Raw genomic sequence first — 115,343 nt, forward strand, 5'->3', positions numbered from 1 at the left:
TTTCTTTATGACAAATTATGTCAAAATGTCATACACTTGTCAAGATAATTTAAAGAAATGTTCAGTTAACGAATTACCGGCAGAGGGATTTTTTGTGTTTTTTTTCTTCGTACAGCGCTTCGTCTGCAAGTTCCAGAAGAATTTTTATATCATATTCGCGCATCATCGGGTGGAATACAGAATAACCCATGCTCAATGAAAGAACGTATGGCTCTCCCGAAGTGCAGTTGTATTCTTCACATTTGCTGTCAAGAGTTGTCTTTATTTCCTGAAAGCGCTCTTCACCCAGTCCCGAAGCAATAATGGCAAATTCGTCACCGCCAAGACGGCCCAAAATATCTGACGAACGGAATGCTTCCTTAAGAATGCGCGCTTCTGCCTTTATTGCACGGTCTCCGGCCGAATGTCCGTAAGTGTCATTTATCTTTTTAAGACCGTCCATGTCTCCAAAAAGCACCAGACCGCTCGTTCCCGAAAGAAATGCATTTTCCAGAGCCTTTGTTCCCAGAGACATAAAGCCACGCCTGTTCAAAAGACCAGTCATGTCGTCAGTAACAGAAACAGCACAGGCCGCATCGTATTCCTTCTGGAGTTTTGACTGCCGCTGCCTTGCAGCACTTACAGAAACCGCACTTGCAATGCTGGAAGAAAGCAGTTTGCAAACCATGCTGTAAACCGTAATATCGTAAGAACCGGGTCTGTAAATTATGTAGCCGTACAAAACCCTTGCCCTGTAAAGCGAACAGACATACATTCCGTCGAGAGAAGCAAAAATTCCTTCTGGAACCATAGTTTTGCGCGGGTCAAATGTAATGGAATCACCGGTAAGCGAAAAACAGTTGTCTTTGTCAAAGGCGCAGAATACATTTGCACCCGGCGGGAGAGGAAAATACTCAAAGCGGTCAGTTTCTACCGGCCTCGAAAAAAGACACACGGCTGCAGACTTTATTCCAAACCCCGAAAGATCAGATTTAATGCGCGAACGGAGTACATCAATAGAAATATCTACCTGAATGTCAGAAAAAAGCTGGATAACCTGAACAAACTGGTTTCTGTTGTCATACCACTGCGAAATGTCAAAAACCTTAAGCTCAGAATTGGCCACAACAGTTTTTCCGCGTACATCAATTCCTTCACAGTCATGTGCTCCCGGAGGAACACAGCCGCAGGACTGTCTGAAAACCGCTTCTGACGGAACCCTTACAGAAAGAACCGTATCTTTTCCTTCAATAATATTAAGAAGAATTTCCGCGGCGGAATAGGCCTGCTGTTCAACATTCTGGTTTACCGTAGAAAGTGTCGGCGTCACGTAAGAAGAGCGGATTTCATCATCAAAGCCGGTAACCACAATGTCTTCGGGAACAGAAATTCCGTTTTCCTTAAAAATGTCCAGGCACGCAAAGGCCATCTCGTCATTAAGAGCCACAATTGCGTCAAAATCGAACTGCCCTTTTTTACTAAGATAGGAGCGCAGTGCGGAACGGGCCGTGTCGTAAGTAAAACCACCGTAAATTTCACGGGAAGGATCAAATTCTACCCTGAACTGTTTTAAAGTGTTAAGAAAAGCAGATTTTCTGTCGCTTACTTCCTGAGAGTTGCCTTCTACTCCCATAAGTGCAATTTTTCTGCGACCGTGTGTGGTGATTATATGCGAAACAAGATCATACATGCTTCCGGCACAGGAAGAAACTACAGAAGGAATATCGTCAAATTTATATCCTATACTCACAACAGGAACAGGCGCAAAAGACTTCAAATAAGAATGCATGTATTCGGGGGTAACATTGTTAAGATGGGAACCCGTCATGAAAATAATTCCGTCTACATTCTGCGGGGTAACATGCGACGCAACGGCAAGATACTGGTAATTGTATGAAAAGTTTACAGCGTTAATGGTGCCTGCCGGAAAAACAACAAGTTCGGCATTATGTTTGCTGAGATAATCTGAAGCTCCTCTCACCAGCCGCTGCGAATATTCAGTTTCTACATAGTCTATAAGCAGCGCAACTCTCTTTTTTAAGCGCATAATTTGATTGTAAACCCTCATTTCCCATAATGCAAATAACAATTTATTATAGCATACAGTATTTTGCAATGCAAGCGTTAATATCAAAAAATTGCAAATAAAAAGAGTATAATCCCCGCGCGTGCAGAAGCAATTTTCTTTTTAATCAAGGGAAATTTTCCTCTAATTTCCGCTATTTTCCCTTAATTCATCATTATTCCTTAAAATTGAACGATTGAGCAAGTTTCAACTTGCGATTAAGTTCAATTGGTGCGCGAAAGCGTCATGTTAATAAGAAAGTTTTGCAAAAAGCAAAGAATACAATGTAAAATCTGTCGGACTGGCTGATCTGTTTTATTGAAAATTCAGGGCTTTTTTAATAGAATGTATTTCAAGGACGCTGGAGATACCACCGTTCTTGAAATACGTTCAATTTTAAGGATGTACATCATGGAACCTTCTAAAGTTTTTTTTACTGACTTCAGAACTACAAAAGACGGCGGACTTACAGAAAAACTCAAGAAACTATGCCGCAAAGCCGGAATTGCAAACATTGATTTTGAAAACAAACTTACTGCAATAAAAATGCACTTTGGAGAAGACGGAAACCTTTCTTTTTTAAGGCCGGAATATGCACGCGCCGTAGCAGATCTTGTAAAAGAACTTGGCGGAAAACCTTTTTTAACCGACTGCAATACACTCTACCCTGGCTGCCGCAAAAACGCGGTTGACCATCTGGACATTGCCGCACGCCACGGATTTCTTCAGATAACAACAGGCTGTCCCGTAATCATAGGTGACGGTCTTAAGGGAACAGATGAAGTCGATGTTCCTGTACGCAACGGTGAATACTGCAAAACAGCCCACATAGGCCGCGCAATAATGGACGCCGATGTTTTCATAAGCCTTTCACACTTTAAGGGACACGAAGCAACCGGGTTCGGAGGTACATGCAAAAACATAGGAATGGGATGCGGAAGCCGTGCCGGAAAAATGGACCAGCACAATTCGGGCAAACCTGTAGTAAACCAGGATGCATGCCGCGGTTGCAAAATGTGTGCAAAAGAATGCGGTTCAGACGCAATTTCGTTTGACTCAAAAAAAGCATTCATCAACCAGGATTTGTGCAAAGGCTGCGGAAGATGTATAGGTGCATGCAACTTTGACGCGATATACAATCCCAATTCCAGTGCAAATGAAGACCTTGACCGCAAGATGGCCGAATACACAATGGCTGTTTGTGACGGCCGCCCCTGTTTTCATATAAACATGATTCTTGACGTAAGCCCGTGGTGCGACTGCCACGCCTTTAACGATGCGCCCCTTATTCCAAACATCGGAATGGCGGCAAGTTTTGACCCGGTTGCACTTGACCAGGCCTGCAGCGACATGTGCCAGAAAGCCGCACGCTTCCAGAACACGCGCATAACAGACCACAGCGCAAAGGGAATAAAAATGACCGGAGACCTCTGGAAAGATTCAACAAGAGATTCTGTCTGGGACGAAACCCTCATCCACGCCCAGAAAATTGGACTCGGAACAAGGGAATACGTTCTGGAAACAGTAAATTAATACAGAAAAAAACTAAAAAAATGGCTGCCCTTCATGAAGTTTCAGGAACTTCGAGGACAGTCATTTTTTTTACACAGCCCTATCTGCGGCCGAAAGCTTCAAGATTTGCAAGACCGCGCTTAAACTGCGGAATGCGCGCACATGCAGTTGTGTTCCAGCCGCTGCGGTCGCCTCTCTTAAGGAAGTGGTACGCAACACCCGCAATCATAGCGCCGTTGTCACCGCAAAGTTTGAGTGGCGGGAAAATACAGTTAAGATCTGTATGTTCTGCAAGCATTGCCCTTAAGCGTGAATTCGCCGCGACACCACCGCCGGCAACAACTGTTTTAAGACCGGTATCTTCAACGGCGCGCATAAGTCTTCCTACAAGAGTGCGGCATGCTGTTTCCTGGAACGAGGCGGCCAGGTTTTCTACACTTGGTTCAAAGCCTTTGTTCAAAAACATCTGCGACTGATGGATTACCGCCGTCTTGAGTCCGCTGAACGAAACATCGTAACGGTGGTCGCCTTTGTCGAGTTTTGGAACAGGGAATGAATATGCGTGGCTGTCGCCTTTCTTTGCAAGACCGTCAATTATTACTCCTCCGGGATACCCCAGATCATAATACTTTGCGACTTTGTCAAACGCTTCGCCTACACTGTCGTCAATTGTAGTTCCGAGTATTTCAAGATCATCAAAACCGTTAACCTTTGCAATAATACTGTGACCTCCGCTTACAAGAAGTCCCAGATAAGGATAGGAAATGTCGTTTTCGAGATGGGCAGCATACATGTGACCAAGCATATGGTTAACAGCAAGAAACGGCTTGTTGCATGACCAGGCGAGGGTTTTTCCGAATGTAAGGCCTACAAGAAGAGAACCCATAAGTCCCGGCCTGTTTGTCGCTGCAATGGCATCTACTTCAGAAAGTGTCATTTTGGCTTCGCTAAGAGCCTGTCTTACTACAGGAAGAATCCATTCAGCATGTTTTCTGCTGGCAATTTCGGGAACAACGCCCTTATAAATCTGATGAAACGGAATCTGTGTGGCAACAACATTGCTTATAATTCGCTTTCCGTCTTCTACAATTGCACACGCCGTTTCGTCACACGAACTTTCAATTCCCAATACTTTCATTATATTACCTCACAACCTGGACGGAACCGTCACCGTGTAGCCGTTCTTCTTTAAATATGGATATAGCTCTGACAAAAGCTGCGGAAGAATTCCCGCTGACTTGTCTACATGACCTATCATTATAACCTTGCCCTTTTTATTTGCAATACCAATTCCGCGGTAAATCTGCTCAAGCATTTTGTCGCGGTTTACAATGTCATCTATAAAAACATCGCGCTCTTTTATATTCATGTCGCGTTCGAGTGCTGCCTGCCGTGCCATACTTGCAGCCGTAGTGCGTGAGTCAAGAAAATAAATTCCGCGCTCGGCTGCCACATCCAGAACAGCGCCAATCTTTATTACATTGCCCGTGATAAGCGAACCTTCGTGGTTGTTCATTCCCTTAACGCCGGGCCCCAGTTCATCAAGGTTTGTCTTTACAATCTGCGCAATTTCAAAAGTACTCATGCCGGGCTTAATGGCACACGGTCCCGGGTCAAGATTAAGGTTTTCTGCCTGCATGGGCTGGTGAAGAAGCAGTTCTTTTTTTGCCGCGCGCACTACATAAGCGCAGTCTTTTGTATGTGAAAGCCCCGGAAGAACCGCAACAGAAATATCAAAAGGAAGCGATGTATATTTTTTAAGATTCGAAACACTCTGGCCGGCATCGTCAATTACAAAAGCAATTTTTGCGCCCGGTGCCGCCTTTGGAATATTAAATTTTCTGTCGGGAAGCTCTTCTACAGGCTTTTGCGGAACAACAGCAGAAGCCAGATGAGGCTGTTCTTTTACAGAAGGCTTTGCAGCAGTTTTTTCACTGACAGAAGTTTTTGCTACGGCATTCTGCGCTGCTGAAGACGCCGTATTTTCTGCAGCCGGCTTTTTTTGTGCAGAATCAGTTTTTTTGGCAGAATCCGTTGATTTTTTGGCAGAAACAGTTTTATCCGAAGATTCCGCCTTTTTTGAAGAAGAGGTACTTTTTTTTGCAGAAGGCTCTGTCTTTTTCTTTGCAGGCGGAAGTTTTTTTGCCGGCTCTACAGCAACAGAGGCCGGCTCTTTCTGAGAAATATTTTTTGCAGCCGAAGAAGATGATGCTGCACGGCTGAATACAAAGCTTAATGAAAGGAAGAGAACACAAAGAGCCACAATAACAGCCGCAAGAACAGTAACGCGTTTACTGTCAAGCGAAACCTTGGGCTTTCTTTTCCTGGCCGGCCGTCTTTTTTGTGCCGGACGCCTACTTTTTTTAACAGACATGCAGCTATTATAGAAAAAAAAAGCCTTTCGTTCAATCAGACGGCGCTTTTGACCGTCCGCAAACCGGTGTAAAGTTCATGGTAAAATATCAGAATAAAAAGTTCCATTTCTCAAAAAATTGAATAAAAAGTAAAGAGTAAAAAAATAGCCGCCTAAATGTTAGCGACACTGTAGGCGGCTTTTCGCAACTGTGGAGATAACCCAATGTTCGGGCATTTCCTTTTATTTAATATACCACGCTTAACCAAAACTGTCAATTTTCGTATTCGAAATCACACGGCGTTTTCGAAGTATTCGCGTATGTGTCTTACAGCTCTTATTTCGGTCTGGCGCACGGCTTCGGGGCTTACTCCTATTATTGAACCTATTTCGCGCAAAGTTTTTGCCTTTGTGCTGCCGTCAAAATTGAATCTGTACCACAAAACACGGCCTTCGTTACGTCCAAGATTGCCCATAAGATTGCGGAGTTCTGCACATGTTTCTTCACGCAGATACTCTTCTTCGGGAGAACGCACGTCAGAAGGCAGCGAGTCGCCAAAATAAGTGCCGTTGTTTTCGGGGCAGGACTCGAGCGAAGAACAGCTGTAGGCAAAACTCATGCATTCGTTAACGCGCTTAGCCGGAATACCAAGATAAAGTGCAATGTCTGCGGCAGAAGGGGCTGTTCCGTTCAGCTGTGAAAGATAAGAAGAAGCCTTTTGTATTGAGCGGATCAAAGCTTCTTTTCTGTGCGGAATGCTTATAAATGCAGTTTTTGTGTTGATGTACCTGAGCATATACTGTGCAATCCAGGGATAAGCGTATGTAGAAAAACGTGTTCCGAAGGCAGGGCTGAACTTGCGTGCGGCTACCATAAGCCCCATGCTTCCTTCCTGAATAAGGTCCATTTCTGAAACTGAATTTGCGGCATTGTGTGCAATACGGCGTGCAACACTTACAACAAGCCTTAAGTTACAGTTGACAAGCTTTTTGTATGCAGACTCGTCACTGGCGTTTATTTTTTCTGACAAATCACATTCTTCTGCGGCCGAAAGAAGCGGGAACCTCTGAATGTCTGCAAGATACGATTTGATTACTGAATTTTCCATTTTTTTTACCCTCACGTTACATTTTTTTTCTTCATAAATTGAATAGCAAGTTCCGTGCCAAGTTTATAAAAAAAAAGAAAAAAAATGGAAAATTTGTCAGTTATCTGCACAAATATTTGTATTGTAAAGATTTAGAAAGTCAGCAAATAAATGCGCATATATAATTGTAACACACTTTTTGAAAAAAACACGCAATACAATGAATAAATTTTTATACACCTGTATGTTTTTGTAGACAGGTGTATACTTTTTTATTCACCTACCCGGAATTTGCGCAGCTGCCAGAACGCAACCGCCGCCGCTGCCGAAACATTAAGCGAGTCTACGCTGTGCGCCATGGGAATTTTTACCGTATAGTCACAGCCGGCAATCGTCTGTGGCAAAAGCCCGTCGCCTTCCGTCCCCAGAATTACCGCAAGTTTTTCTTCTGACAAAAGCGCTGTGTTGTCCATGCCAATGGAATTGTCTGTAAGTGCAAGGGCGGCTGTCTTAAAGCCAAGCGATTTAAGCTGGCAAAGACCGTCGCGCGGCCATTGTTGCGGGAAACATGCTATTCTTGTCCACGGCACCTGGAATACAGTCCCCATACTTACACGGACTGCACGCCTGTTGAGCGGGTCACAGCATGACGGCGTTACAAAAACCGCATCAAAACCAAGTGCTGCCGCCGACCGGAATATTGAACCTACGTTTGTGGCTTCTGCTATGTTTTCAAGGACTGCAACGCGTGACGCATTTTTACACAATTCCCGAACAGCCTTGAGTACCGGCCGCTTCATTGCGCAGAATACACCGCGCGTTACTGCAAAGCCCGCAATTTCTTTCAGAACTTCGTCATTTGCAGTGTACACGGGTATGCTGCCACAGCGTTCAATAACCTGGCGGGCATCTCCTTCTATATGCTTTTTTGCGGTAAGAAGCGAAACCGGAACGCACCCTGCGTCAAGTGCGCGCTCAATGACTTTGGGACTTTCTGCAATAAAAATCCCGCCGTCACTGCCCGTCTTTCTGAGAGCGCCGTCCCTCATGCCGCAGAAGACACTTGTACCCGGCGCATGTATATCGTCTACTTCTATTATGTTTGCCATAAGCCTTATATTAGCGCATCTGTGCGGTTTCTATAAAGCCTCTGATTCCTATAACTGTAGCATATCCTACAACAGGATTGTTTGTGCCGTTACCCGAAGTCTTGCCGTCATTATCTCCTATCTGTCCATAGTCATTAACAGTACCGACAACAGAACTTCTTCTTACTCCAGAAGAATCCTTCCACAAGCCTATGTTTGTGTGGTCTTCCTGAATATCGCTCGAAGTAGGAATAACGCTTACTTCCCAGTTGCCTGTAAACGTGTCGTCTGAGTTTACACCCGGTGCGCTGTAACTCTTTCCTGCAATAAGATATGCAAGCTTTGTCTTTTGTGTTGCCGGGTTGTAGTAGCTTATGTACGGAACATAATAGTCACCTTCTTTCTGTACATCTATCTGTGTGCGGCTTCCTACAATCTGGTAAGAGTCTACTGTTACAACGTCTCCCATTGTAGTACGGTCTTTGTTAATGTAGCGGTAGACAAGACTCTGATCTGCCTTGTTGTAGGCGCTTATATGTATACCGCCGTCTGCGTCTGCCTTAATGGAAACGTCTTCGCACGCACCGCTGAATACTTCTGCAGCCGTTGACCAGTAACCGTCCGTATTTGTATGGGACTGGTCTGCGTCATTGTCTGTATACGGGTTTTTCTTGTATGCAAACGCTACGCCGCTGCCCGTGCACCATGCAGCAACTACAACATCTTCTGCAGTAGACGAGCCTTCGATTGCGTCTATAGCAACACAGGTGCTTGCCATGCTGTTGCTTGGCGTACATACGTTTCCGGTGTCTAACTTAGTATTATCTGCATCTTTACCGGCAATTAGGCTGTACGTATTTTTTCCTGCATCAAATGCAGTTTTACCTCCGCTATTATTTGCACGTACCTGGTCTGTAAATTGGTCGAATCCGTTATTATTATTATTTGCATCTTTACTCTGCCCAACAGCATTTTTATTAAATGTTCCGTAGCGGAATCGTATCTGCCTCTGGAACGTGTCATAGTATGCAAGATACACAGACGTTGAATTACCATGCATTGTAGTTGCAAGAGTCGGCGAGCGGAATCTGTATGTATCCATTATACAAGTATTTTGATCACTTCCCTGTACTTTTGATTCTTTTATACCAATGGATTCCATTCGGAGTTTATTGGTTCCATAATAATTGTCATCCATATCAGTTGCACTGCAAATACCCCACTGGCTGCTCATAAAGGTAAAGCGTCCTGCAAAATCACCGCTTCCATCGGGGTAAGTATCAAGACCGGTGGCTGTTCCGTAACTGTTGCCGTTCTTGTCGTAGACAAAGCTTACGTTGTTAAAGTCGGCGTAGTTGCTCTGCCAGATCTGGTATGAGTTGCCGTCCTTTTTGCCTCCCATACTGAACTTTGACGCACCGTTTGTAAACGCAAAGCCTATATTGTCAGAGCCCGGTGCTATACGCATTACTGCTTCTTTGAGTGTACCACCCTGTGATGTAGCCGCATCGTAGCGTATGTCCCAGATGTTCATCTTAAAGTCGTCGGTAAGGTTGTTGTTTGTTGTACCGTTGGGCATGCGGTTGTACATCTGTGCAGCATCGCTTCCCGAGTATGATCCCTTTGAGTCGTTGCTGTTTATGTTGTTTATGGAAGGAATATCGATCACAGTAACTTTATAGTCGCCACTCTTGAAGCCTTCTACGCTAAAGCTAAAGCTGTCACCGGCGGTACTGAGTTTCGCTGAGCCTCCATTAGAAGAAGCAACTTTTCCGCCGGCAAGGTTAAAGCCGTAAAGTACTACTGTCTCTGCACTGCCTGACTTTCCTGTAATACCGGAATCCTTTGCCCACGAGTGTCCTGCAACATAGGCTCCTGTAGAAGTGCGGCCGTATGTTGACCATGCTGCTTCTTCTTTTCCACCTACGGTACTGAGCATTGTCTTTACGTTTGTTACATAAGGTACAACGTCAACAGTATAAAGCGCAGTACCAAGAGCAGGAGCCGTGCTTTCTGTTGCCTCAGGAGAACTGTTTGTTCCGCCGTCAGTGGCTGTTACGGTAAGGTCAAGTTCTTTCTGTGCAGACGGTGTTTCGTATTCAAGTTCCCATGTAACTTCGTGGCCGTTCTGGTCTACTTCACGCACGTTTGTTACCGTAAGACCGTTTTTAGTAGAAGTCCACACTCCGTTTGTGTAAGTAGCAGAGCCTATTACTTCTGTGCCTGCCTTTACAGAAAGTCCTGTAAGGAGAGTTTCGTCACTTGCCGTTCCGCGAAGAACAATCGTACCGCTTACCTTTGGTCCTGTTCCGTAAGGAGAAACCTTGAGTGCAGCTGTAAGATCAGACTCAAGTTCTATGTGACCAAGGGCTTTTCCGGTTGTTGAGTCGTATGCAAGAGAGTTGTTGCCGCGGCCTTTTCCGTTCCAGAAGAACGGTTTGAATGAAGCATTCGGTGGTGTGTCATCCTTTACGTCTACAATAACAGGAATGTTAAGAAGTGCCCACTGGCTGTCTGTTCCCTGCACGGTTTCTTCTGTTTCGTCCCAGAATGTAAACGCAAAATACTTTGTCTTGCTTTCGTGGGCTTCAAGTTCATCATTCGTAAGAATGATTCCGCCCTGTGAAGAAACGTGCTTTTCAATATTTGCCTTTGTTCCTGCGCGGTCTGCCACCTTAAGGGAAGTTTTGTCGGTTGTAAGTGCAGTAAGTGAAGTTCCCTTCTGGGCTTCCTTTGCCTCACGCTCGCCTACACTCATATTGTACCTGAGTGTGCCGTTACCGCCTGTAAATTCTGGCAGGATGCACATTCCGTTCTTTACCTTGAAGGTTTCTGAACTTAACGTAACAGAAGACTGTGCCTTGTTGTATGCGTCTACCGCAGAGTAATAGTTGAACTCGCCAAAATTGCGGTTGTTGTATGTTGCCTGTGTTACATTGCCTTCATATTTAATCTCGCTGTCTGAATAGAAGTCGTATGTTCCGTTGTGGTCAAGGTCTGTTCCAAGCAGAACCTTTGCAATGCGCGGGCGTTTGTTCTGGATAGAAGTTGCAATGCTTCCCCTGTTTATGTTGCCTGCCTTGTCTATTGTAACTACGTGAATCTCTACAGGACCGTCGGGTATTCTGTCGCTGAAGATGCACGCAGTCCAGGTGTACTTTGAACCTTCTGCCTTGAGCGTTTCTATCATTCCGTCGCCGTCATCGTTTGAGACATTTTCGTAGTCGTTGCCGGTAGGTCCTTCTGTAATCTCGTGGTCTACAATCTGCGCGTAAACAAATTCTGCTTCTGTAAATGATTCTGCTTTTGCTGGTGCAAATGTTACTTCATCTTTATCTTTGTCTACAGAAGAAATTCTTACGTAAGAGCCGCCGATCTTTATAAGGCCTCCTACGCGTATATTTTTATTGCCGCTTATTGAACTGTGGCTGAACGATGTTTCTGTACTGCGCTCTGCGTCTTTCATGTACATTACAGGAAGTCCGTCGCTGTTAATGTAAACGTCGCCGCTTGAAGTTCCCTCTGTCTTTTCTGTGTCGATGTCTGTTCTGTTGTCGCCGTCTGTGTTGAACATTGGATTGTAAACACGGATTCTGCCGTTAACAGTATCGTCCGGTATGCGCTTAAAGTAGAAGGCAATGTAGTTAAGACCGCTGCCTCTTTCTTCTACAACATCGCCGAATGTATAAACTACGTTGCTGTTTACGACAGCGTTGCTTTCGTCTACGTTCTTTCCGACTGATGTAAGTCTGAGTGACGTTGTTTTGTCTGCTGCAAGAGAACCGTCTGTGCTGTACATCTGAGGAGCCTGACTGTCTACAGAGAACAATACCGGGTACGTAGTTGTATAGCCGCTTTCACCGCTTACATTTATTGTAGCAGAAGTTTTACCGTCACCAATAATTGTCACAGGCGCACTGAACGTATATTTTCCGTCTGCTGTTACTGAAGGATCCTTGGCTTCATAAGAAATTTTATTTACAGATTCGGCATCAGAAGTTATGGTTACGCTGCTCAATGATGTTGAACTTATTGTTCCGGTAAGGTACCAGTCTTTGCCGGTCTCGGGCTTTGTTATGTACATACCCGAAGAATATGTGCGCGAAACAGAAGTCTCGCCCGAAGAGCCGCTCTTGTACTGAACAAGCGCAACGTTTTCTACCTGTGGAGCCTTTACGTCAATTTTTACTTTTACAGTTTTACCCCAGCCGCGTGTCTGAGGGGTTTCATCGTTGTCCCAGGCACGTACACGCAGAGACATTCCCTTATCTGCAAGAGCTGTATTTTCTGCAATCTCCATTGTAGGAACAAGAAGCTTCCAACTGATGGTTCCTGTGGCAGTAATGTACCAGTCAGCAGAATATGTTTCACAAAGTCCCGGCATAGAAGGTGTTGTTCCGTCAGAGGCTGTCCAGCTTTTTATAATATTGTAGTCAGTCTCATCAAAATTGCCGTCGTTGTTAACGTCAAGCTGAACCTGTACTTCGGAGACACCGCTGTCATCTGTTGCGGTACCGATTATAGTAAGCGAACCACCGACTGTTGCTCCTGTTTCGGGGTAGATTACATCAGCAATCGGTTTACCGCCCTCAGCATCTACAAGAATATAGTTTCCGCTTTCTTTACCATCTATTTCATTAACGTTACCCAGATTATCTGTAACGCGGAATGAGACATAAACTTTGTAAAGAGCAGAGCCTGGTGTTTCCTCTTCAGAAATATTGGAATCTGTAATATAAGTCAGTATATTTTCGAGGTTATCTTTGGTTGTTGACTCAAACGGAATTTCCCAGTTTATCTGATTTTTTACAACTCTCCACTCAGTCCAGTCAGTTCTGTCAGACTTTGTATAAGAGATTGGTCCCATCTTGTATTTAATGGATTCTATTCCGGCATTATTGTCAGAAGCAATTCCCTTCATTGTAACAGTGCGTGTTACCTTTGAAGCAGTATCTGTTCCCGGGTAGGTTACCTTGAGTTCGGGAGAGGTGTTGTCTACATTTATCTTGAGTGTAGTAGAAGAGGTTGTTCCGGCATTGTCTGTTGCGGTAACAACTGCATCTATATAACCGCTGTGTAATCCCGAAAGATCAATATCTGCAAGTTCGTAATACTCGCCATCTTTATCGGTGACTTTGGTTGCGGCTACAGGTTTCCCTTCGTTTATGCCGTCTATGCTTACAGTAACAGATTTAATTCCGTTGTCATCAGTTGCATGTGCGCGTATCTTGAGCCACTTCTTTGTTTTACCACCAACAATTGTATTTAAAAGTGATGATACATCCTGCAATCCGGTATAAGTTGCGGTAGTGGCAGTAGTGCCTTTTGTGTCAAACTTAAGTTCACTTATTACAGGCGGTATTGTGTCTACAGTAACGTAAAGTACGCTGTCAGCGGCAGCAGCTGTTCCGAATTTGTTTGTTCCGTCGGTAATGTACGGTGCTGTAAGACCTGAAGTTTTACTTGAAGTAAATGTAGTTCCGGCGGTATCTGTTACGCGGAAGTATATTTCGTTTGCACCTTCTTTGACATCTGTTATTTCCCATGAGTCGCCGTTCGGCTCTACTTTTTCCCACGTTGAATTATCAAAACTGTATTCCAGAGATTTAATTCCGTCGTCGTCAGAAATGCGGCCTTCAATTACCTTTGTGTTTTTCTGCCAGATTGTTGTTCCGTTTTTGCCCATATCTTTGAGTGACTTTGGCGAAGTGATTTTTATCTGCGGGCGGTCTGTGTTCTGGTCTACAACAAGATCAAGTACAGGAGAGTATCCTGTGTTCTGTGCAGCGTCGGTAACTGCGGCCACTACGTAAACGTGTGTTCCATCTGTAAGTGTACCGAAATCGCTTTTTGTGTCTATATCACTGCTCTTCCATGCAGTTGGAGTAGAAGAGTCTGTTACGTTGCTTGTGTTTGTGTCACCAAAAATTCTTTTCCAGCCTGCGCCTTCTTCGATAGAAGTTACGGAATCCGTTGTTGGTTTTGTAAGCGTGAACCAGAAGACAGGGTTTGCTTCTTCTGGCAGCGCGTAGCTTCCGTCGCTGGAGTTTCCTTCAAGGGCAATTGTTCCGTTGACTTCGACAGCAGGTGTTGACGTGTCTTTGTCGAGGGAGCTTGTTATGTTTACAACCGGTGCGTCTTTATCGAGTATAATGTTAAAGAGCTTTGTAGTTGTAGTATTGCCGGCGTTGTCTGTTGCAGTTGCGTTTACATCCATCGTAGCAAGACTGGCTGCCTTTATTGTAAACGAATACTGGCCGCTCTGTCCTTCAACTGAGGTTCCAGTCACATTGCCGTACTTAACAGACGCAAGACCTGAAGCAGCATCGGCTGCCTCTACAATGAATGTAACGTCTTTTGTTCCGTTAACAAGTTTTCCTCTTCCATCGTAAGCTGTTTCGTCGTCTATAGAAACAAGTTCAAGGCTGGGAGCTACATTGTCACATCTTACGTTAAGTGTTGTTGATGTACTTTTGTTTCCTGCAGCATCTACGGCTGTAAATACAAGAGTATTTGTTCCGACTGCAAAGCCCGAGATTGCGGCCGTGTACTGGTAATATTTTTTTCCGTCAACAGTTACGCTCTTTGGAATACCAGATCCGGTAACTGCTGTTCCGCCTTGAGGAGTAAATGTATATTCCACGCGCTCAACACCGCAGCCGCCGTCATAGTATTTTATGTCAAAAGGCAACGATTCGTCCTTGTACCATGAATCGGCAGGATCTTTTTTGTTTACAGTTGGCTTGAGGTCGTTAGAAGAGTAAAACGCAGAAGCAAGAACAGGAGGTGTATTGTCTATTGTATATTTGTGTTCAGCAGCCGCACTCTGTCCGAAAATGTCTGTTGCCGTATATGTTATCTTAAGAACATCTCCATCTTTTACAGTGGCCGGTACAGTAAGAGAAACATGATAAACATTGTCTTTGTCATTCAGAGGAGTAATTGACACAGCCGAAGAAGTGGTTTCCCCGCTATTGATTGTATAGCCTGCAGTAAGAGTTGTTGCAACATTTGAAGTAACAGTTGACTCTACAGAAAGCTCTGCACCCTTTGCAGTATAATTAGAACTCTGTGCATCTACCTTAAGAGCCGGTGCTCCCGAAGAAACACCAATGTAGAAAGGAGAGCCAGCGTATGTTCCGTTTGCGTTTCCTTCTGTGTCGGTAACAGTTATCTTTATTTCATACTTTGCTTCTTTTGAAGGAAGAGCAAATGTAAACGGAGCCGTTGTTGAAGTTCCGTTTTCTATAACATTCTTTGAAATATAAGCGTCTGTACTTCCCGCTTCCCTGTATTCTACAGTTACAGTTTTTACGCCGTCATCATCAGAAGCGTTTCCAGAAAGTTTATTGTTGCTTACAGTTCCGAACAGGTTCTTTATTCCGCCTGCTTTTACTCCTACACCGTCTGCGCTGTTTATACCCGCGTCGTAGTTTGAAGGAGTAATGGAAGGAATATCTGTACTCTGGTCTACGTTTATGGTTGTACTGTCTGTCCCGGTGTTTCCTACAGCGTCAACGGCAGTTACTTCAAGAGTATATGTGCTGTTGTCGGCAAGTGCTGTAGTGTCAATTACAAAAGACCACTCACCGTAGGTTCCGCCTGAAAGATCTGCAGTCTGTAAAGTACCCGTGCTTGTATCGCCTGTTTTCTTTATGTTGAGTGTAACGGCGCCGGTTGTCCCCAGTTTTGTTTCGTCAGTTACAGTGCCGGTTACTTTAATTTTGCCGTTAACCTTATTTACTTCACTGCCGTTTTCGGTAACCACTACAATCGGTGAAACGCCCTTTACGGTAATTGCAGGCGCATCTTTGTCTACACTTACATTTGCAGAAGCTTCACTTGTGTTTCCAGCATTGTCTTCTGCGGTAAATGTAAATGCGTATGTTCCGGTTGTAAGAACGTCTTTTTTGAATTCAAATGTGTATTCATCACCGGTCGAAGTCTTTTTATAATGAGTGTTCTCTGCAAGAACTTCATTGCCCTTCTTTACGATTATATCTTTTATTCTGCTGGTAGCATCGCTTATCGTAACGGGAATTGTAAACTTAAAGTCTGCAACATTCATTTCTTTTCCGGTAAGATCTGCGTCATAAGCTCCGACGGTTACAGTTGGTGCAGTTTTGTCTATTTTGAATGTATAAGGACCGAATACACCTTCGTTTCCTGCATTGTCCGTTGCGGTTACAGAAACATTGTACGCAGCGTCTGCGTCAAAATTGAGTGTTGTGCTGTAATTGTAGTACTGTTTTTCATACTTATCTGCACTGTACGCGCCGCCGAGTGTAAGCGGTGTTGCTTTTACTGTTCCGTCTGCAGCAGTAAATGTTGCAATTACAGAAGAAATATTACTCGGATCATCAATTACTTTTTTACTAACTTCATCCCAACCATCTGCAAGTGGCAAGGATATACCGGCGGCTCTGGACTTGTACCAGCTGTCAGGCTTGAAAGTAAAGCCGGGTGCCATTGTAGGAGCTTTTCCGTCTACTTTCCATTTGAATTCTGCAGAAGATCGCTGGCCGTATGCGTCAAAGGCAACAAAGTATATTGTACCAGCTGCTTCTCCGGCATTAACCGCTGTTGTAAATGAAGTATCTGCTTCTACTAGTTGAATTTCATGTGCGTTTTTATCTAAAGCGTCCTGTATTGAAAGTATATTTTCTGAAGATACAAAAAGCCTTACTCCGCTGGTGTCGCTTACTTTTCCTTTTACAGAAAATTCTTTGTTCTGAACCTGGTAAGCCCCGGACTTTGACTCTATGCTTAAAGAAGGGGCACCGTTGTCTACAGCAACATAATATGTAATGCCGCTTGTGTTTTCATGATTAACTTTGTTTTCTTTCGTTGCCGTTTCATAAAGGGTGTCGCGAGCAGTAACCTCTACAGCATATTTTCCTTCGATATTTGGAAGGTTGAATGTTAAGTTGGCACTGGTTGTTCCGACTGTAAAATCTTTGAATTCCTCAGTACGAACTGCATTTGTTTTGTCTGCAGTTCCACCCGATGTCAAAGCATATGCGCGTACAATAACAGGTGCGCTTATTCCGTCGTCATCGGTAACGGTAATATTAAGCGTGCTGTTTGTTGTGCTGTTAAAGAGGTTTTTTCCAGCAGCAATTTTGTCAGCCTTGACATCTATACTTGCATTTGTAATTGCTACAACAGGGCGGTCCGTGCTCTGGTCTATTTTAATTGTTTTTACAGAAGGCTCGCTTTTGTTGCCGGCTTTGTCTTCTGCCGCGAGCGTAATTATGAGATTTGCGCCGTCTTTAAATTCTGTTGTGTCTATAGGTTCACTGTTAAACTGGCCTGCGTTGTAAGAGAATTCTTTTTTAACACCAGAATCTGAACTGTCTGTTACGGTAAGTGTAAATGTTTTTCTGTAATTTTCGTCTACACCGCCGCTTATGTAAATTGTACCGTTAACGCAATCTGAACCCGCAGCATTTTTTACAGTCTTTGTAACTTCAGGTCCCGAAAGTACAGGAGGCTGTGAGTCTACATGGAACGAGCGTTCTGCCACCGCCTTAAGTTCGTTGCTTCCCGTTGCGGTTACTTTTACAGAATATGTGTAAACCTTTCCGTTTTTTTTGTCGGCGTCGTATGCCGGAACATCGTCGGCAGGAATTGAAAGAGACCAGCTTCCGTCTTTGTTGACTGTGCAACCGCTTCTTGTTCCGCTGTATGTTTTTACAACTTTGTTTGAATCGTTTTCATCAGTAATGGTTACTTCCCAGTCCAAAGAAAGATTATTTTCGTCAATGCCGCCTTCGTAACTTACGGTTCCTGCAACCAAAAGATCTTTAGACGAATTGAACATAGCTGAATTTGCCGGCGTATTTATGGCAAGAGCCGGTGCCGCACCTGTCTGTGCTCCACGGAATGCAAAAACTGTTCCGTCATTGTCAAAATCGTTACCGTCGGCATCTGTTCCCGAAGCTGCAACAATGTATGTCTTGAACGGACTTATTGCCTTCGGGAGTTTTATATTGAATGTGTATGTTGCAAGTGAGGAGCCTGCGTAAGAAGAATTTTCTTCCTTAACTGCAACTGATGCGGCATTGTTTTTGGCATAATCTGCGGGATCTTTATATATAGAAGAAACTATGTCTTCTGTTACAGAATCGAACGGCCCAAAGACATAAACGCACATTGTTCCGGGAAGAACATTTGTTCCGTCAAGACCTGCGTTAACCTGAACAGAAATACTCTGGCTTGAAGCGCCCGTTTTGTCTATATCAGAAACAGAATCTACATCAAAACCCTGCACAACATATTTCGGATTGGCGTTAGGGTTCAGCCCGAAGGCAAGAGAAGACTGTGCGTCACTTGCAAGGAATTCGGTTCTGATCTGGGCAGCCGCTGTTCCGTTTACATCGCCGGTTAACGTTTCGTTTACAATAGATTTTATCTTTGCAGCTTCAAGACCGTAGCCCGAAGAACTCTGGAATTTCTGGTAGACTGAATCATACAGATATACTTTTTTTGAAATGTTTCCTGTTTTTCCAGAAGCGTTGTTTTTAAAATCATTGTATTCGTATGCTGAATCTTCAAGTTCAATTTCGCAGAAGAAAGTTTTTGTTCCTATAGATGAGGCGTCTTTTATGTCACCACCGTAAAGTTCAGTGTAAACAGGATCTGTTTTTTTAAAGAGGGCAACCGAGGTTCCGCCTGAAGTTTCTATATTCTCTTCTATAAAGGATTTGCGAAGTTTGCCTTTACGCCCTCCCTCATTTTCGTAGACGTTTACACGCATGTATTTTATGGAATGATCGTCGGCAATTGTTCCAGTTATCTTAAAACTTGAACCGCTGACGGTGGGGTTTTTTATGTCAGTTGTTCCGGGTGAGTTAAGAATAAAAATGGGCTCTGTGTTGTCTATGTCAATTGTTATGGCACCTGTACCGGAGCTTTTGCCTGAGGCATCGCGCGCTACGGCTTCAAGGGTGTATTTTCCGTCGGGCATTTCCCAGCCGTTGTAGGAGTCTTTGCCTTCTGCTTTTTTGTTAAAAGAGAATGTCCATGATTTTGCGTCATCTGCAACGGTTGCGGCATAGGGGCCGTAAGATTTTCCCAGTTCCGAATTGAGCGCTCTTACCGTAACAGACGTAACTTTCTGGTCGTCAGCACAGGTTCCGCCAAAAACAAACTGCCCTCTTACCGTAGAGAGCGTTGCAGGATAAGTTACGTTGAGTGTAGGTGCCTGTGTGTCTACTGCTGCTCCAAGTCCAACGTCGCAGGACAAAAGAGCGTATGCAAAAACTACAGAAACAACCGCAAGAATAAACTTTTTTACTTTCATGACAACCCCCGAAAATACAGTTTATTTTTATTCCAAAAGATAAAAAATCTCTAAAATATCTATTCCAAATTATAATATGACACACCTTTGCAAATTTGTCAAATTTTCTAGTGTGGTATTACTATTTCGCTATATTTTCGGCCCAAAAGTATGATTTCTTTAACCAGCAGCCGGAGTGCGGGGGATTGTGAGGCACTGTTTATCATCATTTACGGGCTATTATAGGACACTTACAACATCAAAAAATGTCGCAATTATATTTTTCTTGACAATACGAATCAATTTTGATACATTATAATTATGCCAACTGAAAAAATTGTAACAGCAAGATTCTTCAAAACCGACAGCGAAAATGAACCAGTCCGCGACTGGCTCAAAGAACAAAAGTCAGAAAACACCGCAGGAAGATTTGGAACTGTCAAAAAAACGCCGGAATCTGGTATTGAATGGAGGTATTAACGATGAACAGTAACATTGGAAGCTCATTTGACGATTTTTTGGAAGAAGAAGGAATCTCCGCAGAAGTAGAAGCTGGAGCCGTTAAAAAGATTATCTCCTACCAGCTGCAGGATGCTCTCGACAAAGAAAAACTTACCAAAACAGAACTTGCCCAAAAACTAGACACTTCACGAGCTGCTGTAAACCGTCTTCTTGATCCGGATAATTATTCTGTAACTCTTAATACACTGGTTAAAGCAGCAAGTGTTTTGGGTAGGCATGTAAGCGTAGCGATTAGGTAAATAGTTTTCTCCAGAATAACTAATTAAAGATTGTTTTTTTTGTTGGACTTTTATTATCAATGTTCATCTCTACTGAATAAATATAAAAATAATCTACAACACCTTTTTTGAATTTCTGCAATGCGTTTGCCTGAGGCACTGTACCCCAAAATATTGACGGCTCATTGATAAAAATGTACAATAATATAATCATGAAACCCATACTTATCAAAGATTTATTAACATCCGAGCCTGACGCAAGAGCCGTTACAGTCTGCGGATGGGTCAGGACAAAGCGTGACTCAAAGAACCTTGTCTTCATACAGGTAAATGACGGCAGTTGTTTTGCTTCCATTCAGCTTACATTTGACAGAACAAACCCTGCACAGGGCGCAGATGCCAATTCTATAGAAGAATCACTTAAAAACATAAATACAGGAACATCGGTCCGTGCAGAAGGAGCACTTGTTCAGTCTCCGGCAAGCGGTCAGGCAGTAGAAGTTATTATTACAAAACTTACTGTACTTGGACTTTGCCCGCCCGAAACCTACCCTCTTCAGAAAAAGAACATGAGTATGGAATACCTGCGCGACAATGCCCACCTGCGTGCAAGAACAAACACTTTTGGTGCAGTATTCCGCATGAGAAGCCAGATGGCCATGGCACTGCACACTTTCTTCCAGGAACGCGGCTTTGTTTATATAAGCGCACCAGAAATCACATGTTCCGATGCAGAAGGTGCAGGCGAAATGTTTCAGGTAACAACCCTTTCGCTCGAAAAAATTGCAGAACTGGGAATAAAAGCCGGCGCAAAGGGAATGGATCCCGCAAAAGCTGCAGATCTTGTTGACTACAGCAAAGACTTCTTCGGAAAGAAGGCAAACCTTACCGTAAGCGGCCAGCTCGAAGCCGAAACACTTGCCACAGCACTCAGCCGCGTATACACTTTCGGACCCACATTCCGCGCAGAAAATTCAAATACACCGCGCCACCTGTCAGAATTCTGGATGTGCGAACCCGAAATGGCATTTTTTGATCTTTTTGACAACATGGATCTCGAAGAAGAATTTATAAAATATCTTCTTAACTGGGCACTCACAAAATGTGCAGACGACATGCAGTTCTTTGAAAAACGCATCCAGCCGGGAGTTATTGCACAGCTTCAGCACGTTGTAGACACTCCGTTCAAGAGAATTTCTTACACAGACGCAGTAAAAGAACTCGAAAAATACAATGACAAGTTTGAATTCCCGATCAGCTGGGGAAAAGAACTCCAGACAGAACACGAGCGCTACCTTACCGAACAGATTTTCAAGAGTCCGGTTATGGTTTACAACTACCCAAAAGACGTAAAGGCCTTCTATATGAAGCAGAACGACGACGGAAAAACCGTACGCGCAGTAGATGTTCTTGTTCCTGGACTGGGCGAAATTACAGGCGGAAGTGAACGCGAAGAAGACTACGACAAACTTCTTAAAGTCTGTGAAGAACGCGGAATGGATATGAAAAATTACCAGTGGTATCTTGACCTCAGAAGATTCGGAACAGTTCCGCATTCGGGATTCGGCCTTGGATTTGCACGCCTTTTGCGCTACATAACCGGAATGGCAAATATACGCGATGTAATTCCGTACCCAAGAGCACCAAAACTGGCAGATTTCTAATATTTGAAACAAAGAAAAACCATGGCAGAAGCAGAGGCAAGCAAAGTTGACCTTTTCGGAAGAAAAATATTTTTTCTCAATCCAGCGTATTCAGTGCGCAATGAAGTTATTACTGAACTTCAGAATGAGGAATACGAGGTATACATAATTGAAAGTTACCGTGATGCAAAAAATCTTCTGAGACTGAATGAAAACGCAATTCTGTTTATCAACGTAGATGCCCAGCTTGCCATGAATTCCTGGTACAACTTTATCAGAACCTTTGAAAAAGAAGATGTACTTTCTTCTATATACATAGGAATAATTTCTGAACGCATAAGGCCTGCAGACCGTGAACTCTTTCTTACAACAGCCCAGATTCCTGCTGGAATTACAATGCTTGACACCGACATGAAATTCATTACTGAATCAATTCTGGGCGTTCTTAAGGAAGCAAATGCAAAGGGACGGCGGCAGTATGTGCGCGCAAATCTTTCCCGCGACAAGGAAGCGTCCCTTTTCTGGAACCACGGAACAAAAATGTACCAGCTTAAGCTTCTGGACATAAGTTCTGTGGGAATGTCGGTAAAAGTTCCGCCGGCACTGTCCCAGATTGTAGGAAAGAATTTCATTCTGCGCGATGTTACGCTCAGGCTGGGTTCAAAGCAGATTGTTATAGAAGCAGTCGTCTTTGCCGTAAAGGAAATTCCCGACGGCATAATGTGGGTTCTTCTACTGCTGCCAAATACAAGCACAAAAACACGCAGCATAATAAGGCAGTATGTTTCTGAAACAACACAGAAGATTATGATGACTGTAATCAACAATGCACGCCCCGATGACACTGCATACGACATACTCAATTACTACAACATGGCGGCAAAACGCAAGAACGCGAGCTAAAACCTAAGCAATGTCTAAAAAAAAGCCGTCATTTATTACAGTAATACAGTCGCTTTACCTTACAATAAACTTTTTCTTTACAAACGATTTGCTTTCATACGCTTCGGCCTGTGCCTTCGGTTTTTTGTTTTCTGTAATTCCCGTTGCCATGATGATTATCGTAATTCTCATACGCTTTCTGCACGCCTCGCCCGAAACTGTAACGGCACTTCTGGAAACTGTACGCGGACTGGGTGACTTTCTGAGTAAAAACAATTTTGTCCGCTCCCTTTCAGAAATAAAACCTGTAACGAACTTCGAAATTGTAATAGGTGTTGCAATCGTAATGATGGCCAGACGCTTTTTTATGTCTGTAATGGGTGGCCTCAATAAAATCTTTGGTGCCGAACGCAAGTCGCGCCCCCTTATGACACAGCTCATCAGTCTTGCTGGTGAAGCCGTAATTGTAGTAGGAATTGCGACAATCGTTTTTCTTTCAATAACGTTCAAAACAATAGAAAAAATCCCGGTTCTTACAGAGCTGGCAAACCTTCTTCCGGGACCAGCGCGGCTTGTTTCGGCCCTGTTTACGTCGCTTTTCCCGTATATTTTTCTTTTTATAGCAACATCTCTCGCTTACAAGTCCGGCAGCAGAACACGCCCCAGTTTTTTTACATGCATGCTTTTTGCCGCGGGAAGTACGCTTTCGTTCATTGTATTCCTTAAGATTATGAATCTTTTTATCAACGTAAACAAATACAATGTAATTTATGGCGTTCTGAGCAACACGATTGTTCTTTTAATGGAAGTTTTTTTCTTCTTTATTATATTCCTGTTTTTTGCACAGTGGCTTTTTGTGTTCCAGTTTTTTGACACGCTGCTTCTTTGCGAACTTTATCTTCTTCCGGCACGCGATGAAACAAGCCTTGCAGACCTTTCAAAACGCCTTTTGTTTATAAGACCCGACTATCTTCTTAAAAACAAGTTGAACACAATCAGGCTCAAAAAGGGAGACAACGTTTACTCTACCGGACAGGTTGGTAAAGACGCATTTTATGTTTCAAAAGGAACGGTTCGCATTACAAGGCTGAACCACGTCTCTTTTGCCGACAGGGGCTGCTTTTTTGGTGAAGAAGCCTGTATGCTGCGTGAACTGCGAAATGAAGATGCCACTGCCTGGACAGATGCAGAAATTGTGCGCATTCCCGAAGAAACATTTTTTATGATTCTGGACAAAAACCCGCGTGCCGCGTCAAAGGCACTTTCCCGAATAAGCAATTACTTTGCCAAATTTTATGGACTAACTAAAGAATATCCACTATAATGTGCAAATGACTAAGTACATTTTTATTACCGGTGGAGTTGTTAGCGGTCTTGGAAAAGGAATTGCGGCCGCATCTCTTGGGCTTATTCTCAAAAGCCGCGGACTAAAAGTTGTAAACCAGAAATTCGATCCGTACCTTAACATTGATCCGGGTACGATGAATCCTATTCAGCACGGTGAAGTTTTTGTTACGGACGACGGTGCCGAAACAGACCTTGACCTGGGACATTACGAGCGTTTTACTGATGCAACGCTTTCCCAAAGCAGTAACACAACTGCAGGCCGCGTATACCAGTCTGTTCTTAACAAAGAGCGTGAAGGCGGTTACAACGGCGGTACAGTTCAGGTTATTCCAAACGTTACAGAAGAAATTCTCAGAAGAATGCTTCTTTCTACAAAAGAAACCAATGCAGATGTAATTATTACAGAAATTGGCGGAACAGTCGGCGACATTGAATCGCTCCCGTTTATAGAAGCAATCCGCCAGATGAAGTACGAAGTCGGTGAAGAAAACTGCTGTTACATTCACCTGACTCTTGTTCCTTACATGAAAAAGGCCCACGAAATAAAAACAAAGCCTACCCAGCATTCCGTAAAGGAACTGCAGGAACTTGGTATCCAGGCCGACATACTCATGCTCAGAACAGAAGTTCCGCTTACAGATACCACTCGCGAAAAGCTTGCACAGTTCTGCAATGTAGATACTGACTGTGTAATCCAGAATCTTAACGCAAAGTCAATTTATGAAGTTCCGCTCAACATGGAAAAAGAAGGACTTGGAAAAGCTGTCTGCAAGGCTCTTGGAATAGAAAATACAGAAACACATCTCGAAGACTGGACACGCATGGTCAATGTTTTTGAAAACCCAAAAAAGACCGTGCACATTGCCCTTGTAGGAAAATACGTTGAACTTCACGATGCGTATCTTTCTGTTGTAGAAAGCCTTACACACGGCGGAATAGCAAACGAAGCAGAAGTAATAATTGACTGGGTTGACTCAGAGCAGATTACCGACGACAGCGCGGCAGAAGAAAAACTTTCCTTTGCAGACGGCATAATTGTTCCGGGCGGCTTTGGTTCACGCGGAATTGAAGGAATGATTCTGGCTGCAAAATATGCAAGAACACACAAAGTCCCGTACTTTGGTATTTGTCTTGGAATGCAGATTCTTGTAATTGAATATGCACGCGATGTTCTTGGCTGGAAGGATGCACATTCCACAGAAATATGCAAAGAAACCTCGCATCCTGTTATTGACCTTATGCCCGACCAGAACGGAAAGATTCTTGGCGGAACACTGCGTCTTGGAAAATACGAATGCACTGTTGCACCGGGAACCCTTACAGAAAAGGCATACGGAACAACAACTATCTGGGAGCGCCACAGACACCGCTATGAATTCAACAATAAATTCCGTGAAGATCTTAAAAAAGCAGGTCTCATTATTGCGGGCGTTAACCCGGAGCGCGATCTCGTAGAGATTTGTGAAGTTCCCGATCACCCGTGGATGCTGGGAGCACAGTTCCACCCCGAATTCAAAAGCCGCCCAAACAAGGCAGGTCCTTTGTTCAGGGATTTTATAACAGCATCGTGCAATAACCAGTTTTCAAAAAACAAATAAAATAAAAGAAATAGCAGATTCAGGAGACACAATGGAACGCAGTAAAATTTTAGTTTTGGACTTCGGAAGCCAGTATGCGCATCTTATTGCAAAACGGCTCAGAATGATGGGCTTTTATTCAGAAATTGCTCTTCCGTCCGTTTCTGAAAAATCACTGCAGAACGTTAAGGGAATAATTATGAGCGGCGGACCTTCTTCGGTTTACGCAGACAATGTTCCCGAGTTTAACGAAAAGCTTTTGGATCTGGACATTCCTGTACTGGGACTTTGCTACGGACACCAGCTTATGGCAAAATGCTATGGCGGTAACGTAGGAAAAGCCAATATCGGTGAATTTGGTATTGCTCATCTTGAACAGACTGCCGCAGGAAAAGAGTCTCCCCTCTTTAAGGGAGTATCTTCTTCTACACAGGTTTGGATGAGCCATCAGGATGCAGTTCTTGTACCCGGTGCTGGTTTTGAAGTAATCGGTGCAACAAAAGACTGCCCTTATGCTGCCTTACAGAATTCTGCAAAAAAAAGATATTCGCTCCAATGCCACTGCGAAGTAAAAGACACTCCTGAAGGAAACAAAATTTTTGCCAACTTTGCAGCCATCTGCGGAATGGAAAAAAACTGGGACGAAGACACTGTTCTTAACCACATTCTTGAAGAAATCAAAACACAGGCAAAGGACAAAAACATTCTTTTGTTCCTGAGCGGCGGTGTTGACTCTACAGTAGCATTTGCTCTTCTTAACAAAGCCCTTGGACAGGACCGCGTTCTTGGTCTGCACATAGACAACGGCTTTATGAGAAAAAATGAAAGCGCAAAGGTAGAAAAAGCATACCACGCACACGGCTTTACAAACTTTATTGTAGAAGACGCAAGCGAAAGTTTTCTTGCAGCGGTCCGCGGTATGACAGACCCTCAGAAAAAGCGCATGGCCATTGGCGAAAACTTTATCAAAGTAAGGGACGAAGTTGTTGCAAGACAGCATCTTGACGAGTCAAAATGGATGCTTGCACAGGGAACACTTTACCCTGATATTATAGAAAGCGGCGGAACAAAAAATTCAAAGACAATTAAAACGCACCATAACCGCGTAGACGGAATCCAAAAGCTTATCGAAAAGGGGCTTATTATTGAACCCCTCAGGGATTTGTACAAGGATGAAGTGCGCTCTATAGGAAAAAAGATTGGTCTTTCTGATGATCTTGTAATGAGGCATCCGTTCCCGGGACCGGGACTGAGCATTAACGTATTGTGTTCTGACGGAATTCTTTCTGACCAGGACAAGGCCGATATGGCAGCCGCAGAAAAAGAACTTAACAGCGTAAAGCTTGGCATGTTCTGCGAAAACTGCTCACAGAGTCTTGAGCGTTCTGTTCTGCCGGTGCGTTCTGTAGGAGTACAGGGCGACTTCAGGACTTACCGTTTCCCGTCTGTACTTGCATTCAAAAAAGAAGACGGCGGTTTCTACCACCTTCCAAAAAAATGGGAAAAACTCGAAGAAGCTTCAAGCGCAATAACCAACAGTTCTGATTACATAAACAGATGTATTATTAAACTCTGGCAGAATCCTTCTGTTAAAGACAGCGACCTTGTACTTCAGAAAGGTTACTGCGACAAGGCAAGGCTTGACCAGACACGCGAGGCAGATGACATTATGCTTTCAAAACTTCACGAAAGCGGCTGGTATGACAAAATATTCCAGCACCTTACAATAAATATTCCCTACGCGTCTTCTGCAGAACGTTGCAGTATTGTACTCAGACCTGTATGCAGCGAAGATGTTATGACCGCAAGGTTTGCACAGCTTCCGCAGGATATTCTTAAAGATGTAGTTGCAGACATAGCAAAGCTGGACTTTGTTGACGCAATTTTCTTTGATCTTACAAACAAGCCGCCTGCAACTTTTGGGTGGGAGTAGTTTAAACATTTTGCCTGTGGCAAAATGTTTAAACTTGCAGTCCGCGTACGCGGACTGGTAAAAATCATCTATGCAAACTGCAAAAACAATTTACGCGCGCGGACTGGCAAATAAATTCTAATCAGAAAGGCGGCCTACCAGTTCACTCAGAAGAGGAATGAGCTGCTTTTTTCTGGACACAACATCCTTTAGATAATAAATATGCTCTTCCCTCTTGGGAAAGTTCACAAGCGCTTCGAATTTGGGGTCACCTGCAATAAGCAGAATTGAACTGAGTTTTGTAATATCGGTAACAAGAAGTGCGTTGAACAGGGCACCGTTACTGCGGCGTTCAATTTCGAGTTCTTCAAGGAATTCGCGGCGGCGTTCAATAATTTCACGCGTGCTGTCGACTTCAATCTGGCTTACGGTATACTTGTACTTTCCTTCGCTGTAATCCTTCATATCCTGGTGGATTACTTCCTGTGCGCTGCGGCCGTCGATGTGACTTCCGCTCTTTATTATATCGTTTCCCAAAGTTTTAATATCCAGTTCCGTAATGCTGCTCAAATATTCCGCCGTGGCAACATCGTAATCTGTCGTTGTTCCGGACTGCAGAATAAGAGTGTCACTGAGAATTCCGCAAAGAAGAAGTGAAGCCATGTCTTTTGGAATGGAAACCCTGTTTTCGCGGTAAAGGTTTGCAATTATTGTACTTGTTGAGCCAACCGGCCTGTTTATAAAATTAATCGGTGTTCTTGTAGAAAAAGTATTGATTCTGTGGTGGTCAATAATTTCCTGGATTATGTAATGTTCAATTCCTTCTACAGCCTGCTGCGGTTCGTTGTGGTCAACCAGAATAACCTGAATGTTTGCTTCGTGCAAAAGATCGCTTTCGCTTATAATTCCTATAACGCGGTAATTCTCGTCAATAACAGGCAGACAGCGCGACGGGCTTTCGGCAAGCAGCGGGCGTATTTTCTGTACAGTATCATCTGCCCTTACCGGACGAATTTTTTTGTCTGCCATTGCACTTACCGGAGAAGAATATTCAATAAGCATGGCTGTGGTAACTGTGCTGTCATGTCCCGACAAAACCGAAACTTTCTTTTCCTTGGCAAGTTCGCGCAGCTCTTTTGCAATAACATAATCTTTTGTAACAATAAGCGCGCGTACTCCGGCTTCTATACTTGCCTTCTGAATATCTTCGCGGTCGCCTGTAATGACAATTATGTTTTCACTCTTGCGTTCAGAAAGAATTTTTTTGAAAGTTTCTGTATCGTCATCGCCTACAACGAGGGAACACTTAAAGTAATCGTCAGGATCAAATTCAACTATAGGAGTTGCATTCAGTGTTTTTTCTACGAGATTAAGGCTCGTAAGAAAAATATCGTCACGCTTGGGGTTAAGAATCTTAAACGAATTGAGGGCAAACGCATTGTAATTCAAAAGTCCCTGGTATGTTCCGTCTACGTTTACAATGGGAAGAACAGAAGCGTTCGTGCTGATCATTTTGTCTACGGCTTTCCACAAAGAAACATCCTGGTCAACGGTAATGTACTTTTCGCTCATGTAATATTCAGTCTTGGGAACCAAATCCGGAATATACTGCGGTGCTTCTACATTGAATCTTTTTAAAATATATTCCGTCTGCGGTGCAAGCTTTCCTGCACGGGCTGCAACATATTCTTTCTTTCCCAAAAGCTGCTTGAGTCGTGCATAAGCTGTGGCCGCTACAACTGAGTCTGTGTCGGGATTGCGGTGGCCTATAATATAAACTTTATTTGTCATACATTTTCCTTTTTTATTTTCCATTTTTACTATAATAGCGTTTAGGAGACTTTTTTTCAACGCGGGCAACGGTTGCGCAGTAAATGCATATTTTTGCTTGAAAACACAAATACTATCTGTTATCATAAAATTACACGATCAAACAGGAGGCATGGTAAAAACGGCAGCCGCAGCCGGAATTTTATCAAAACGAAAAGAAATGAACACACTTACTTCAACTACATACGACCCAAAAAATCTTCCGGCTGACTTTGTAAAAATTTACGGCGGAAGCGAAAAAGACGTTCAGGTATATTCATCGCCTGCAAGAATAAACATTATAGGCGAGCACATCGACTACAACGGCGGAAAAGTTTTTCCTGCTGCAATCAACAAATACCTTTATGTTGCAATAAGAAAACGCGGTGACTCAAAAATAATCTACAACGACATTCACTTTCCCGGAACATTCGAGTTTGACATTAACGACGAATTTGTGTTCGACAAAAAAAATGATTATGCAAACTACCTTAACGGAATTCTTTCACAGTTAAAGGCAGCAGGCCATCACTTTGACTGCGGATTTGAAATTCTCATGGCAAGCAACATTCCTGCAGGCGGCGGCATTTCTTCTTCTTCGGCACTTGAATGTGGATTTGCCTATGCAGTAAGCGAAACATTCGGTTTTGGAATTGACCGCATTACAATAGCAAAACTGGGACAGATGAGCGAGCATAAATTCATGAACGTCAACTGCGGAATCATGGACCAGTTCATTATCGCAATGGGCAAAAAAAATACTGCAATTGTTCTTGACTGCAATACTCTTGAATACGAATATGCCCCGCTTGAACTGGGAGACTACAGATTCGTTGTCATGAACACAAACAAGCAGAGAAGACTTGCCGACAGCAAATACAACGAACGCAGAAGCCAGTGCGAACAGGCACTTGCACTTCTTAAAGAGTCGGGACTCAAAATAAATGCACTCTGCGAACTTACGCCAGAAGAATGGGAAGCATCAAAGGCTGCAGTAAAAGATGAGATTCTTCAGAAAAGAGCAAAGCACTGCATCTATGAAAACGCGCGTGTTCTTGCGGCTGTAAAGGCACTCAACGGCGGTGACCTCAAAAAACTGGGCGAACTTCTTAACGAGTCCCACGAATCTTTGAAAACAGATTACGAAGTTACCGGAATTGAACTTGATACACTTGCAGAAACAGCGCAGAAGCAGGAAGGATGCCTTGGCGCAAGAATGACCGGAGCAGGATTCGGCGGCTGCGGAATAGCACTCGTTCACAAAGACAACATTGACAGTTTTGTAAAAAATGTACAGGACACATACACAAAAACAATAGGCTACAATGCCGGCTTCTTCGCCTGTGAAAGCGGCGACGGAGTAGCAAAGATGTAAAAAAAAGGCCGGAACCTGCGTGGTTCCGGTTTTTTTTTATCGATTCAGACATTTTAATGTATTTTTAACTTATAAACAACATTAAATAACTGTCAACATTAAATAACTTGACTATGATAAAAAAAAATATTAAAATAAATTATCTTTATAAATAGGAGTGAAAATATGGAAAATCCAGAATTTACGGAAAGCAGCTGTTTAGGTTGTGGCTTTTTCTTTCAGTCAGCTTTAGCATTGGTACCGCTAATCCCGACTTGTAATGTGCCAATGTCATTGGCCTAGTACCTAATTTATTGACTGTTGCCCGATGATTTTGGCAGCAGTCAATAATCAGAAAGAGAGAGAATATGTTTTATATAAAATGCCTGTTAAAAAAAGAATTGACAGAATTCCTATTTAACAAAAAATATTTATTATCGGTTTTTCTTATTTTTGCTTTTTTTTGCGCAATATCAACACTTTCAACCCAAATTGAAAAAACAGGGATACATTCATTTTACATGGTGGGCATCATGTTTTCTTCCTGCATGGGGTCATATTATTTTTCACAGTCCCTAAAATCTGATTTTTTATGCGGTGTACTTGAATTGGATTTTATATCAAAAAAAAGATTTAGTGTTTTTTTCACAAAGTCAACATTTTCAAATATGCTGTCATTTGTTTTTTTAACGGGATATTCAGTTTTTCTTAATTTTACAGAAATACATTTATTTGAAAACATATTTGATTTTCTATCAGTTTTATTTATTATTCTCAGTTCGAATTTTTTTTCATTCTTTTTATGTACTAAAATTTCAGATGAAAAAATTAATGAATATACAAGTCTGTTCGGACTGGTCGTTCCGATTTTATATTTATCTTTTTGTGAGAAATTAAATTTATCATTGCAGACGGTAACTTCCGTTTTATTTACTCTTGGGTTTACGGTTATAACTGGATTTTTTTCTGCTGCTTCATTTTTGAAGATGAAAATATGGAGTTTCAACAAACTAAAATGAACTATTTTTTTAAGATTATACAAAAAGAAATCAAAGAACAGTTTTTTTCAAAAAAAAGCCTGTTTTTTCTTTTTGCATGTTTTTTGATTATCACATATGTTTCTGTAAAATATACTGTTCCGGTAAAAAGCAAACTGGATTTATATTCTGTTTTTGCCTTAACTGCTAGCCAGAGCATATCAGGAGTAATGCTGAAGTTTTCTTTGTTTTCTGACAAACGGAATCAAATTGTTGAGTCTGTGAAAATTGCAAATAAAACAAGTGTATTTTTTCTTGCCAAAACTGTTACTTATCTGGCAATATCGTTAATTGTTTGTGTATTTTACTATCTTATCTTAATGACTTGCCGTGTAGAATTTCACTTGTATTTTTTCAAAATAATCTGTCTGGTTTTTCTTAACCTGACTGGAATTAACATGACATCAATTATTCTAATTCTTATTGGTGATGAAAAAACGGCAGGATATTTTGGTGGTTTGGGTTTTGTTTTCCCCGTATTGATTTTAATTGTCTTTTCAATTCTTTTTGAAAACCCATTTAATCCTTTTGTGAATATAATTTGTTTTATGACAGCATTAATCACTTTGATTGCAGCTAACGCTCTATACAAAAAAAGCAATTATTATATGGAAATTTAGAATGTTATACTTTAATAAAAATATTAAAACTATAGTCAGACAACCTCAAAATTCTTATTTGAAAATCTTTGACCCAAAAATTAATTATGAATATTCACAAGGAATTAATGAAACCGGTCTTTCAATTTTAGAGTTATTAGCCAAAGAAAATAATCCGAATTCAATTATTGAAAAACTTTCAAACAAATATCATGAAGATAAATACAGTGTTGAACAAAAAGTAAATAAATTTATAATACTGTTAAAAAAAACATGTTTTTTGAATGAAAACGTCAGATATTTTCCACAAGTTATTGGCACAACAAAATATTTCACACCGGATTATATTACTCTTGAATTAACAAAGAAATGTTTGCTTAATTGTTCTCATTGTTACTTAGACAAAACAGAGAAAATTGAAATTTCTGAAAAAAAAATTCATAAAATTCTTGATGACCTGATTAGTATTAAAGTAAGTACTATTCAACTAACAGGGGGTGAACCAATGCTTTACCCTCAAATTGAATATGTTATAGATACCTTGGTAAATAACGGAATAAAAGTATTAATAACAACAAGTGGTTTTTATCCGCCCGAAAAAGAAGATTATATATTAGGACTGATTTCAAAGATTCAAAAAAATCATGGATTTGTACAAGTAAGTTTGGATGGATTAAAAGACACTCACAATTCTATCAGAAAAAATAGAAGTTGTTTTGAACGAACTATAAACGTAATTCAAAAATTAGTCAAAATGAATATTGAAGTACATACGGCTATGTGTGTACAAAAAATTAACTTTAGTGAAGTGGAAGCTGTTACTGCCTTAGTACAGACACTGGGAGTGAAACTTCATAGAATATCAAACATAATAGAAGAAGGAAATGCAACAAAAGAAATTTTAGTTAATACCGAAGAGTTAATTAAAGTTATAAATCACTTTTCTCAGCAATATTCTACAAAAAAATTTGTAGTATCAAATTCTGAATACAGCAGTAAAATTATATCTAACAGAAAGTCCCCAAATTGTGGGTGTGGAACACTTATGTTAACAATTTCTTCAAATTTAGATGTTTATCCATGCACATTAAACAGAACCTCAATGTTTAATTTAAATAAGATTAAATTAATTGAGGGGTTAACAAAATATGGTAAAAAATTCTATAACATAAAGGCTCCTTCTAGAGATGATTGTAATAATTGCAGATATTTACACGAATGTCTAGGTTGCCTTACTCAGGGTATTTTACATAGTAAAATGAAGGAATGTGTATGGCAAAAATAAAGGAACAAATAAAGAATAATATCTCTTTGATAATTTCAAATAACAGAAATTCTATTAATATAAAAACAACTAGTTTTGTTCGTTGTAAAAATAGAATATATTCTCAACAAGTAGAAAATCCTAAATTGAAGTTAAACAAAAATAGTTATAAAGATTCTTTCATCATAAGTAATTATATTGGCAAAGTTGAACAAAAGAAAAGGGGGAACTTACAGTTTATCTATTCTAAATCTTCTGAAAGAGTTATTTTTGATAATAACTTGGAAGATACACGCCAACAAGAATATCTTGAAGCTTCAATGCAGATAGACAATAGAATTAAAACTAAACAATTTTTTGGAAAGAACATAATTGATTTTTTTGAAGCAATTTATAAAAATGAATACATTGACCTTTTTAAAAAAGAAACTATCAAACAGAACGAATTAAAAAGTTTTACTGAAAAAGTTAATTATTTATTACTAAAAGGATCCTCTACAGCTTATATATTTCACGAATTGATTGGACATATGCTTGAAGAAGATATTTATTCTGGAGATAGTATTTTAAGGCATATTTCATTTCCTGAAAATATTATTGTTGAAAATATATCAGAACCATTTTCTCAATTCTTGGGACTAGGAAGTTTGGATGATCGTGGAGACATAATAAAAAATGAGGTTCTTATCAAGGAGAATGAAATAATTTCCGAAATTGGAAAAGGAAATTACAGACAAGAAGATTTTTTTAAGGAACCTTTGCCAAGAATGAAAACAATAAAGGTATCATCAAATATTAATGAAAATATTCCTTTTGATACTAATGATTATTTGGAAATACAAGACTTTATATACGGAAGTGTAAATCCTCAAACTGGTGATATAAAATTATTTGCTACCGAAGGATATTTATCTGGACTATTTCCTATTAAAAATGTAAGAATTTTTGGAAAAATAAATAATATCATAGAGAATTTAATTATAATAAATCAAAATTTTCAATTTAAAATAGCAACCTGTATTAAAAAGGGACAAAAAATTCCTGTTGGCCTTTTTAGTCCGGATAGCATACTATATACAAAAAATTTACGAGTACTTTATGAAAGAAAATAAATTAATATGTAAAGCAAGTTATAACTTTATAGAAGAAAAATTTTCAAAAAATATACTAACTTCTCAATTAGATTACCAAATACAGGAATCTATTAATTTGGTAAATCATACCATAATAACCGAAACAAATTTTATTGCTTTAAACTCAAATACTTTAAGAAAATCTGTGTATTCAAAAAGAAATTTATTTATTCATAATACACAGAGTATATTTATTCATTGTGATATTCTGATAAATCGTATAAAAAGTATAATTAACGAAGCAATATGTATTCAAAATTTTATATTAAATAACTTCTGCTATTCATTTTTCCGTTTAGAAACAACATTAAATAATTTTCTTACTAAAAGTGACCTTATAAATAAGGAGATAATAGAAATTTCAAAATTTGAAAGCTCGGAATTTATTCTTCCCAAAGGATTTTGTATATTTTCATATGAAATAATTCAAAAAGTAATAGAAGCCTTGGCTTTATCTTTAAATGAAAATTATATAAAAGAAAATGCTGTTTTTACAACCATTCCAAATTTTTGTATTGACGAAAGTATCTGTTTGTATGATAACCCGAAATTAAAAAACGGAAGAGTTTATTATAAAAGTACAGCAATAGGTTTTCCTTCTAAAACTCGCAAACTGATTTGCAATGGTAAAATTAAATCTTTATTAACAGAAAAACATAATCTATATAAAAATATTCGTACTAGTTCCAATGAAATTTCATTTTCAAATTTAGAAGTAAAAGTTAAGAAAAAAAGATTTAATGAAAAAGTTTCTTATAATTTCAAATATGCCGCAAATGATTTTTTTATTGATATTTTTACAAACAGAATATCTGGCACTATTTTTGGTTATGAGTTAAATAATTTAGAAAGAGTTTATACAAAACTTGATATATCAATCACCGAGTTTTTATCAGGGGTTTATTCAACTGGTAAATATAAAATTTTTAATGGACATAAGTTGATTGAAATTATAAAATGGATGGAATAATGGAAAAAATACTTGAAATTTCGAATCTTGATTTTTCTTATAAGAGAAAAAATGTGTACGAAAACCTGAATCTTTCTGTTAATAAAGGTGATGTTTTGGGTATACTCGGACATAACGGTGCTGGAAAAACAACTTTATTCAGATTGATTGGGGGAATTTTAAAACCGGCAGGCGGAAGTATAAAATTGTTCCTAAATAAAGGCGAAAATATTGGATTTATGCCCGAAGGACTTGGTTTGTATCCGCGGCTTTCAGGCAAAGACAATCTTGAACTTATTTTTTTACGAAATAATAAAAATATTGATAAAAACCTAATAATGCAGACTCTGGAAGAAATCAAGTTAAAAGATTCAGCATTAACGCCAATAGGAGAATGGTCTACAGGAATGAAAAGAAGACTGTCACTTATTGGAGCCTTAAAATCAAATACAGCATTATGTATGCTTGATGAACCTTTTTTGGGTATAGATCCTGTCAGTCAAAAAATAATGCTTGATTACATAAAAAAAATTCATTCACCAGAACAGACAATACTTGTTTCATGCCATGACCTGAATGTAATTAAACAGATTTGCAATAAAATCATTATAATCAAAGAAGGAAAAATCATAAAACAGACAGATTCACCAGATGAAATCTCTGATATAGAAAATATCTATTTTACTCTGAATAAAGAGTAAAAATAACAACGGGGCTGTCTCAAAAGTACGAGACAGCCTTCATTATTTTAATGACAAACAAATTCATCTGTGCTAAAATTTAAATATGAGCAGAGGCATAAGTGATAAAATCACATTCAAACCATACAGCCAGGAAGAAAGATGGCTGTTACCACCGAGTCTGGACGAGTTGATTCCGCAGAATCATTTAGTAAGAACTGTCAGCAAAACAGTAGATGAACTTAACATCGAAAAAATATTCGCAAAATATACAAAAGGTGGCGGAGCAAGCCGTTACAATCCGGTCATGCTTTTAAAAGTAATGATTTACTGCTACATGACAGGAGTTTATTCTTCACGCCAGATTGCAAAACAGTGCCGCGAAAATATCAATGTAATGTGGCTTGCCGGAAACCAGACTCCGGACTTCAGAACAATCAACAAATTCCGGGGAGAAAAACTGAAGGATGCAATCGAAGAGATTTTCATCTCAACCGTAAAACTTCTCAATATAAAAGGATTCGTCAGTCTTGAAAAATATTTGTTGACGGAACAAAGGTTGAAAGCGCTTCAAACAAATATACTTTCGTGTGGAAAAAAGCAGTTGAGAAAAACGAAAAGAAACTGGATGAAAAACTCCGTGTATTCCTGAAAGAAGTTGAAGAAATAACAGACGTGGAAAACAGAGAATACGGCAACAAAGATCTCGCCGAACTTGGTGAAGACATTACCGTTACAAGTGAAGAAATCAAAGCTGTTGCAGACAAAATTAATAAGAAACTTGATGAAATTGCAGATTCAATCAACGAGGAATCAAAAGACGTTAAAAAAAAACTGAAAAAAGCAAAACGGCTGATTGAAAAAGACTATCTTCCAAGAAAAGAAAAATACGAAAAAGCAAATGCGACATTCAAGGGCAGAAACAGCTATTCAAAAACAGATGAAGACGCCACTTTTATGCGCATGAAAGAAGATGCAATGCTCAACGGACAGCTCAAGCCGGGTTATAACATTCAGGTCGGAACTGAAAATAATTTTGTAATTGGTTATGATGTATTTCCGAATCCAACAGATACAAGAACTCTGAAACCTCATCTTGAAAATGTAATGAACCGCCTGGACTGCAAATTTGAAACAATAATTGCCGATGCCGGTTATGGGAGTGAAGAAAATTATGATTATCTTGAAGAAAAAGAAATTATTGGAGCAATAAAATATTCAACTTACGAAAAAGAAACAAAGCGCAGTTTCAAAAAGAAAACATTCAATTTTGAAAACTGGAATTATGATTCAAATCAAAAACTGTATACCTGTCCGGCCGGAAATCCTGTTCCCTACAAAAAAACGGTAACAAAGAAAAATCATTCCGGTTATCTTCAAACTTATGATGTTTACCAGTGTGACAATTGTGAAGGCTGTCCTTACCGGGAATTATGTACAAAGTCAGAATATGGACGAATGATTCAAAGAAATGAACACTGGCTGGAACAAAAATCGAAAGTAAAAAATCTTCTCGCAACAGATGAATATAAGAAACTCATGAAAAAACGTTCGACAGAGTGTGAAACTGTCTTCGGTCAGATAAAAGACAACCAGAAATTCCGCAGATTTCATCTTCGCGGTTCAAAAAAAGTCGGAACAGAATGGGGTTTGTTGATGCTTGGTTATGATTTTAAGCAGCTTGCAAGACTGAGCTAAGAAACCAACGAGCAGGGAAAAGTCGACTTATGGAAAAAAGGATTTTGAAATGAAAAAAAAAGGCTGTCCTTATGAAGTGTTGGATAACTTCTAAGACAGCCCCATTGTTTTTTTATCTCACCGCGTCTATATTTGCTTTTCCGGCGGGAACAAAGGGCAGAACATTTTCCTGCATGTCAATTCCCAGCTTAACAAAGTGGGGACCTGCGGCAAAGGCTTTTTCATACCATTTGTCATCTGCAAGTGCATCAACTGCATCTATTCCAAAACCGGCGGCGACTTTCATAAAGTCCGGAACCTTTTTAAAAATACTTGCGCTGTAATTTTTGTCAAACAGATATTCCTGCTGCTGTCTTACCATACCCAGCGAACCGTTCTGAAGAACAATTACAGTAACATTAAGATTCAGTTCGGCAAGGGTAGCAAGTTCCTGAATATTCATAAGAATACTTCCGTCACCAGAAATGCACACTACCCTCTTCTGCGGGTTTGCAACAGCCGCTCCCAAGGCAACAGGAAGACCAAATCCCATTGTTCCAAGAGAACCGCTTGTAAGAAACTGACGCGGAAGTTCAACAGGGTAATACTGTGCGCTCCACATCTGGTGCTGGCCTACGTCTGTCGTAACAATAATATCCTCTGCGGCAACACCGGCCTTTGCAGCAAATTCCGGAATGGAACGGATAAACGCTCTTGGGTTAACAGACTCAAGGTTTGCAGGCCGGCCCAGTTCAACAGTTTTTGTCTGCACAAAAATTTCTGCAAGTGAAGAAACCCAATCTTTTCTTGCGGCTGCAGCCTCTTCATTACCGCTGCCCTTAACAGAACAGACCGCGGCAACTTTTTCTGCCAAAAGCGGAACAGCACTTTCTACATCTTTTACAAGCGCTTTGTACGCCGGAAGAATTTTATTTATTTCGGCTGCGTCAATGTCTATATGAAGAATTTTTGCATCAGGACAGAATTTTGAAATAACACCGGTTGCCCTGTCATCAAAACGCACGCCCATTGCAAGCACAACATCGGCGTCATGCATTGCCCTGTTTGCAGCATAGTTTCCGTGCATTCCCAGCATACCAAAATTGTTTTTTGCAGAAGACGGAACAGCACCTATTCCCATAAGGCTCGAAACCACTGCGCAGTCATAAACAGAAAGCAAAGCGGCAATCGCACGAGAAGCATCAGAAGAATTACAACCGCCGCCGGCATAAAGAACCGGCTTTTTTGCAACCGCAAGTGTCTGTGCCATAGTTTCTATTACAGCAGGAACTTCACTTTCGGGAGTGCAGAATTTCTTTGCAAGGGCAGAATGCTTTCCTTCATAAACAGACGCAATTTTTGGCCAGTCTTCAAATTCTACAACTGCAGTCTGAACATCACGCGGCACATCTATAAGAACAGGTCCCGGCCTTCCGCTTACAGCAATAGCAAAAGCCTGCGGAACAACCGTAAGAAGATCCAGTGCGTTTTTTACCATAACACTGTGCTTTGTAATAGGAAACGACAGACCGAATGTATCGGCTTCCTGAAAAGCATCTGTTCCGATAAGGGCGCTGTTGACCTGGCCGGTAAATGCAACAATAGGAACGGAATCACAGCGGGCATCGGCAATCGCAGTCAGAAGATTCATTGCGCCCGGTCCGCTTGTTGCCATACAGACAGCAGGAATTCCGGTAGAGCGCGTCATACCCTGTGCAATAAAACCTGCAGCCTGCTCCTGTCGTACAAGAATATGGTTTATTCCGCTTTTATTCAATTCATCATACAAAGGCAAAATAGATCCGCCGGGAATTCCCGCAACGGTCTTAATTCCTTCCAATTCAAGAAGTTTAACAATTATCTGAGAACCAGTGGCTTTTATCATAGCCTTTGATTTTATACGTTACTGCCGATTTTTTCAACGGCTGATTGTCTTAATTATCTTAATATAGTCTTATTGTTGAAATTTTACCGTATAAAATGATATAATAGAAGGCACGTGCCAAGTCAAAACTTAAGCGGAGTTACTGCATGTCTCTTAACTGCAATGAAATAAACACTATTCTGAGCGAACTTGACCTTCCGGGTTCTTTTATTCAGGAAATTGTCCAGCCGGGGTTCGACACACTCGCATTCAGAATTGTAAACAAAGGAAGCGTTTCTACAATAATAATTTGTACGGCACCCCAAGCCTGCAGAATAAACGAAACACGCACGCGCATACCCAAAAACGAAAAACCGCTGCGCTTTAATGAATTTTTAAAATCACACATTCAGGGAATGAGAATAAATTCCTGCCGCCAGATTGCACTTGACCGCATAATAAAAATGGACGTTTCTACATGGAAGGAACGCTTTTTTATTTACATAAGACTCTGGTCGGGAGCAGCAAATGTTATCGTAACAGATGAAGCCGGAATCATCCAGGACTGCATGTTCCGCAGACCAAAAAAAGGTGAAGTAACAGGCGGAACTTTTGAAATTCAGGAAAGAGAAGCAACTGCCGAAGAAAAAAAAGAAGCGCTTCAAAAATTCCCGGTGCGTACCTTTGACGAAATTACAGCAGAATATTCCGGGAAAAATACAGCAACACATTCCGCAGCAGGTTCCGCAAAAAAAGAACAGCCGCTCACCTTTAACCGTAAAGTAGATATTTTCTATTCTGAACACGCACACATTCTTTCAAGAGAAACGCTGCTTGCACAGGCACAGAAATGGTACAACGTAAAGCACAGCAAAATGGAAGCAGCCCTCCAGAGACTTCTTGAAAAGCAGAATAACTTTTCTGACGCGGCAAAACTCAAGCACACCGGCGATCTTATTTTATCTTTCGGACAGGATGCCAAAGGCGGAATGCTCGACTGCACTGACTACGACACAGGACTTGAAGTTCACATAAAAATAGATCCTTCCAAAAGCGTTCAGGAAAATGCAGCCGTGTACTACGAACAGTACAAAAAAGCAGTTTCGGGACAGGATGCACTCGCGCATGATATTGATATGGCAAAAAAAACAATTGCCGCACTGGACGCGCAGTACAACGCAATGCTCAACGAAAAAAATGTCATAAAGATTGAGCAGATGCTCAGAAAAGACACAAAGCCCAAACAGAAAACAGAAAAACCGCATGCCGGTCTTCATTACGAAATTGACGGATGGACAATAATTGTAGGAAGAACCGCAGCAGAAAACGACGAACTTCTGCGCCACACCGTAAAAGGACAGGACATGTGGCTTCACGCAAGAGACTATGCAGGCGGTTACGTATTCATCAGGGCAAGGCGCGACAAAACAGTTCCGCTGGACATTCTTCTGTATGCCGGAAACCTTGCAGTATACCACTCGAAGGCAAGGCGCAACGGACAGGCAGATCTTTATTACACGCAGGTAAAATATTTAAGAAGGGCAAAAAACGGTCCAAAAGGGCTTGTTCTTCCAACGCAGGAAAAAAATCTTCTGGTTAAAATTGACGAACAGCGTCTAAGAAAACTGGACGAATTAGAAAAATCTGCACAATCAATATAGAAGCAAAAAAGGGGTTACAATGAAAATAACAAATATTCTTAAAGAAAAAAAAGTTCTTCTGTCATTTGAAATTTTTCCTCCAAAGCAGCAGGCAAATTTTGACAACGTTGTTTCTGCGGCAAAAGAACTGAGCGCACTCAACCCTGACTTCATGAGCATAACATGGGGAGCAGGCGGAACAACAAAAGGCAACACTGTAGAAATCGCTTCAAAACTCATAGACTTCGGAACACCGGCACTGGCGCACTTAACCTGCGTAGGAAATACAAAAAACGAAGTAGAAAAAGTAATTGCCAAAATGAAAGCAAACAAAATAGAAAACGTACTTGCACTCCGCGGTGACATTCCGCAGAATTCAGATTCAGGCTCTGTACTTACAGAAGGTCTTACCCACGCAAGCGATCTTGTGCGCATACTCAAAGACCATGGCATGTGTGTAGGAGGAGCATGTTACCCCGAAGGACATCCCGAAAGCGCCAACAGACAGGACGACATGGACAATCTTATGTACAAAGTTGATTCCGGCGTAGACTTTCTTACAACACAAATGTTTTTTGACAACAACATGCTCTACAGTTATCTATACAGGCTTCAGAGCAGAGGAATACATGTTCCGGTATTTGCAGGAATAATGCCAATTACAAACAGCTCACAGGTAAGCAGAATGATAAAACTTTCTTCGGCATACGTTCCTGCAAAGCTTCTTTCAATCTGCGACAAATTTGAATACAAACCCGAAGCAATGAGACAGGCTGGAATAGCATACGCCACAGACCAGATTATTGATCTCATAACAAACGGCGTACGTGGCATTCACATTTACACAATGAACAAACCGTCAATAGCAGAAGACATTTTAAAAAACATAGACTCAATCATAAAGGCAAGCAATGAATTATAAAAACAGTGCAACAACAAACGCTGACCAAAAAAAAGATTTCAGGCAGTTTTTAAAATCAAAAATCAGCGAAGGAAAATGCATTTTCTTTGACGGCGGAATGGGAACCATGATTCAGAAAACGGTTGCCGTAAAATATGCCGTTCCCGAAGATTTGAATTTCTACAGCCCGGACTCAATAGAAAACATACATCTCATGTACCTTAACGCCGGATGTGACATCGTAACAACAAACTCATTCGGCGCCAACCCCATAAAACTCGAACATGCCGCACATTCAGCAGAAGAATACATCACAAAGGCCGTACAGATAGCGCACGCTGCAGTCCAAAAACATGAAGCAGAATCTTCAAGCACAGGCGCAGAACAAAAGCCGCACTACATCGCGTGGGACTCTGGGCAGATAGGAAAACTCATGGAACCGATGGGAAGTCTTACCTTTGACGAAGCCTACGAATCCTATAAAAAAGCCGCAGTCACCGCAGAAAAAGCCGGAGCCGATCTTGCACTTATAGAAACGATGAGCGACCTTTACGAAGTCAAAGCGGCAGTTCTTGCAATAAAAGAAAACACTTTCCTTCCCATAATTGCCAGCATGACTTTCCAGCCCAATCTGCGAACACTCACCGGAGCCGATGCCGAAACCTGCGTAACCTATCTTGAATCGCTCGGAGTAGACGTACTTGGGTTTAATTGCGGCGGCACTCTTGAAGAAGACGAACAGCTCGCACAACAGTACTGCACTTTTTCACACATACCTGTTCTCGTTCAGCCCAACGCGGGACTTCCTGTTGTCATAGACGGAAAAGACGTATTCAAAACAGAACCACATGAATTTGCCCTGTCGCAGAAAAAAAATTTTATGACGGGAGCGGCAGTTCTGGGAGGCTGCTGCGGAACAACGCCTGCACACATAGAAGAAATGGTAAAAGTCGTTTCAGAACTTACCCGCACCCAGAATGAAAACAAATCGGACTGCGCAAGAATATGTTCAGGAAACAAAACCGTAAGAATAGGCGGAACAGCAGGACCTGTCATTGTAGGAGAAAGAATAAATCCCACAGGAAAGAAAAAATGCCGTGAAGCACTTATCGCACAGAACATGGACTTTATTCTTTCAGAAGCCCAAAGCCAGATAGAAGGCGGGGCTCATGTACTGGACGTTAACACGGGACTTCCAGAAATTGACGAAGCTGCCATGATGCTCAAAGCCGTGCGCACAATCCAGTCAACATTCAACACACCGCTTCAGATAGACTCAAGCGAACCGCATGTAATAGAAAAAGCGCTCAGATACTACAACGGAAAACCACTTGTAAACAGCGTAAACGGAAAGCGCGAATCAATGGACAAAATATTTCCGTTAATAAAAAAATACGGGGGAGCAGTAGTTGCACTTTGTATTGACGAAGACGGAATAGCGCCGTCTGCAGAAGGACGGGTTGCAGTTGCAAAACGCATAATTGCCGAAGCCCAAAAATACGGAATACAGCCGCGCGATATTTTTATAGACACGCTTACGCTCACGGTAAGTTCAGAACAAAAAACTGCACTTGAAACAGTCAGGGCAATAAAAATTCTGCATGATGAATTTTCAGAGCAGGGACTGGGGTTCATTCTTGGCGTTTCAAACATTTCGTTCGGGCTTCCAAGACGCGACATAATAAACAGTCGTTTCTTTATGCTGGCCCTGAACGCAGGATTAAGCGCATGTATAATAAACCCGGCCAGCGCACAGATGATGGACACTTACAGGGCATACAGAACACTGGCTGGATTCGATTTGAACTGCATTGACTTCATTAACACATACACAGGTACACTGGACCCGACCACAAAAAAGGCACGTGACGCGGTGGTCGAGCAGGCTTTAAAAAACGGAACCGTAAGGCCGGCAGAAGAAAACGCGCAGTCCGCTAACACGGTGGCGGCAGTCCCCTTAACTTCCTCACCACAGCCCTCTTCTGCAACAGAAAATTCACTCAGCACAGAAAAGTGCTCTTCCGCAACCGATGAAACAGAGCTCATCAAAATAATAGAAAACGGCTTCAAAGACCGCGCCGCCGTCGTAACAGAACGGCTGCTTCAAAACAAAAAACCTGTAGAAATAATAAACGGTTGCATTGTTCCCGCACTGGACAGTGTAGGAAAAGATTTTGAAAACGGAAAAAAATTTCTTCCGCAGCTGTTGCTCAGTGCAGAAACAGTAGGAAACTCTTTTTCAAAAATAAAGGAAAATCTTGCCGCAACAGGAGCAAAACAGGAAAGCAAAGGTACAATTGTTCTTGCAACAGTTTACGGTGACATTCACGATATAGGAAAAAACATCGTAAAGGCCATGCTCGAAAACTACGGTTACACTGTCATTGACCTTGGAAAAAATGTACCTGCCCAGACCATAGTAGACACTGTAATAAAACACAATATACAGCTTGTAGGGCTAAGCGCACTTATGACCACAACCGTCGCCAACATGGAAAAAACAATCAGTCTTTTGAAAACAACACTTTCAGAACATGGAAGAGAATGCGCTATAGTTGCAGGAGGCGCTGTTCTTACAGAAGACTATGCAAAAAAAATAGGAGCAGACTATTACTCAAAAGATGCCATGGAAACAGTAGCAGTTGCAAAAAAGGTATTTGGAAAATGAAAAATACTAACAGCAAAACCACAAAAAAAGAATTCCCGTACCGCCAGGGAACAGCAAAGGCACCGTCAGAAAAAAGAATCAGAAAATTCGCAGGAAGGCCGTTAAAATCATTCAACGTACTTTATGCATATGCAACACTTCCAATCGGCCACATTCTGGGACTGCCCGCAATTGCATCATACATATTTGTTGTCGCAAACAAATTCTTTATGCTCCAGTACCTGCAGAAAATCCACATTTTTCATTTCCCAGTAAAACACGTAGACAACGAACTGGATCAGAAAGTTCCGTTTAGGCCTGACCATATTGACTGCTATCTTGATTTTATAAATTACTGGATACGCCCTATTGTAATGATGCAAAAAAGATTCGGCATAAAACAGGGAGCAAAACTTTCTATAGAATTCCTGCGTTACATTAAACGCTGCTACAAAGAAGCATACAAAATGTACACATACTCAATGACTACAACATACCGCCCCAAATGCCCCGAATCAAGAGCCGTAACAAATGTTCAGAGAGCAGACCCGCATTACCTGTGTGTTCCAAGCCTGCATATTGTCGTAGTATGCCTGTGCTACAGTTTTTACAGAATGCTTTTCAAGAGAGAATCATTTACACAGCAGGAAAGCGAACAATGGAACAGCGAATTGTATGCTCAGGCTGTTGCCATAGGTGAAACTGTTCTCTACGTAAAACAGCACAGCGTAAACTGCATTCCGGCGGCGCTGTATATGCTTACAAAAATTACTCCAGAACTTTTTACGCCGCAGATGGCAGTAAACTTTATAAACGATCTCTTCAAAAACTCAACCGATATTACGGATGCAGACAAAAAAGAAATCAATTCTTACATTCAGTTTATGTTTGAAAGGCTTTTACTCGAAGGTGCCCTGGAAGATGACTGGAGGGTTCCTGTAATCAGGTGGCTCGACAGTTACAAGCCGTACGAGCCTCAATAAAAAAAGGGCCGCCCCTTAAAGACAGCCCGTTGCATTAATATTCCTGTGACGAAGACGACTTCTTGAAGAAAGATGCCTGTCCGCTTCGCTGGGTTGCAGTATGTACACCCGGTCTTGAATGCGAACCGCCCTTTGCCCCTCTTGAACGGAATCCGTCACGGTTTCTGTCGCGGTCCCTGAATCCACGGTCGCGTCTGTCACCGCGGTCAAAGTCACGTCGGCCGCCGCGTCTTCTTCCAAAAGAGTCACCCCTTCCAGCAAAGTCAACCTTTGTATCCTGGTGCATGTGTGGAATTCCTGAATCTGACGCAGAAAGTTCAAGAGCCTTTTTTCCGGCTTCAACAGGAAGACTCAAAAGACAGAATCTGTCGGCCATATCAATGTTATCTACCTGGCGTCCCTGAATGTTAAGAAGGTTGCTGAAGTAGTCTGCAATCTTTCTTGGATTGTAGCCGTCCTGCCATCCCATCTGAACATAAAGCCTTATCTGGTCATCACCGACAGTAACACTTCTGCGGGAACCACGGTCACGTTCTCTGCGGTCTCCCCTGTCAGAACGGTCAAAATTGCGTCCGCCTGAAACCGTATTGATTTTTCCATAACGATTCTTGCTGAGCATTCCGCCGTATGTTGCAGAAAGAAGTGAAGCTACAACTTCCTGGGCATTCTGACCGGAACAGAGCTCTTCGGCCATTGTTTCAAAAATAGGATCACCCTTTCTGAGGTGAGGTACAGAAGCTTCTTCTGCATTTTCTGTATCTGTGTTTTCCAAAGAAGCGGCACGTTCTGCATTGAGTCCAAGGCTGTTTTTGATGTCGTCAAACAGACGTCCTCTTTTTGCAGTAAGAACGTCTTCAACAGAAGGAATTGTTCCCTCGTTCATTTCGCCTTTTGCACTTCTTCTGATTGCACTTCTAAGATAACCGAGGCGTCTTTTTTCTTCAGGGCGCACAAAAGTTATTGCCATTCCCGTAGCACCGGCGCGACCTGTACGTCCGATGCGGTGAACGTATGTCGGACCGTCAAACGGCAACTCGTAGTTGACGACATGTGTAAGTCCTTCAATGTCAATTCCGCGGGCTGCAACATCTGTAGCTACAAGAATGCGTGTCTTCTTTGAGCGGAATCTTGCAAGGATCTTTTCGCGCTGTCCCTGGGGAATATCACCGTGAAGGGCTGCAACCTGGTAACCTTTTTCGTCCAGAGCCTTGCAGACATAATCGGCATCTGTCTTTTTCTGAACAAAAACAAGTCCAAAGAAATCCGGCGAAATATCAATAAGGCGCACAAGAGCTTCGACTTTTTCGTTTTCGCGCACCATCCAGTATTTCTGTTCAATAAGAAGCGGCTCTTCTTCATGTCCCTCTTCTTCTACAATCTCGTAGTCACCCATAAACTTCTGGGCAATCTTAAGAATAGGAGCGGGAATTGTCGCACTAAACAAAAGAACGCGGCAGTCAGGATTTGCACATGAAAAAATATTTTCGATGTCATCAACAAATCCCATGTCAAGCATTTCGTCGCCTTCGTCAAGAATAAAATAGTCAATCTTGTCAAGGTTAAGAACGCCGCGGTCAATCAAATCCTGAACACGTCCCGGAGTTCCGACAACAATTTCTACACCGCGCTTAAGTGAACGTATCTGCTCTCCAATAGAAGCACCACCGTAAACTACAGCTGTACGCGGATATTTCCCTGTAGAAAAAGAAGCCATTTCTGTACAGGTCTGCATGGCAAGTTCACGTGTAGGCTCAAGAATAACTGCCCTTACGTGGTCGCCTTCACTTCTAAGCTGCTGTACAAGCGGGAGTCCAAAAGCCGCCGTTTTGCCTGTACCGGTACGAGCACGTGCAATAACATTGGCATCTCCGTTCAAAAGGCGCGGAATTGCCAGTACCTGAATAGGAGAAGGTGTAACAAAACCCTTGCGTTCAATTGCAGCAAGAGTTATCTCATCAAGTCCAAGGTCCGCAAAAGAAATTGCATCAGAATCATTTTCTCTGGATTCATCAGCACCGATTTCTTCTGAGGGCATAGCTAGGACGTCATCAAACTGATCATTGATTTCTTCCATAACGGTTCCTCTTTAAAACCCACATGAAGGCCCAGAACCGCTTTTGAAAAACATAAACTATACAACACTAAGTTAGATTTTCCCCTGTACCTAGAAGCGGTTACAGACAGACATGCAAATATAAGTAAAATTTCGCATATTGTACAGTTTTTTACCCTTAATTGCAAGAACCAAAGCCCGATTCCGCAGAAATTAAAACAAAATAAACCGAATCCATTTTTTTCTGCTTATTTTTAATTTTTTTTGTCAAACTGGAATTCCACGGCATATATATAAGTGATGAGAAAATTTATTTTAATAACAGCAGCCGTTTTGTTCCTGCCAAAATCTGTCTTTCCGCAGAAAAAGCCGGCCGGAACAAACTGGGCCTTCGAAACATACACATCGGTAAGTTCCTGCATTGAACAGCCGAGTCTAAGATACGACGCAGGAACAAGCATAAGCGCGGGCTGCCTTAAAATAACAGCCGGAACGGGAACCGACAAAATCAATCTAAATAAGGCAGGTGACTTTTCGCCTCAGGACATTGCCTCTTTCCATAAGGTCAGATACGGCGCACGCATTAACAAAAATGTAAACTTTCTTCCATTAAATATAGATTTACTGGCAGGTACGCTGTCTTTTTCGGGAACAGTTTCGCGCCTTAAAAACCCTGTTCCCTCAGTTCCGTCAGCATTATGCAGGCCAATAACACTCACGCCCGGTATAAACCCCTCGCTCCCTTCCTTTACCAGTGCACAAAAACCGTTTTCGGCAGCAATAAGTCTTGCACCGTCAGACAAACATTCACTTATGCCGCGGCTTCAGGCAGCATATATTCCTGACTGCGAATTCATTCTGGCCGCTGACAAATCTTTCAGTGCAGGTCCGTTTCCAAAAATTTCACTTTCGGTAACCGCAGCTTCCCTCAAGTACGGGACAGGCGCTTCTTCGTCCTGGTTTCTTTCAAAAAAAGCATTTCCCCAAAAAAACTACGCGGCCCTCGGTGCAGAAGCAAATTTTATGGCACCCGCTTTCAGAAGTTCCACAGCCTTTGGAATATACGAAAATCCGTTCGGAGGCGTGCTTCCATGGGTCAGAACACACAATTTTCTTGTTCTGGGGGATTTTATGCTGGGAACATCCTATTTTGTTTCGGACCCGCAGACAATTACTTCATCCGGAACAGTACCTTCAACAAAAGAAAGCATCAGTATAACACCGCAGTACACATTCCGCCTTGAAAAATCGGCAGTTGCAGCAGGACTTACAGCACACGCCGCAAGAAAAAGACAGAGTGGCAAAAGCGGAACAGAATATGCATTTTTCTGCACAAAAGCAGCACTTTCATATAAAACACGGGGACTTTCGTCAACCCTTTCGCAAAGCACAGAAATAAGCCTCGAAAACGAAGAACCGGCTTTAAAAAATTCAGTTCAGTGCAGCGTAAAAAAGACCTTCGGATCTTTATATTCGGGAACAAGCGTTTCGTTTGCAAAAAAAACATCTTCTTCAAAACTTTCTGCGTCACAGAGTCTTTCACCAAAAAATTCAATACTGCAGCGCAGTACCGCAGACTTTTCAATAACACTTGCAGAAGAACCTGAATTCGAATGTGGAATTTCGGCTTCTTTCGGCAGTAAAAGCAAAAATTTCAGATGGACTGCAAAAATCGCTCTGGATTACACTGTACAGCTTGAATGAAAATTGCACAGAATAATGACATTTATTGCAAAGTTAAACTATTTAACGCAAATATTTGCAATAACAATGAAATTCTATTGAAATTACCGATTTTTTCTATTATAGTATCTAGAATGATTGCATTGTGCACAGCCATCTTTTTCGGTTGCATCATGCACAGACTCAAGATTCTTTTTTGAGAGGTATACAATATGAGCTTTGATATTACAAAAGTACGTAATATCGGAATCAGCGCCCACATTGACTCTGGTAAAACAACACTGTCAGAACGTATCTTGTTCTACTGCAACAAGATTCATCAGATCCATGAAGTACATGGCAAAGACGGCGTTGGCGCTGTTATGGATAACATGGAACTGGAGCGTGAGCGCGGAATCACAATTCAGTCTGCAGCTACACAGGTTCAGTGGAAGGACACAACGATTAACCTTATCGACACTCCGGGCCACGTTGACTTTACAGTCGAAGTAGAACGCTCGCTCCGTGTTCTTGACGGTGCTATCCTTGTTCTCTGTGCAGTTGCCGGTGTTCAGTCACAGTCAATCACTGTAGACCGCCAGTTAAAGCGCTATCATGTTCCCCGCATCGCATTCGTTAACAAGTGCGACCGCCAGGGTGCAAATCCACTCCGTGTCTGCAAACAGCTCCGCGAAAAGCTCGGTCTTAACTCCTACATGGTAGAGCTTCCTATCGGTCTCGAAGACAAGCTCCAGGGTGTTGTAGACCTTATCGCCATGAAAGCATACTACTTCGAAGGAAACGACGGTGTAGACGTACGCGTCGCAGAAATTCCTGCAGAACTTGTTGATGAAGCAAAGGCAAAGCGCGAGGAACTCCTTGACGCAGCATCTATGTTCGATGACTCCCTCATGGAAGACATCATGGAAAACGGATACGACAACGTAGACCAGGACAAAATTATTGCAGCTATCCGCAAGGGAACACTTGCAGAGCAGTTTGTAGCCGTATACTGCGGTTCTGCCCACATGAACAAGGGTATCCAGCCGCTTCTTGACGGTGTTATCCGCTATCTGCCGAACCCGACTGAAGTACATAACTACGGTCTTGACCTTGACAACAACGAAACTCAGGTAGAGCTTTTCAATGTTGCAGACAAGCCCTGTGTTGCACTCGCATTCAAACTTGACGACGGACAGTACGGACAGCTTACTTATGTCCGCATCTACCAGGGAAAGATTGTAAAGGGTGACGAACTCTTCAATACTAGAGCACAGAAAAAGTTCAAGGTTGGTCGCATTGTCCGCATGAACTCTGCTGCAATGGAAGATATTAACGAAGGACAGCCTGGTGACATTATCGCCCTGTTCGGTGTTGATTGTGCATCAGGAGACACTTTCTGCGGCGGCGGACTCAACTATGCAATGACTTCAATGTTCGTTCCTGAACCTGTTATTTCAGAAGCCATTACACCTGTTAACAAGTCAGATGCAGCCAACATGTCAAAGGCTCTCAACAGATTTACAAAGGAAGACCCGACATTCCAGACTTACGTTGATCCTGAATCAAACCAGACAATCATCAAGGGAATGGGTGAGCTTCACCTTGCAGTTTATGTAGAACGCATGAAGCGTGAATACAAGTGCGAAGTTGTAGTTTCACAGCCAGAAGTAGCATACCGCGAATCAATCACACAGCGCGCAGACTTCAACTACACACACAAGAAGCAGACTGGTGGTTCCGGACAGTACGGCCGCGTAGCCGGATTCATGGAGCCTATTTCTGACAAGGACTACGAGTTCGTAGACGCAATCAAGGGAGGAGCAATTCCTAACGAATACATTCCTTCCTGCGACAAGGGATTCAAAAAAGCTCTCGAAAAGGGTTCACTTATCGGTGCACCTGTTGTCGGCGTAAGATGTACAATCAATGATGGACAGTACCACCCTGTTGACTCTTCAGATATCGCTTTCCAGACTGCTGCTATCGGAGCATTCCGTGAAGGATACTCAAAGGCAAAACCTGTTATTCTTGAGCCTATCATGAAGGTTCAGCTTGCAGGACCTGCTGAATTCCAGGGAAATATGTTTGGTCTTATAAACCAGCGCCGCGGTGTTATCATTGACTCTTCTGATGAAGCCGGAAACTCAACTGTCAACGCAGAAGTTCCTCTTTCAGAAATGTTCGGATTCTCAACAATTCTCCGCTCTTCTACACAGGGAAAGGCAGAATTCACAATGGAATTCGAAAAGTACGGAAAGGTTCCTAACGCTGTTGCAGACGAGCTTATCAAGGCTTATGCAGAAAAGCGCAAGGCCGGATTGGCAAAATAAGTGAATGTGTGCTGCACTGACCAATAATCAGTGCGGTACATGATTAGTCAGAATCCTAAGAGGGAATTATTATGGCAAAACAGGAACTTTTTGAGCGCAGTCCTATCCGCGCATTTGATGAAGCTACAAACGGTGGACTCAAGGCTGGAGAACTCGGACTTGTTACTGCAAAGAAGGGTCTCGGAAAGACATCCGTTCTGGTTCAGTTTGGAATGGACACTCTTCTGAATGGAAAACAGCTTGTTCACGTTTCATTTGACCAGCACAGCGAAAATGTCATTTCCTGGTACGACGGAATCTACAACGAGATTTCAAAGAAAAAGACTATCGCAAATGCAGCAGATGTAAAGGATCAGATTGTACGCAACCGCACAATCCTTAACTTTAATCAGGATAACTTTAATCTTGAAAAGGTTGTCAACACACTTAACGCACTTAAAGCCGGCGGAATCGCTGTTGCAGGTGTAGTTATTGACGGTGTAGACTTCTCTAAAGTTAAGGAAGCAGACATTCAGGCTGTTGCAAGCTATGCAAAAGCTACAAAGACAAGAGTCTGGATCAGTGCAACTGCAGAAGGAGACAAACTTGAGGATTCAGCTCCCAAGGCTCTTCTCGAATACTTCACTGCAGTAATTCATCTTGTTTCCAAGAGTTCTGTAACACAGGTAAGCATCCTTAAGATGGGCAAAAAGACGGACCTTGAGTCCACGCTTAAGCTTGATTCAAAGACGCTTCTTATTACAAACATCTAAATCAAGAAAAGCGGCCTTCACTGAGGGCCGTTTTTTTATTAAAACAGGTCAATATATTTTTATACAGGAGTTAATATGTCTGAAACAGTAAAACCCGACACAATGCACGCATTACAGAAGAACCCCAACTGGAAAGGCCGCCGCGGTCCTGTAGTTCTTGTTATCATGGACGGTGTAGGATACGGTAAATATGAAGAAGGAGATGCAGTAAAGGCATCTAGAATGAAATATCTGGACTGGCTCACAGCCAATGCACCACACACACGGCTTAAGGCACACGGAACAGCAGTAGGACTTCCTTCAGATGCAGACATGGGAAACAGCGAAGTAGGTCACAACGCAATGGGCTGCGGACGTGTTTTTGCCCAGGGTGCAAAGCTTGTTTCAAACGCAATCACTTCAGGTTCAATGTTCAAGGCAGATACCTGGAAAAAGCTTGTATCCAATGTAAATACAAAGAACACTACCCTTCACTTTATTGGTCTTGTTTCTGACGGTAACGTTCACTCACACATAGACCACCTCAAGGCAATGATTACAGAAGCAAACAAAGAAGGAGTAAAGTCTGTTCGCGTACATGCACTTCTTGACGGACGCGACGTTGACCCGACTTCTGCACTTACATACATCACACCGCTCGAAGAATTTCTTGCTTCTTTCAAAGACTGCGACTACAGAATTGCTTCAGGCGGAGGAAGAATGTACCTTACCATGGACAGATACAATGCTGACTGGAGCATGGTAGAAAGAGGATGGAAGGCACATGTTCTTGGCGAAGGAAGGGCGTTTGCATCTGCAACAGAAGCCATCGAAACATACCGCAAGGAAGTTCCCGGCATTCTTGATCAGGACATGCACGAATTCATTATTTCAAAAGACGGAAAGCCAGTCGGAACAATCAACGACGGTGACAGTGTAATTTACTTTAACTTCCGCGGAGACAGAGCTCTTGAAATGACAGCAGCTTTCGAAACTCCCGCAGATGCAGAATTCAGCCACTTTGACAGAAAGAGAGTTCCGGCAGTTGAATATGCAGGAATGATGGAATACGACGGAGACCTTCATATTCCGGCACAGTATCTTGTTTCACCGCCGTCAATTGACAGAACAATGGGTGAATACCTTACAAAGTCAGGTGTTTCTCTCATGGCAATTTCCGAGACACAGAAGTACGGTCACGTAACTTACTTCTTTAACGGAAACAAACTCGGCAAGTTCGACGAAAAGCTCGAAGACTACATCGAAATCAAGTCTGACGTAGTACCTTTTGAGCAGCGTCCGTGGATGAAATGTGCAGAAATCACAGACAAGGTAGTTGAAGCCATAAAGAGCGGAAAATACGACCACATAAGACTCAACTTCCCCAACGGAGACATGGTAGGACACACTGGTGTTTTCAATGCCGTTGTCTGTTCAATGGAAGGAATGGATCTTCAGCTTGGAAGAATCCGTGATGCAATCAAGGAAGCCGGCGGAATTATGTGTGTAACTGCAGACCACGGTAACAGTGACGATATGTTCGAGCACGCAAAAGACGGAAGCGTAAAGAAAAACGCAGACGGTGAACCAAAGGCAAAAACAAGCCACAGCCTTAACCCTGTTCCCGGAATCATTTATGATCCTGAATACAAGGGCGAATATGACAATACAAAACTTAACGAAGGTCTTGGAATCTCTTCATGGCCGGCAACAATTATGGAACTCATGGGCTTCGTACCGCCGACAGACTATGACAAGAGCATGATTAACCTTAAGTAATATAATCCATGAACAAAAGGGGCTGTCCAAACTTTTTGAACAGCCCCTTTTTTTTTAATATTCTTTCTTGAAATCTTCGTGGAATTTGTATTTGCTTCTGCCGTTTTTCTTACACCAGTAAAGGGCATCATCTGCACGGCTGAACATTTCGTTGAATGAAAATTCTTTTGCATTGACAAAGGCAACTCCGGCACTGCAGTGAAGATTCATCTCTTCAAGGGATTTATACAGTTTTACCATAACGCTTTCTATCTTTTCCCTCTTCTGCGCACCTTTAATAAACACCTGGAATTCATCACCGCCGTAGCGTCCTACAAGTCCGGTTTCATTAAACGTGTCAAAAAGAATATGTGCCGTTTTTTTTAAGAATTTCATCTCCCTTAAGGTGTCCAAATTTATCGTTTATGCTCTTAAAGTAGTCTATATCAAACAGAATGTAAACGCCTTCTCCTGAACGTCCGGCAAAATCCAGATAACCGTCAATGTGCTTTTCAAAAGATTTTCTGTTCAAAAGATGCGTCAGGGAATCTTTTTCTGCAACTTCCTTAAGAACAATTTCATTTTTTATGCGCTCATCTACATCCTTAAGGCAAAGAAGGGCATATACACTTCCAGAAAAATTATCCTTAAAGGTATGAATAACCAGTTTTACCCAGCGTTCGTTTCCCTCTATTATGCTTTTGTAGATAACGAAGCGTGTCTTTTTGTCGGTTTCACTTTCAATAAACTTGCGCAGACCTTCACCGGAATATTCTTTTTCTACTCCAATATAAGAATCTTCGCCTGCACATTCATTTCTTTTGTCAGAAAGATACTGAAGAAGATTGTCTACCTTTCCTTCAAATTCATTTTCCAATTTTTGCCAGAGACCACCAAGTTCCTGAATCCATCCGCATTCCATGTCAAGCTCGGCATAGGCAATTGAGTCCGAAAGACTTGCCATGTAAAAGTCCTTGATGCGCATATTTTCAAGATTTACAAGCCTTTCGTTATCTTCCTGAACAAGCTGCACAAACAAAGAACTCTTTTCATCTTCAGAAAGTCCAAGATGCCTGGCAGAAAGTTTGAACCAGCCGTAATCACCATGCTTGGTTTTGAGCATAAGTTCCATATCGTCAAAATTATCTTTTTTGTCTACGCCGATAAAAATTTTTCTGAAGTCACTGGCAAAATGGGGATGAACAATCTTTTTATTAATCCAGGACTCAGGAAAGTTTCCTTCGTGGATTTCTTCACCTGCAAGAAGGCTTCTCTGTGAATGAAAGTAAATCATTCCGCGGTTTTCATCGTAGTCAAAAGATTCGGCCATTACAGCCTTTTCTATAAATTCCGGCCGAACAAGATTGTTTATCATACCGTGGTAGCCTTGAAGACAAACCATTCCGTCGCTGTCTTCTATTCTGGCTCCTGTTCCGCGTACAAGAACATCTCCGAGTTCAGGGTGAATCCATGTGTACTGGAACTGAACAATACTTCCGTCATGGGCCATCCTGTCCAGCGACTCCAGAACATATGTGTAGTAACCGGAATTTATGCGCGAATACCAAAACTGATAATATTCTTCGGGAGAAAGATTTTTGTCTGACGCTCCCATAACATGGCGCATTGTTTCGTCGGCATACATTTCGTAAACCCCGGCTTTTTTGTCAATGCGCATTATCCAAAGTCCCACTTCTGTAGCCTTAAGAACTTCAAGCGGTTTGAAATTCAAAAAACGGTCAAAATTCTTTTTCTGGATGCCGCTGATTTTCTTCCGTAATTCCTTGTATTCAGAATTGTCACCGTTAAAAAAGAGTTTTTCGAAGTCTTTCTTTTCGCAGGGTTTTGAAAAGAGATATCCCTGGAATAAAAACGGGTTCAGTTCTTCGAGTACCTGAAGTTCCTTGTCATCTTCGACACCTTCGCAACATACACGAATCTGTGTTGAGTCTGCAAGGTCCATCATGTTTTTCAGAAGCAGGTAATTATATGTATTCGTATAAACTTTTGAAACAAAACTTTTGTCTATTTTAATTTCATCAACTGCAAGATTTTTCAAATAAGCAAGTGAAGAATAGCCTGTTCCAAAATCATCTACAGAAATTTCTATTCCCTCTTCTTTCCAGGCAGAAACAATTTCGTTAAAGTGTTCATAATCCTGAAGCTGCATTGATTCTGTAATTTCTATTGTAAGCGCACTTCCGGGAAGACCTGATGCATAAAGTTTATCAAGCACATCCCGTGTAATATGCGAATTTTTAAGCTGAACATAGGAAACGTTTACACTTATATGGAATTTGGGGCTGTTTTTCCTCCATACTGCGCACTGTTTAAGGGCAGTTTCCAGTACCCAAAGCCCGACAGGATAAATAAGACCGGAATTTTCCAGCATCGGAATAAAGCGGTCAGGCATCTGTCTTCCGACAGAGGGGGAATTGTATCTCAAAAGGGCTTCTGCACCGAACAAATCATAGACAGAAGATTTAATCTGCGGTTGGTAACAAAGGGAAAATCCCCTGAAGCCGTTTTTTACACTCTGGTTCAATTCATCAAGAAGAAGAGTGTCGGCGATTTTTTTCTTATAGTCTTCTTCAGAAAAGAACTGAAGCATTGCCTTTGAAACTTTTTTTGACTTGGAAAGAGCTTCTTCTGCATACTGGTAGGCATTTTCTGCTTCGCCTTTTTTGTTTTTGAATTCCGCAGAACCGCCCGAAATTGTACAGGTCAGTGAAAGAATTTTCTGGGCTTCGTCAAAAAAATTTTGGGTTTCCTCTTTTGTCGCATTTACTAGCCTTACTGCCAAACAGTCGCCGTCCATGCGGTAAACCCCGTACTTTCCCTGTGACAATTCATTAAGCGTTTCTGCAACATGCATAATTATTCTGTTACCGTAGTCCCAGCCGTACTTTATGTTTATCTTTCTTAAATCGTCAATTCCTACAAGAAGAAAATAACCCCTGATTCCGGAATTCTGTGCATTTTTCCCGTCTTCAAGAAGTTTGGTCTTGTTAAAAAGATTAGTCAGGGGATCCACCATCTGCTTGAGGACAACATCTGACACACGTCCAACCAGTACAAGAGGTTTTCCAGCTTCATCAAAACGGAGTTTTCCGCGGTTATTTACCCAGATTGGATTTTTATCTTTATCAAGTATCCTGTAGTTGATGTTATAAGTGTTTTTTTTATTCCACCGGCGCGAAACAGTAGATTCCTTAAGGAATTTAATATCCGGGGGATAGACAATGGAAAACCATTCATCAAGGGAACAATACTCTTTGCCATCTTTCAGCAGATTGTATTTTTCCCTTATGGCATTACCCGAAAACCAGAGACGATTTTTTCTTATCTCATAGACATACAGATAGTCATCGGTATTTTCACCGAAACAACGTATTGCATCAAGATACGCCTTTATCTGATATTCATAGTTAGAATCTTCTACTGTATTCATAGGCAATATTACATCCCCAATTTTATTCAGCTGAGCATCATTCTGTCAGAAACCGCATCTTCGTTTCCGCTGGCTGTCTGAAATTTCTGAAGAAGGTCAGAAACCTGAAGATTCTGTTTTTCTTCTCCACTGGCTTCGTACACAATTTTTCCGTCAAGCATCATAATAAGGCGGTTGCCATAGTGGATTGCATTTTTCATATTGTGGGTGACCATAAAGGTAGTAAGATGGTCGCGCTTTACAAAATGCTCGGTAAGTTCCAGAACTTTGTGTGCTGTTTTCGGGTCAAGGGCAGCTGTATGTTCGTCAAGCAGAAGAAGCCTAGGTTTCTGCAAAGTCGCCATAAGCAGTGTAAGAGCCTGTCGCTGACCTCCCGAAAGAAGTCCTACTTTTGCAGACATTCTGTTTTCAAGCCCTAGTTCCAGAAGTGAAAGCTGTTTTTTGTATTCTTCACGCTCGGCAGGTGTTATCCCCCAGCCAAGACCACGCTTTTTTCCGCGGCGGTATGCAAGTGCAAGATTTTCCTGAATTTCCATGGAAGCGCAGGTTCCCATCATCGGGTCCTGAAAAACGCGTCCCAGGTATTTTGCACGTACATATTCAGGCTGGGCAGTAATATCTTCACCGTCCAGAAGAATTGAACCTTCGTCACAAAAGTGAACGCCGGCAATAAGATTGAGCAGAGTTGACTTTCCCGCTCCGTTACCGCCGATAACAGTGACAAAATCGCCGTCATTCAGCGTAAGACTTATATCTCTGAGAGCCTTGCGCTCTGTTATTGTACCAGGATTAAAGGTTTTTGAAACATGTTCAACTTTAAGCATTTTTAACTCCTGTATTTTTTTTATGGTGCGACATCTTTTGTTTTATTACAGGAACAGAAAGTGCTACGGCTACAACAACAGCAGACAAAAGCTTAAGGTCCTGTGTTTTCATTCCAAGCTGAAGAACAATCGCGATAATAAGTCTGTAAATTATTGAACCGAAAACAACAGAAAGCAGGCTCCACCAGAAGCCGAATCTGCGGCCGAATATTACTTCACCGATAATTATTGAAGCAAGGCCAATAACAATTGTTCCGATTCCCATGCTTACGTCACCAAAGCGCTGCTGCTGCATAACAAGAGCGCCGCTCATGGCAACAAGACCGTTTGCTATCATAAGGGCCAGAATCTGCATTTTGTCTGTACTTATTCCCTGTGCGCGGCTCATATTGGGGTTATCTCCCGTTGCGCGGATTGCACTGCCGACTTCTGTTCCGAAGAACCAGTACATAATGGCAATAAGTGCAGCACTAAAAATAACTCCGGTAATCAGACTTGAAACTGATGTTGCCGTATCTTCAAAAATTTCTGACAGATTGAACAGATTGTTAAAGAAATTCATTATGGTAACATGCGCTCTTGACAAAGGCTGGTTAGGGCCTCCCATAATGTGAAGGTTTATTGAATAAAGTGCCAGCATCATAAGAATTCCAGCAAGAATTCCGGGAATTTTGAGTTTTGTGGTAAGAAGACCGGTAATGCATCCGGCAAGGGCTCCGGCTATTGTAGCTATAAGAACGGCAATAAGAGGGTTTATTCCGTTTACAATAAGAATTGCACAGGTACAGCCACCCAAAGCAAAGCTTCCGTCAACTGTCATGTCGGCAAAATCAAGAATTTTAAACGTAATGTAAACGCCTAAAGCCATAATTCCCCAGAGAACACCCTGGGCAACGGCACCAACCATAGCACCGGAAAATGCAACAAAAAAATCTGACATAATAGAAAGAATTATAGCAGAGAATTCGATGGAATGGAATTGTGAACCGCCGTTTTATGACGAAATTCTTTAAAAAAAAGACCGGAGTCAGGCATAATACCTTGTTTCCGGTCAAAAACAGCTGTCTGTAAAGAACGCCCGGTACAAGCACTTTCATACCGGACGGCGGCAAATGTTCCGTAAAAAAGCAGAAAACTTATTTAAGAAGATCTGAAGGAAGTTCAATTCCAAGAATCTTTACAGTGTCAGGATTGTATGTAAAGTCGCAGGTACTCAGATACTGTACAGGCATTTCTGCAGGCTTTTTTCCGTTCTTGAGAATATCTACAGCCATAGTTGCAGTCTGTTTTCCAAGTTCGTAGTAGTTGATTCCGTATGTGGCAAGTCCGCCTTTGTCCACCATTCCGCTTTCACCGCAGATTACAGGAATTTTTGCTTCGTTTGTAACAAGTGCTACTGTAGCCATGCAGCTTGCAATCATGTTGTCTGTAGGAGTATAAATTGCGTCTACCTTTCCGACAAGGCTCTGTACAACCTGCTGAACTTCATTTGTGTTTGAAACAGTTGCGTCTACATAGGAAAGTCCCACTTTGTCACATGCTTCCTTCGCAATGTCTATCTGGAACTTTGAATTCTCTTCGCTTGAGCAGTAAAGCATTCCGACTTTTTTTGCATTCGGGAAAATCTTTTTGAGAAGATCAATCTGAGCTGCAACCGGAGTAAGGTCAGAAGTACCGCTTACGTTTGTTCCGGGGAGTTTGTTGCTGTTTACAAGACCTGCACTTTCGGGGTCTGTAACGGCAGTAACAAGAATAGGAATGCGCTCTGTCTTGTTTGCTACAGCCTGTGCAGCCGGAGTTGCAATTGCAAGAATAAGATCGCTGCGTGTAGAAACAAGTTTGTCTGCGATAGTAACGCAGTTGGCCTGTTCGCCCTGGGCATTTTCGTAGTCAATCTTTATGTTCTTTCCGTCTTCATAACCGGCGGCCTTGAGTCCGTCAACAAAACCCTTATAAGAAGCGTCAAGGGCCGGGTGTTCAACAAGCTGAATAACACCGATTTTTGTTACTTTTGCTCCCGAAGAACAAGAGCATACAAGTGCCGTAACTGTAGCTGCAACGGCCAGAACTTTCAATACTTTCTTCATAAAAATCCATCCTGAAGTCTAGAATTAGCGGAAAATTTACATTCCGCAGAGTAAACAATATAATTAATTAAAAAAAATCTCAAGAATGTGTTGCCGATTTTTGCAAATTCTACTTTTCAAAGTCTATATATATAGTATGGACAATATAAATTTACAACTAGAAGAATTGAACGACAAGCCCGACATAAGGGAACTTACGCTCAGAAATGGAATTTACTATCCCAGTGATGAAGAACTCATTATGCTTATTCTGGGCCGGGGAACAAGGAAAAACCCCATTGAACTTTTGTCTCAGGAAGTCATAGACATGCTCAATGCCAGCAATGATGAAAACCTGATTCAAAATCTTGTTTCAATAGAAGGTGTCGGAACTTCGCGGGCCCTTGTTATAGCGGCTGCACTCGAACTTGGAAGGCGGCGCAACAGTTACCAGAAAAAAACGGTCAACAAACCCAGCGACATTGTTCCGTACGTCCAGCATTATTCGCTCAAACCTACGGAACATTTTGTTACGGCAACAGTAAACGGCGCCCACGAACTTATCAAAATAAGACTTATCTCTGTAGGAACAACAAACAGAACGCTTGTTCACCCCAGAGAAATTTTTGCAGGGGCAGTTTCGGAACACGCTTCGGGAATAATATGCTGCCACAACCACCCTTACGGAAAATGCAGTCCCAGCCACGCCGATGTTGAGTCAACAAAAGTTCTTCAGCAGGCGGCAGGAATCCTGGGAATAACATTTATGGACCATATCATAATCACAAAAAACGACTACTTCAGCTTTCTTGAACATGACATGCTTTGAAACAATGCAGTATTGGTGTTATAATTTATGCGTAAAAAAAACGGAATCCACAACTTTTTCCGGAGAGCACGATGAAATTAAAAAAAATACTGGTTCTGGCGGCGACACTTTTTTCACTGCAGTACAATTATGCTCAGGTTTCAGCATCACGTACACCGGTTTTTACAGGCTCGGACGATATTACCGCGGTAAAGCAAAAAAAAGCGTCCCTCAGTGTACACGTCAACACAAGCGGCGCTTCGGTTTACCTTGACGGAAGCTATAGAGGAACGGCACCTGTACGCATTACAGAAATCGAGCCGGGAAACCATACCTTAAGAATACAAAAGCCCCACTACGAAACCAGGACAATCAGCATAAATCTGCGTCCGGGACAAACACACGATATATACGCCGATCTTGAAAAAATTTCGGGTTTTCTTTACGTGCAGACATCCCCTTCAGGCGCAGACATTTACGTAGACGGCGGCCGTGTATTCAGTTCATCTTCGGCAATAGAACTGGACGAAGGCTTCCACAGAATTTCTGCCGAAAAATTCGGTTACAAAAAGGAAAATTCCACGATAACAATAATCCGCGGCATGACACGAACAGTTTCACTTACGCTGCAGAAGGCTGAATTCGAAATAACATCGGTTACCGCGTCAAAAAAGAAATTCAACCCGCGCAATGCAGGAGGACTAGGTTCAATAGACATAAATTTTTCTGTAACCGCGCCCGAAACAGGAACCCTCTATATTACAGACGAAAGCGGCAGTATTTTAAGTTCCAGCGAATATACGTTTACAACCTGGAACGGAACATACTCATGGGACGGGACAGACAAAGACGGTTACATTGCCCCGGACGGAACCTACAAAGCCGTACTCTGTGCAGGCAAAAAAGAAGTGGTGGCTTCATTCAGCATAGATTCGTCAATAACCTACCCTCAGCTTTCAATCACTTCTTTCGGAAGCGGAATTGCAGGTCTTCCTGTTCCAAAAAACAATCCTTCAGGTTCGTTTACAATGGAATTCGGTGCCGGTGTCTGTTTTGCCCCGTTAAGTGAAAAAACTTTTGCCGGCGCACCGTACAAAATATCGCTTGCATTTACTGCCGCGGACTTTCTGGAACTTTCAGGAAACTTCACAGGATTTTTCGCAGGTTCAGACAGGTTCAGTGCATCAGGAGCCGCAAAATTCGCGTGGAGCAGTCTGGTAACAGACAAAACTTCCCTTAAGTACGGAATTTCTGCAGCATTCGAAAGTACAGCAAAATTCTTTCCCGAAGAAAAATGCCCTGATGACGGCAGCGGAATTTCTTTCTGCGGAATGATGGGAACAGAATCTGACGGAACGTTCGCCGGTCTTTCCTCGCAGTACACATTCTATACCGGAACAGAAGAATTTGCGCATCTTTGGAAAAACGGAATAACAGTCCTCAAAACAACGGACTTTTTTTCTGCGGGTGCATATGCCGCAATAACCTCTTTTCCAAAAGAAAATGTCTGGTTTGACCATGCAGACGCCGGAATTCAGGCCTGCATATATCTCGGAAGCACAAGGGCTTATCTTATACTGCAGACCGGCTGCACATTGTTTCCCGAAGGCGGGATTTATTTAAACGCAAATGCCGCGGTGTCACTCACATTTTGACACTCAGGCGCATTGACGCTATATTGGTATTATGAAACTTTATTCAAAAAGACAGCTTTTGGTACGCACGGCAGCCGCAGGAATTACCGCAGCCGCAATTTCGGCACTGATATGTGCTGCAGTAATAAAAAATTCACACGGAACAGAAAACCCGCAGCAGACAGAAACAGCACAGAGCAGCGGTTCCGTTACAGAGACACAGGAAGCTGTTCCGCAGAAAAAAGAAGCAGAACTCCAGACGAATTCCCCGGTGCTTCAGGTAATAAACAATTCGTCGGACTACACTCAGGACGAGATACAGAATATTTCGGTATACGAAAAATGCAACGAAGCGGTTGTAAACATCACGACAAAAGTCATGGACTACAACTGGTTCTACGAGCCTGAACTCAAAGACAGCGGTTCGGGGTCGGGGTCAATCATTGACAAAAGGGGTTACGTCGTAACAAACGTTCATGTCGTTAAAAACGCAACCCTTATCACAATTTCCCTTGCCGACGGAACTTCATACGAAGGAAAAGTCGTTGGTCTTGACGAAAGCAGCGACATTGCGGTCCTTAAATTCGATCCGCCGCAGAATGTGGAACTCAAAACAATTTCGTTCGGAGACTCAGAAAACCTTCGTGTAGGCCAGAATGTAATTGCAATAGGAAACCCGTTTGCACTTGAACGCACAATGACAACAGGTATCATTTCCGGACTGGGCCGCCCTATCCAGTCTGCAAAAAACGTAATTATCCGCAACATGATACAGACAGACGCTGCAATTAACCCCGGAAACTCAGGCGGTCCTCTTCTGGACAGCAAGGGGCGCATGATAGGCATAAACACAATGATTTATTCCACAAGCGGCTCTTCGAGCGGAGTCGGTTTTGCAATTCCGGCAAGTACAGCCAGACGCGTTGTAAGTGATTTGCTGACTTACGGAAGGGTAAACCGCGGAGAAATGAAGCTTTCGCTTATACAGAACACACCAAGAATAGCTTCTTTTGCAGGATACAAAATCTCTTCCGGAATGATAATCAACAGTGTGGAAAAGAACAGTCTTGCAGAAAAAGCAGGTCTTCAAGGCGGAACAATGGCAGTCCAGTACGGAACCTACAATCCGCAGATAATATACCTGGGCGGAGACATCATTACCGAAATTGACGGCATAAGCATTTCAAAACTGGCCGACTACTACAGCGCACTCGAAGACAAGGTTCCGGGAGACAAAGTTACTGTTACCGTTTACAGAAAGGGGCGCTACGAAAAAATAACGGTTACACTGGAGTCACCCAAAAACTCATCGGAGGCATGATGAGAAAATTCAAAGTCTGTTCACCGTATGAACCTGCAGGAGACCAGCCACAGGCAATCCAAAAACTTGCGGAAGGTTTTCTGCGCGGAGACAAATTCCAGACACTCAAGGGCGTAACGGGAAGTGGCAAAACGTTTACCATGGCAAAAATAATAGAAGCCGTACAAAGACCCACGCTTATCATAAGCCACAATAAAACCCTTTCGGCCCAGCTCTACCGCGAATTCAAAACATTTTTCCCCGACAACGCCGTCGAATACTTTGTAAGCTACTACGACTATTACCAGCCCGAAGCCTATGTTCCGGCGCGTGACCTCTATATAGAAAAAGACGCCGACGTCAATGCAGAAATAGACAAACTGCGTCTTGCGGCAACATACAGCCTCATGGAACGCCGTGACGTAATAATTGTTGCCACCGTAAGCTGCATATACGGACTTGGTATGCCTGAACTCTACAAGGAAATGCGCACGGGAATAGAAGTAGGCCAGACACTTGACCCGCACACGCTTGCAGAAAAACTCATTGCAGTCCAATACACACGCAACGACATGGTACTTGAACGCGGACGATTCAGAATAAAGGGAGATACGATAGAAGTTTTCCCTCCCTACATGGAAACAGACCAGGCTTACAGAATAGAACTTGACTTTGAAGAAGTGTCTGCAATAAAACGCTTTGACACCATTACCGGCGAAACAATAGAAAACCTTGACGAACTGTGGCTCTACCCTGCAAAACACTTTGTCGTTCCGCAGGACATGCTCAACACCGCCACGCAGAAAATCGAAGCCGAACTCAACGAACGCCTGGAAGAACTGCGCGGCCAGGGAAAAATACTTGAAGCAGAGCGCCTTAAAACAAGAACAACATACGATATAGAAATGATGCGCGAAATGGGCTACTGTTCCGGAATAGAAAATTATTCGGCACCCATTGCAGGCAGAAAACACGGTGCCCCTCCGGCAACACTGCTCCACTATTTTCCCGACGACTTTCTGTGCATGATAGATGAAGCCCACGTAACGGTTCCGCAGATTGGCGCCATGTACGAAGGAGACCGCAGCCGCAAGCAGAATCTCATAGACTTCGGCTTCAGACTGCCGAGTGCGCTTGACAACAGACCGCTTAAGGCAGAAGAATTTGCAGCAAAACTGGGGCAGGTTATTTACGTAACGGCAACACCGCGCAAAGAAGAAATACAAAAGTCCACTCAAGTTGTTGAACAGCTTATCCGCCCTACAGGACTTCTGGATCCGCTTATCGAAGTGCGCCCGAGCGAAGGCCAGATGCAGGACATCTACAACGAAATCCAGGAAAGAATCAAAAAACACGAACGTTCGCTGGTTCTTACACTTACAAAAAAAATGGCAGAAGACCTTACGGACTATCTTACCGGACTTAACTTAAAGGTAAAATACATTCACTCAGAAATAGACACCTTTGAGCGTGTGGAAATCCTCAAAAGCCTGCGTTCAGGGGAAACTGATGTTTTGATAGGAATAAATCTGCTCAGGGAAGGAATAGATCTGCCCGAAGTCTCTTTCATTGCAATTCTTGACGCAGACAAAATCGGTTTTTTGAGAAGCACAACTTCGCTTATCCAGATTATAGGCCGCGCTGCAAGAAATGCACAGGGAACAGTCGTAATGTATGCAGACCGGATGAGCGATGCCATGAAGGAAGCCATAGAAGAAACTTCCCGTCGCAGAAAAATCCAGGAAGAATACAATAAAGAACACGGAATAACGCCAAAAACAATTACAAAAGCCGTAGAAGATATTCTTGTCCATGAAAAAACAGATGCAGAAGAAAATGCAAAAACAGAACTTGAAATCCTCAAGAAAACATCAAATCTCTTTGTACCTGCCCAGCGCAAAAAACTGATTGAAGCCCTTAAAAAGCAGATGTCAGAATGTGCAGACCACCTGGACTACGAACAGGCCGCCGTTATAAGAGACCAGATTCTTGAAATAGAAAAAACTTACGGTAAATAACAGCGGGAATAACCCCATACGGGGTAAACTGATTGACAAGAACGTATTTTTCATGTATATTATCAAAACTTATTGTATTTGATTTTTTTTTAGGTAGGTAAGAGATATGTCAAGAACATGCGATATTTGCGGAAAAGGCACAATGCACGGTAACAAGGTCAGCAAATCATACAATCACACACGCCGCACTTGGAAGCCAAATCTTCTTAAGATCAAGACAGAGATTTTCGGAACAACCAGAACTCTCAAGATCTGCACACAGTGTCTTCGCAGCGGATTTATTACAAAGAAAATCAACGTTGTTCCAGCCAATGCCGGAGCACCTGCTAAAGAAGAGAACAAATAATCTTTTCTAAAAGATTTTCAAACCCGTCCCGTTAAAAGGACGGGATTTTTTTTGCTGTTCAACAGACTGCCTTAAAAAGAAAGTTCCAGCCCGTCAAAAGCAGGCCCTACCCTTCCGCCGTCAGAAACAGACTTCTTTAATGCAGGAAAATTATCCAGAACAGAATCAACATATTTTTTAATATCTGTATGGGACATATTGTGCGTAATGTGTGTAAGCCAGGTATTTTCTGCACCAATCCTTTCGGCCGCTTCAAGAGCCTGTTCAAATGAAAAGTGCGTGGAATGCGGTTCCACCCGAAGTCCGTCTATAATAACATGAACCAGCTGCCCGGCCTGTTCACCTATAATTCTGAAAGTTTCTTCGGGAATAAAATTGCAGTCGGTAAGATAGGCCGCACTTTTTCTGCAGCCGTCTTTTTCTTCGGTAAGAAGATACCCGCTTACTTCAAGGTTTCCGTGCATTATGGGAAGCGGAATAATCCTGAGATTTCCGACATAAAGCGGTTCACTTTTGCCCGAAAATGACTTCATGCAAAGCTTGGGTTTTCCGCCGCCTTCAACCACCGGATTAAAAACATAGTCAAAGCGGTTTTCTATATCATTTACAGTCTGACTGTTTGCATAAATCGGAAGTCCTTCACCAAAAGTTTCGCACTCCCCGTTGAATGAAGGATCAACAGATTTTGTATGGCTAAAAACGCGCAGATCGTCTATTCCGTGCAGATGGTCGGCATGGCTGTGCGTTAAAAGTACGGCGTCAAGTCTTTTTATACCGCACCTCAATGCCTGTATTCTGAATTCAGGGCCTGTATCTATAACAACAGATGCCGGTTCAGAAACATACAGGCTGCACCTTAATCTTTTGTCACGTACATCATCAGAACGGCAGACCGCACAGTCGCATCCTATTACGGGAATTCCGTGGCTGGTCCCCGTTCCCATTAAAATCATTTTCATTCCGCAAGTCTAAACCTTTAAAGACATTTAGTCACTACACGGCCTCTTCTGTTTCCTTTACAGGATTGACATAAACAACGGCATGCAGAATTTTACAACTGCTTGAATTTGACTGTATATATTGACAAAGGACGGAATTTTCTGCATAATATAAATCCCTGTGGAACTTCCGCCGGTGAGGATGGTGAATAAAGATATGGCAACAATCAGTGTTGACGACAATGAGAACCTCGAGAAGGCAATCAAACGCTTCAAGAGAATGGTTGAAAAGGAAGGCATTATCCGCGAATACAAAAAGCGCGAATATTACGAAAAGCCCTCTACAATCCTTAACCGCAAGAACAAGTCATTGCAGCGCAAGTTGATGAAAAAAAATCACAGACCGCATGAGTCAAAGTCAGCTTATTAATAGCAGGACTTGCGGAACAACCCTCGGAGATTTCCGGGGGTTCTTTTTTTTAAGAAAAGCCGCATCTGTCCTCACTTCTGTTTTTTTATTATTCTCAGTTATTTCGTGTACAACCCTTCCGCAAAAAGAAGTTCCCGTACAAAAAGAAACACTTCTTTCCTGCAGCAGCATTTCATGGACAAAAGTCAAATCGCAGGGACAGATAGAATATGCCCTTCTCTATGACAAAAGCATTCCGGTAAGGGTTCACGTCGTAAAAGTCAATCTGCTTTCGGGAGTGCAGCCTGTAACTTATCCTTCTGGCAGTGAACAGAAAGATTCCAAGCTTAAGGCACTCACCACGCAGGAGTTTGCAAAAAATACAAATGCCGCAATTGCAGTAAACGCCTCACCGTTCGGCTGTTCCAGAAACCCTCTCTCTCGTATTTTCAAGGGAAAGCGTACAATTACCGGGCTTCACTTTGCAGACGGAACAATGTTTTCGCCACCTGTAGAAAAATACTGCGCACTTGTAATAAAACAGCACAAAGACGACGGCACAAAATTTTCTGCACAGATAGAAGAATCGCAGTCAGTTCCTGAAACACAGGACACATACATTGCCCTGGGCGGATTTTTTCAGATACTCAGGGATTCAGAAATAATTGAATACAGAAGAGATATAAAAGACGCAAGAACAGCCGCCGGAATAACAACGGATGGAACGGTACTTTATCTTATGACAGTGGAAAAAAATTCAAAAAGCACCGGCCTTTCCTACCCTGCCTGCGCACTGCTGTTCAAAAACCTTGGCTGTACAAATGCCATGCAGTTTGACGGAGGCAGTTCCGCGCAGATGGTTGTAGAAGGAAAGACCGTAACAAAAATGTATTCAATCCCCCAAGCCAACCATCTGGGATTCAAATAAGTTTCAACGATTTTCTCCAAAAGCCGTTAAAATATCATATCTATACGGAATCAAAGACTCCGGCGTTTCAATGAGTCTCCGAAGGATAATCATTGAAACTAAAAGGCCGGCGGAACAAAGTCTATTGCTTCTGTTTCCCCAAAGCCGTACATAAGATTCATATTCTGAACGGCCTGACCGGCAGCTCCCTTAATCATATTGTCCAGACAGCTTACGACTTCAAGCATTTTTCCACCGTTAACAACATAAACCTGTATGTCACAGAAATTGCTGTAGCGCACAACACGTGTCGTGGCATTCACACCGGCGTCAAGCACGCGTACAAAAGGCTCGTTTTCATAAGTTTTTCTGTAAATGTCACGCACAACTTCATCCGGAGTACAGCCGCGTTTTTCGGCTTCGGCAGCAATTGTTCCGGCTGCGCTTTGGGTAAGCGGGGCATAAATTGTAGAAAGAATGCCGCGGTTCTGCGGAATAAGATGCGGTGTAAAAATTACATTTGCCTTTGTTCCGGCAAGAATAGAAAGATTGCGCTCTATCTCGCTCTGGTGGCGGTGGTTTCCTACCTTATATGCACTGAAGCTTTCACCACACTCGCAGAACTGGTTTGTCATGGAAGGATTTCTTCCAGCACCGGTAACACCGCTTTTGCTGTCTGCAATAATTGTATTTACATCAACCAGAGAATTCTTCAGTGCAGGAAGCAGTCCAAGTGTAACGCTTGTAACATAGCAGCCCGGGTTTCCGATAATTCTTGCAGAACGTATGCTTTCCCTGTTCATTTCCGGAGAACCATAAACACATTCCTGATGAACTTCGGGGAAGTCCCATGTTTTTTTATACCATTTTGTAAAGGTAGCCTCGTCGGTTCCGTAGCGGAAGTCTGCACTGAGGTCTATAAGTTTTTTTCCGTTTTTGACGCAGTAGTCAGCGTACTGTTCTGCAATTCCGTGGGGAAGAGCCGTAAAAAGAATGTCTGCTTTTTCTTTTATTTCATCTGCACTCAGAAGAACACGGCCGCACTTGTCGCCAAGCATTCCCTTAAGATTGGGATAAACGTCATCGATATTCTGTCCTTCAAAAGATACAGAACTGCAGTAAATGTATTTTACATGCGGGTGTCTCAGCAGAATCCGCAGAAGTTCCACACCGGCATATCCTGTAGCGCCAATAATTCCGACTGTTACCATTTTTTTCCTCCAAAACTACCCGATGGGCAGGCGACACTGTATTTAAACAAGAAAAAATGATACACTTTAGGAATGAAACATTCAATATTTACAGCAAAAATTGCAGAAACTTTATTCTGCGCCGCGCTTTCTGTTGCGGCAACTTCATGTCTTACAACAAAGAAAGAGCCCCTTTCAATAAACGCCACCAGCCAGGAAATTGTTCAGGCTGCACAGACCGCACTTGATGAAGGGAAAACAGAAGATGCCCTGGAATACTACGACACACTTCTGAAGCGCTATGGAATGAATACTGCAGTTTATGTGGAAGGACGCTACGAAGCCGCACACATATACGTAAAGCAGAAAAAATACGATCTGGCAAAACCGATTCTTGAAGAAATTATACAAATCTATGATTCAAGCCAGCCGGGTGCACTTCCTGGTGCATTCAAAAAACTTGCCGAAAACGATCTAAAAAAAATAAACTCCGGCTCCAAAAATTAGTTTTTCAAAGCCGCGTTTTATTCAATCTAGCGAGCGCCGCCCTTGCCGTCAGGAACAATTATGCAGTCAAGCACAATTCCCTTTTCTGCGGCAAGGGTTGTCACGTATTCCTGCGTAATCTTTTTTGAACCGCGCGGACTGGGATGTGGTTCTGCATCTCCTATAAGAATTATTTTTTTTGAAGCATCTTTGCGCCAATCATAATACTTGAGGGCTGCATAAAGCGCTTCGTATACTGCTTCGGGAACATCACCGCCTTCATTCCCCCTTATGACAGCCGTGGCAAGACACTTTTCAAACTGCTGCGGGTATCTTGTAAAGTCAAAGTATTTTACAGGAAGACCTTTAAAACTGTATGAATCATTGTAGTCCCTGTAAAAAAGAAGTCCCAGCCTCAAATCGCCGAATTTCTTTGCCTGTTCAAAAAGTTTTGGAACCCATTCGTTTTTTAAAGTATCCATGTCATCTTTCATACTGCCGGTCGTGTCAATCGCAAAAACAATGTCTGCTGCGTCTTTCGGCATTACGGCTTCAACTGACTCAAGAAGATCCTGGCACAAAGTTTCGGGTCCCTTTGAATATGTAACGGCACCACGCCCCTTGTCTGCAAGTTCGGCAAATTTTTCTGCCGCCGCGGAATTGTATTGGTCTGTAAGCGTTACTTCGGGTTCGGGAAGAGGCGCCGGCTTTTCGGGCTCAGGTTCTGGTTCGGGAAGAGGTACGGGTTCGCTCTTTGGCGCAGAAACAGGAACTGGCGCTATGTCAAACATAAACGGATTGTCTGCAAACTCACCTGTGTAGTCGGCATATTTTTTTGAAAAAGTTCTGATGTTAATAAAAGTGCCTTTGCCTATTTTTACAGTTCCGTTGCGCGACCACGGGTATCCGTAGTGAATTTCCTGTGGAATATAAATATGAAAACATTCAGCGAAGTCTCCGTGGGAAACAACAGTTGAAGATACCAGGCTGAATCTGGAATACTCCGACTTGAGTTCCTTTCCGTCAAGATAACGAATTTCATTACCGTTTACTGCATTCCACTCTGCGGCTCTGTAGGCATAATTGTCTGCCTTTCCCAAAGGATCCTTTGTTGTTTCAACAAGCATTACACTTTCGGTACCGTTTTTCTTTCTTATATAAAGGTCTATTCCGCCAAGTGAAGAATTTCTTTCTACAACAAGATCTTCCTGCAGTACCGTAAGAGGTCCACGGTTTTCTGCAGGTGCATTCTGTTCCTGCGCATAAGATGACAGTACGGAAGCGAAAATATATACAATCACTCCCAAAAATATATTTTTCTTCATAACAATAGTATCGGCCGTTTTTTGTCTGTTCACAATCAATATAAGACAGTTGAATAAAAAAAAAACTATGCTATAATTCACAGACGGGAAGTTATAGTGGAAAAAGAAAAAAATACCGCTCTTAAAGAAACACAGGCGGCAAAAAACAAAATAGAATTTACTCAAGTAAGCATAGAAGACTTTTTTGATAAGGAAGATATGATCAAGGATTCCATCCAGACAGGAATTATTGTCCTTACAAAAAATCAGGAAGAGCTCGTAAACAGGCTGCTTGAGGCACTCAAAGTCAACGCACCTGACAGAATAGAAAGAATACGCAACAGACTCAGTGACGTAGAAAACCTTGCAAAAGCAATTGCACAGTTCCCCTCACTTCTTGAACGCGCAAACACGACATCTTCTGTGCGCACTCCGGAAACACTTGTAGAAAGCATAATTTCCTACCAGGAAGACGGAGACACAATGCTGCACATGCCTTCAAAGGCAATACTCGGAAAAGGATTTCTCGTCGCAAAGATTCACACTTTCTTTTCCATGTCAAAACTCGCAAGAGTTTACGCACTCATGGATGAAAAGCACGTCAAGGAATATACCGACGAGACAGTTTCGATGATGTTCACTCTTATGGCAGAAGACGTGTATCTTAATCTTATAAAAGACAAATCCCTTTCTATGGAATTAAGAAGGCAGCTGGCCAATTCGCTCATAATTCTTTGGGAACACCGCGCAGACCAGACTATATCGGACATTGCCCCGGTTCTTCAGTCGGTTTGGGCAGCTCGAAGAAAACTTGCCCCTGCATTCGGCACGATGATGGGAACAAGCGAACTTCTTCTCGTAAGCATACAGATGGACGAACAGTGGACATCTTTTATAAAGGCACGTCTTGGTGATGAAGAAGTTTCACAGGCTATGGAAGAATTCCTGTTCGGCCTGTCCTATGAACAGATACGTCGCCTCAGGGAAATTCTCAGGGGTCAGGGCGTAAAGGCAATAGGCCGTGATGAAGTAAGTTTCTATCTTGGCGAGCGCGTAAAGACAGACGTAAGCCTTGACTACAGGGACTTCTATCTTCTTTACACAGTCCGCAGAGACAATGCGCGTGCCAGACAGAGACTTCATCTTCCGGGACCAAAAAACACGCTTGAAGACCACTTCATAAGATTTGTAATGGAACAGAATCAGGAAAAACAGAAAAAAGACACTTTTGCCCTCTAGGAATAAAATGGAATCAGAAATCATCAATAATACAGAAATTGAAAGTAAAAAAAGAATCTACCACTTCGGTGAAAAAATCAGAAGTGTAAGAGAAAAAAAACATCTCACCCTCAAGACAGTTGCTCTTCAGGCAGGAGTAAGCGAAAGTCTTGTTTCCCAGATAGAAAGGAACCGCGTGTCTCCTGCAATAGACACTCTTCTTTCACTGGCAAATGTTCTTGACATTAACCTTGAATATCTTTTTGAGGAATACAACAGAAGGCGTCCCGTTTCAATAATTCGCTCCGGTGAAAGACGCACAATAAACGAAGAAGACATCATGTTTGAAGAAGTAAGCGCGCCTGCAGAAAAAGACGGTCAGAATACACTGGAAAGCTACATGATTACGATTCCGCCAAAAAGCAGAACCCACCGCGGAAGCTACGGACATCTTGGCAAGGAAGTGGGCCTTATCCTTGAAGGAAGCGGAATTCTCCACTACGAAAACGAACGCTACGAACTTGACTGCGGTGACAGCGTAACATTCAGTGCAGGAGCGCCGCACACACTTGAAAACACGGGCGATGTTCCGCTCAAGGCTGTCTGGACAGTAACCCCGGCGCAGAAATTCCTCGGGTAAAAAATATCGGCGGCCTTTAGACATTTACTTAATTTACTTTGAACTGAATTTGTATCTTTCATTGACCATGCTCAAATAAAACGTTAAAATACAGACGTTTCAAAAGCCGCAGACCGCGGTTAAAAATCTATTATCAAAAGGGGTAGGAATAATGCCGTATTCTGAACCAACCGACCTTGCAGTAGTCGCATGTCCCGGCGGAGAATCTTTCGCCAATGAAGTAATCACACATCTGCGCCACATGTACAAGCACCGCTTTTCACTCAAGAGCGACGTCATCTCAAAACGCTACGGTCTTGAAAAAGACAAGCTCGTTCAGCAGATAAACCTCGAGAACGACATAAGAACAAGCGATTTGTGCATTCGCGGAATGACAGACAAGTACAGGCCTCCTGTATTCAAGGTAAACACCAGATTCACTTATTTTGCAAACGGTGAATACAAGGCAGAGCTTCTGGACTGCATACGCGGAAAAGACGTCTATATCTTCCAGGATGTAGAAAACCACGAACCCATCGCCATGAACGACGGAAAGAATATCCTGAGTCTTAGCGTCAATGACCACGTAATGGGACTTCTGGTAACAATCGACGCTGTACGCCAGGCCGGTGCAAGACAGATTACACTCGTTCTTCCTGTATACCCCTACAGCCGCCAGCACAAAAAGAAGAGCCGTGAAGGACTTACAGCTGCCCTTCTTGGACACATATATGAAAGCATGGAAGTCAAGAGAATAATTACGCTTGACCTTCACTCACGCGAAATCGTAAATGCATTCAGCCACACACACTGCGAAAACCTGCACGCTTCATACCAGATTATCCGCGAGCTTGCAAAAGTTGTGGATCTTACAAAAGAAGATCTCGTTGTTGTAAGCCCTGATACAGGAGCCATCGACAGAAACAAGTTCTACGCAACCGGTCTCAAAAAACCGCTCGCAATGATTTACAAGGAAAGAGACTACTCTATCGTAACCCAGGATGCAAAGAACACAAACATCAAGAGCATAAAGCTTTTGGGTGACGTTAAAGGTAAGGTTGCATTCCTTGCAGACGATATGCTCGGTACAGGTGGAACACTTCTCAAGGCCATGGGATTCCTTCACGAACAGGGAGCAACAAAGGTTATTGCAGCCATAAGCCTTCCTTTCTTTACAGGAAACGCCATCGAGCAGTTTGACGAAGCTTACAAACAGGGGCTTTTCTACCGCATTATCGGAACAAACGCCGTATATCACGAAGAACTCCTTAAGCGCGAGTGGTACATAAGCACAAACGTAAGCGGACTCTTTGCAAATGTAATAACAAGACTTCACCACGAGCAGTCACTGGGAGACCTTCTTGACAACAGGACAATCATTGACAAGCTCATCAAGGTAAGCAGTCCTGCAGCCGAACCCGAAGAAAAAAAGGAATAATCAAAAATGCCGCAGACCGTACTTTGCGCAGACATCGGAACAACATCGCTCAAGGCAGCGCTAATAACCTCCGACGGAACAACTGTTGCAACAGCACGGCGACAGTTTTTTCTGTGCTACACGGATCATGCGGCAAAAGAATGGCTTCCTGCCCTTAAGGAAGCTGCAGAACAAATACACTCGCAGCCGGGAGTACCGGAACCTGACGCTGTCTGTATAAGCGGCAACGGCCCTACACTGGTATCTTTCGGCGGCGAGACACTCCTATGGAATGAAAATGCACCTGCAGTAAACACAGCCTCTCTTTTTATTCCGCGCATTCTTGCATTCAAAAACAAATATCCGCAGGTCTGGAATAAAACGCCGTTTCTTCTGAGCGGACCCGAATTCCTTATCTGGCAGCTTACAGACAGAACCTGCACAATTCTTCCCGAAAAAAGATTCGCTCAGGCTTACTGGAACAATCAGGAACTTGCAAAAGCCGGCCTTGACAAAACAGAAGTTTCAAAACTGCCAGACTTCCTTTACCCGGGACAATGCGCCGGAACAATCACCAGAACTTCGGCCGCACTTATATGCACCGGAACAACAGGAATAAAAGAAGGAACACCCGTTTACTGCGGAGCCCCGGACTTTGTTTCTGCCCTTGTCGGAACAGCAACGCTCAGGCCTGGTTCAATCTGTGACAGGGCCGGTTCAAGCGAAGGAATAAACATGTGCACGGATGTTCCCTTAAAAGACAGCGGAATACGCACTCTTCCTTCAGTAACGGGCGGTCTTTGGAATTCCAGCGTACTTATTCCCGAAAGCGGTTCCAGATTTGAAGCCTTCAGGCAAAAAATTGAACGCGAAACAGGACACCCGGTAAAACTCTCTGAACTCACGCAGATGCTTATAAACGAAGACGGAACAAAACCTTCACTTGAACAGGGAAAATACCTTCTTATACAGACGGCACTGCAGGCAAAGGATGCGCTTGAAAAACTCAGAACAGCTGCAAAAGGAACACTTACAGTTCCTGCAGACGAAATGACAGTCACCGGCGGCCAGGCAAAAAATGCTGCATGGCTTCAGATGAAAGCAGACATAACCGGAATGAAAATAAATGTTCCGGAATGTGCAGATGCAGAACTTACCGGAGACGCAATCTTTGCATTTACCGGAATGAATCTTTTTGTTTCTATAGAAGAAGCAGTCGCTGCATTATGCAGAATAAGAAAAACATACACTCCCTCTGAATAAAAATGAAGATTTACAGAATTCCGCAGAAAACCGGCGCAATTATTTTTGACATAGACGGAACCCTTTACACAAGCCCTGAATACGTACACGAACAGGTTGATGTCCAGATAAGATACTATGCAAAAACCCACGGAATGACAGAACAGGAAGCAAGGGACAGTATAACTGCCTACAGAAAAGAATGGAGCTCGGCCCACCATGGAAAAAGCATAAGCCTCGGGAACACGCTCACAGCCTTTGGAATTCCGATTGAAACGAGCATAAAGTGGCGGGAACAGCTTTTGAAACCCGAACTTTATCTTAAAAAGAATCCTGAACTTATAGAAACACTTGAAAAGCTTTCAAAATCATTCAGACTTATCTGCCTTACAAACAATCCCGTAAATGCCGCAAGAAAAACACTGGCAGCCATTGGTGCAGACAGAATACTTCCCGACATTATCGGACTTGACACCTGCATGAAGTCCAAACCTTCCCCCGAAATGCTCGAACTTGCTTCAAAAAGAACCGGTGTTCCGTTTTGCGAATGTCTTTCTGTAGGTGACCGCTACGACATAGACCTTGCCCTTCCGCTTAAAATGGGAATGGGTGCCGTAGAAGTAACAGGTGCCGAAGATATAATCACTCTTTCTACGATACTTGCATAAAACGCAATATTAAAATGAAATTCTTTCACTTTACGCAACATATTTTTTGGGATAAAATCTAATCATCAAAGGCTCATGCAAGCCCTTAAATAATTTTATCGAGGTTTTTTTATGGGAAACAACTACTTTAACTCAATTCCGTGGCGCGAAGCACGCATGCAGCTCGGTCACTGCCGCTCAATGGCAAAAGAAGAATTCGCCGACGGTGTAAACGCACTTAAAGGAAAAAAGATTGTAATCGTAGGTTGCGGTGCACAGGGTCTTAACCAGGGAATGTGTCTGCGTGACTCAGGACTTGATGTAAGCTATGCCCTCCGCGAAAGTGCAATCACAGAAAAGCGCCAGTCATGGAAAAACGCAATAGAAAACGGCTTCAAAGTCGGAACATATGATGAACTTATTCCAACAGCTGACCTTGTAGGAAACCTTACTCCGGACAAGCAGCACACAGCTGTTATCACAGAAGTAATGAAGAGAATGAAGAAAGGCTCTGCACTCTGGTACAGCCACGGATTCAACATGATTGAAGAAGGAATGCAGATTCGTCCTGATATCACTGTTGTAATGTGTGCACCAAAAGGACCGGGAACAGAAGTCTGGCATGAGTTCCAGCGCGGATTCGGTGTACCTGACCTTATTGCCGTTCACCCGGTAAATGACCCCGAAGGAAAAGGCTGGGCATATGCAAAGGCTCTCGCAGTCGGAATGGGCGGAAGCAAAGCCGGTGTTCTTGAATCTTCATTTGTTGCAGAAGTAAAGTCAGACCTTATGGGCGAGCAGACAATTCTCTGCGGAATGCTCCAGACAGGAACAATTCTCTGCTACGACAAGATGGTTTCTGAAGGAATCACACCTGAATATGCAACAAAGTTCCTTATGCATGGCTGGAACGTAATCAGTGAAGCACTTAAATGGGGCGGAATCACAAACATGATGGACCGTCTTTCAAACCCTGCAAAAATCAAGGCAAACGAGCTTTCAAAGCAGATCAAAAAAATTTGCACTCCTCTTTACCAGAAGCACATGGATGACATCATCAGCGGAAAGTTCAGTTCAACAATGATGAAGGACTGGGCAAACAAAGACCACGATCTTCTTACATGGCGCGAAGAAACAGGAAAACTTGCTTTTGAGAATACAGAAGAATCAAAAGAAGAAATTACCGAACAGGAATACTTTGACAAGGGAATTCTTCTTGTTGCAATGGTCAAAGCCGGATGTGAACTTGCATTCGAAACAATGGTAGACGCAGGAATCAAACCCGAAAGCGCATACTACGAGTCACTGCACGAAGTTCCGCTTATTGCAAACCTCATCGACCGCAAGAAGCTTTATGAAATGAACCGCGTTATTTCTGACACAGCTGAATACGGATGCTATCTCTTTGCAAATGCCGCTGTTCCCCTTCTCAAGGACTTTATGGCCGGTGTTTCAACAGACGTTATCGGAAAGGGCCTTTCTGTAAAGGACAACGAAGTCAGCAACACTGAACTCGTAAACGTAAACGCCGAAATCCGCAACCACCCGATAGAAGTAGTAGGCCGCAAACTCCGCCAGTACATGACAGCCATGAAAGCAATAATCTAAACCTGCGGTTTAGATTATTACACGAGTTTCGGATTCTCCGAAACTCGCCGACCTGTTCTGTAAGTTATAGTCCGAAGGACTATATACAGGGGCTGTCTCGTACTTTTGAGACAGCCCCCTTTTTATTTAACTTGCATTTTTTGCCGTAAAGTATCAGAATGGGCGCATTATGTTCAAACCCGAAATAATCAATACAATGAAAAATTATTCCGCCAAAACTTTTCTTAGTGATCTTACGGCCGGAATAATCGTAGGAATCGTAGCCCTTCCGCTGGCAATAGCCTTTGCAATCGCAAGCGGAGTAGAACCCGAGAGAGGTCTCTTTACAGCAATCATCGCAGGATTCTGCATTTCCCTGTTCGGGGGAAGCCGCGTACAGATAGGAGGCCCTACAGGAGCATTTGCAGTAATCGTTTACGGCGTAGTAGCAAAATACGGATACTCAGGACTTGTAACGGCAACAATAATGGCCGGAATCCTTCTTATTCTTCTTGGCGCGTTCAAGATGGGCGGCCTTGTAAAATTTATTCCATATACAATCGTAACCGGTTTTACAGCAGGAATTGCCGTAACAATTTTTACCGGACAGATCGGTGACTTTCTGGGACTTACAACAGGAAAAATGCCCGGTGACTTCATCGGAAAAATTCAGGTTTATGCTTCAACAATAGGAACAATAAACGTATATTCATTTATACTTGCTGCCGTAAGCCTTGCAATAATCTTTCTGTGGCCCAAAATCAACAAAAAAATTCCGGGTTCGCTCATAGTAATTATTCTGGCAACAGTCGTAAGTGTTATTCTCGAACGCACGGCGGGTCTCAAAACAGACACAATAGGAAGCCGCTACGGTCAGATACCTTCAATGCTCCCGGCTCCTTCACTTCCGGCTTTCAGCATTGAGCAGATCAAGGCACTTTTCCCGACAGCCGTATCAATAGCGGTACTTGCAGCAATTGAATCCCTTTTGAGTGCAGTTGTAGCAGACGGAATGATCGGCAGCAAGCATGATTCCAATACAGAACTTATTGCTCAGGGAATTGCAAATATAGCAAGCCCCATCTTCGGAGGAATTCCGGCAACAGGAGCAATTGCAAGAACTGCCACAAACATCAAAAACGGCGGAAAAACACCGGTTGCAGGTATAATCCACGCTGTAGTTCTTCTTCTGATAATGCTTCTTCTGGGAAAATTTGCAGTTTACATTCCAATGGCAGCCCTTTCCGCAGTGCTTATAAATGTTGCATGGAACATGGCTGGAATTCCGGCAGTAAAGGCCCTCCTTTCAGGACAGAAGTCAGATATTGCCGTTCTTTCGGTAACCTTCCTTATTACGGTATTCATTGACCTGACAGTCGCAATAGAAGTAGGTCTCGGTTTTGCAGCTTTCTTCTTTATAAAAAAAATGATTGATGTTTCAGAGATTCAGTCCAACAGCAGGGATGACATTACCGGTGGAATTCTGGAGTCTTCCGAAGAACCCGAATTCGATATTCCGCAGAACATTATGATTTACGAAATAGACGGTCCGCTTTTCTTTGGAACCGTACGCAAATTCGAGCTTGCAGTAGAACGCGCCGGAGTAAACAACAAAGTCCTTATCCTCAGAATGCGCCACATGATTTACCTTGATGCAGGCGGAATAAGAGCCCTTGAACAGGCAAAGGCCGCATGTGACAGAAGAGGCGTAACAATTGTCATTTCAGGCATTCACACCCAGCCCTACATGCTTTTTGAAAAAACCGGAATGGCAGACAAAATAGGCCGCGACAACATCTGTGCCAACATAACTGCCGCTATAACCCGCGCAAAAACAATACTCAACGAACAATAACAGGCGTTGATTAAGTACCCCCTGAAGCAGGACAGAAATTCAATTTCAGGGGTGTACTTAATCAATTTCCAGAACAGCCGCCTGTTTATTTAACCTGGGAATTATGAATTATTAACAATATTTTAACAAAAGGTATTTTCTTTTAAATCATTTTTCCTTTATACTGTCTTCATGAACGTTTCTACAATTTTATCGACAATTCTGCAGATTGTCGGCAGTTTATGTTTCCTTCTGTACGGAATGAAAATGATGAGCGACGGAATCCAGAAATCCGCCGGTGAAAAACTTCAGGCCGCACTTCATTTCATGACAGGAAACAGATTTACAGGGCTTCTGACAGGATGTCTTCTTACAATGATAATCCAGTCATCAGGAGCTACGACCGTAATGGTTGTCTCGTTTGTAAATGCAGGACTAATCTCACTGGGACAGTCTATTTCCGTTATTTTCGGAGCAAACATCGGTACAACAATTACAGCATGGATTGTCGCTCTTTTCGGATTCAACTTTAAAATTTCGGCTTTTGCCATTCCACTCTTTGGACTGGGATATATTCTTACAATAATAAAAAAATGGAACCACCAGGGCATTGGTCAGGCTGTAATGGGATTCGGAATGCTGTTCATAGCCCTCGAATGGCTTTCGGGTGCAATTTCGCTTAACGCAGACACAATGTCATTTCTTCCTGCCATACAGGAACTCGGCGGCTGGAGCATTCCAATTGCAATGCTTTTAGGAATTTTAATTACAGCCCTTATCCATTCGTCCTCTGCAATGACTGCAATTGTTATTACAATGGCATACAACCGGCTTCTCACCTGGGAATTTTCTGCTGCAATCATAATAGGAAGCAATATCGGTTCAACAATAGATTCAATAATGGCAGCCTTCGGCGGAAATGCAAATGCAAAAAGAACAGCCCTTGTCCACGTACTGTTCAACTGTACTACAGCTCTTTTAGCAATCTGTCTTCTCAAACCGTTTACAACCCTTGTTGACATAATTGTTCCAGGAAAAGTAGAAGACAACATAACCTACCATATTGCAATGCTCCACACTCTCTTTAACGTAGTTGGAACAACAATATTTACACCGTTTATAAACCAAATCGGAAAACTTACCGAACTCCTTATCAAAAGCGACGAAAAGTCTCTTCCAACAGTGTACAAATTCGACTTCCCCGAAAAAGCCGCAAACGAATCACCGGCAATTCCTGTTATTTCGGCACAGAACGAAGTCGGACGCATGGCAGATGTTGCAGTACAAATGTTCGACAGGCTTCAGTACGGCTTCATGGATCGCTCGGGAAGATTTGTTACAGACCATTTTGACAACCTTCTTCACGAAGAAGACTATCTTGACCAGATGCAGGAACAGCTTACAAAATACCTTCTGCGCTGTGAACAGATGAATATTGACGACAAAACACGTTCCAATATCAACGTAATGATTGCAATTACAAGCGAACTGGAATCAATGTCCGACGACTGTCTGAGCATAGGCGTTTACATAAAGCGCATGACAGAAAAGCAGTATTTCTTCCCCAAAGAAGACTTTGACAGACTGCTTCCCTACCTTGAACTTGCGCGCGAGCTGCTTCAGTTTATATACAAAAACATCAACAAAGAGCTTACCCATGACCAGCTTGAATTTGCAAACGAAATTGAAAGCCAGATAGACAAAGAAAGAAAAGCGCTTAAAAAGATAGCCAGAACACGTCTTGAGTCCGGTGCAAATGTAAAGGCAGAACTTCTGTACATTGACCTGGTAAGACAAATAGAAAAAATCGGTGACCGCTGTTTCTCAATTGCAGAACAGCTTTCACTGACAAAATAAACAGGTAACAACCAGGAATTACAATTTCTGGTTGTTTACTATCTCTGCGGGGGTTAAAATGCAGTTTCTTATTGTTGACGACGAAGAGCCCATACGTGAGCTTGTACGGTATAATATCGAAAAAGAAGGCTATGCGTCTCTTTCAGCGCCGGACGGTAAAACAGCACTTTCCCTTGCCCGTGAAAAAATTCCAGACTTGATTATCCTTGATCTTATGCTGCCGGACATGAGCGGTCTTGATATATGCAGAATTCTCAAAAACGACAGACTTACACAAAACATACCTATTATCATGGTAACTGCCCGCACAGAAGACAGTGACATTGTAACGGGACTTGAACTCGGCGCCGACGACTATATTACAAAACCGTTCAGCCCCAAAGTCCTTGTAGCAAGAATAAAAAGTGTTTTAAGAAGAAAAAATACAGCTACATCACAGGAAGCACCCGAAGAAATCCGCGTACACGGAATCTCAATTTATCCGAAAAAGCATGAAGTTATTCTTGACGGAAAAGAACTCGACTTCAGCGCCACTGAATTTTCAATTCTGGAATTCCTTGCACGCCACATCGGACAGGTATTCAGCCGACAGCAGATTATCAATGCCGTAAAGGGATCCTCTTATCCTGTTACCGAACGTTCAATTGACGTACAGATTCTAAGCATCAGACGAAAGCTTGGTGACAATGCACAGAGCGAACGGCCGGTTATAGAAACTTTAAGGGGTGTCGGCTACAGAATGACAGAAGAGGTGTAAATGAAAAGCTTCAGAAAAGTTCCCATTCCAACCTGGGTTCTGCTTATTCTGGTAAACGGTTCCGTTCTTTGTGCAGGATTTTTTCTTTTTCTGATGACAAGCCTGAATGCGCTCAAAAGTGCGGCAATCGAACAGACAGAAATAAATCTTAGAAGTTTTGCCTATTCCATAGACAATCTTCTCCCTTCACCGCCGGCAGATCCTGATGCCTTTGTAAAAAATCTGGGTCACAGCAATCCTTTGTACAGAATAACACTTATCAGGCCGGACGGAACAATAATAGCCGACTCTTCCGCAAACATAAGTACAATGCAGAACCATTCCGACAGAAAGGAAGTCCAACAGGCACTTTCGGGGCGCGAAGGAAAGTCCATGCACATAAGTTCAACAGACGGACGCAGGATGATGTACCTTGCAATTCCGGCTGAATACAACCACGAAAAGATTGTACTGCGCCTTTCCATGCCGGTAGAAGAAACGGTTATTTTTTCAAAAAGAACAAAGAATTCCCTTACCCTTACGATGGCACTTATCTTTTTTGCAGTTCTTCTTTCGAGCCTCATAATTTCTTTCAAAATAATAAACCCCATAAACATGCTGCAGAAAGCTTCGGACCAGTACAAAAATGGAAACTTCGATTACCACGTAATGATCCAGTCACCCAAAGAAATGGCCGCTTTGGGAAAATCATTTACAAGCATGGCAGACACCATAAGCCAGAATATAGAAAGCATGAAAAAGCTCGAAAACGTGCGCAAGGATTTTGTTGCAAATGTCTCGCACGAATTCAAGACTCCGGTAACTTCAATAAAAGGATTTTCAGAAACGCTTCTTGACGGTGCAATTGATGACACAGAAAATGCACGACATTTCCTGAATATAATCAACACACAGTGCGACAGGCTCATGGGTATAATAGAAGACCTGCTTACCTTAAGCCGCCTTGAAAACGACAACACTGCCCCTGACACAACAAATACAGACATTGTGGAACTTCTGCGCAATCTCTGCGACAATATGTCAAAGACAGCCGCAAAAAACAAAACAAAAATTGAATTCAATTCCGAAAGAATGGTTCTTTTTGCAAAGATAAACCCTGGCCTTATTTCGCAGGCAGTAAGCAATCTTATAGAAAACTCAATAAAATACTGCCCCGAACACAGCATTATTTCGCTTGATGTCGGTGAAGTTCTGTCAGATTCAGGAAAAAAGTCAGTACGCATAATTGAACAGGACAACGGACCGGGAATTCCGCCGCAGTACCGCGAGCGCATTTTTGAAAGATTTTACCGTGTAGACAAAGGAAGAAGCCGCGAAACAGGCGGAACAGGACTTGGTCTTTCCATAGTCCGTCACATTGTTTCCCTGCACGCCGGCTCTGTAGTAGAAACCGGACGCACAGACGGAAAAACTGGTGTAAGATTTGTGATGGATATTCCGCTTACGACTTGAACGAATCCAGTCCAGCAAAGTCCAGAGTCGCAAAGTAATCGTCAATGGTTTCCTTGCGGCGAATCTGAACAACAGAACCGTCAGTCCTTAAAAGCAGTTCACCGCAGCGGAGTTTTCCGTTGTAGTTAAAGCCCATTGCGCGGCCGTGTGCACCTGCATCGTGAATAATTACAAGATCCCCACACTCAATTTCGGGAAGACTTCTCTGAACGGCAAATTTATCGCAGTTTTCGCAGAGGCTTCCTGTAACATCATAAACGTGATCTTTGGGACTATTTTCCTTACCGCTTACAGTAACAGTGTGGTATGCTCCGTACATTCCGGGGCGCATAAGGTCTGCCATGCTTGCATCACATCCTATATAGTCGCGGTAAATCTTTTTTTCATGAATTGCAGTTGTAACAAGCCAGCCGTAAGGTCCTGTAATGGGGCGCCCGCACTCAAAACAGATGGCAAGAGGATCAAGCCCTGCCGGAACAACAACAGAATCGTAAAGCGTGCGTATTTTTTTTGCCACATACTCGAGGTCTACTTTTTTCTGCTCTTCCTTATACGGAATTCCGATTCCGCCGCCAAGATCAACAAATTCAATTCTGACACCGGTCTTTTCTTTTACTTCGACTGCAAGATCAAAAACAATATGCGCAGTATCAACAAAGAATTCCGGATTCAGCTCATTGGAAGCAACCATCGTATGAAGGCCAAAATGCTTTACGCCTTCGTCGCGGCATATTCTGTAGGCTTCAATCATCTGTTCGCGGGTAAGACCGTATTTTGCTTCTTCGGGCTTGCCTATAATGGCGTTTCCACCCTGCTTGAGCGGCCCCGGATTATATCTGAAGCAGATTGTGTCAGGCAGTTTGCCGCCGAGAGCTTTTTTCAAAAAATCTATGTGGCTTATGTCGTCAAGATTAATGATATTTCCGCGTTCGTAAGCATAGACAAATTCTTCTGCCGGAGTATCATTGCTTGTAAACATAACGCGCTCACCGCCGATTCCGCTTTTTTCAGAAAGAATCAGTTCCGGAAGGCTTGAACAGTCAGCACCGCATCCCTCGCTTTCAAGTATTTTAAGAATGTAGGGATTGGGAAGGGCCTTAACCGCAAAATACTCGCGGAATTCAGGAAAAATGGAAAATGCGTTTTTAAAATAGCGCATATTGTCGCGTATGGCCTTTTCGTCATAAATGTAAAAAGGCGTCGGAAACTTTTCTGCAACTTCTGTAAGCTGCGCGTGTGTCAGTGGAAAATTAGAACTCATAGAAACATTATGACAGTATCGATAAAATAAATCAATAAAGGCAAATGCAAGATTGTTATTGCAGCAAATTTGTTGTATATTTGAATAACAGAATTCAGAGAGAGGATTGCAATGAACGAAATTGAAATCAAGGCTCATGTAGAAAACCGTGAGGCACTTGTACAGCGGCTCAATCAGATTGCCACACTGCAGGCTTCCGTAACACGCGACGACACTTACTACAGTCTGCCTGTTCACGGGGCAAAACAGTTGCGCATAAGAAAGGAAAAATCTGCGAACAGTGAAAAAATTCTTGTCACCTACAAGAGAAAAGAACTCAGAAATGAAGGGTCAGGTTTCGAAACAGAAGTAAACGAAGAAATGGAATGTCTTGTAACAGACGCACTTCCTTTGGAAACATTCCTTCTGGACAGTGGTTTTACGGTTCATCTCAAAAAACACAAGGAAGTTTCGGACTGGAACTACACAGCAAAAGACAGTAAAGGAAATGACATTCCGGTTACACTCGAACTGTGCAATGTTCCGCCGCTGGGAGACTTTCTTGAAATTGAAATTCTTTCTTCTGAAACTGAACCGCAGAAAATTCAAAAACTTCAGGATCTTCTTCTTGAAGTTCTCGATCTTGTACAAATTCCGCGCAGTAAAATTGAATCACGCTATTATTCAGAAATGCTCAGGGAAGCATCCGCTTCGTCAGAGAGCAGCAACTGATTGGAGGAAAAATGCTATTCAACAGAATTCTTTACAAAAAAGTGGCAAAGGCCCAGCTTAAAAACAGATGGAAGACACCCGTTCTTTCTACGCTTATTATACTGCTTCTGACACTTCTTCTGGGATCAAACGGTTATATTTCGGAACATCATTCCACAAGCCCCGATTCAGTCAGCGTCTATACAGGAGACGGCATTTCGGGAGCAACAATTTATGACTTTGTTTCTCCGGCCGAAGGAACGCTGGACACTGTCTTTTTCTTCGTGACACTTGCCGTAACAGGAGTATTGATTCAGGCTTCGGCTCACCTTTACATAAGGCTTTCGCGCACTAGGGAACCGCAGAAGTTCGGTGTCTTTATTGAAGGATTTTCAAACTGGGCAAACGGAATTCTGGGCTTTCTCTGGTACATGCTCTGGGTTATGCTCTGGACAATAGTGTTTTTTGTCCCGGGAATTGTAAAATCAATTGCCTATTCGCAGATGTTCTTTATTCTTGACGAGCATCCCGATATAGGCGTAAGAAAAGCAATGCGGGTCAGTAAAGAAATCACTAAAGGCTACAAAGGAGAACTTTTTCTTATGGGACTGAGTTTTCTGGGCTGGGAAATTCTGAACTGCCTTACAATGGGAATTCTGAGCCTCTGGCTGCGTCCCTACGAGTCAATGTCTTATACAAACGCATACCACGCTTTAATGTCACGCGCAATAAAGTCCGGTGAAATAACAGAAGCAGATTTAAGGAAGTAAATTATGTCAGAAAAAAAGACCAATAAAGGACTCTTTGTCTTTATAGCAGTCATTGTCATTGCAATTATACTAGCTGCAGCAAGCCTTATTCTGTCTTTAAGAAGCCCTGCAGAAATAAAAATAAACACTTCTTCTGAAAATTCAGGCCCGGCAAAAATTATACGCACATTCCGTGATACAAAAAAAAATCCCTACGGAAAAAAATATATTGCCCGGCTTGAAATCAAAGGAACAATCTGTGAAAGCGGCGATACATACAACCAGAAATGGCTTTTGAATACAATATCGGCACTTGCGCAGGACAAAAAAAATGAAGGTATAATTCTTTTCATAGACTCACCCGGCGGCGGAGTGTACGAGTCTGATGAAGCCTATCTTGCCCTTCTTGACTACAAAGAACAGACAGGCCGTCCTGTTTATGCCTATATGGGACAGCTTGCGGCAAGCGGTGGATACTACATTGCATGTGCCGCCGACTACATTATGGCAAACAGAAATACACTTACCGGAAGCATCGGAGTAATTTCGGGACAGGTTTTTGACATTACAGAGCTTCTTCAGAAAAGCGGAATTAAGTCAGAAACTATCCATGCCGGAAAAAACAAAAACATGGGAAACTTCAATGAACCGTTCAGCAGCGAACAGCGTCAGATAATGCAGTCCGTAGCCGATGAATGTTATGAACAGTTTACAAATATTGTAAGCGAGAGCCGTTCTCTTCCCATAGACAAAGTCAAATCACTCGCTGACGGAAGAATCTATACTGCAAAGCAGGCCAAAGAAAACGGACTCATTGACGAAACAGGAACATTCAGCGAAATTGAATCTGCAATGAAAGAAAACGAACTTGACGGAACAGAATGTGTTACACAGACATTCCGTTTTGAAAAGAAAGAAAATATCTACAATATGATTACAGGAATATACCACAGCGCAGAAACACTTGCAGAAGTTCTGTCAGGTACAGGAGCGCAGTCAGCCCTTAAAGACAAAAACGGCCTTCCGCTCTACTATTATTCACGCTGAATAAAGTCAGTTGCTGTCCAGACTTTTTATTACAGACACCAGTTCAGGAAACGAAAGCGGCTTTCTAAAATAATGGTTTACACCAAGTTCCCTGCACTGGCGCTCCGTTTCTTCATCCTGCATGGCTGTTACGACAATAATCACAGGTTTTCCGAAAGCATCACTTCCCTGAATATGCCTGCACAGTTTTATACCGTCAATTCCGGGAAGATTCAAATCAAGAACAAGACATTTTGGACGCTTGACAACCATTGCTTCACCTGCTTCAAACCCGTTGAATGCCTGCGAAACTTTTGCCCCGGGAATATTCTTTTCTATATAATGCGCCATAACATTATTGAATCCTTCATCGTCGTCAACAAGAAGAATTGAAATATCGTTTTCGACTTCAAGATTTTTGCAGTTTGCCAGAACTTCAGTAGGAATACGCATATTTCTCTGGCGCATAAATTCAACAAGATCATCGGGATAAATACGGTACTGGCCGCCGGGAGTCTTGAATGCCTTTAAATAATCATTGCGAATCCAGTTGATTGCAGTCTGGTTAACAACACCGCATATATTAGCAACCTCAAGGGCTGAATACATAATCGAAGAAGTAGGTTTATTCTGTTTCACTTTTCACACCATAACACAATTTAAAATAATTATCTACTAAAATCATATTCCAAAATTACGTTGCGTATCATTTTATACGAAAATCCTTTGCGTATCAGGGACTTTTCGGCACCCTCTGCACTTCCGTTAAGGCGGCAGTATTTTTCAAGGGCACGAGCGCATATTTGTTTTTCATCATTTTCGCTAAAAAATTCATCCAGGGCTTTTGAAGCAGCTGTACGCTCTACATTACGTGCGGTAAGTTCGGCAGAAAGTCTCAGGCGACCTTCACAGTGGTCTGTTGAACGGCTCCGAAGCCACGCGCCTGCAAAGCGCTCGTCATTAAGATACCCGACCTTTTCAAGAAAGTCCAGACACTCTTGGGCCGACGCCTTGTCCACATCTTTTTTGATAAGCTTGGAATAAAGTCCAGCCCTGCACTGCTCTGCGCGTGAAAGATAACGCATTGCAAGCCTTTCTGCAGAAAACACCAGTGCCGCATTAAGAATGTCGGCCCACTGTTCGTCAGAAAATTCAACACTTTCTTCAAGAACATCAGTTGAGAGAATAGAAAGATATTCCGCACGCAAAAAAAATGCAGACCCTGCATCCGGCGTAATTTCGTAAACACCGGGCAAAGTCTGCTTTATTCCACGAATAACCATTCGCAGCAGATATAGTTTAGCGCTTGCTGAACTGGAATCTTCTGCGGGCTCCACGCTGACCGTACTTTTTGCGTTCAACCATGCGTGAATCACGTGTAAGATAACCGTTGGCCTTGAGTGAAGGACGGCAGTTTGGATCTACCTGAGTAAGTGCACGTGAAAGACCGTGAAGACAAGCTGCTGCCTGTCCGTTAAGTCCGCCACCGCAAACATTAATCAGAATATCAAACTTGTTGTCGTTTGATGTAACCAAAAGCGGCTGGTGTACAAGGCGAACCTGAGCATCACTGCTGAAATAGTCCTTTATATCCTTTCCGTTAACAACAATCTTGCCTGAACCTTCGCGCAAAAATACGCGGGCTACAGCAGTCTTTCTTCTTCCTGTTCCGATTGCAATATTCTTTACCACGATAGACTCCTATTACACTTCAAGAGATTTTGGATTCTGTGCTGCATGAGGATGCTCAGAACCGGCATAAATCTTAACGTTATCAATCATGCGGCGTCCAAGACGTCCATGAGGAAGCATTCCGGCAATTGTTCTTCTAAGAGGCTCTGTCGGATTCTTTGCAATAAGTTCGTTGAAAGAATATGAACGAAGACCGCGTACGAAACCTGTGTAATGGCGATAGAGCATATCGTCACTCTTGTTTCCGCTAACCTGAATCTTGTCTGCGTTAACGATTACAACATAGTCTCCGCAGAGTACGTTTGGTGTAAAAGTAGGCTTGTTCTTTCCGCGAAGAACTGCAGCTACTGCAGAAGCAACACGGCCCAATGTCTTTCCTGATGCATCAATGATGTACCAGTCGTGCTTAACATCGTTTCCTTTTTCAAAAATTGTTTTCATGTATATATACCTTCAAATAAACATTGCGTCCGAAAGTTTGCATCTCTTCCGAACGTTTACGGACCTTAGCTGTTGTCCATAATATATACGGGGTAATATAATATATCATTTTTAAGACATATTAGTCAATTACAACAGCTGAATATGAGTCCGAATTTATTAAAATTTACTTGTTTTCCTGATTCTTTTTTGCAGCTTCTTCTGCAGCCTTTGCAGCAAGTTCTTCTTTTTTTGCTTCTTTCTTGTCCTTAATGTCTGCAAATCCTATAAAAACGGCAACCAGACCAATAAATGCAGAAAGCACAGGTGCACATCCCTTAAGGAAAGCAATTACATCAACTCCCCAGGCAAGTCCCTGCGGAAGGCATGCAAACACACAAAATGCAACAAGTAAAATACCAACAATCAATGCAACCATAATATACTCCTATAAAAAGTCGGCAGATTTTTATACTATTATTCCATTATTTGCATATATGGTCAATGTCAACTCTAATCAACATTTTTCTTCTATAATATAGCAACAAAACACTACATCAGTCTGGACAGAATCATATAAAACAATGTGCTTCCAAGAATGCTCACCATGGAATTCTTGAACACCAGGTGAAGAACAGCAGCAGCTGCTACACAAATAAAATATGGTATTCCGTAAGGAGCAGTTGTATATTCAACATCCTTAAAGCAGTAAACTACAAGAATCGCCATAATCATCGGGGGAGCATATTTTTCTATAAACTTGATTATGGCAGGCGGTTCTTTTTTGCTGAACACAACAAAAGGAAGTACTCTTGTAGACAAAACCACCAGTGCCGAAACAATAACCGCAATTACCGCATCTGAAAGTGACAAAGGCCCGTTCATTTATTTTCCCCTTCGTTTTTGTTTATTCTGTAATTTTTGAAGAAAGCCGGTCCACGCAGTAAAAGCATTACCCCCATTCCAAAACAAATAGCAACCCAGATTATGTTTGAAGCGGCAAAGACTCCCGTTTTGTAAAGCACAACCGTCACCGCAGTTGTCAGAATTCCGATTACAGCCGGAACAAAATCATGGTTCTGCTTAATCTGTTCAATTGTAAGAACAACAAAAAGTGCCGTCAGTGCAAAATCTACACCGTTAAGGTACTGTGCAAGATTGTATTTTTCAAGAACACTGAATGCAACGGCTCCAATCACGCTTCCCAAAACCCAGTATGACTGGTCAAGAAGGGAAATTGCAAAATACATTGCGCCTTTATTTACGTTGTCAGGAAGTTCAAGTCCCGAAACAAGGGCAAAAGTTTCGTCGGTAATGGCAAAAACAAGATACGGTTTGTAAATGCCCATATTCTTGTACTTGCCGATAAGTGAAAGTCCGTAAAAAACATGGCGTATTCCGATCAAAAGCTGAACAACTATCATTACAGAAAGCCCTGCCCCAGATGCAAGAAGTCCTACTGCAAAATACTGGCCCGAACCCGTATACATTGTAAGACTCATCAAAAGTGACATCCACCATGGGTAGCCGGCCTGAACAATCATAAGCCCGAACGGAATACCGATTGCAATATAACCGAAAAAAATCGGCGCCGTAATCTTCAGCGCCTGACGAAAAATATAAGCATTCATTTCAGGTTATTATATACAAAATATAAACTAATTGCAATTTTTACAAATTCATTCAGTTTTTGAACAGGCTGAATTTTACCCCGTTTTTTACCGGAATTTATTATAAATCTATTGACAATTTTGCCCAATAAGTGGAAAGTAACTTTAACAATATAAGACAGAGGAGTTGTACCGGGGTGAACGGAAGTACAGTTTCTATCGACCATGTTTCAAAGCATTTTGGAAATTTCCATGCGCTTGACAACATCAATTTTACTATCAAACAGGGTGAATTTTTTTCACTTCTCGGTCCTTCAGGCTGCGGTAAAACAACGCTTTTAAGAATAATTGCCGGATTCGAATTCCCCGATGAGGGAGCGGTTCTTTTTGATGACAAGGATATAGTTCCGCTTCCGCCCAACAAGAGACAAAGCAATACTGTTTTCCAGAGTTATGCGCTTTTTCCTCACATGACGGTTTATGAAAATGTAGCTTTTCCGCTCAGATTAAGAAAAGTAGACAAAAATACAATTGACGAAAAGGTCAGAAATTACCTGCATCTTGTTCAGCTTGACCAGCATATTTTCAAAAAGCCCAACCAGCTTTCGGGCGGTCAGAGACAGCGTGTTGCCATAGCCAGAGCCCTTATCAACGAGCCCAAAGTTCTTCTTCTTGACGAACCGCTTTCTGCACTTGATGCAAAGCTCAGGGCAAATCTTCTTGTTGATCTGGACGCACTTCATGACAAAATAGGCATTACATTCATCTACGTTACCCATGACCAGAGTGAAGCCCTTGCCGTAAGTGACAGAATTGCCGTAATGAACGCAGGAAAAGTTCTTCAGGTAGGAACACCATTTGAAATTTACGAAAGTCCTGCGACACAGTTTGTAGCACAGTTTATCGGAGACACAAATCTTTTTGAAAGCACTGTTGTGTCATGCGAAAATCACCAGACTCCGGGAAAAGACCCTGACTTTATGGTAACGCTCAACACTCCGTCACTCGGACTGCAGGCCCAGCTTAAGGGCGACACACAGGCTACCAAGGAAGAAGACAAAAACATTCTTGTAACCGACTACGAGCATACTGACGAAGGACAGAAAGTCTGCTTTACAATCAGACCTGAAAAAATAAGAATCACACTCGATGAACCCGATGTTCACGGAAGAAAAGACATCAACGTATTCAAGGGAATTGTTGAAGAACCCGTATACACAGGTTTCCAGTCAAAATTCTATGTAAGGCTCGAAAACGGAACAATAATCAAAGTTTTCAAGCAGCACACAAATTATCTTGATGACGGCCCTGAAATTGCATGGAAAGATAAAGTCTACGTTTCCTGGTCTGCAGAAGACGGATACATCGTAGAGGACATCAACGCATGAGCGCGGAGGTTTCGCCTGTGACAAAAACGGCATCAAAGAAAGACAAACTCCAAAAAAAGGAGCATAGCCTTCAGCTTAAGGTCGCCGCAAAGGCTTATTCCGCAAAGTACAAAAAAAAGAACCCCGGTCCTGCCTATGCCTGGCCTATGGGACTGTGGTTTTCTGTATTCTTTGCTGTTCCGCTTCTTATAATTCTGTGCTATTCCTTTATGAAAAGAGATGTCTACGGTGGAGTCGTAAGCGAATTCTCACTCAAGGCATACAAACAGATGTTTTCCCCGGCTTACGGTGTTGTTTTCCTAAGAACGCTTGTAATAACGGTAATAGCTACGGTAATTACAATTCTTATTTCCCTTCCGTGCGGATACGCAATGGCCCGCAGCAGACACCAGACGCTTCTTCTTATTCTTGTAGTTGTTCCGTTTCTTACGAACAGCCTTATAAGAATTTTTGCATGGATGACTATTCTTGGCGACAACGGAATGCTCAACATGACAGGAAAATTTTTCTTTGACCTGTGGCACAAAATATTCCCCGGAGACGGAACAGCGGTTTTTGTTCCCGGAAAATTCATGTTTACAAAAGGCTCTGTCATTCTCGTAAATATTTACATGTATCTGCCATACGCCATTCTGCCGGTTTTTACAGCCGTGGACAGATTTGACTTTACACTCATCGAAGCGGCACGTGACCTTGGCGCAACAAAAGCCCAGTCTATGCTCAAAGTTCTTGTTCCGGGAATAAGAAGCGGAATCATGAGTGCAATTATCTTTACATTTATTCCTATCTTCGGAAACTATACTGTTCCGCAGCTGGTCGGTGGAAAAGACAGTTACATGCTGGGAAACATAATTGTTGACCAGGTTCAGAAAGTAAGAAACTGGCCGCTCGCTTCTGCATTCAGCATGGTGATTACTCTCATAAGTATGGCTGGTGTTCTTCTTATGCTGTCTTCAGGAAAAAAAGAAGCCGGTCTTAAAAAAATGCAGAATAAAGAAGATACTTCGGCAAAACTTGCGGGAGGAATTCAATGAAAAATCCCTTTCTTATTTTCAAACGCCGCGAAGCAAAACATGAGTCGGCAAGACATGCAAAACGCAACTGGAAGAAGCGTAACACGACTTTTTCTGTTTCCAATACAGTTTTGTGCCTGTCACTTCTGTTTCTTTTTATTCCGCTTTTTGTAATTGTTCTGTATTCGTTCAATGCGTCAAAGGACACACGTTTTACACAGTTTTCTTTTGTCTGGTACCAGAAGCTCATCTTTGAGTCAAAACCGCTCTGGCAGGCACTTCTGAACAGCATGATTGTAGCCGTTTCTTCGTCGCTCGTTGCTACAATTCTGGGAACAATGGCTTCTATCGGAATAAGCTGGTACAAATTCTTCGGAAAATCGTACATCCAGAGCATAAGTTTTCTTCCCATGGTTCTTCCCGAAGTTATTATGGGTATTTCCATGCTCATTTTCTTTAGCGGAATAAAGCTTTCACTCGGTTTGTTTACAATTTTTATTGCCCATACAACTTTCTGTCTTCCGTTCGTTTATCTTATGGTAAGTGCCAGAGTTGATGAATTTGACTATTCTATTATTGAAGCAAGCCATGATCTTGGTGCAAATGAAGTCCAGACTCTATTCCGAGTTATAATTCCTGCAATTATGCCGGGAATAATGTCGGGCTTTATGATGAGCATTACAATGTCGCTGGAAGATTACGTTATTACGGCTCTTGTAAGCGGACCGGGAAGTACAACACTGCCTCTTTACGTTTATTCAATGATCAGATTCGGGGTAAGTCCTGTAATTAACGCACTTTCTTTTGTTCTTATTCTTGCAATCTGCTCAATTGCCATTATGCTTAGAAAAGGACTCAAGACATTTGCTGCTTCGCGTTAAGATAAAAAGGCCGTTGTAACATGCGGTCTTTTATATTCATTTTTTCTTCAAAAACTTCAAATATTTTTATAGGAGGAGTATAAAAAATCCGCCGAAATGGCGTCGGCTTTTTTATCTCAAAGTTCGCTTCGCGAACTTTCTTTATTGAACTGCGTTTTTCACTTCGTTGCAAAACGCAATAAAAACATTTTCGACTGTTGAAACAGTCTTCAAATATTTTTATAGGAGAATATTATGAAAAAAGGATTTTACAGTGCGGTGTTTGCCACAGCATGTTTGGTGACTCTATTCACTTCCTGTGAAAAAAAGTCAGACGGTGTACCTGCTCAGAAAGATGACAAGGTACTTTATCTTTACAACTGGACGTATTACACTCCGGATGAAGTTCTGCGCAACTTTGAAGCAGAATTCGGCTGTACTGTAAAATATGACAGTTATGCTTCCAACGAAGAAATGTACAACAAACTCCGTGGCGGTGCAAAAGGATACGATATTGTAGTTCCGTCACAGGATTACGCTTCAATTATGATTAACCAGGGAATGTTGCGCGAACTTGACCAGTCAAAGATGACAAACAGAAAGTTCATTAACCCGCAGGTTCTTGCAAAGGCAACATACGACCCCGAAATGAAATACTGCGTTCCATATTACTTTGGTGCAGCGGGAATTGCCGTCAACAAAGAAAGGGCCGCTTCTTCCTATGAACGCAACTGGAATATTTTTGCCGACAAGCAGTTTGCAGGACACGCAACAATGATGGACGACATGCGCGAAGTTATCGGAGATGCACTGGCACATCTTGGAAAGAGCGTAAACTCCCTTGATGACAGCGAACTTGCAGAAGCAAAGAATCTTATTGCAAAAGACTGGAAGCCGAATCTTGTTAAATTTGATGCAGAAGGCTTTGGCAAATCGTTTGCTTCTGGTGACTTCTGGCTTTGCCAGGGATATGCAGAAGTTGTTTTCGGTGAAGTTCCCGAAGACAGATGGAATACAGTAGATTTCTTTATTCCAGAAGAAGGAGGACCGTCTTACCTTGACAGCATGTGTATTCTTAAGGATTCTGCACATTACGAACTGGCAAACGAATTCATCAACTACATCCAGCGCCCTGAAGTATATGCAAAGTTTTTGGACAGCTTCAAATTCCCGTGCTTTGTAAACACAGAAGCACAGAAGTACATGACAACAACACCAATGTACGAAGCGTCTCAGATGACAAACTGTGAACTCAAAAACGACATCGGTGAAGGTCTGGACAAATACCAGGAAATCTGGCAGGAAATACGCTATACTGACTAAAAGCCTTACGGGCATTCTTTTCAATAAATCGGGCTGACACTTCTACCAGCCCGATTTTTTTTATCCTTTTCATGCTTTTTTCATGACAAAAAATATATATCATGTTATACTAATTCTTAAGGCAGACTGTTTTATAAAAACATTTACCGAAAGGTAATTCATTACAGAAAGTAAAAATAGAAAAATGGTTGAAAAAATTGATTTTGAAAGCATTGTGGAAACGTTTCCAAATGCGGTAATTTTAGTAAAGCCTGTCTTTACAGAAAACAAAGTACAGTCTGCAAATATCCTGTATGCAAACCCCATGCTCAAAAAACTGACAGCGTCTGAAGAAATTCCTTCCGATGCTCCGTTACAGGAATGCCTTTCGCAGGCAATAGAAAACTATGGCAGTGCAAATGTTTCGTTCTATTCGCAGAAATGCGGTCTCTGGTTAAAAATGACTGCAAATGCAATTAAGGAAAATTTCCTTATTACACTGCAAGACTGTTCGGAAGAAAAGGAAAAGGAACAGAAAATCTGCGAGCAGAAAGACGAACTCGAAAAGAACCGTGCAGAACTTGACAGCCAGCTCAAAAACTTCAGGACACTCAACAGCCAGCTTAAATTTGCAGCATACCATGACAGCCTTACGAATCTTTACAACAGGGCCTGGCTTACTTCCGAAATGCACCGTTGCATAACGCAGAATTTTGAATTCGGTATTATTTTATTTGACATTGACAATACAAAAGATGTAAACGAGTCACAGGGACATCGTGCCGGGGACGAAATGCTCAGGCAGGCCGCTGCCCTTCTCAGAACAGTAGAAAACGAAAATATCATTGCTTCCAGATTCGGAGGAGATGAATTCGTTATCCTTTTCAAAAATCTACCTGCAAGGTCTGACATAAAAAGCCTTGGTGATAAAACCCAGAGTCTGTTCAACGCGGAAGGAATGGGAATTTCTGGCGGAATTGCAATTTACCCCGACGATGCTTCTGACTGCGAAGATCTGTTGAAATTTGCAGACATGGCAAAGTTTGATGTAAAGAAAAACGGAAAGAATTCCATCAGTTTCTTTAATTCCGTTATGCAGGAAAAATTTCTGCGCAAGTTAAGCATAGAAACCAAGCTTTCAAAGGCACTTGCAGAAGGAAGCTTTCAGTTATATTACCAGCCGCAGTACAACATCAAAACAGAAAAGCTCCGCGGTTTTGAAGCGCTGCTCAGATGGCATGACGATGAACTTGGCTGGATAAGTCCGGAACAGTTTATTCCGCTTGCAGAAGAAACTACAAAAATCATCACTTCCATAGGCGACTGGGTAATGGAAACCGCAATGTCTGTTCTGGCAAAGTGGGAACGCAAATTCAACTTTGAAGGAATAATTTCAGTTAACGTTTCACCGATTCAGTTCAAGCAGACTGATTTTATTGAAAAGTTAATCGAAAAAGTTATACGCTTTGGAATTACAAAATCCCATCTCGAAATAGAAATTACCGAAGGCGTTCTGATTGACAACCTTCAGGATACCGTCAGCAAACTCGAAATTATACGCCAGATGGGAATAGGCATTTCACTCGATGACTTTGGAACGGGCTATTCTTCATTGCGCTACCTGCAGATGCTGCCGCTCACGACGCTTAAAATAGACAAATCTTTTGTTGCAAACATACAGAACGGACGCGAGTCAAACATAACAGAAAGCATTGTTTCGATGGTCTCAAAAATGGGTCTTGATACAATCGCTGAAGGTGTAGAAACCAACGAACAGCTTGAAATTCTCAAGAAATTCAAGTGCAATAATCTTCAGGGATTCCTTAAAGGACGGCCGATGCCTGTTGAGTTGTGCGAAAAGCTTCTCTCAAAGGACTGAACCGGGAATTCTGTATTCTACATAGCGGACTCTGCCCTTTTTTACGGCTTCACGGATTTCTTTTTCCCTTGCCGAAAGAGCGCTTGTTCCGCTTTTTACTTCGATAAGAAGAATTTCTTCTACACTGCGGCCCTCGGCTGTTCCGGGAAAAGCGATGTAGTCCACGGGCTTTCCTATAAAACGCGCATCGCCCGGGTTGCACGGAAAATCAGGTAAAAAAGGGGCCAGCTGCTCACCGAACTGACCGCCAAGTACCGCGCGGCTTCTCTTTACGGCATCGTTCCGCGCTTTTTTTATTCCTGCTGAATCACGCAGTTTCTGAACAACGGATCCTATCAGTATTCCTGCAAAAAGACCGGCTGCAATGTAAAATAGCGTTTGTGTACTCATACTTTAATAATAGCATTAAAATGCCGATATTTAAACGACGGAGGCATGTAATGAAAAAACTGGTTGCAGTAATTTTTGGGGCACTTATTGTTCAGACCCCATTTTTTTCGCAGGAACAGGCCGGCGACAGTTCAGTTCAGTTTGAATTCAAATACAAAAAAAATGACCGTTACAGGATTCTTTCTACAGTCAACGAAGATGTTTTTATTAACGGCGAAAAAAGCCACCACGCACTTATTGTAAACAGGGTTACAGCCCGCGTGACAGAAACCGATGAAACCGGCGGTGGAATAACAGAATGTACCTTTATGACAACAGAAGATTCTACCGGTTCCAGAACAGGCGCAAAATTTTCTTACGGAGAGGAATACAAAAGCGTCTTTCACAGGACAAAAAATGGTATCTATACAATTTCTGACGAATATTTTATGCCTACTGTCCGCGATGTTCCCGTTTTTCCGGACAAAAAACTGAGCCCCGGAGACAAGTGGACGGCCCGGGGACACGAAGCCCATGATTTAAGAAGAATTTTCGGTCTGGAAACGCCGTACAAAGTTCCGTTTGTTGCTGAATACGAATATATTGGAAAGGAAGAAGAAGGAAACCTTCACGTATTCAAAGTAAAATACAATATGAAAATGAAAGTTCCGCAAAACCAGATTCCGCAAACAGAAGACTATCCTGTTGCAATGAACGGCTTCAGTGACGAAACAGTATTCTGGGATTTGGAAAAAGGCGCAATTGACCATTACAGTGAAAATTTCAGAATAATTATGGAAACAGCCACCGGAGTCGTACTGGAATTTTCAGGAACCGCACAGGCAGAAGTAACAGAATTTGAGCGTACTGCAACTGAAGAAAATCTTTCTGCGGTACAGAATAAAGTTTCTGACATGGGAATACAAAATGTTACAGTAAGCAAAGGCGAAAAGGGACTTACGCTTTCTCTTGAAGACATTAAGTTCCAGGCAGACAGCGCAGAGCTTCTTGACAGCGAAAAAATGAAACTTGAACAGATTGCCCAGATTCTTGAAGCATGGCCCGAAAACGATATTCTTGTTACCGGACACACAGCTTTGGCAGGAACGGCAAAAATGCGGCAGGAACTGAGTGAACAGAGAGCGCGCGCAGTTGCCGACTACATGATTCTTCTTGGCGTAAGGGACAGATTCCACATCTTTACGCAGGGATTCGGCGCAACAAGACCTGTGGCACCCAACACGACGGAAGAAGGAAAAGCCCGCAACCGCCGTGTCGAAATTACCATTATGGACAACTAGTTAAACTTACATCCTTTGGTTCCTGACAGGCAGGGCATTTTTTCCCATGACGGCAATAATTCTGCTTCCGTCATGAAGAAGATCTACAGGAACAAGAACAGAGTCAAGTTTCTTTCCGTCTACTTCAAGGCTTTCTATTCCGCGGCAGACACGGGAAGGATTTTTTACTTCTATGCTTATGTTCATATTTCTCCAGCGGCGTTCAACACTGAATGAGTCCCAGTCATGCTTTATGCAAGGGTCCACAAGAAGCCCGTCATACTGGGGCCTGATTCCAAGCATATACTGCGTAATGGAATAATAGTTCCATGTAGCAGCACCTGAAAGCCAGCTTACCCTTGTGTTACCCGGACGCTTTGAATATGTTGAATAAGTTGTCTGTCCTATTACATAAGGCTCACTCTGGCGTACTTCTGCACGGTCATTGTAAGCGGCAGGAAGGGCGGCCTTACAGTATTCATAGGCGCGGTCTCCGTTACCGTTCATAATCTCGGCAATTACACCCCAGCCCTGGGTATGGTTAAAGATACCGGCGTTTTCTTTAATTCCAGGAAGGAACACTACCGAACTCATAATTTCGCGGTCAGCATGTACAAACGGAGGAGCACAAAGCATGAGACCGTACGGTGTTGCAAGCTTTTCCTTTACGCTTTCAAGACAGAGTTTCTGCTGTTCCGGGGTAGCGGCACCAGAAAGTACCGACCAGACCTGTGTATTAAAGTAAATCTGTCCTTCGTCAATGGAATGGGTGCCATAGACTGTTCCGTCTTCTGCAATTGCCCATACAAACCATTTGCCGTCCCAGCATTTTTTCTGGATATTTGCATCGAGTTTTTCACGTTCTGAAAGTGCCCACGCCGCTTCTTCACTTTTGTTGAGTCTTTCAGAAATATCGGCGTATGTCGTAAGGCCGAGTCTTAGCTGGAACGCAACAAAAAGTGATTCACCGTGGTAACCGAGTTTAAGACAGTCATTCCAGTCTGCAAGAAGTCCGCAGGGAAGTCCGTCTGCACCCATGCGCTCAAGGTTAAACAGAAGCGCCTGCTTGAGGTGTCCGTAAACTGTAGCTTCACCCTGGTCTGCATAGGGAACGATTCTGTTATAAAAGTCTAATTTACCTGTTTCGGCAACAAAACACGGCACGGCATTAAAGAACCACTGGCAGTCATCACTGCGGAATTCACCGGCGTCAATCATTTTCTGCTTTCCAGGTACAAAATCCTTGCCTATAACAGGAAGGGCACCGCCGTTTGAGAACTGGCCGCTCAAAAGCCTTACAAGACGCTCTTCGGCCTGTTCAGGAATAGCAGCACTTACGCCCAGAATATCCTGGACAGAATCCCTGTAGCCTAGTCCGTCACGTTCGCCGTTGTAAACCAAAGATGCCGCACGCGACCAGGCAAATGTAATGAGACAGTTGTAAAGTCCCCAGACGTTAACAGTGTGGTTTATGTCTTCATCAGGAGTTACGGCCTTAAAGCTTCCCAGTTTTTCATGCCAGTTCTTTACCAGTTTGTCAAATTCAAGATCAGCGCGCTCTATTGTTCCGAATTCAGCGAGGGCTTTTTTTCCTTCTTCTTCTGCCGCACCGATTCCAAGCATTACAAGGATTTCCTTTGACTCGCCAGGTGCAAGTTCAATATCGGTCTGCAATGTTCCGCAGGCATTGTCACCGAACGCTTCTGAATTATAGCAGCAGCCTTCAACAACAGCTGCAGGTTCCTTGTAGCTTCCGTAAGTTCCTATAAAAGACTGGCGGCTTGTGTCAAAACCTGTTACAGGAGATCCGGCAAGAGCCATCCATTCGCTCATGTAGTCTGTTACAGCGGGATTTTTTTTGTGCTGTTCATAAAGATTTTCATGGCTTATAACCTGAATCATGTTCGGCGAAGTTTTCTGTCCCTTTACGATAAAGATAGAATACTGTAAATTAACCTGATCCTGGGTTGTATTCCACTGATTTGTAAACTCGCAGTATGTAAAGGCACGGATTTTTCTTGGAGATGAACTTTTGTTGGTAAGTTTGAGTCTCCAGTATTCAAAAGTCTGTCCGAGCGGAACATAGTATTTTGTCTCGCTTTCTATTCCCGAATATTCAGAAGTGATTTTTGTATAGGCTGTTCCGTGGCGGCATTCGCTTTTGTAACTGTCCAAAGGTTTTCCGACAGGCTGCCATGATGCCGACCAGTAGTCCCCGCTCTGCATGTCGCGCAGATAAAAATAGCGGCCGGGCTGGTCCATGGGAACGGAATTGAATCTGAGTCTCATGAATCTTCCCTGTGCACCGGACTTATAGAATCCGTACCCCCCGGCATTATTTGTAATTACAGCGCCGTACTCAGTTGAACCAAGATAATTGCTCCACGAAGAAGGCGTGTCAGGACGTGTAACGACATACTCTTTTGCCTCATCGTCAAAATAACCATACTGCATAAAATCTCCTGAATCTAAAAGATAATATTTTTTTGCTGCATATTGAATATATCATGGAATAAGTGAATTGTCTTGCAAAAAAAGGGAATATTGAACGAAAATTAAACAGAAACTTTATATTCCGCTCACATGCACTACCCGCCTGCGGACTGCCGATTATTGCATTTAAATGCATGTATTCAATATAATGATTAGAAAAGGCGAATAAAAATGAAACTCAATGAACTGCAGACAGGTAAATCTGCCAGAATAATTTCAGTCGGAGGAACAGGCGCGCTCAGACAGCATATTCTTGACATGGGAATGATTCCGGGAACAACTGTAAAAACAGTAAAATACGCGCCAATGGGTGACCCGGTCGAAGTGCGCATAAACGGATACGAACTTACTCTCAGAATTGCAGACGCTGCAAAAATAGAAATTACGCCGGTAGAAGAAGAAAGTGAAAATCTGACGCTGCAAAAAAAGCAGGAAGAAAAAATACGGATACCCGAACACCCAGGACTTGGTGAAGGCGGAAAATTCCACTCAAAAAAAGATGAAAATCCTTTGCCAGGGAGTACTGAGTTTTCTTCCCATAATCGTAACGATGTTCTTTTTTCTTTCGCTGCTTGAAGATTCGGGCTACATAGCACGCCTTGCATTGCCGCACTCGCCTCAATAAAGAGGGAGCTTGGCTTAAAATGGGCTGCACTCATTCTGGTATGGCAGTGTCTGCTTGCATGGATTGCAGCCCTTGTTGCTAACGGTATATTCAGTCTGATTGCAGCGTAAGTTCAGAAAGTTTCTTTTCGTATTTTGCAGCAATGTACTTCGACAGGGTAAACGGATATTCACCTGCCGAAGATACAGCCGTAACTTCATCTTCACCGGAATGGAATATACCGAGCGTGTATTCTGTTCCGCCTGCAAGAATTGTTACGAAAGTGTCTGCTTCTTTTGAAGGAACTTCCTCTTTCCACGAAGATACATTCAAATCGCACAACGTGTTTACCCAGTCAGTGACTTTTTTTGAGTCAAGTTTTACTGAATCTGCCAAAGCGGGTCCGGGAACCCATATTCCGTTTGCACGCACAACTTCGTATGATTCAGAAGATGTTTTTACTTTTACGGATGAAACAGTATCAGCGTCTATCTTAAAGACACGGCGGCTTCTTAAAGAATCTTCTGTTACAGAAAAAACTGTATTAAGAGCACCCTGGGCAAGCTGAACAGATTTGTTTTCGTCAAGGCTTACATAACTCTGTGTGCTGGTAGAAGTATTTTTTCCAACGCGAATTTTTCTTAAGAGATTTCCCTTTCCATAAGCACTTACAACAACGGCAGACTCACCATCAAGACCGTAACGTTCAGAATCATCAACTGCATTTTTTGCCACTGTTCCGAGAGTTTTTATTTCTTTAAGAGCGTTAAGCATTGAACTTACTTTGCCTTCGTCTGCAGGATAATTTTTTTCACCTACAATCCATTTTGTTCCGTCCAAAGAAATTTTAAGTGTACTTTCACCGCGCGCAATTTCTATAGAATCAATTTCCTGTTCAACAGAAAGAGTCTGTATTTTGTTTCTTGAACCAAGTACCAGCTGAAGTGAATAAATTACTGCCAGAACTGCCACGGTCAGAAGAAGTATTGTTTTTCTTAATGCCATTTTTGTCATTTTTATTTCTCCACATTTTTGTTGTGCACAATCTGACGGCTGTCATCGGGGTTATACAAAAGCCTTATCTTTTTGCGGTGACTACGCCTTACGAGAATAACAACAAGTCCCGACAACACTACAAGAATTGCCAGTCCGAACTGGTTGAAGAATTTTGCAAACGCTACTGCCGGTCCCGAAGAAACACGCAGAGTGTTAAGGCTTACGTTCTTTGTGCGCATTGAACAGAAGTCAGAGTTTCCGTTCATGTAGTCAACGGCATTTCTTACAAACATGGCTACAGGTTCATCGGCTCCATCAGAAGAAATAAGCTGCCCGCTTGTAATATAGGAGGTACCGGCTACAAAAATTTTTCCGCGCTGTGTTCCCTCGGAAATATGGGAGCTTGTGCTTATTTTTGAACCGCCTTCATTTTCTGCAGAAGGATTTGCACTGTATGCACTGGTGAATTTTCCTTCGACAAGAACGGCCAGATTTTCGCTCTTCATTTTGCTTTTGTCTGCAGGAGGCTGAATATAAAGCGGACTCAGAATAAGATTGTCACTTTGTATCCAGGACTCGGGCGAACTCTTTGCAAGAACAGAAACATTCAGTGAAGGATTTTCCTGCGCTTTTGTTGCGTCAACAGCAGAAGACTGCATAAAGAGAACATAACCGAGATTTTTTGAAATAAGATTTTTCTGGTCAAGTCCGCTTTTCTGCAGCATGGGAACATAATAGAAATTCAGTTTGCCGTACTGCTGGTGATTCTGCGTAAAACAGTTTTCATCCATGACATAACCTGTTCCCGTTTCTACACCGTAAGCTGACAAAAGTTTTTCAAGTCCTGTTCTTACGGGAATATACTGTGGCTGCTGGTAATAGGCGTTTTGTCCCGAAGGCATTACGACATTGTAAGAATCCATAAAGAACATTACATTTCCACCGCGCATTACAAACTGGTCAATCTTGTAAAGTTCATCATCAGAGAACGAAGATTTTGGTCCGTTGATTATGATTGTAGAAACACCCGCAGGAATTTCAGATTCGGCAAGTGCAAGTTCTTCAAGCGAGTAAATGTCGCCAAGAAGACTTTTGAACGGAGCAGCACCGTTTTGTGCATCGTCAAGTGAAAGTTCCCCATGTCCTGTTATGTAAGCGATAGGTGCAGTCTTTGCAACAAGAGCCTGTACACTGTCAGAAATATTCTGTTCAAGGGAGTCAAGGCCTGTTATCACATACTGGAAAATCATGTTCTGCATCTTAAGCGGAACAACCCTGAACTTGTCTGCGCATTCAAGAACAAGACCTATTGAACCCGTCTGAGTTTTTCCTGAATCGTCCTGCCAGCTTACAGACTGTATTCCGTATTTGGAAGAAAGTTCCTGTGCCGTCTGTGAGTCGGGATTAACCGAAGCAAATTCTATTTTACCGCGATAACGTCCGTTTACGCTTTCCCAGGCTTTTTTTACGGCAGAATCAATTTCTGAAAATCCGCCTATTCCAAAAGAAGAAAGCGCTTCTGTCTTGTAGAGCGTAAGTGTTACCTTGTCTGAAAGTCCCGAAAGCGCATTTGTATTTGAAATAAGCCGTCCGATTGTCGTAGTAATTTTATATTCAAGACCGTCACTCGAAGTAACTGAGTCCAGTGTTTCTATCTGGTCGGCATAAGTTATTGCAAGACCCATGTATGCATTTTTGAAACCCAGTTCGTTGTCCTTTACTTCGCGTATCTGTATCTGGTTCAAACCGTAGTTCCGGGCAAGCGTCTGGTTTTCACTTTTGTTCATGTCAAAATATTCGCAGCTGAAGTTTGAATTGGCCGCATTTTTGTACTCGCCGAGAATGTCGTTAACATACTGCTGCACACCTGAATAAGGCGCCGGAAGATTTGACGAAAAGAAAACTTTTATTCCCAAAGGTTCTTCAAGTGAAGAAACAACTTCGCGACTTGATTCAGAAAGAGAATACGAATGTGCTCCGGTAAGGTCTATTCTGAAAAAGGCTCTGGAAGCTACAAGATTTGCAAGTACAAGGACTGCCACAAACAGCCAGAAATCGCTGGCAGGACTTTTTATCCATGAAATAAATTTATTCTGTTTTTTCATATTAATCAGTTTTTCCTCTCATTCCGGATTGTGCGCACAGTCATGGCAATAAACAGTGCTGTTAATGAAACAAAGTAAAGAACGTCCCTTGAGTCAACTATTCCTCTCGAAACAGAAAGAAAATGTCCCGAAGCCGAAATAAACGAAACAAGTTTAACAACAGGCCCCGGAAGAAAAATTGAAAAGGAACTTATCATTGTAAGTACAATGCAGAGTGCAAAGGCAAGAAAGAATGCAATTATCTGGTTTTTCGTCACTGAAGAAGCAAAAACTCCTATCGCACTGAACGCTGCTATCAGAAATACTGCACCAAGGTATCCGCCTATTACAGGACCGGCATCAGGTGAACCGAACACGGCGCAGGTTACTGCATAAAAGAGAGTCGGTACCAGAAGTGAAATTCCTGAAACAAAAGAAGCAAGATACTTTCCTGCAACAATATCAGTTACCTTAACGGGAAGAGTCACGAGAGTTTCCATTGTACCGGTACGCTTTTCATCACTGAACACGCGCATAGTAAGAGCTGGAATAAAAAAGCTCAGAAAAATCGGCAGCATCTCAAAAAAGTTTCTGAGTTCTGCACGCTTAACGATAAAAAATGTAGAAAAGAAAACCAGTCCCGAAAATATAAGAAAAAGCGCTGTTACGATATATGCAATGGGACTCGTAAAATAAGCTGCAAGCTCGCGCTTCATTATGACAGACCAGGTTCTTTTCCCTGTTGAATTATTTTTACCCGACGAATTATTTTTCATACGTTTCCTCCTAAGGTAAGGCTTCTGAACACATCTTCCAGACTGTTTCTGCGCATCTCAAGAGAATAAAGATTCCAGTTCTTTGAGACAACGGTGCGGGCAATCTGCGGCAGAACGGACTGGCCGGCAGTCGGGTCAAGTGAAAGTTCGGCACAAAGCTTCTGCTCCTGTTCCTTTACGGTGCATCCCCTTACGCCTTCAACTGCAGACAGCACTTCTTTTACCTGGAGCGCTTCACTTCCGTCAAGTGTAAGAGTTACAACAGACGCGTTTCCGTAATGTTCGCGGAGTTCTTCTGTAGGACTGTCGGCGACCTTTTTTCCGCCTGAAATAATAATTACCCGGTCACAGAGCATTTCTACTTCGCTCAGAATGTGTGTGGAAATAATGACGGTTCTTGTTTCACCGATTTTTTTAATAAGAGCGCGTACTTCAGAAACCTGATTCGGGTCAAGTCCGCTGGTAGGTTCGTCAAGAATAAGAATTTCGGGATCACCCATAAGTGCGTGTGCAAGTCCGACACGCTGCTTATTTCCGCGTGAAAGGTCCCCGATGTTTTTGTGCATTACTTCGGAAAGCCCGCATACATCTGCCAGGTGCGGAACCTTTTCTGAAGCATCCACCCCTTCGATTCCGGCAACATATTCAAGATAGTCTGCCACAATCATATCGCTGTACAAAGGCGCCGACTCAGGCATATAACCTATTCTGCGCTTTGTTTCAACAGGATTCTTTACTACATCAAGCCCGTCCACTTCGACAGTTCCCGACGTTGGTTCAAGATATCCCGTTATCATTCTCATTGTCGTTGTCTTTCCGGCGCCGTTCGGTCCAAGAAGCCCGACAATTTCCCCCGTTTTTATGGAGAAACTGATGTCATCTACTGCACGGAAATCACCGAAAACACGGGAAACATGCTTTACCTCAATCATTTTTTTAAGCTCCAGTACTTTTTTTTAGTTTGTCTTTAATAATACGAAAACAAACCAATTTTGAAAAGGTTAAAGTTCAGCAGGTGTTTTCTTCTTTAATATAAAACCGGCACCATTCGGACGGAATTTTTATACCCGGCCGTTTCTGACTGTTCAGACCTCTTTTTTTTCGTTAAAATACCTTTATGGCTGATATTCATATTTTCCCGGATGCTCCGGAAGGCACACCCGAAAGCAAATTCGTTCATCTGCACGTACATTCAGACTATTCTCTCCTGGACGGCGCAAGCAAAATAGACACTCTTATAGCAAGGGCAAAGGAACTGCGTATGCCGGCACTGGCCCTTACCGACCACGGAAACATGTACGGTGTCCTTAACTTTGAGCATATCTGTCATGCAAACGGAATCAATCCTCTTTGCGGCGAAGAATTTTATGTTGCAGAAGGCGACCATACAGAACACGAAGAAATTCCTTATTCAAAAAACGGAAAAAAATCCTACTATTATCACCTCATTCTCATTGCGCAGAATGACACTGGCTATAAAAACCTAAGCTGGCTTTCTTCAATTGCATTTACGGAAGGAATGTACTACAAGCCCAGAATTGACTTTAAGCTTCTGGAAAAATACCACGAAGGGCTTATCTGTCTTTCGGCATGTATCCAGGGCGAAATTCCAAAGGCACTGCTGTTCAACGACTTTAAGCGTGCAGAAGAAACAGCACTCAAGTACAAAAATCTGTTTGGCCCCGACCGCTTTTACATTGAACTTCAGGATCACGGGATTGCAGAACAAAAGGAAGTTGCACCCAAACTCATTGAACTGGCACACAAACTGAATATTCCACTGGTAGTAACAAACGACATCCACTACTGCAGGCGTGAAGATGCAGAGGCTCAGGACGCACTTATCTGCATAGGAACAAAGAAAAGCCTTAAGGACCCCAACAGAATGCGCTTTCAGGGCGACAACTGGTACATGAAGACAGAGCAGGAAATGGCATCACTCTTTCCGGAATGCCCCGAAGCTGTTTCAAACACGCTCAAAATCGCTTCGATGTGCAATCTTACGATACACCAGTACAAAACCCAGGAACTCAAGAACTGTCTTCCGGTTTACAAAATACCCAAAGAATTTGTTTCACAGGATGCATTTGTTCTTCATCTTGTCCAAAAAGGCCTCCGAAACCGTTACGAAAAAATTACGCCCGAAATTGTAGAACGCGCCATGTACGAGTTGGGAATCATTTTCAAAATGGGATTTTCGGGCTACTTTCTTATCGTTTGGGAATTCATCAACTGGTCAAAAAACAACGGCATTCCCATAGGACCGGGACGCGGTTCGGGAGCAGGTTCACTGGTAGCATACGCAATGACCATTACCGACATTGACCCGTTCCGCTACAAGCTTATCTTTGAACGCTTCCTTAACCCTGAACGAATCTCAATGCCGGACTTTGACGTTGACATGGACTTCGAATTCCGCCAGAGAATCATTGAGCATACAAAGGAATGGTACGGTGAGCCACAGGTCGGTCACATTGTCACTTTCGGAACACTCAAGGCTAAACAGGTTATAGCAGATGTTGGCCGCGTTCTGGACATTCCGCTTTCAGAAGTAAACATGCTCAAAAAGTGCATCCCCGACAACCCAAAGGCAACACTCAAGTCTGCATTTTCTGAACCGACCGAAAAGTTCCCTGACGGCGGCCAGCTTATTCCGTACAAGGATGACCCGCGCTACAAGGAACTGTTCCGCCTGGCCTTCAAGCTCGAAAACGTAAACCGCAATACAGGTCTTCACGCTTCGGGTATGGTAATCGGTCTTACAGAACTTCCCAACTGGGCTCCTGTTTTCAAAGACGCAAAGACAGGAAAAAAAGCCGTCCAGTACACAATGGACATAATTGAACCGTGCGGTCTCGTTAAGTTTGACTATCTTGGACTCAAAACGCTTTCACTCATACGTTATGCCGAAAATATAATCAACAAACACAAAAAAAGCGGTGAACCGGTCTTTAGCGCAGAAAAAGTAAGCGACACCGACCAGAAAACATTTGATCTGTTCAGCCGCGGTGACACTGTTGCCGTATTCCAGTTTGAATCACCAGGAATGCAGAAAATCCTGCGACAGGCAAAACCTCAGTGCATAGAAGAGCTTGTTGCCTTGAACGCACTTTACCGCCCGGGACCGCTTGACTACATTCCGCAGTATATTGAAGGAAAATGGCATCCCGAAACCATACACTACCCCGATCCCTGTCTGGAAGATATTCTTAAGGAAACATACGGCGTTATGGTTTACCAGGAACAGGTTATGCAGGTTGCACAGAAAATAGCCGGATTCTCGCTTGGTGGAGCAGACATGCTGCGCCGTGCCATGGGAAAAAAGAAACCCGAAGTTCTTATGGGCAAAAAAGTAGAATTCGAAGAGGGAGCAATAAAACAGGGCTTTACGAAAGAACATGCAGACGAAATTTTCGACATTATGGTTCCTTTTGCCGGATACGGATTCAACAAGTCCCATGCTGCTGCATATTCTGTTGTAGCATACAGAACAGGCTGGCTTAAGGCAAATAAACCTGCCGAATTTATGGCAGCAAACCTTACAAACGAAATTACTTCAACAGACAAAATTCCTGTTTATATTGAAGAAGCAAGAAAAATGGGAATTGCAGTTGACCCGCCTGATGTAAACCGTTCAGATTCAATATTCGACGTAGTTGACGGTCGCATTGTTTTTGGTCTTATGGGAATAAAGGGAATGGGACAGAATGCCGCCGAAGCAATTGTAAAAGAACGCGAGACAAACGGTCCCTACAAAACATTCATTGACTTTCTTGACAGAATTGACCTCAAGGACGTTAACAAAAAAGCCATAGAAGTTCTTATAAAAACAGGCGGATTCGATCATCTGGACAAAAACCGCGCGACACTGGTTGCAAACTTTGAACAGGCCATCGCATATATAGAAAAAAAACAGGAAAGCACTGCATACGGCCAGGGAAGTCTTTTTGAAGCTGCAGGAGAAAAAGAATTTGCAGACTTCGTTTACCAGGACGTAGAAGAATATCCTAAAATGGAACTGCTCAACATTGAAAAGGATCTCATAGGCTGCTTCGTTTCGGGACATCCGCTTGACGACTGGAAAGACGCCATAGAAAAGTGCGTTACATGCAACAGTGACAACATAGACCGCTGCGCAAAAATTGCAGAATCAGAAAAACAGGCTCTTGAAGCCAGCGGAAAAAACCAGTGGCAGGCAAGAAAAAATGCAGGCAGATCTTACATTGCAATGGGAATAATCCAGGATCTGCGCATAATTACGACAAAAAAAAGCGGAAAACTCATGGCGTTTGCAAAGCTTTCTGACTTTAAAAATTCAATTGACCTTACATTTTTTCCGCAGACTTGGGAAGCAATGAAAGATAAAATTGTCAACGAAGGAATTTATGCCTTTAAGGGAAAAGTGGACGGTTCCAGGGAGACGCCAAGCTTCCTGGTAGATTCAATTGAAGATCCGGCGCAGCTGCAACAGAAGAGCATAACAAATGTTCATATCCAGGTAGAAAGCGGTTTCAAATCTGTAAAAGAAATTGCGCCCCTGCGTGATTTTTTATTTGGCGGTCAGGGCAATTGTTATGTATATTTTCATATAGACATCGGCGGAAAAATGTACATCATCAAAGCGAATACGCAGATGAACGTACCGTGTACTCCCGAATTTCTGAATGATCTGCGGGAAACAAAATGCGTAAAAGATGTCTGGGTTGATTAATATCGCTGATGCCGTCAAACAACATCATCGATATTTGAAAGTTTCTAAGGCAAACTAGTTTGCTTTAGAAACTTTCACTTGGTTTATGGAGCATTTATGGTACTTTCTTACATTTTTACTTTCCTTTCAACGCTGGTTTCGATTTACACAATTATGTGTTTTCTAAGAATAATTTTCACATGGATTCCGTCTCTTTCATACAGCAAAGCAGCGCGTTTCCTTGCGGCAGTCTGTGACCCTTACCTTAATTTTTTCAGGCGCATCAGATGGCTTACAATAGGAAACCTTGACTTTAGCCCTGCCCTGGCTCTTTGTATACTTGGAGCCGGAACATCAATATTCGGTTCACTGGCAAGAGGCCGCGTATTTTCTTTTTCACGCATTTTGATAATGATTGTAGAAGCACTCTGGTCAATAGGCCAGTCCCTGCTTACATTCCTTATTCTTACGCTTGCAATAAGGCTCATAATTCTTCTCGTAACAGAAAGCAGAAACAAAAGAAATTCCGCTTCTTACAGCTACGACTTCAACAGTTACAACCGCCAGTCTTCGGGCAGTTACATACTTGAAGCGCTCGACCGTTCACTTTCGCCAATCGTATACACAATAGCCGGCACGTTTACACGCGGAACACAGCCTTCGTTCAAAAAAGCCCTTATAATCAGCGTATGTACACTTATTGCAGCCGAAATTCTTCTTATTCCCATTCTTAATCTTCTGATTGGTGCAATTGCACTTATTCCGTTCTAGGATTTGCCGTGAAACTGTCAGAAATAGAAACTGCAGTAGAAGGTCTCCAGGGCGTTGGTCCATCCACGGCAAAACTGTTTTCAAAAATGGGCATTTTTACAGTGGCAGACCTTCTTTCGACTTATCCCAGAGACTACGAAGACAGAACAAAAAAAATCCCGCTCAGTGAATACAAAACCGCAAAAGTTCATACAGTCTGCAAAGTCACAGGTTACGAATGGTTTGGTTACGGCCGCATGAAAACCCTTAAAATTGCGGTAACAGACGGAACTGCGCAGGCGTGGCTGGTTGCCTTTAACCGTCCGTTCCTGCAAAAATCGCTTCCCGAAGGCTCGCTGGTTTCAGTAACAGGACAGTTTATAGAAAAATACGGTCAGCTTCAGTCTTCGGCCTTTGATGCTGTAAAAATTGCAGACACAGGCGACATAAATGACTGGCAGAACAAGACAGCGCCTGACAGTGCGGTTCTTCCAATCTACCCGCTTACAGAAGGGCTGTCGCAAAAAGTATTCCGCAAAACTGTTGCACTCGCACTAAAGCAATACGGAATGGGAATAGACGATGAGATTCCGCAGGAAATAATCAGTGAAAGAAAACTGCTTTCCAAAAAACATGCGCTTGTGTACGTTCATGTTCCGGCAACCATCTCACAGGCAAAAGAAGCACGCGCCACACTCATTTACGAAGAGCTCTATCTTTTTGAACAAAAAATGGCACTAAGGGCACTGGAACACAGGGGAACATTACCCGCCGATTCCGAAAAAAAACAGCTGCAGAATGCCACCTCTTCCCTTACAAAAGAGAAATTTGCAGCATCGCTTTCCCCAAAACAAAAACAGCTTTTTGAAAGACTTGAATTTGACCTTACACGCGACCAGATGCAATCCATCTTTGAAATGAATGCAGAAATAGACCGCAGCCAAAATGAAAACAATTCCATGGAAAATTCTGCGTGGAATCTTCAGAGAAATCCTTTTTCAATGCAACGGCTTTTACAGGGAGACGTCGGAAGCGGAAAAACACTGGCAGCATTCTTTGTGTGCCTGCGTGTAGTCGATTACGGAGGCCAGTGCGCTGTTCTTGCACCGACAGAACTTCTTGCCCGCCAGCATGCCGACAACGCCGCAAAAAGACTTGGCCCACTTGGCGTAAAAGTTGCATTTCTTACTGCAAACATAAAATCTGCAGGCCGCGAAAATTTACTGAAAGCACTCAAAACCGGTGACATAGACATCGTTATCGGAACACATGCACTGTTCAGCCACAACACAAATTACAAAAAACTGCAGCTTGCCGTAATAGACGAGCAGCACAGATTCGGCGTGGCACAAAGGGAAAGTATCGTGGCAAAAGGCCGTGTTTCTGAAGGAAAATACACCCACACTCCCGATGTACTCATGATGAGCGCAACACCTATTCCGCAGACATTGGCCCTTACAGTATTCGGCGATCTGGACATCAGCACAATAAGAACAATGCCCGAAGGAAGAAAAAGCATAAAAACCTACCTGAGCGTCATGGGACATGAAGCAAACGTTTACGAAGCCGTACGCAAAGAACTACAGGCTGGAAGACAGGCATATTTCGTTTACCCGAGAATTTCGGAAGAAAACCAGGACAAAAGCTTAAAGTCAGCACAGGAAATGTTCACTTTTCTTTCAAATAAAGTCTACCCGGAATACAAATGCGCTCTCGTACACGGAAAAACCGAAGAAACAGAACAGAATGCGCTTCTGGACAGTTTCAGAGACGGAACAACAAATATTCTTGTAGCAACGACAGTTGTAGAAGTAGGAGTAGACGTACCGAATGCAACCTGTATGGTAATAGAACATGCAGACAGGTTCGGACTGGCAGAACTTCACCAGTTAAGGGGGCGTGTCGGACGCGGAAGTGCACAGTCCTATTGTTTTCTTATCTACGGAAAAAATATAACACAAACGGGAATAGAGCGACTTAAGGCTCTTCATGAAACAACAGACGGATTCAAAATTGCAGAAGAAGATTTAAAACTTCGCGGACCGGGAGAAGTTTCAGGAACAGTCCAGTCCGGCTATCTTACACTGAATATAGCTGATCTTGCCCGCGACAAGGAAGTTCTCAAAACTGCCCGTCTGGACGCAATCAGCTTTTTGCAAAAACAGCAGAAAATCTAAGAATTAAGCAACGTAGTCAACAAGCTTGTCTTTTCTGGAAGAATTTCTTATTCTCATTATTGCAGTTTTTTCTATCTGGCGGATTCTTTCTTTTGTAAGGTTAAAGTGGTCACCAACCTGCTTCAAGGACATACACTCACCGCTGTCCAGACCGAATCTCATTCTCAAAACCTGTGCAGACTTGCTGTCCAAAGTTCCGAGTACTTCAAAAATACTGTCGCGAAGAGAAGAGTCCATTGCATTTTCACTCGGGTCAGAGCGAGTATCACTTGCAACACTGTCACCCAAAGTCATTTTTCCGCTGTCATCGTAAGAAGACGGAGCGTCAAGACTAAGTGTGTCTCTTGAAATATCAAGCATCTCGCGAACATGGTATTTT

At 42.6% G+C, this 115,343-nt stretch carries 88 protein-coding genes (1 of these 88 running past the window's edge); 55 read left to right on the forward strand and 33 right to left on the reverse strand.

Going from position 1 to position 115,343, the window contains the following annotated elements:
• Window positions 1-73: 73 nt before the first annotated feature.
• Window positions 74-2,026, reverse strand: a complete 1,953-nt coding sequence (locus IWA51_RS09225; RefSeq protein ID WP_198442190.1) for a GGDEF domain-containing protein — start codon at window positions 2,024-2,026, stop codon at window positions 74-76.
• A gap of 429 nt (window positions 2,027-2,455) precedes the next feature.
• Here IWA51_RS09225 and IWA51_RS09230 point away from each other — a divergent pair, with 429 nt between their 5' ends.
• Entirely contained in the window at window positions 2,456-3,577 is a 1,122-nt protein-coding gene (locus IWA51_RS09230) for a DUF362 domain-containing protein (RefSeq protein ID WP_198443691.1), read from the forward strand.
• Window positions 3,578-3,656: 79 nt separating this feature from the next.
• Here the strand turns inward: IWA51_RS09230 and tsaD are convergent, their stop codons facing one another.
• From tsaD to IWA51_RS09255, 5 genes are all read right to left on the reverse strand, one after another.
• Window positions 3,657-4,694: a tRNA (adenosine(37)-N6)-threonylcarbamoyltransferase complex transferase subunit TsaD gene (gene tsaD / locus IWA51_RS09235; protein ID WP_198442191.1), complete on the reverse strand. Its 1,038-nt coding sequence runs from the start codon at window positions 4,692-4,694 to the stop codon at window positions 3,657-3,659.
• Window positions 4,695-4,703: 9 nt separating this feature from the next.
• Window positions 4,704-5,930: a divergent polysaccharide deacetylase family protein gene (locus IWA51_RS09240; protein WP_198442192.1), complete on the reverse strand. Its 1,227-nt coding sequence runs from the start codon at window positions 5,928-5,930 to the stop codon at window positions 4,704-4,706.
• Between the two features lie 272 nt (window positions 5,931-6,202).
• A complete protein-coding gene (locus tag IWA51_RS09245) occupies window positions 6,203-7,018 on the reverse strand; it encodes a sigma-70 family RNA polymerase sigma factor (protein ID WP_198443692.1) in 816 nt (271 codons plus the stop codon).
• A gap of 251 nt (window positions 7,019-7,269) precedes the next feature.
• On the reverse strand, window positions 7,270-8,106 hold the full coding sequence (locus IWA51_RS09250; RefSeq protein WP_198442193.1) for a TrmH family RNA methyltransferase: 837 nt from the start codon (window positions 8,104-8,106) through the stop codon (window positions 7,270-7,272).
• Between the two features lie 10 nt (window positions 8,107-8,116).
• On the reverse strand, window positions 8,117-19,390 hold the full coding sequence (locus IWA51_RS09255; RefSeq protein ID WP_198442194.1) for an Ig-like domain-containing protein: 11,274 nt from the start codon (window positions 19,388-19,390) through the stop codon (window positions 8,117-8,119).
• Between the two features lie 300 nt (window positions 19,391-19,690).
• Between IWA51_RS09255 and IWA51_RS09260 the strand changes: the two genes are divergently transcribed.
• The 7 genes from IWA51_RS09260 to guaA all read left to right on the forward strand — a co-directional run bounded on the left by IWA51_RS09260 (window position 19,691) and on the right by guaA (window position 27,491).
• Entirely contained in the window at window positions 19,691-19,849 is a 159-nt protein-coding gene (locus tag IWA51_RS09260) for a hypothetical protein (RefSeq protein WP_198443706.1), read from the forward strand.
• 2 nt (window positions 19,850-19,851) lie between these two features.
• Window positions 19,852-20,130: a helix-turn-helix domain-containing protein gene (locus tag IWA51_RS09265; RefSeq protein ID WP_177527641.1), complete on the forward strand. Its 279-nt coding sequence runs from the start codon at window positions 19,852-19,854 to the stop codon at window positions 20,128-20,130.
• Between the two features lie 191 nt (window positions 20,131-20,321).
• On the forward strand, window positions 20,322-21,773 hold the full coding sequence (asnS, locus tag IWA51_RS09270) for an asparagine--tRNA ligase (protein ID WP_198442195.1): 1,452 nt from the start codon (window positions 20,322-20,324) through the stop codon (window positions 21,771-21,773).
• A 21-nt stretch (window positions 21,774-21,794) separates the two neighbouring features.
• Window positions 21,795-22,655, forward strand: coding sequence for a hypothetical protein (locus IWA51_RS09275; RefSeq protein WP_198442196.1), 861 nt, complete (start codon window positions 21,795-21,797; stop codon window positions 22,653-22,655).
• A gap of 10 nt (window positions 22,656-22,665) precedes the next feature.
• Window positions 22,666-23,958, forward strand: coding sequence for a YhjD/YihY/BrkB family envelope integrity protein (locus IWA51_RS09280; RefSeq protein WP_198442197.1), 1,293 nt, complete (start codon window positions 22,666-22,668; stop codon window positions 23,956-23,958).
• 7 nt (window positions 23,959-23,965) lie between these two features.
• On the forward strand, window positions 23,966-25,579 hold the full coding sequence (locus IWA51_RS09285) for a CTP synthase (protein ID WP_177527645.1): 1,614 nt from the start codon (window positions 23,966-23,968) through the stop codon (window positions 25,577-25,579).
• A gap of 31 nt (window positions 25,580-25,610) precedes the next feature.
• Window positions 25,611-27,491 (forward strand): glutamine-hydrolyzing GMP synthase, encoded by a 1,881-nt coding sequence (guaA, locus tag IWA51_RS09290; RefSeq protein WP_198442198.1) that lies wholly within the window; start codon window positions 25,611-25,613, stop codon window positions 27,489-27,491.
• A 117-nt stretch (window positions 27,492-27,608) separates the two neighbouring features.
• On the opposite strand, the gene IWA51_RS09295 is transcribed toward guaA, so the two are convergent.
• Window positions 27,609-29,285, reverse strand: coding sequence for a putative manganese-dependent inorganic diphosphatase (locus IWA51_RS09295; protein WP_329601783.1), 1,677 nt, complete (start codon window positions 29,283-29,285; stop codon window positions 27,609-27,611).
• A gap of 175 nt (window positions 29,286-29,460) precedes the next feature.
• Here IWA51_RS09295 and IWA51_RS09300 point away from each other — a divergent pair, with 175 nt between their 5' ends.
• Complete coding sequence (locus tag IWA51_RS09300) at window positions 29,461-30,654, forward strand: galactokinase (protein ID WP_198443694.1); 1,194 nt, start codon at window positions 29,461-29,463, stop codon at window positions 30,652-30,654.
• Between the two features lie 538 nt (window positions 30,655-31,192).
• Here the strand turns inward: IWA51_RS09300 and IWA51_RS09305 are convergent.
• Window positions 31,193-31,639 (reverse strand): hypothetical protein, encoded by a 447-nt coding sequence (locus tag IWA51_RS09305; RefSeq protein ID WP_198442199.1) that lies wholly within the window; start codon window positions 31,637-31,639, stop codon window positions 31,193-31,195.
• A 9-nt stretch (window positions 31,640-31,648) separates the two neighbouring features.
• On the opposite strand from IWA51_RS09305, the gene IWA51_RS09310 reads away from it, so the two are divergent.
• The 7 genes from IWA51_RS09310 (at window position 31,649) to IWA51_RS09340 (ending at window position 37,993) form a co-directional block, all read left to right on the forward strand.
• Entirely contained in the window at window positions 31,649-32,290 is a 642-nt protein-coding gene (locus IWA51_RS09310) for a hypothetical protein (RefSeq protein ID WP_198442200.1), read from the forward strand.
• 58 nt (window positions 32,291-32,348) lie between these two features.
• Window positions 32,349-33,554 (forward strand): radical SAM protein, encoded by a 1,206-nt coding sequence (locus tag IWA51_RS09315; protein ID WP_215905256.1) that lies wholly within the window; start codon window positions 32,349-32,351, stop codon window positions 33,552-33,554.
• Complete coding sequence (locus tag IWA51_RS09320) at window positions 33,542-34,645, forward strand: hypothetical protein (protein ID WP_198442202.1); 1,104 nt, start codon at window positions 33,542-33,544, stop codon at window positions 34,643-34,645. Before IWA51_RS09315 ends, IWA51_RS09320 begins: the two co-directional genes overlap by 13 nt.
• Window positions 34,632-35,636: a metallopeptidase TldD-related protein gene (locus tag IWA51_RS09325; protein ID WP_198442203.1), complete on the forward strand. Its 1,005-nt coding sequence runs from the start codon at window positions 34,632-34,634 to the stop codon at window positions 35,634-35,636. Before IWA51_RS09320 ends, IWA51_RS09325 begins: the two co-directional genes overlap by 14 nt.
• Entirely contained in the window at window positions 35,624-36,316 is a 693-nt protein-coding gene (locus IWA51_RS09330; RefSeq protein ID WP_198442204.1) for an ATP-binding cassette domain-containing protein, read from the forward strand. The genes IWA51_RS09325 and IWA51_RS09330 overlap by 13 nt, the downstream gene beginning before the upstream one ends.
• An 85-nt stretch (window positions 36,317-36,401) precedes the next feature.
• On the forward strand, window positions 36,402-36,947 hold the full coding sequence (locus IWA51_RS09335) for a transposase (protein WP_198442205.1): 546 nt from the start codon (window positions 36,402-36,404) through the stop codon (window positions 36,945-36,947).
• Window positions 36,884-37,993 (forward strand): transposase, encoded by a 1,110-nt coding sequence (locus IWA51_RS09340; protein WP_230402643.1) that lies wholly within the window; start codon window positions 36,884-36,886, stop codon window positions 37,991-37,993. Before IWA51_RS09335 ends, IWA51_RS09340 begins: the two co-directional genes overlap by 64 nt.
• A gap of 112 nt (window positions 37,994-38,105) precedes the next feature.
• On the opposite strand, the gene ilvB is transcribed toward IWA51_RS09340, so the two are convergent.
• Window positions 38,106-39,857 (reverse strand): biosynthetic-type acetolactate synthase large subunit, encoded by a 1,752-nt coding sequence (gene ilvB, locus IWA51_RS09345; protein ID WP_198442206.1) that lies wholly within the window; start codon window positions 39,855-39,857, stop codon window positions 38,106-38,108.
• 146 nt (window positions 39,858-40,003) lie between these two features.
• On the opposite strand from ilvB, the gene IWA51_RS09350 reads away from it, so the two are divergent.
• From IWA51_RS09350 to IWA51_RS09365, 4 genes are read left to right on the forward strand one after another with little or no spacing between them, the layout of a single operon-like run.
• Complete coding sequence (locus IWA51_RS09350; protein ID WP_198442207.1) at window positions 40,004-41,497, forward strand: NFACT RNA binding domain-containing protein; 1,494 nt, start codon at window positions 40,004-40,006, stop codon at window positions 41,495-41,497.
• Between the two features lie 19 nt (window positions 41,498-41,516).
• Window positions 41,517-42,398 carry a methylenetetrahydrofolate reductase [NAD(P)H] gene (gene metF / locus IWA51_RS09355; protein ID WP_198442208.1) on the forward strand — a complete coding sequence of 294 codons (882 nt, stop codon included), beginning with the start codon at window positions 41,517-41,519 and terminating at the stop codon, window positions 42,396-42,398.
• Window positions 42,388-45,045 (forward strand): homocysteine S-methyltransferase family protein, encoded by a 2,658-nt coding sequence (locus IWA51_RS09360; protein WP_198442209.1) that lies wholly within the window; start codon window positions 42,388-42,390, stop codon window positions 45,043-45,045. Before metF ends, IWA51_RS09360 begins: the two co-directional genes overlap by 11 nt.
• Window positions 45,042-46,007, forward strand: coding sequence for a hypothetical protein (locus IWA51_RS09365; RefSeq protein ID WP_198442210.1), 966 nt, complete (start codon window positions 45,042-45,044; stop codon window positions 46,005-46,007). Before IWA51_RS09360 ends, IWA51_RS09365 begins: the two co-directional genes overlap by 4 nt.
• A gap of 34 nt (window positions 46,008-46,041) precedes the next feature.
• Here the strand turns inward: IWA51_RS09365 and IWA51_RS09370 are convergent, their stop codons facing one another.
• Complete coding sequence (locus IWA51_RS09370; protein WP_230402748.1) at window positions 46,042-48,042, reverse strand: DEAD/DEAH box helicase; 2,001 nt, start codon at window positions 48,040-48,042, stop codon at window positions 46,042-46,044.
• Window positions 48,043-48,360: 318 nt separating this feature from the next.
• Here IWA51_RS09370 and IWA51_RS09375 point away from each other — a divergent pair, with 318 nt between their 5' ends.
• From IWA51_RS09375 to gpmI, 4 genes are all read left to right on the forward strand, one after another.
• Complete coding sequence (locus tag IWA51_RS09375; RefSeq protein WP_198442212.1) at window positions 48,361-49,764, forward strand: hypothetical protein; 1,404 nt, start codon at window positions 48,361-48,363, stop codon at window positions 49,762-49,764.
• 191 nt (window positions 49,765-49,955) lie between these two features.
• Window positions 49,956-52,055, forward strand: coding sequence for an elongation factor G (gene fusA / locus IWA51_RS09380; protein WP_177527654.1), 2,100 nt, complete (start codon window positions 49,956-49,958; stop codon window positions 52,053-52,055).
• A gap of 71 nt (window positions 52,056-52,126) precedes the next feature.
• Window positions 52,127-52,807, forward strand: coding sequence for an ATPase domain-containing protein (locus IWA51_RS09385; RefSeq protein ID WP_177527655.1), 681 nt, complete (start codon window positions 52,127-52,129; stop codon window positions 52,805-52,807).
• Between the two features lie 75 nt (window positions 52,808-52,882).
• Window positions 52,883-54,565, forward strand: a complete 1,683-nt coding sequence (gene gpmI, locus IWA51_RS09390) for a 2,3-bisphosphoglycerate-independent phosphoglycerate mutase (RefSeq protein WP_198442213.1) — start codon at window positions 52,883-52,885, stop codon at window positions 54,563-54,565.
• A 54-nt stretch (window positions 54,566-54,619) separates the two neighbouring features.
• Here the strand turns inward: gpmI and IWA51_RS09395 are convergent, their stop codons facing one another.
• The 5 genes from IWA51_RS09395 to IWA51_RS09415 all read right to left on the reverse strand — a co-directional run bounded on the left by IWA51_RS09395 (window position 54,620) and on the right by IWA51_RS09415 (window position 60,906).
• A complete protein-coding gene (locus tag IWA51_RS09395) occupies window positions 54,620-54,940 on the reverse strand; it encodes a diguanylate cyclase (protein WP_198442214.1) in 321 nt (106 codons plus the stop codon).
• The gene (locus tag IWA51_RS09400; RefSeq protein ID WP_198442215.1) at window positions 54,903-57,995 is read right to left on the reverse strand and encodes a sensor domain-containing diguanylate cyclase; all 3,093 of its coding nucleotides are present in this window, start codon (window positions 57,993-57,995) and stop codon (window positions 54,903-54,905) included. The genes IWA51_RS09395 and IWA51_RS09400 overlap by 38 nt, the downstream gene beginning before the upstream one ends.
• A gap of 26 nt (window positions 57,996-58,021) precedes the next feature.
• Window positions 58,022-58,819, reverse strand: a complete 798-nt coding sequence (locus IWA51_RS09405; protein WP_177527658.1) for an ABC transporter ATP-binding protein — start codon at window positions 58,817-58,819, stop codon at window positions 58,022-58,024.
• Complete coding sequence (locus tag IWA51_RS09410) at window positions 58,812-59,759, reverse strand: ABC transporter permease (protein ID WP_198442216.1); 948 nt, start codon at window positions 59,757-59,759, stop codon at window positions 58,812-58,814. Before IWA51_RS09410 ends, IWA51_RS09405 begins: the two co-directional genes overlap by 8 nt.
• A 196-nt stretch (window positions 59,760-59,955) precedes the next feature.
• Window positions 59,956-60,906: an ABC transporter substrate-binding protein gene (locus IWA51_RS09415; RefSeq protein ID WP_177527660.1), complete on the reverse strand. Its 951-nt coding sequence runs from the start codon at window positions 60,904-60,906 to the stop codon at window positions 59,956-59,958.
• A 136-nt stretch (window positions 60,907-61,042) separates the two neighbouring features.
• Here IWA51_RS09415 and IWA51_RS09420 point away from each other — a divergent pair, with 136 nt between their 5' ends.
• The 5 genes from IWA51_RS09420 to rpmB all read left to right on the forward strand — a co-directional run bounded on the left by IWA51_RS09420 (window position 61,043) and on the right by rpmB (window position 66,991).
• Window positions 61,043-61,714 (forward strand): JAB domain-containing protein, encoded by a 672-nt coding sequence (locus IWA51_RS09420; RefSeq protein ID WP_198442217.1) that lies wholly within the window; start codon window positions 61,043-61,045, stop codon window positions 61,712-61,714.
• Between the two features lie 71 nt (window positions 61,715-61,785).
• Window positions 61,786-63,348 carry a PEGA domain-containing protein gene (locus IWA51_RS09425; RefSeq protein WP_198442218.1) on the forward strand — a complete coding sequence of 521 codons (1,563 nt, stop codon included), beginning with the start codon at window positions 61,786-61,788 and terminating at the stop codon, window positions 63,346-63,348.
• Window positions 63,349-63,379: 31 nt separating this feature from the next.
• On the forward strand, window positions 63,380-64,648 hold the full coding sequence (locus tag IWA51_RS09430; protein ID WP_198442219.1) for a S1C family serine protease: 1,269 nt from the start codon (window positions 63,380-63,382) through the stop codon (window positions 64,646-64,648).
• Entirely contained in the window at window positions 64,648-66,645 is a 1,998-nt protein-coding gene (gene uvrB, locus IWA51_RS09435; RefSeq protein WP_329601805.1) for an excinuclease ABC subunit UvrB, read from the forward strand. The genes IWA51_RS09430 and uvrB overlap by 1 nt, the downstream gene beginning before the upstream one ends.
• Window positions 66,646-66,751: 106 nt before the next feature.
• Window positions 66,752-66,991: a 50S ribosomal protein L28 gene (gene rpmB, locus IWA51_RS09440; protein WP_177527665.1), complete on the forward strand. Its 240-nt coding sequence runs from the start codon at window positions 66,752-66,754 to the stop codon at window positions 66,989-66,991.
• A 71-nt stretch (window positions 66,992-67,062) separates the two neighbouring features.
• Here rpmB and IWA51_RS09445 read toward each other — a convergent pair whose 3' ends face one another.
• Entirely contained in the window at window positions 67,063-67,950 is an 888-nt protein-coding gene (locus IWA51_RS09445; protein WP_198442221.1) for an MBL fold metallo-hydrolase, read from the reverse strand.
• 196 nt (window positions 67,951-68,146) lie between these two features.
• Between IWA51_RS09445 and rpsU the strand changes: the two genes are divergently transcribed.
• Complete coding sequence (gene rpsU, locus IWA51_RS09450) at window positions 68,147-68,359, forward strand: 30S ribosomal protein S21 (RefSeq protein ID WP_177527667.1); 213 nt, start codon at window positions 68,147-68,149, stop codon at window positions 68,357-68,359.
• Complete coding sequence (locus tag IWA51_RS09455; RefSeq protein ID WP_198442222.1) at window positions 68,337-69,266, forward strand: phosphodiester glycosidase family protein; 930 nt, start codon at window positions 68,337-68,339, stop codon at window positions 69,264-69,266. The genes rpsU and IWA51_RS09455 overlap by 23 nt, the downstream gene beginning before the upstream one ends.
• 98 nt (window positions 69,267-69,364) lie before the next feature.
• Here the strand turns inward: IWA51_RS09455 and argC are convergent, their stop codons facing one another.
• Window positions 69,365-70,456, reverse strand: coding sequence for an N-acetyl-gamma-glutamyl-phosphate reductase (gene argC, locus IWA51_RS09460; RefSeq protein ID WP_177527669.1), 1,092 nt, complete (start codon window positions 70,454-70,456; stop codon window positions 69,365-69,367).
• A 72-nt stretch (window positions 70,457-70,528) separates the two neighbouring features.
• On the opposite strand from argC, the gene IWA51_RS09465 reads away from it, so the two are divergent.
• Window positions 70,529-70,942, forward strand: coding sequence for an outer membrane protein assembly factor BamD (locus tag IWA51_RS09465; protein WP_198442223.1), 414 nt, complete (start codon window positions 70,529-70,531; stop codon window positions 70,940-70,942).
• Between the two features lie 26 nt (window positions 70,943-70,968).
• On the opposite strand, the gene IWA51_RS09470 is transcribed toward IWA51_RS09465, so the two are convergent.
• Complete coding sequence (locus IWA51_RS09470; RefSeq protein ID WP_198442224.1) at window positions 70,969-72,246, reverse strand: vWA domain-containing protein; 1,278 nt, start codon at window positions 72,244-72,246, stop codon at window positions 70,969-70,971.
• A gap of 96 nt (window positions 72,247-72,342) precedes the next feature.
• Here IWA51_RS09470 and IWA51_RS09475 point away from each other — a divergent pair, with 96 nt between their 5' ends.
• The 10 genes from IWA51_RS09475 (at window position 72,343) to IWA51_RS09520 (ending at window position 84,855) form a co-directional block, all read left to right on the forward strand.
• Entirely contained in the window at window positions 72,343-73,464 is a 1,122-nt protein-coding gene (locus IWA51_RS09475; RefSeq protein WP_198442225.1) for a hypothetical protein, read from the forward strand.
• Window positions 73,465-73,471: 7 nt separating this feature from the next.
• The gene (locus IWA51_RS09480) at window positions 73,472-74,083 is read left to right on the forward strand and encodes a cupin domain-containing protein (protein ID WP_198442226.1); all 612 of its coding nucleotides are present in this window, start codon (window positions 73,472-73,474) and stop codon (window positions 74,081-74,083) included.
• 151 nt (window positions 74,084-74,234) lie between these two features.
• Window positions 74,235-75,500, forward strand: coding sequence for a ribose-phosphate diphosphokinase (gene prs / locus IWA51_RS09485; protein WP_177527674.1), 1,266 nt, complete (start codon window positions 74,235-74,237; stop codon window positions 75,498-75,500).
• A gap of 6 nt (window positions 75,501-75,506) precedes the next feature.
• A complete protein-coding gene (locus IWA51_RS09490) occupies window positions 75,507-76,742 on the forward strand; it encodes a xylulokinase (protein ID WP_198442227.1) in 1,236 nt (411 codons plus the stop codon).
• A 2-nt stretch (window positions 76,743-76,744) separates the two neighbouring features.
• Window positions 76,745-77,389 (forward strand): HAD family hydrolase, encoded by a 645-nt coding sequence (locus IWA51_RS09495; protein WP_198442228.1) that lies wholly within the window; start codon window positions 76,745-76,747, stop codon window positions 77,387-77,389.
• A gap of 111 nt (window positions 77,390-77,500) precedes the next feature.
• Window positions 77,501-78,976 carry a ketol-acid reductoisomerase gene (gene ilvC, locus IWA51_RS09500; protein WP_198442229.1) on the forward strand — a complete coding sequence of 492 codons (1,476 nt, stop codon included), beginning with the start codon at window positions 77,501-77,503 and terminating at the stop codon, window positions 78,974-78,976.
• A 169-nt stretch (window positions 78,977-79,145) separates the two neighbouring features.
• Entirely contained in the window at window positions 79,146-80,810 is a 1,665-nt protein-coding gene (locus tag IWA51_RS09505) for a SulP family inorganic anion transporter (protein WP_198442230.1), read from the forward strand.
• A 171-nt stretch (window positions 80,811-80,981) separates the two neighbouring features.
• Window positions 80,982-82,646: a Na/Pi cotransporter family protein gene (locus IWA51_RS09510; protein WP_198442231.1), complete on the forward strand. Its 1,665-nt coding sequence runs from the start codon at window positions 80,982-80,984 to the stop codon at window positions 82,644-82,646.
• A gap of 58 nt (window positions 82,647-82,704) precedes the next feature.
• Window positions 82,705-83,403, forward strand: a complete 699-nt coding sequence (locus tag IWA51_RS09515) for a response regulator (RefSeq protein ID WP_198442232.1) — start codon at window positions 82,705-82,707, stop codon at window positions 83,401-83,403.
• Entirely contained in the window at window positions 83,404-84,855 is a 1,452-nt protein-coding gene (locus tag IWA51_RS09520) for an ATP-binding protein (RefSeq protein ID WP_198442233.1), read from the forward strand. It begins immediately after the preceding gene.
• Here the strand turns inward: IWA51_RS09520 and IWA51_RS09525 are convergent.
• Window positions 84,845-86,116, reverse strand: a complete 1,272-nt coding sequence (locus IWA51_RS09525; protein WP_198442234.1) for a diaminopimelate decarboxylase family protein — start codon at window positions 86,114-86,116, stop codon at window positions 84,845-84,847. The two genes, IWA51_RS09520 and IWA51_RS09525, sit on opposite strands and share 11 nt — an antisense overlap.
• Before the next feature lie 111 nt (window positions 86,117-86,227).
• On the opposite strand from IWA51_RS09525, the gene cyaB reads away from it, so the two are divergent.
• Genes cyaB through sppA form a run of 3 tightly spaced genes read left to right on the forward strand, consistent with a single transcriptional unit; the run spans window position 86,228 to window position 88,602 of the window.
• A complete protein-coding gene (gene cyaB, locus IWA51_RS09530; protein ID WP_198442235.1) occupies window positions 86,228-86,827 on the forward strand; it encodes a class IV adenylate cyclase in 600 nt (199 codons plus the stop codon).
• Window positions 86,828-86,838: 11 nt separating this feature from the next.
• Complete coding sequence (locus IWA51_RS09535) at window positions 86,839-87,576, forward strand: DUF975 family protein (RefSeq protein ID WP_198442236.1); 738 nt, start codon at window positions 86,839-86,841, stop codon at window positions 87,574-87,576.
• A 3-nt stretch (window positions 87,577-87,579) separates the two neighbouring features.
• Window positions 87,580-88,602: a signal peptide peptidase SppA gene (sppA, locus tag IWA51_RS09540; RefSeq protein WP_198442237.1), complete on the forward strand. Its 1,023-nt coding sequence runs from the start codon at window positions 87,580-87,582 to the stop codon at window positions 88,600-88,602.
• 6 nt (window positions 88,603-88,608) lie between these two features.
• Here sppA and IWA51_RS09545 read toward each other — a convergent pair whose 3' ends face one another.
• The 7 genes from IWA51_RS09545 to IWA51_RS09575 form a co-directional block, all read right to left on the reverse strand.
• Complete coding sequence (locus IWA51_RS09545; RefSeq protein WP_230402644.1) at window positions 88,609-89,220, reverse strand: response regulator; 612 nt, start codon at window positions 89,218-89,220, stop codon at window positions 88,609-88,611.
• Window positions 89,221-89,249: 29 nt separating this feature from the next.
• Window positions 89,250-89,864 carry a regulatory protein RecX gene (locus IWA51_RS09550; protein WP_198442238.1) on the reverse strand — a complete coding sequence of 205 codons (615 nt, stop codon included), beginning with the start codon at window positions 89,862-89,864 and terminating at the stop codon, window positions 89,250-89,252.
• A 16-nt stretch (window positions 89,865-89,880) separates the two neighbouring features.
• Entirely contained in the window at window positions 89,881-90,273 is a 393-nt protein-coding gene (rpsI, locus tag IWA51_RS09555) for a 30S ribosomal protein S9 (RefSeq protein ID WP_177527688.1), read from the reverse strand.
• Window positions 90,274-90,285: 12 nt separating this feature from the next.
• Window positions 90,286-90,714, reverse strand: a complete 429-nt coding sequence (gene rplM, locus IWA51_RS09560; RefSeq protein WP_177527689.1) for a 50S ribosomal protein L13 — start codon at window positions 90,712-90,714, stop codon at window positions 90,286-90,288.
• Between the two features lie 166 nt (window positions 90,715-90,880).
• Window positions 90,881-91,132 carry a hypothetical protein gene (locus IWA51_RS09565; RefSeq protein ID WP_177527690.1) on the reverse strand — a complete coding sequence of 84 codons (252 nt, stop codon included), beginning with the start codon at window positions 91,130-91,132 and terminating at the stop codon, window positions 90,881-90,883.
• Between the two features lie 113 nt (window positions 91,133-91,245).
• Window positions 91,246-91,578, reverse strand: coding sequence for a branched-chain amino acid transporter permease (locus IWA51_RS09570; protein WP_177527691.1), 333 nt, complete (start codon window positions 91,576-91,578; stop codon window positions 91,246-91,248).
• Window positions 91,575-92,324, reverse strand: a complete 750-nt coding sequence (locus IWA51_RS09575; protein ID WP_177527692.1) for an AzlC family ABC transporter permease — start codon at window positions 92,322-92,324, stop codon at window positions 91,575-91,577. The genes IWA51_RS09570 and IWA51_RS09575 overlap by 4 nt, the downstream gene beginning before the upstream one ends.
• Before the next feature lie 176 nt (window positions 92,325-92,500).
• On the opposite strand from IWA51_RS09575, the gene IWA51_RS09580 reads away from it, so the two are divergent.
• The 5 genes from IWA51_RS09580 to IWA51_RS09600 all read left to right on the forward strand — a co-directional run bounded on the left by IWA51_RS09580 (window position 92,501) and on the right by IWA51_RS09600 (window position 98,745).
• Window positions 92,501-93,691 (forward strand): ABC transporter ATP-binding protein, encoded by a 1,191-nt coding sequence (locus IWA51_RS09580; protein WP_198442239.1) that lies wholly within the window; start codon window positions 92,501-92,503, stop codon window positions 93,689-93,691.
• A gap of 146 nt (window positions 93,692-93,837) precedes the next feature.
• Window positions 93,838-94,725 (forward strand): ABC transporter permease, encoded by an 888-nt coding sequence (locus tag IWA51_RS09585; protein ID WP_230402749.1) that lies wholly within the window; start codon window positions 93,838-93,840, stop codon window positions 94,723-94,725.
• A complete protein-coding gene (locus tag IWA51_RS09590) occupies window positions 94,722-95,585 on the forward strand; it encodes an ABC transporter permease (RefSeq protein WP_177527695.1) in 864 nt (287 codons plus the stop codon). Before IWA51_RS09585 ends, IWA51_RS09590 begins: the two co-directional genes overlap by 4 nt.
• 234 nt (window positions 95,586-95,819) lie before the next feature.
• Window positions 95,820-96,887: an extracellular solute-binding protein gene (locus IWA51_RS09595; RefSeq protein ID WP_198442241.1), complete on the forward strand. Its 1,068-nt coding sequence runs from the start codon at window positions 95,820-95,822 to the stop codon at window positions 96,885-96,887.
• 184 nt (window positions 96,888-97,071) lie between these two features.
• Window positions 97,072-98,745, forward strand: coding sequence for a putative bifunctional diguanylate cyclase/phosphodiesterase (locus IWA51_RS09600; protein WP_198442242.1), 1,674 nt, complete (start codon window positions 97,072-97,074; stop codon window positions 98,743-98,745).
• Here IWA51_RS09600 and IWA51_RS09605 read toward each other — a convergent pair.
• Window positions 98,734-99,135, reverse strand: coding sequence for a Holliday junction resolvase-like protein (locus IWA51_RS09605; RefSeq protein ID WP_198442243.1), 402 nt, complete (start codon window positions 99,133-99,135; stop codon window positions 98,734-98,736). The two genes, IWA51_RS09600 and IWA51_RS09605, sit on opposite strands and share 12 nt — an antisense overlap.
• A gap of 50 nt (window positions 99,136-99,185) precedes the next feature.
• On the opposite strand from IWA51_RS09605, the gene IWA51_RS09610 reads away from it, so the two are divergent.
• Window positions 99,186-100,415, forward strand: coding sequence for an OmpA family protein (locus IWA51_RS09610; protein WP_198442244.1), 1,230 nt, complete (start codon window positions 99,186-99,188; stop codon window positions 100,413-100,415).
• A 6-nt stretch (window positions 100,416-100,421) separates the two neighbouring features.
• Here the strand turns inward: IWA51_RS09610 and IWA51_RS09615 are convergent, their stop codons facing one another.
• On the reverse strand, window positions 100,422-102,848 hold the full coding sequence (locus IWA51_RS09615; protein ID WP_198442245.1) for a glycoside hydrolase family 94 protein: 2,427 nt from the start codon (window positions 102,846-102,848) through the stop codon (window positions 100,422-100,424).
• Window positions 102,849-103,058: 210 nt separating this feature from the next.
• On the opposite strand from IWA51_RS09615, the gene IWA51_RS09620 reads away from it, so the two are divergent.
• Window positions 103,059-103,463, forward strand: a complete 405-nt coding sequence (locus tag IWA51_RS09620) for a FeoA family protein (protein ID WP_198442246.1) — start codon at window positions 103,059-103,061, stop codon at window positions 103,461-103,463.
• 139 nt (window positions 103,464-103,602) lie between these two features.
• On the opposite strand, the gene IWA51_RS09625 is transcribed toward IWA51_RS09620, so the two are convergent.
• From IWA51_RS09625 to IWA51_RS09640, 4 genes are read right to left on the reverse strand one after another with little or no spacing between them, the layout of a single operon-like run.
• Window positions 103,603-104,505 (reverse strand): DUF4340 domain-containing protein, encoded by a 903-nt coding sequence (locus tag IWA51_RS09625; protein ID WP_198442247.1) that lies wholly within the window; start codon window positions 104,503-104,505, stop codon window positions 103,603-103,605.
• A 2-nt stretch (window positions 104,506-104,507) separates the two neighbouring features.
• A complete protein-coding gene (locus IWA51_RS09630) occupies window positions 104,508-106,592 on the reverse strand; it encodes a Gldg family protein (protein ID WP_198442248.1) in 2,085 nt (694 codons plus the stop codon).
• Between the two features lie 5 nt (window positions 106,593-106,597).
• Window positions 106,598-107,347, reverse strand: coding sequence for an ABC-2 transporter permease (locus IWA51_RS09635; protein ID WP_230402645.1), 750 nt, complete (start codon window positions 107,345-107,347; stop codon window positions 106,598-106,600).
• On the reverse strand, window positions 107,344-108,279 hold the full coding sequence (locus tag IWA51_RS09640) for an ABC transporter ATP-binding protein (protein WP_177527704.1): 936 nt from the start codon (window positions 108,277-108,279) through the stop codon (window positions 107,344-107,346). The genes IWA51_RS09635 and IWA51_RS09640 overlap by 4 nt, the downstream gene beginning before the upstream one ends.
• A gap of 185 nt (window positions 108,280-108,464) precedes the next feature.
• On the opposite strand from IWA51_RS09640, the gene dnaE reads away from it, so the two are divergent.
• The 3 genes from dnaE to recG all read left to right on the forward strand — a co-directional run bounded on the left by dnaE (window position 108,465) and on the right by recG (window position 114,964).
• On the forward strand, window positions 108,465-112,058 hold the full coding sequence (gene dnaE, locus IWA51_RS09645) for a DNA polymerase III subunit alpha (protein WP_177527705.1): 3,594 nt from the start codon (window positions 108,465-108,467) through the stop codon (window positions 112,056-112,058).
• A 96-nt stretch (window positions 112,059-112,154) separates the two neighbouring features.
• Window positions 112,155-112,808, forward strand: a complete 654-nt coding sequence (locus tag IWA51_RS09650; protein WP_198442249.1) for a YggT family protein — start codon at window positions 112,155-112,157, stop codon at window positions 112,806-112,808.
• A gap of 8 nt (window positions 112,809-112,816) precedes the next feature.
• Window positions 112,817-114,964: an ATP-dependent DNA helicase RecG gene (recG, locus tag IWA51_RS09655; protein ID WP_198442250.1), complete on the forward strand. Its 2,148-nt coding sequence runs from the start codon at window positions 112,817-112,819 to the stop codon at window positions 114,962-114,964.
• 3 nt (window positions 114,965-114,967) lie between these two features.
• On the opposite strand, the gene IWA51_RS09660 is transcribed toward recG, so the two are convergent.
• Window positions 114,968-115,343: the 3' end of a sigma-70 family RNA polymerase sigma factor gene (locus IWA51_RS09660; protein ID WP_177527708.1), read on the reverse strand. Its footprint extends 482 nt past the window's final position; 376 of the gene's 858 nt are visible here — the last part of the coding sequence; the start codon falls outside the window, past its right edge — the gene reads right to left on this strand; it ends in the stop codon at window positions 114,968-114,970.

The organism is Treponema peruense (genome assembly GCF_016117655.1).
In the GTDB taxonomy this organism is placed as follows: Bacteria; Spirochaetota; Spirochaetia; order Treponematales; family Treponemataceae; genus Treponema_D; species Treponema_D peruense.

What these genes read in the sequence shown, in the direction of transcription:
- IWA51_RS09225 (WP_198442190.1), bottom strand. Translation starts at nt 2,026, where the DNA reads ATGCGCTTAAAAAAGAGAGTTGCGCTGCTTATAGACTATGTAGAAACT.
- IWA51_RS09230 (WP_198443691.1), top strand. Translation starts at nt 2,456, where the DNA reads ATGGAACCTTCTAAAGTTTTTTTTACTGACTTCAGAACTACAAAAGAC.
- tsaD (WP_198442191.1), bottom strand. Translation starts at nt 4,694, where the DNA reads ATGAAAGTATTGGGAATTGAAAGTTCGTGTGACGAAACGGCGTGTGCA.
- IWA51_RS09240 (WP_198442192.1), bottom strand. Translation starts at nt 5,930, where the DNA reads ATGTCTGTTAAAAAAAGTAGGCGTCCGGCACAAAAAAGACGGCCGGCC.
- IWA51_RS09245 (WP_198443692.1), bottom strand. Translation starts at nt 7,018, where the DNA reads ATGGAAAATTCAGTAATCAAATCGTATCTTGCAGACATTCAGAGGTTC.
- IWA51_RS09250 (WP_198442193.1), bottom strand. Translation starts at nt 8,106, where the DNA reads ATGGCAAACATAATAGAAGTAGACGATATACATGCGCCGGGTACAAGT.
- IWA51_RS09255 (WP_198442194.1), bottom strand. Translation starts at nt 19,390, where the DNA reads ATGAAAGTAAAAAAGTTTATTCTTGCGGTTGTTTCTGTAGTTTTTGCA.
- IWA51_RS09260 (WP_198443706.1), top strand. Translation starts at nt 19,691, where the DNA reads ATGCCAACTGAAAAAATTGTAACAGCAAGATTCTTCAAAACCGACAGC.
- IWA51_RS09265 (WP_177527641.1), top strand. Translation starts at nt 19,852, where the DNA reads ATGAACAGTAACATTGGAAGCTCATTTGACGATTTTTTGGAAGAAGAA.
- asnS (WP_198442195.1), top strand. Translation starts at nt 20,322, where the DNA reads ATGAAACCCATACTTATCAAAGATTTATTAACATCCGAGCCTGACGCA.
- IWA51_RS09275 (WP_198442196.1), top strand. Translation starts at nt 21,795, where the DNA reads ATGGCAGAAGCAGAGGCAAGCAAAGTTGACCTTTTCGGAAGAAAAATA.
- IWA51_RS09280 (WP_198442197.1), top strand. Translation starts at nt 22,666, where the DNA reads ATGTCTAAAAAAAAGCCGTCATTTATTACAGTAATACAGTCGCTTTAC.
- IWA51_RS09285 (WP_177527645.1), top strand. Translation starts at nt 23,966, where the DNA reads ATGACTAAGTACATTTTTATTACCGGTGGAGTTGTTAGCGGTCTTGGA.
- guaA (WP_198442198.1), top strand. Translation starts at nt 25,611, where the DNA reads ATGGAACGCAGTAAAATTTTAGTTTTGGACTTCGGAAGCCAGTATGCG.
- IWA51_RS09295 (WP_329601783.1), bottom strand. Translation starts at nt 29,285, where the DNA reads ATGGAAAATAAAAAAGGAAAATGTATGACAAATAAAGTTTATATTATA.
- IWA51_RS09300 (WP_198443694.1), top strand. Translation starts at nt 29,461, where the DNA reads ATGAACACACTTACTTCAACTACATACGACCCAAAAAATCTTCCGGCT.
- IWA51_RS09310 (WP_198442200.1), top strand. Translation starts at nt 31,649, where the DNA reads ATGAACTATTTTTTTAAGATTATACAAAAAGAAATCAAAGAACAGTTT.
- IWA51_RS09320 (WP_198442202.1), top strand. Translation starts at nt 33,542, where the DNA reads ATGGCAAAAATAAAGGAACAAATAAAGAATAATATCTCTTTGATAATT.
- IWA51_RS09325 (WP_198442203.1), top strand. Translation starts at nt 34,632, where the DNA reads ATGAAAGAAAATAAATTAATATGTAAAGCAAGTTATAACTTTATAGAA.
- IWA51_RS09330 (WP_198442204.1), top strand. Translation starts at nt 35,624, where the DNA reads ATGGATGGAATAATGGAAAAAATACTTGAAATTTCGAATCTTGATTTT.
- IWA51_RS09335 (WP_198442205.1), top strand. Translation starts at nt 36,402, where the DNA reads ATGAGCAGAGGCATAAGTGATAAAATCACATTCAAACCATACAGCCAG.
- ilvB (WP_198442206.1), bottom strand. Translation starts at nt 39,857, where the DNA reads ATGATAAAAGCCACTGGTTCTCAGATAATTGTTAAACTTCTTGAATTG.
- IWA51_RS09350 (WP_198442207.1), top strand. Translation starts at nt 40,004, where the DNA reads ATGTCTCTTAACTGCAATGAAATAAACACTATTCTGAGCGAACTTGAC.
- metF (WP_198442208.1), top strand. Translation starts at nt 41,517, where the DNA reads ATGAAAATAACAAATATTCTTAAAGAAAAAAAAGTTCTTCTGTCATTT.
- IWA51_RS09360 (WP_198442209.1), top strand. Translation starts at nt 42,388, where the DNA reads ATGAATTATAAAAACAGTGCAACAACAAACGCTGACCAAAAAAAAGAT.
- IWA51_RS09365 (WP_198442210.1), top strand. Translation starts at nt 45,042, where the DNA reads ATGAAAAATACTAACAGCAAAACCACAAAAAAAGAATTCCCGTACCGC.
- IWA51_RS09370 (WP_230402748.1), bottom strand. Translation starts at nt 48,042, where the DNA reads ATGCCCTCAGAAGAAATCGGTGCTGATGAATCCAGAGAAAATGATTCT.
- IWA51_RS09375 (WP_198442212.1), top strand. Translation starts at nt 48,361, where the DNA reads ATGAGAAAATTTATTTTAATAACAGCAGCCGTTTTGTTCCTGCCAAAA.
- fusA (WP_177527654.1), top strand. Translation starts at nt 49,956, where the DNA reads ATGAGCTTTGATATTACAAAAGTACGTAATATCGGAATCAGCGCCCAC.
- IWA51_RS09385 (WP_177527655.1), top strand. Translation starts at nt 52,127, where the DNA reads ATGGCAAAACAGGAACTTTTTGAGCGCAGTCCTATCCGCGCATTTGAT.
- gpmI (WP_198442213.1), top strand. Translation starts at nt 52,883, where the DNA reads ATGTCTGAAACAGTAAAACCCGACACAATGCACGCATTACAGAAGAAC.
- IWA51_RS09395 (WP_198442214.1), bottom strand. Translation starts at nt 54,940, where the DNA reads ATGAAATTCTTAAAAAAAACGGCACATATTCTTTTTGACACGTTTAAT.
- IWA51_RS09400 (WP_198442215.1), bottom strand. Translation starts at nt 57,995, where the DNA reads ATGAATACAGTAGAAGATTCTAACTATGAATATCAGATAAAGGCGTAT.
- IWA51_RS09405 (WP_177527658.1), bottom strand. Translation starts at nt 58,819, where the DNA reads ATGCTTAAAGTTGAACATGTTTCAAAAACCTTTAATCCTGGTACAATA.
- IWA51_RS09410 (WP_198442216.1), bottom strand. Translation starts at nt 59,759, where the DNA reads ATGTCAGATTTTTTTGTTGCATTTTCCGGTGCTATGGTTGGTGCCGTT.
- IWA51_RS09415 (WP_177527660.1), bottom strand. Translation starts at nt 60,906, where the DNA reads ATGAAGAAAGTATTGAAAGTTCTGGCCGTTGCAGCTACAGTTACGGCA.
- IWA51_RS09420 (WP_198442217.1), top strand. Translation starts at nt 61,043, where the DNA reads ATGGACAATATAAATTTACAACTAGAAGAATTGAACGACAAGCCCGAC.
- IWA51_RS09425 (WP_198442218.1), top strand. Translation starts at nt 61,786, where the DNA reads ATGAAATTAAAAAAAATACTGGTTCTGGCGGCGACACTTTTTTCACTG.
- IWA51_RS09430 (WP_198442219.1), top strand. Translation starts at nt 63,380, where the DNA reads ATGAAACTTTATTCAAAAAGACAGCTTTTGGTACGCACGGCAGCCGCA.
- uvrB (WP_329601805.1), top strand. Translation starts at nt 64,648, where the DNA reads ATGAGAAAATTCAAAGTCTGTTCACCGTATGAACCTGCAGGAGACCAG.
- rpmB (WP_177527665.1), top strand. Translation starts at nt 66,752, where the DNA reads ATGTCAAGAACATGCGATATTTGCGGAAAAGGCACAATGCACGGTAAC.
- IWA51_RS09445 (WP_198442221.1), bottom strand. Translation starts at nt 67,950, where the DNA reads ATGAAAATGATTTTAATGGGAACGGGGACCAGCCACGGAATTCCCGTA.
- rpsU (WP_177527667.1), top strand. Translation starts at nt 68,147, where the DNA reads ATGGCAACAATCAGTGTTGACGACAATGAGAACCTCGAGAAGGCAATC.
- IWA51_RS09455 (WP_198442222.1), top strand. Translation starts at nt 68,337, where the DNA reads ATGAGTCAAAGTCAGCTTATTAATAGCAGGACTTGCGGAACAACCCTC.
- argC (WP_177527669.1), bottom strand. Translation starts at nt 70,456, where the DNA reads ATGGTAACAGTCGGAATTATTGGCGCTACAGGATATGCCGGTGTGGAA.
- IWA51_RS09465 (WP_198442223.1), top strand. Translation starts at nt 70,529, where the DNA reads ATGAAACATTCAATATTTACAGCAAAAATTGCAGAAACTTTATTCTGC.
- IWA51_RS09470 (WP_198442224.1), bottom strand. Translation starts at nt 72,246, where the DNA reads ATGAAGAAAAATATATTTTTGGGAGTGATTGTATATATTTTCGCTTCC.
- IWA51_RS09480 (WP_198442226.1), top strand. Translation starts at nt 73,472, where the DNA reads ATGGAATCAGAAATCATCAATAATACAGAAATTGAAAGTAAAAAAAGA.
- prs (WP_177527674.1), top strand. Translation starts at nt 74,235, where the DNA reads ATGCCGTATTCTGAACCAACCGACCTTGCAGTAGTCGCATGTCCCGGC.
- IWA51_RS09490 (WP_198442227.1), top strand. Translation starts at nt 75,507, where the DNA reads ATGCCGCAGACCGTACTTTGCGCAGACATCGGAACAACATCGCTCAAG.
- IWA51_RS09495 (WP_198442228.1), top strand. Translation starts at nt 76,745, where the DNA reads ATGAAGATTTACAGAATTCCGCAGAAAACCGGCGCAATTATTTTTGAC.
- ilvC (WP_198442229.1), top strand. Translation starts at nt 77,501, where the DNA reads ATGGGAAACAACTACTTTAACTCAATTCCGTGGCGCGAAGCACGCATG.
- IWA51_RS09505 (WP_198442230.1), top strand. Translation starts at nt 79,146, where the DNA reads ATGTTCAAACCCGAAATAATCAATACAATGAAAAATTATTCCGCCAAA.
- IWA51_RS09510 (WP_198442231.1), top strand. Translation starts at nt 80,982, where the DNA reads ATGAACGTTTCTACAATTTTATCGACAATTCTGCAGATTGTCGGCAGT.
- IWA51_RS09515 (WP_198442232.1), top strand. Translation starts at nt 82,705, where the DNA reads ATGCAGTTTCTTATTGTTGACGACGAAGAGCCCATACGTGAGCTTGTA.
- IWA51_RS09520 (WP_198442233.1), top strand. Translation starts at nt 83,404, where the DNA reads ATGAAAAGCTTCAGAAAAGTTCCCATTCCAACCTGGGTTCTGCTTATT.
- IWA51_RS09525 (WP_198442234.1), bottom strand. Translation starts at nt 86,116, where the DNA reads ATGAGTTCTAATTTTCCACTGACACACGCGCAGCTTACAGAAGTTGCA.
- cyaB (WP_198442235.1), top strand. Translation starts at nt 86,228, where the DNA reads ATGAACGAAATTGAAATCAAGGCTCATGTAGAAAACCGTGAGGCACTT.
- IWA51_RS09535 (WP_198442236.1), top strand. Translation starts at nt 86,839, where the DNA reads ATGCTATTCAACAGAATTCTTTACAAAAAAGTGGCAAAGGCCCAGCTT.
- sppA (WP_198442237.1), top strand. Translation starts at nt 87,580, where the DNA reads ATGTCAGAAAAAAAGACCAATAAAGGACTCTTTGTCTTTATAGCAGTC.
- IWA51_RS09550 (WP_198442238.1), bottom strand. Translation starts at nt 89,864, where the DNA reads ATGGTTATTCGTGGAATAAAGCAGACTTTGCCCGGTGTTTACGAAATT.
- rplM (WP_177527689.1), bottom strand. Translation starts at nt 90,714, where the DNA reads ATGAAAACAATTTTTGAAAAAGGAAACGATGTTAAGCACGACTGGTAC.
- IWA51_RS09565 (WP_177527690.1), bottom strand. Translation starts at nt 91,132, where the DNA reads ATGGTTGCATTGATTGTTGGTATTTTACTTGTTGCATTTTGTGTGTTT.
- IWA51_RS09570 (WP_177527691.1), bottom strand. Translation starts at nt 91,578, where the DNA reads ATGAACGGGCCTTTGTCACTTTCAGATGCGGTAATTGCGGTTATTGTT.
- IWA51_RS09575 (WP_177527692.1), bottom strand. Translation starts at nt 92,324, where the DNA reads ATGAATGCTTATATTTTTCGTCAGGCGCTGAAGATTACGGCGCCGATT.
- IWA51_RS09585 (WP_230402749.1), top strand. Translation starts at nt 93,838, where the DNA reads ATGGGACTGTGGTTTTCTGTATTCTTTGCTGTTCCGCTTCTTATAATT.
- IWA51_RS09590 (WP_177527695.1), top strand. Translation starts at nt 94,722, where the DNA reads ATGAAAAATCCCTTTCTTATTTTCAAACGCCGCGAAGCAAAACATGAG.
- IWA51_RS09595 (WP_198442241.1), top strand. Translation starts at nt 95,820, where the DNA reads ATGAAAAAAGGATTTTACAGTGCGGTGTTTGCCACAGCATGTTTGGTG.
- IWA51_RS09600 (WP_198442242.1), top strand. Translation starts at nt 97,072, where the DNA reads ATGGTTGAAAAAATTGATTTTGAAAGCATTGTGGAAACGTTTCCAAAT.
- IWA51_RS09605 (WP_198442243.1), bottom strand. Translation starts at nt 99,135, where the DNA reads ATGAGTACACAAACGCTATTTTACATTGCAGCCGGTCTTTTTGCAGGA.
- IWA51_RS09610 (WP_198442244.1), top strand. Translation starts at nt 99,186, where the DNA reads ATGAAAAAACTGGTTGCAGTAATTTTTGGGGCACTTATTGTTCAGACC.
- IWA51_RS09615 (WP_198442245.1), bottom strand. Translation starts at nt 102,848, where the DNA reads ATGCAGTATGGTTATTTTGACGATGAGGCAAAAGAGTATGTCGTTACA.
- IWA51_RS09620 (WP_198442246.1), top strand. Translation starts at nt 103,059, where the DNA reads ATGAAACTCAATGAACTGCAGACAGGTAAATCTGCCAGAATAATTTCA.
- IWA51_RS09625 (WP_198442247.1), bottom strand. Translation starts at nt 104,505, where the DNA reads ATGACAAAAATGGCATTAAGAAAAACAATACTTCTTCTGACCGTGGCA.
- IWA51_RS09630 (WP_198442248.1), bottom strand. Translation starts at nt 106,592, where the DNA reads ATGAAAAAACAGAATAAATTTATTTCATGGATAAAAAGTCCTGCCAGC.
- IWA51_RS09635 (WP_230402645.1), bottom strand. Translation starts at nt 107,347, where the DNA reads ATGAAAAATAATTCGTCGGGTAAAAATAATTCAACAGGGAAAAGAACC.
- IWA51_RS09640 (WP_177527704.1), bottom strand. Translation starts at nt 108,279, where the DNA reads ATGATTGAGGTAAAGCATGTTTCCCGTGTTTTCGGTGATTTCCGTGCA.
- dnaE (WP_177527705.1), top strand. Translation starts at nt 108,465, where the DNA reads ATGGCTGATATTCATATTTTCCCGGATGCTCCGGAAGGCACACCCGAA.
- IWA51_RS09650 (WP_198442249.1), top strand. Translation starts at nt 112,155, where the DNA reads ATGGTACTTTCTTACATTTTTACTTTCCTTTCAACGCTGGTTTCGATT.